Genomic DNA, 112,676 nt, shown 5'->3' with positions numbered 1-112,676 from the left:
CGGTGAGGCGCCGAACAGGTAAAGCAGCAGCCAGCTGTAGCGGCGGAAATTGCGGATCAGGCTGAAATAACCGGCGGAGCGGAAAGCATCGATGCTGCCCGAGGTCTTCGTCAGCGTCTGATAGACGGGCCAGAAGCTCTCCGGCAGCGAGAAGTTGTAGTGGATGCCGGCGATGGTCTGCATCATCTTGCCGTAGCGGTGCTGCAGACCTACACGGTAGATATGTTTCATGGTGCCCACGTTGGAGCTGCCGTACTCGGCGATGCGGATCGCCTCTTCTGACGGGATGTTGCACGGCATGCTGGCGGCCCAGAGCTCTTCGTTGCCCAGGTGGCGGTAGCAGTAGCGGTGCAGGTCGGCAAGGTAATCCAGCGCGGCGCCCGGTGTAGCGCAAACCGGGGTGATGAACTCCAGCAGCGCCTCCGAGTAATCGGTGGTGATCTGCGGGTGCGTCAGGGTGGAGCCGAGCGCCCGCGGGTGGTTGGTCTGTGCCAGCTGGCCCAGTGCGTCGACGCGCAGACCTTCCTTTTCGATCCCGTGGCCCAACTGGGTTAGTAGCCGGGCATCGCCGTTGGCGACCAGAAGATCTAGATGTTTTTCCAGAGTTGCCAGCACCGCGCGGATTCCTGTGTTGCCGAAAGTGAAGTAAAACGCCGCATTATACAGGCGCAGTGTACCTGTGAGCCATGCTCACTAGCGTCTTTGTTTGATACCTGCGGCACGTAACTGCGCCCCCAGGCTGCCTTCCCTTGGCGTGTGGGAGGCCGCCTTTTTCGGTTTCGCCTTAGCCGGAGCCGGGTCGGTTGTCGGACGCTGCGTTTTCATGCTCAGTCCGATCCTTTTGCGCCGCTCGTCCACCTCCAGCACCCGCACCTGGACGATCTGGCCGCTGGCCACCACCTCATGCGGGTCGCTGACGAAACGATCCGCCAGCTCGGAGATGTGGACCAGGCCATCCTGGTGTACACCGATATCCACAAAGGCACCGAAATTGGTGACGTTGGTGACCACACCTTCGAGTGTCATGCCCGGGCTCAGATCGGCGAGGGTTTCCACCCCCTCGCGGAACTCCACCGAGCGAAACTCCGGTCGCGGGTCGCGTCCCGGCTTTTCCAGTTCGCGGAACACATCGTTTACGGTATAGCTGCCAAAGCCGTCACTGACAAAACGGGAGGGGTCCAGAGTCTTCAGCGCCTCCGGCGAGGCGAGCAGCTTTTGCTGGCTCAGACCGGCGGCCTCGGCGATGGCGGCGACCAGCGGATAGGACTCCGGATGAACCGCGGAGTTATCCAGCGGCTCATCACCGTTGCGGATACGCAGGAAGCCGGCGCTGAGCTCGAACGCCTTGGGACCCAGGCGCTGGACCTTGAGCAGCTGGCGACGATTGCTGAAGGCACCCTGTTCGTCGCGCCAGGCGACAATGTTGTCGGCCAGGGCGGCGTTGAGACCCGAAACATGGCGCAGCAGTGCGCTGGAGGCGGTGTTGAGATCCACACCGACGTGGTTGACGCAGGTTTCCACCACCGCATCCAGGGCGGCCGAGAGTTTCTGCTGGTTGACATCGTGCTGATACTGACCGACGCCAATGGAGCGGGGGTCGATTTTGACCAGCTCCGCCAGCGGATCCTGCAGGCGGCGGGCGATGGAGACGGCGCCGCGGATGCTGACATCCAGATCCGGAAACTCCTTTGCCGCCAGTTCCGAGGCGGAGTAAACGGAAGCGCCGGCCTCGCTGACCACCACCGGCTGCAGGCTAAGGCCTGCTTCCCGTTGCGCCAGTTCCCGGGCCAGCTGCTCGGTCTCCCGGGAAGCGGTGCCGTTGCCGATGGCGATCAGCTCCACGCCATGCTTTTTACACAGCTTGGCCAGGGTTGCCAGCGACTGGTCCCACTGCTTTTTCGGCACATGGGGATAGATGGTGGTGTGATCGAGAAAACGACCGGTGGCATCGACAACCGCCACCTTGACGCCGGTACGCAGCCCCGGATCCAGTCCCAGGGTGACCCGGGAGCCGGCCGGCGGTGCCATCAGCAGGTCATTCAGGTTGCGGGCGAACACCTCGATGGCGGCATCTTCCGACTGTTCGCGCAGCCGCTTCACCAGTTCGGTTTCCAACTGCGGCAGCAGCTTTTTGCTCCAGCACTGCTCCAGGGTGCGCTGCATCCACTCGGAGAGCGAGGCGCTGCGCAGCTGCCAGTGGCGCTGGATCTGCTCGATGCCGAGCTGTTCGCGTCCCTCCGGCAGCTCCAGCTTGTATTTCAGTACGCCCTCTTGCTCGCCCCGGAACAGCGCCAGGGCACGGTGGGACGGGATACGCGCGATCGCTTCGCCATACTCGAAATAGTCGCGGAACTTGCTGTCCGGGTCCGCCTTGCCACGTGCGGCGCGGCTGGTCAGCTGTCCCTGCTGCCACAGCGTCCTGCGCAGTGACTCGACCAGGTCGGCGGCTTCCGCCAGCTGCTCGATGAGAATATAGCGGGCGCCTTCCAGCGCGCTGTCAGTGTCGTTGATGCCCCGGTCCGGCTGGATAAAGCCGCTGGCCGCGCTCACAGGGCCCTGAGACGGGTTTTGCAGCAGGTTGTCGGCCAGTGGCCCCAGGCCCGCTTCACGGGCTTCCTGCGCCTTGTTGCGGCGTTTGGGGCGGTAGGGGGCGTAGAGGTCTTCCAGTCGCGCGCGGTTATCCGCTGCCAGCAGCTCGGCTTTCAGCTTGTCGCTGAGCTGACCGTTGTCCCCGAGCTGGCGCAGGATCGTCTCGCGCCGGCTCTCCAGTTCGCGCAACTGCCCGAGGCGCTGATGCAGGTCGCGCAGCTGGGTATCGTCGAGGGCGCCGGTGGCCTCTTTACGGTAACGGGCGATAAAGGGGACGCTGGCACCTTCGTCCAGCAGCGCGATGGTGGCGCTTACCTGTCCCGGCTTGATGCCGAGGTCGGAGGCGAGTCTCTGTTCTATCTGCATGGGGGTATCCGGGGTGAATGGCGAGTTGCTCGGGGTGGAGAAAAGCCCCCGTGGACCGGGGGCTGGGTGGATAGCGCTACAGCGGTGCTCAGGGCACCTGGATGATCTGCATGGAGTTGGTGCCGCCGTGAACGCCGAGCTTCTGGCCACGGGTCAGCAGCACGGTATCGCCACTGGCGATCTTGCCGGCTGCGACGAGACCGGCGAGCAGCTCTTCGTTGAGCTTGTCTTCACTGACCTGGGTGGCATCGAAGAACATCGCTTCGACGCCGCGATAGAGAGCCACGCGACGCATGGTCTGCTCGTTGCGGGTCAGCGCATAGATCGGCAGGCCGGAGCGGATACGGGACATCCACAGCGGCGTGGAGCCGGACTCGGTCAGGCAGATGATCGCCTTGATCGTCGGCAGGCTGTTGGCGGTGTACATCGCCGAGCGGGCGATCGCCTCGTCACTGCTGTTACAGGGGTACTCCGGCTCGGTGGGAGCCGTACGCGAGAGCTGGTGCTGCTCGGCGCCCTGGCAGATGCGGGTCATCGCCTGTACCACTTCCACCGGGTACTGACCGGCGGCGGTTTCCGCCGACAGCATCACCGCGTCGGTACCGTCGAGGATAGCGTTGGCCACGTCGAACACCTCGGCGCGGGTCGGCATCGGCGCCGTGATCATGGTTTCCATCATCTGGGTGGCGGTGATCACGACACGGTTCAGCTCACGACCGCGGCGGATAATGTGTTTCTGCACACCGATCAGCTCGGCATCACCAATCTCCACGCCCAGGTCGCCACGGGCTACCATGACGCCGTCGCAGGCGAGGATGATTTCGTCCAGCGCTTCCTGGGTAGCGACGGTTTCGGCACGCTCCACCTTGGCGATGATTTCGGCGCGGCTGCCGGCGGCATCGAGTAGCTGACGGGCTTCGCGCAGGTCATCGCCGGAGCGGGGGAAGGAGACCGCGACGTAATCCAGGTCCAGTTCGGCCACCACCTTGATGTCGGCCTTGTCCTTGTCGGTCAGCGCCGCGGCGGAGAGGCCGCCGCCCTGGCGGTTGATGCCCTTGTTGTTGGAGAGCTTGCCGCCGATGGTGACCTCGGTGTGGATACGGCTGCCGTTGATGTCGGTGACCCGCAGTTGAACGCGGCCGTCGTCGAGCAGCAGGATATCGCCCTGTTTACAGTCCTGGGGCAGTTCCTTGTAGTCGATACCGACCGCCTGCTGATCGCCGGCGTTGGTCTCCAGCGCCGCGTCGAGCGTGAACTGATCGCCGACACTCAACTCGATCGGGCCGTTTGCGAAACGGGCGATACGGATCTTGGGTCCCTGCAGGTCGCCGAGGGTGGCGACGGAGGCGCCCAGCTTGCGACAGGCTTCGCGCACCGCCATCACGCGCTGACGGTGATCGTCGGCGCTGCCGTGTGAAAAGTTGAGGCGAACGGTGTTTACGCCGCTCTGAATCAGCTGTTCGAGTACACCGGGTTGGTCGGTGGAAGGGCCCAGGGTGGCAACGATCTTGGTACGTTTCAGCATCGGAAGGTCTCTGCTAGCGGTGAGGGACGCCTGTTCGGCGGAGCGCGACTAAAGTAAGATTCAGACACTACAATTTCAAGTCATGACGGACGTCAAGATGGAGGCAAGGCCCTAAAATGGCGGAAGAAAACAGCCCGCCTGTCAGCTCGCAGAAGGCCTACAGGCCTGCAATTCTGGTGCTGTTGCTAACCCTGTTCGCACTTTTGCTGCTTGAAACCGGTGTCCTCAGTCGACAACAGGCACTGGAAGATCTGCAGCTGAATGCCGAATCCCACCTTGATCGCTACATCATCAGTCTGCAGCAAAAGCTCAATCGCTACAAAGATATTCCCCACCTGCTTTCAACCCACTCGGACCTGCGCTCGGCGGTAGTGGCGGAGTCCGGCGCCCCGGCGATCGATCGGGCCAACCGTTACCTGGAACAGGTTAACGAGATTATGGGTACCACCGATACCTATCTGATGGATGCCAACGGGCTGACCGTGGCGGCCAGCAACTGGCACAAGGAAGACACCTTTATCGGCCGCAACTTCAGTTTCCGGCCCTATTTCCGTGATGCGATGGCGGGCCGCGAGGGGCGTTACTTCGCGCTCGGTACCACCTCCAATCGACGCGGCTACTATTTCTCCAGCCCGCTGAAAATGGACGGAGAAGTGGTTGGTGCCGTGGTGGTGAAGGTCGATCTGCACGATGTGGAGCGGCACTGGAGCAACCCGCGAATCGACCTGCTGGTGACCGATTCCGACGGCATTATTTTCATATCCACCCGCCCGGACTGGAAGTTCCGTTCGCTGCGTGAGCTCTCATCCTCCGATCTGCGGCGTATCGTTGATAGCCGTCGCTACGGTGATTACGAGCTGTCTGCGCTGGATGTGGTCAAACGTGAGCCGCTCACCGGCGGCGGAGAGCTGATCACCCTGCTGGACGGGCGGGAAATTCGCAATCAGGCACTGGACGGCGTCGATCCCCGGCAATTCCTGCTGTTGCGCAAACAGGTGCCGGACAGCGGCTTGTATGTTTCGGTACTGGCCAGCCTCTCCCCGGTGGGAGAGGCGATGTGGGGGGCGGTGCTGCTGGTCGGTTTCAGTATTGCGGCGCTGGCGCTGTTGATCCTGTTCCTGCTGGCGCGGCGGCGTATTGTCCGCGAACGGGCCCGGTTTCAGCAGCGTGAAATGCTGGCGCTGGAGGAGAACGAAGCCCGCGTTCGCGCCATTATCGATAACACCCACGCCGGGCTGGTGGTGCTGGATGCCAGCGGCGTGATTGAATCGATCAACCCCACGGCGGAAACACTGTTCGGGCAATCACTGGAGCAGGTGCGCGGCCAGTATTTCAGTCAACTGCTGGCGCAACCGGACCGGGCCCTGTGCTGGCGCCATATTCTCGGTGAAGGGGCGGAGCTGATGAATGCCGAGGTCACCGGGCTCAGAGGCGACAGTGGCGAGGTGCCGCTGGAGGTTACGATCAACCGCATGGCGCTGGAAGATGGCCGCCATTTTATCGTGACCCTGCATGACCTGACCGAGCGCAAGGAGCAGGAGCGTCAGCTCAAGGCTGCCCAGGAAGCGCTGGAAACCCGGGTGCAGGAGCGTACCGTGGATCTGAGTCGGGCCAACGCCAAGCTGCGCGAGGAGATGGAGCTGCATAGCCAGACCCAGAACGAGCTGATCCAGACCGCCAAGCTGGCGGTGATCGGGCAGATGTCGGCAGGCATCAATCACGAGCTCAACCAGCCGCTGACGGCGATCCGCAACTATGCCGACAACGCACGGGCGTTCCTGGCCCGTGACCGGCTGGAGACGGTGGATGCCAACCTGCAGGAGATCAGTGGCCTCACCGAGCGCATGAGCCGGATTATTCACCCGCTCAAGGAGTTTGCACGCAAGAGCAGTCACAGCTCCGAACTGGTCTGCCTGCAGGCTGTGCGTGACGGTGCCATGTCGCTGATGTACGGTCGCTTCGAGAAGGCGGGGGCGGTGTGTCACTGGCCGCAGCGGCTGTCGGAATATTACGTGCTGGGCGATATTCTCAGGCTGGAGCAGGTGCTGGTTAACCTGCTCGCCAATGCGTTGCAGGCGATGGAGCAGAGCGAGGTCAAACGCATCGACGTGGCGGTGGAAACACGGGAAAAACGGCTGTTGCTGTCGGTGCGGGACTACGGCCCCGGTATCGCCGAGGCCGACCTGTCCCGGGTTTTCGAGCCCTTCTTCACCACCAAGAAATCGGGCCAGGGCCTGGGCCTGGGGCTGTCCATATCCTACCGGATCGTGGAAACCCTGGGCGGCCGGCTGACGGTGGCCAACCACTCTGAAGGCGGCGCCGTATTTACCATCGATCTACCCCGTGGTGTACGTCCGGAACTGACGATACACCCGGCAGACGAGAAAGAGGATAAAGATGAACAGCGGTGAAAGCCCGGTCGCACCGATCCTGCTGGTCGACGATGAAAAACATATCCGCCTCGCAGCGGGCCAGACACTGGAGCTGGAGGGCTACGAGGTGGACGCGCTGCCCTCGGCGGAGGGGGTGCTGGAAAAACTGGACCCGGACTGGCCCGGCGTGATTGTCACCGATATCAATATGCCCGGCATGGATGGTCTGGAACTGATGCGCCAGATCCAGGCGGTGGATGCGGAGCTGCCGGTGATCCTGATCACCGGTCATGGTGATATCTCCATGGCGGTCAGTGCGATCCGTGAAGGGGCGTATGACTTTATCGAAAAGCCCTTCGCCTCGGATTTTCTGCTCGACACCGTGCGCCGTGCGGTGGACAAGCGGCGGCTCACCCTGGAGAACCGGCGTCTGCGGCAGGAACTGGAGATACAGAACGCGGCGGGACCGCGCATGGTCGGCAAGGATCCGAAAATCGTCGCCCTGCGCCAGTTGTGCCGGACGGTGGCGGAAACGCCGGCGGATATCCTGATCCTGGCGGAAACCGGCTCCGGTAAGGACCTGGTGGCACGATATATCCACGAGCGCAGCCCGCGCCGGTCGAAGAATTTTGTTGCCATCAACTGCGGGGCGGTACCGGAAAACCTGATCGAAAGCGAGCTGTTCGGGCATGAAGCCGGCGCGTTCACAGGCGCCAAGGCGCGCCGGATCGGCAAGTTCGAGCATGCCAACGGCGGTACTTTATTTCTCGACGAGATCGAGAGCATGCCGATGTCGCTGCAGATCAAGCTGCTGCGCGTACTGGAAGAACGGGCGATCGAACGTCTGGGCTCGAACCAGCTGATCCCGCTGGATATCCGCGTCATCGCCGCGGCCAAGATCGACCTGAAGAGACTGGCGGAAGAGGGCAAATTCCGTGAAGACCTCTACTACCGGCTTAACGTGGTGCGCATCGATATTCCCCCGCTGCGCGAGCGGCGTGATGATATTCCCCTGCTGTTTCAGCACTTTATCCTGGTTGCGTCGGCGCTTTATGGCCGCGAGGTGGTTGAGCTGTCCGCCGAACGGATGCACAGCCTGCTGATGCACGACTGGCCCGGTAACGTGCGTGAGCTGCGTAACCTGGCCGAGCGCTACGTGTTGCTGGGCGAATCCTGCACCTTTGATTTTGATAACCGGCCGATCACCGACGATACCAACGGCAACGGCCTGACCCTGCCGGAGCAGGTGGAGCGGTTCGAGCGGATGCTGATCCATACCGAGCTGTCCAAGCATGGCGGCTCGATCAAGGACACCCTGCATGCGCTGGGCCTGCCGCGCAAAACCCTGTACGACAAGATGAAGAAGTACGGCCTGGAAAAGGAAGACTACAAGGCGTGAGGTGCGTAACCCCGTGATGCCAGAAGGGTGGCTTGGCGCAGCAGGTCCGACCCCGTGCCGATTGAAGCTGGCACGGGAATGATTTCAAACACCGGCGGCCAATCGCGCTGGCAGCGGCTGAAATGAAAAGTGGCGGATCTCCGCCACTCTCTGTTTATCCCTTGGAAATCAAAGCCTGAAGCGGCTGACCATCTGCTCCAGCTGCTGTGACAGCTCGCTCAAATGGTCCGATACACTGGCCAGTTCCTGGGCACGGGTGGCGGTGTTTTCGGCGCCGTCGTTGATTTCGGTGATGCTCTGCTCAACGCTTGCGGCCATCTGGGTCTGTTCGCGCACGGCGCTGGCCACCTGGTGGTTCATGTCGTTGATAACGCGCACCTCCTCGGCGATGTTGCTCAGCGCATTGGCGGTTTTGCGGACCTGCTCCACGCCTTCGCCTGCGCCGTCCAGGGCGGTACGCATCACGGATACCGCATCCTTGGCATCCACCTGAAGGTCGCTGATGATCTTGTTGATCTCCTCGGTGGAGGCGTGGGTGCGGCTGGCCAGAGTGCGCACCTCGTCGGCGACCACGGCGAAGCCCCGGCCCTGTTCACCGGCGCGGGCGGCTTCAATGGCGGCGTTCAGCGCCAACAGGTTGGTCTGCTCGGCCACTTTCTGGATCACCTCCAGCACGGTGCCCACGTTTTCGCTCTGGGAATCGAGCCTTTCGATGACACTGGTGGCGCGCTCGATGCTCTGCTTCAGCGCTTCGATCGACTCGATAGCGGTCTGGGTGATGCGGGTCCCGTCGTTGCTCTCCTGCAGTGCCAGATCCGAGGCGGATACGGTGTTTTCGGCGCTGGCCTCGACGCTCTTGGTGGCGGCTTCCATCTGCTCCATGGCCGAGGCCACCGAGCTGGTCTGCATCTGCTGACCGCGGGCGGCATCGATAGCGTGGGTGGCGATGGTGCTGATCTGGGAGCTGGAGCTGGCCAGCTTCTGCACCGTGTCATTGACATGCTGGATGCTGGACTGGAAGGTGCCGAGCATGGAGTTGAACGCCTTGGCCATCTGGCCCACTTCATCACCGGAGTTGATATCGACGCGCTGGCTCAGGTCGGCGTTTTTCTCTATTTCGCTCATGGTGCTGGCGAAGGCGTTGATCGGACGGATCACTATGCGGCGGATGATAAAGCTGATCAGCAGCACGCCGGCGATAAACAGTGCCAGTTCCACCAGCGCGATATTACGCAGGTTCTTGCCTATCTCGTTGTCGACCTTGGCAAAGTCGTAGGTGACGCGCACGGCACCGAGCACCGTACCCTCTTCAACCTGGTGGCAGAGCAGGCAGTTGGTGCCTTTGTACTCGCTCAATGCCTTCATCGGCGTGACCACGGTGAGGCGGTGGCCCTGGTTGTCGTCAAACTCCTCGACCACGTGTTCGCCGTTCATGGCGCGGCTATCGAGCTCATCCATGATGACTGCGTCTTCGGAACCCGGGCCGTACACCTGGCTGACCGCGTCGCCACGAATGATGCGCGCTTCTGTGAGGGATTCGTTACTGAGTATTTTCTGCTGCAGCGCACTGCGGTTCTGCATGGCGCCGCTGAGCATCAGGATATTGATGCTGTCGAAATAGGAGTCCGCAGTGGCCAGGGTAGTGAATTCCGCCACGTCTCGGCTCAGTGAACTCTCGCTGCGATGAATTGCCGAAAGGGAGCTGGCAAAGACGATAAGGAACACGATCACCAGGGAAAGATTCACCTTGGTCTGTATAGATAGGGCCTTCTTCACTACAGCGGTCTTCCTATATGCAGGGGGTACTAAGTCGTTTCGGCATGTTGCGCAAATTCTGTAGCCGATTCAATAACGGCGTAGGTTGTGGCGCAATAAATGTACATTTTCTTGATCCCTGTCCTGCCGCTCCCGGCATGTGTGACTCTCCGCCTGTTTTTCTGATTTGGATGTGTGGAAATCCGCCGATTTGATCGGATATACACTCAACCGGCCCCTGTCGCAGAAATTTTTTCGGTTTTTAAGTTTTTGTTTTTTAAGAGTTAAAAGACTTTTAATTAGCTTTTTTAACGCATTGGCACCTGTTTTGCTCATCTATGACAACGCCGGCATCACCCCAAGCTGCCGGTAACAATAACGATGACTTACAACGATAAAGCTACAGGAGAAGTCTAATGCGTCTACTGACTGCCGCAGTTACCACCCTTGCCCTGACTCTGGGTGCCCAGATCGCTGCCGCGGCGCCGATCGAGATCAAGTTTTCCCATGTGGTTGCCGAGAACACCCCGAAAGGCAAGATGGCGCTCAAGTTCAAGGAACTGATTGAAGAGCGTGCTGGCGATGAGGTGACTGTTTCCGTATTCCCGAACTCTCAGCTGTTCGGCGATAACAAGGTGCTAGAAGCGATGCTGCTGGGCGACGTTCAGATGGCCGCTCCTTCACTGTCCAAATTCCAGAAGTACACCAAGCAGCTGCAGGTTTTCGATCTGCCGTTCCTGTTCCAGGACATGGCTGCCGTTGACCGTTTCCAGAAGAGTGAAACCGGTCAGGAGCTGCTGAACTCTCTGAACAAGCGCGGTCTGGTCGGTCTGGGTTACCTGCACAACGGCATGAAGCAGATGTCTGCTGGCGAGCCGCTGCGTGTGCCGGCCGATGCCGCTGGCAAGAAGTTCCGCATCATGACCTCCGACGTGCTGCAGGCGCAGTTCGAAGAAGTTGATGCCGTACCGCTGAAAAAGCCGTTCTCTGAAGTGTTTACCCTGCTGCAGACCAAGGCGATCGACGGTGCCGAGAACCCCTGGTCCAACATCTACTCCAAGAAGTTCCACGAGGTTCAGCCTTACATCACTGAAACCAACCACGGTCTGCTCGACTACATGGTTGTGACCTCTGCCGAGTTCTGGAACGGCCTGGATGACGACCTGCGTGTCGAAATCAAAACCGCTCTGGACGAAGCGATCGCCTACGGTAACCAGATCTCCGGCGAGCAGGCTGCTGCCGACCGTCAGGCCATCATCGACTCTGGCCGCTCTGAAGTGATCGAGATCACTGCGGAAGAGCGTCAGCAGTGGGTTGATGCCATGAAGTCGGTGTGGAAGCAGTTCGAAGACGAGATCGGCTCTGAGCTGATCGACGCCGCGCTGAAATCCAACGAAGGCTAATTCCCCGCTACATTCCCGCCCGGATGGTCTCCATCCGGGCTCCTTCTACTGCCGTCAGGGATGTAGAGGAAAGGCCGGGGTCTCCCCTGTGCGTCTGTTGCACTACGGCTGGATAGAGGTTTAATCATCATGGCTTTACGTAACCTGGTCACCCAGATCGAGGAGGCGATCCTGTCTCTTCTGCTGGTGAGCATGACCCTCCTTGTCTTTGCTGAAGTGGTCGCCCGCTTCGGTTTCAACGCTGGTATCCACTGGGCGCAGGAAGCGACGCTGCTGCTGTCCGGCTGGTTTGTCCTCTTTGGCGCCTCCTATGGCGTGAAAGTGGGTGCGCACATCGGTGTGGATGTATTTGTCCGCATGCTGCCGTCGAAGCTTTATCGCGCCGTCACCCTGTTCGCGATTCTGCTCTGCGTGGGCTACTGCATTCTCTTCCTGATCGGCTCCTGGGAGTACGTGATGAAGATGAAGATGATCGGTATCGAGCTGGAAGATATTCCGGTACCGAAATGGACCGCGTCCACCATCCTGATTATCGGTTTTGCACTGCTGATCATCCGTTTCCTGCAGCTGGGCTGGAAGGTGATCCGGGGCGAGGCCGAGGGTTTCAGCTTTGCCGATGAAGCGGAAGAGAGTATGCACCTGGCCAATGAACTGAAAGAGTCCGAAGAGAAGGAGAATCGCTCATGACCACTGCGATGCTCTTTATCCTGCTGTTCGGCTGCATGCTGATGGGCATGCCGATCGCTGTGGCGCTGGGTCTGTCCAGCGTGACCACTATCCTTTTGTTTTCCAACGACTCGCTGGCGTCGATTGCACTGAAGCTGTTTGAAGCAACTTCCGAGCATTACACCCTGCTGGCGATTCCGTTCTTTATTCTGTCGTCCGCGTTTCTGTCCACCGGTGGTGTGGCCAAGCGCCTGATCAACTTTGCGGTTGATGCGATCGGCCACGTACGCGGTGGTCTGGCGATGGCATCGGTGATGGCGTGCATGCTGTTCGCAGCGGTGTCCGGTTCGTCGCCGGCGACCGTGGCGGCGATCGGTTCCATCGTTATCGCCGGTATGGTGCGTTCCGGCTATCCGGAAGCGTTCGGCGCCGGTGTAATCGCCAACGCCGGTACCCTGGGTATCCTGATTCCGCCGTCCATCGTGATGCTGGTTTACTCCGCTGCCACCGAAGTATCCGCCTCGCGGATGTTCATGGCCGGTTTCGTACCGGGCATCATGATGGGCCTGATCCTGATGATCGCGATCTATATCGCCGCACGCATCATGAAGCTGCCGGCCCAGCCGTTCCCGGGCTTTGCTCAGCTGGCGCGTTCGGGGTTGATCGCACTCGGTGGTCTGATGCTGATCATCATCGTGCTGGGCTCCATCTACGGTGGTATTGCGTCTCCGACCGAGGCTGCTTCCGTGGCTGCGATCTACGCCTACCTGATTGCCGTGATGGGCTATCGCGATATTGGTCCGCTCAAGGGTGTGGCCTGGCGCAAGGATGGCGAGGGTATGGCCAGCGTGGTGGCACGCAACACCGGCCTGATGCTGCTGGCATTCCCGAAATCGGTGACCCACCCGGAAGTGCGCAAGGTATTTGTGGATGCGTCCAAGGTCGCCATGATGCTGCTGTTCATCATCGCCAACGCGATGCTGTTCGCCCACGTGCTGACTACCGAACGTATTCCCCACCAGATCGCTGAAGTTATCGTGCAGTGGGGCTTGCCGGCCTGGGGCTTCCTGATCGTGGTGAACATTCTGCTGCTGATCGCCGGTAACTTCATGGAGCCGTCCGCGATCCTGCTGATCATGGCGCCGATCCTGTTCCCGATCGCGACTCAGCTGGGTATCGATCCGATCCACCTCGGTATCATCATGGTGGTGAACATGGAGATCGGTATGCTGACGCCGCCGGTGGGGCTGAACCTCTTTGTCACCGCCGGTATCACCGGCCGCGACATGGTGTGGGTGATCAAGGCCTGCGCGCCCTGGCTCTGCCTGCTGCTGTTCTTCCTGATATTGATCACCTACATACCGCAGATATCGCTGTTCCTGCCGGAATACATCGATAAGCTGAACGGTTACTGATCGAACTTATCAGCTCTTAGAGCAGGAGATCCGGGAGTGACGGCAGGATGCCAACACTCCCCCAAAACACTCTGTGTGATTGCCGCTGCGGCCTCAGGCCCCAGCGGCTTTTTTATGTACAGGATGTACGGTACCCCGCGGGTGCATGGATGCACAGGAGCGGGGTATGAGGATGTACGGTATCCCGCGGGCGCATGGACGCGCAGGAGCGGGGTATGAGGATGTACGGTATCCCGCGGGCGCATGGATGCGCAGGAGCGGGGTATGAGGATGTACGGTACCCCGCGGGTGCATGGATGCACAGGAGCGGGGTATCAGGATCCCTGCGTGTCTTGCCGAGGTCGGCTGTCGCGGGTGTTTTGTACCGTGCATCTGTCTGTTCCAGGCCAGGTTGCCCGGTGCGGATATGAGGATGGCGGCTTCTGGTTGTATAATCCCTGGTTAATTTTTGCATAGCGGTTGCGGGGACAGACATTAATGCTGGGTACGATTGCAGCAGCCTGGGGCTTCGTCGGCATTTTGATGCTATTCAGTAGTGCTATCTATCGCCTGGGTGCGCTGGCGCTGGATATGCCGTTGCACAGTTTTAGCTGGTACCACTGGGTCGCTTTGGTGGCCTGTGTACTGTTCATGGGGTTTGCCGAGGGCTACCGGGGCTTTCAGCAGAACTTTTCACCGCGGGTGGCGGCCCGGCTGCTCTATCTGCAGCGCAATGTGACGCCGGCGCGGCTGATCTTTGCGCCGTTTTTCGGCATGGGCTACTTCCACGCGACGCGCAAACGTCAGATCGTCTCCATCTGCCTGACCGGGGGGATCGTGGTGCTGGTGCTGATTGTGCGCCAGATTGAACAGCCCTGGCGCGGGATTATCGACAGCGGCGTGGTGCTGGGTCTTGCCTGGGGCATAGTGTCGCTGGCCGCGTTTACCTTCAGAGCCTTCTCGCGACCGGGCTATTCGGTATCGCCGGAAACGCCCTGATCTCAACCTGAGCTATTTGCTTTCAAGCCCCCAGATGGGGGCTTTTTGCATTGCGGCGCTGCCGGCATAGCCGCGGGTGTCGCCGGTCAGCGGTGAATAAAAAAATCCCCACACTGCGGTGCAGTCTGGGGAAAGTGGAGAAAACCTGCAGCGTGCAGATCAGGCGAAGGCGTAGCCCAGGCCGATGAACAGCGCGAAGGTGAAGGCGGCGCCGAGCAGGGCATAGGGGATCTGGGTCAGTGCATGCTGCATCGATGTGCAGCCGGAGCCCTGGGCCGAGAGCACGGTGGAATCGCTGAAGAAACAGGCGTGACTGCCAAAGGCTGAGGCTGACAGCAGCGCGCCCACGGTGAGCGGCATCGACATATCCATCGCCTGTGCCATCGGGATCACGATCGGCAGGGAAACCACGAATACTCCCCAGCTGGAACCGGTGGCAAAGACCACTGCCGCCATCACCGCAAACACCAGTGCCGGCAGCAGTTCTTTCGACAGGATGGGGGTCAGGGCATCGATGATGTAGGGCGTCATGCCGAGCTGGTCATTCACATCCTTCAGCATGAAACCGGCGCAGACCACGGCGATCGGGTGCAGCATCACCTTGAAACCGTCGAGCATGGAGTCCACCAGCTGGCCGAAGTTGAGCAGGTTCTGCCAGTAGTAGAGCACCATGGTAAACAGAGACGCGGTCAGCGCCCCGAGCAGCAGGTCGATCTCGTAGTAGACGCTGGCGCCGACCAGTACCGCCATCGGCAGCAGGAAATTGATCAGGCCAACGGCAGGGGAGACCTTTTTGATTTTCGAGGTATCAAAACCATCGAGGATCACGCCCGGCGGCACCGGGTCACCCTTCTGCGCCCGCGCCTCAGCCTGCTTCATCGCACCCAGGTTGCCGAGAATGCCGCCGGCCACCAGGAACACCACCAGCAGTGCTACCCAGCCGTAGGCCATGAACGGGATCGCATCGATATAAAGTGACATGCCCTTGCCCGATTCTGTCGCGCCGTTCTCCTCCAGCAGGGCGGCAAAGTAGACCGCCCAGGTGGAGATCGGCACCAGAATACAGACCGGCGCGGCGGTGGAGTCCACCAGGTAAGCGAGCTTTTCGCGGGAGATGCGGTACTTGTCGGTGAGTGTTTTCATCGACGCCGACACCGCCAGCGAATTCAGGTAGTCATCGATGAACACCAGCATGCCCAGTACACAGGTGGTCAGCATGGTGCCGCGTTTGGTTTTGATGCGACGGGCCAGGGTTTCGCCGAAGCAGACCACGCTGCCGCCGCGCTCGAGAATATTGATCAGCCCGCCCATCATGCCGCAGACCAGTACGATCCAGGCGATGGTCTCGTTCATCACCACGTTGATCGACAGGTCGCCAAGGCCGGCGATCACCTCCACGGGATTCAGCAACACCAGCCCGGCGACGATACCGGCGAAGATCGCTTCGAGCGCCCGGCGGCTGTAGATGGCGACACAGAGGGTCAGCAGGGCCGGCAGCAGGCTGACAAAGCCGAACCCCTGGTCGCTGGAGTACTGGGTAGAAAGATAGGCGAAGCCCGCCATGACGACGCAGTAAAAAAGGATCGATCTGGATCTGCTGGACAGCGTCTGTCGGCCGCCGGGCTCGACCACCTCGGCGTTAAGGGTTGGGTTGGTATTCATTGAAATGACCTGTTTATTGTTGCCTATTTTTATTCGAATTCGTCTCGCAGCAATACTCCGCCACCCCGAAGCCGGGGTGGATCAAGCATCAACCGCGTCAGATACCGAGTTTGTCCCGCAGGTTGTAGTAAGCCGCACCGATGGCGGTGTAGGGCACGCGCAGCATGCGCCCGCCGGGGAAAGGGTATTGCGGCAGGGAGGCAAAGATATCGTAGCGTTCCGCCTGGCCCTGGATCGCATCGGACAGCACCTTGCCCGCCAGGTGAGAGCAGGTCAGGCCGTGGCCGCTGTAGCCCTGGGCGTAGTAGATATTGGCGTGGGAACCGACCCGACCCAGCTGAGGCAGGCGCATCAGGGTGAGCAGGAAGTTACCGGTCCAGGCGTAGTCGACCTTGACGCCTTTCAGCTGCGGGAAGGTTTTCAGCATCTTCGGCAGAATCAGCGATTCGATCTTGCCCGGTTCCCGGGCGCCGTAGGTGACGCCGCCGCCATAGATAAGGCGGCCGTCGCCGGAGAGACGGAAGTAATCGAGCAGGTAATTGCAGTCCTCGACACACTGGTCCCGGGGCAGGAGTTCGCGCTGCTGCGCTTCAGTCAGTGGTGCCGTGGTGATCACCTGGGTGCCGCAGGGCATCGCCTTGGCCTGGAGCTTGGGGATCAGGTCGCCAAGATAGGCGTTGCCGGCAACGACGACGAAATTGGAGGTGACGCAGCCCTTCGGCGTGTGAACCCTGACCTTTTCGCCCTCTTCCACCCGCACCGCCGGGGAGCCTTCATAGATCACGCCGCCGAGGCTCTCCAGCGCCCGGGCCTCGCCCAGCACCAGGTTGAGCGGATGGAAATGGCCGCCGGATCTGTCCAGCAGCGCACCCTTGTAGCGGGTTGAGCCAATGTAGTTGCGGGTGTCGGATTCACTTAGCAGCTCAAGGTCCGGGTGGCCATGCTTTTCCCACAGCGCCTTTTTGCCTTTCAACTCCTCGAACTGCTTGCTGTTGCAGGCAGCGAAGATGCCGCCGTCCTTGAGATCACACTGGATGTTGTAGTCCTTGACCAGGCGCCGGATGATGCGTCCGCCCTCGAACGCCATGGCGCCCATCGCCTTGCCGGTGGCCTGGCCGTAGTTGCGCTCGATAAAGTCGATATCGCGGCTGTAGCTGTGGACAATTTGGCCGCCGTTGCGACCGGAAGCGCCAAAGCCGATGCGGGTCGCTTCAAGCACGATAACCTTGAATCCCTGCTCGGCCAGGTGAACCGCGGTGGAGAGTCCGGAAAAACCGGCGCCGATGATGCAGACATCGGCTTCTACCTGGGTCTCCAGGGCGGGGCGGATGCGTTTATCGTTCGCCGATGCCGCGTAGTAAGAAGTGGTGTGTGAAAGCTCAGACATGATCTGTTTCGTAATCCTGACCGCCGGACAGCTGTCCGGAGGGAGATGATCTTCACAATCGTCGCCGGACGATTGACCATGTTTAAACAATAGATTTGCTCCGGGTTAGGGCGATATACCCTTCAGGGGATATTTTTACGGCGGGTGGGTACCTGGAGGAGGCTCTGGGCGTGTTTCAGTGCCGGGGCTGCAGCCTTTTTGTGCCTATCCCCTTGATACTGAAAGGCCAGGTAGACAGGCGGTCAAAAAACGAACAAATGTTTGAACTTTATGCTGAGAGGGGCGACTAACTCTTCGATTTTTTAGATATCTCTAATATAAGTGGAGTGCATAATACATGTTGAAGTCCCGTTCCCTGAGTATCCCGGTTCTGTTGGTAACTACAGTGTTTGGCAGCCTGGCATACGCCGGCAAGAGCGATTCATCAACCTCAACGCTAAGCGATGAAGAGGTCAGTACTATTCAGTTTATGCGCGAGGAAGAGAAGCTGGCGCGTGATGTCTACCTTACCCTGGACCAATACTGGGGGGAGCAGACCCAGGTGTTTGCCAACATCGCCGAATCCGAGGAGGAGCACACCAGCAGCGTCGAGTACCTGATCGATAAATATGAGATCGAGGACCCGGTTCTGCACGACGAGATCGGCCTGTTCACCCACCCGGAGCTGCAGGAACTCTACGATAAGCTGGTGGCAACCGGGACGAACTCGCTGATCGATGGCCTCTATGTGGGTGGCCTGATCGAGGAGAAGGATATGGAGGATATCGTCGAGGCGATAGAGGGCACCGACGAGCGTCCGCTGGTACTGGTTTATTCCAATCTGCTGGATGGCTCGGAGAACCATCTGCGTGCCTTCGTGGAGGTGATTGAAAACCAGGACCTGACCTATGACGCCCAGCTGCTGAGTCAGGATGAGGTGGATTATATCCTCACCGCCGACAGCGATTCCGGCGGCAAAAAACGCTGATACAACGAAAAAGACCGGGGCAGTTGCCCCGGTCTTTTTGTTATGACAAGCGCCGGTCTGATTGGGTCAATCAGCCGAGGAACAGCTTGTAGGCGGTGTTTTCGGTCTCATCGAAATAGGTGTAGCCGATCTCTTCGAGGAACTGGCCGACCTGGGCGTGTTCCTCTTCCGGCACCTGCATGCCGACCAGTACTCGACCGTAGGCTGCACCGTGGTTGCGGTAGTGGAACATGGAGATGTTCCAGCGACCGCCCAGCTTGTTGAGGAACTTCATCAGCGCGCCCGGGCGTTCCGGGAACTCGAAGCGGTAAACCACTTCATTAGCCACGCTGGCCGGTGCGTGGCCGCCCACCATGTAGCGCACATGCAGCTTGGCGGTTTCATCGTCGGTCAGGTCGGTGACGTCCTCGATGTGCTCGCGCAGCTCGCTCAGCAGCTCTTCGCGACCGCCGTTATTGGGCAGGATCTGCACACCGGCAAAAACCATCGCCTGGCTGTCATCGGAGTAGCGGTAGTTGAACTCGGTGATGTTGCGCTTACCGAGTGCGGCACAGAATTTCTTGAAGCTGCCGGGGCGCTCCGGGATACGCGCCGCGATGATCGCTTCACGCTGTTCACCGAGCTCGGAGCGCTCGGCGATATGGCGCAGGCGGTCGAAGTTGACGTTGGCGCCGGAGTCGATGGCGATCAGCGTGCCGCCTTCGACCCCTTCGCGGGCAACATATTTCTTCAGCCCGGCCACGCCGAGTGCGCCTGCCGGTTCGCAGACGGAACGGGTATCGTCGAAGATATCCTTGATGGCGGCACAGATCTCGTCGGTGGTGACGGTGACCACTTCGTCGACGTAATCCTTGGCGATCTCCCAGGTGTACTCGCCGATCTGGGCCACGGCCACGCCGTCGGCGAAGATGCCCACCTGGTCCAGGGTGTCACGGAAGCCTTTCTCCATCGCCAGCGCCAGGCTGGCCGATTCGTTGGACTCCACACCGATCACCTTGGTTTCCGGGCGCAGGTATTTGACGTAGGAGGCGATACCGGCGATCAGGCCGCCGCCACCGACGGGTACGAAGATCGCATCGATCGGTCCGCTTTCCTGGCGCAGAATCTCCATGCCGATGGTGCCCTGGCCGGCGATCACATCCGGATCATCGTAGGGGTGGACGAATACCAGCCCCTTCTCCTCCATCAGGCGCTGGGCGTGGGCGCGTGCCTCATCGAAGGTGTCGCCGTGCAGCACCGCGCGGCCGCCAAGACGTTTGACGTTGGCCACCTTCACATCGGGAGTGGTCTTCGGCATGACGATGGTCGCCTTGATGCCGAGCCTGCGTGCCGACGCTGCCACGCCCTGGGCGTGGTTGCCGGCCGAGGCGGTAATGACACCCCGTGCTTTTTCCTCGTCACTCAGCTGCGACATCTTGTTGTAGGCGCCGCGAATCTTGAATGAGAACACCGGCTGCTCATCCTCACGCTTGAGGAGAACACGGTTGCCAAGGCGTTCGGACAGGCCGCGGGCTTCGTCCATCGGCGTTTCGCACGCGATGTCGTAAACCCGGGCTTCGAGGATCTTTTTGATATAACGCTGCATAGGGCACTTCTGGATTAATGGGGAAGCTATGAATAAGGCGATAGCGTCTCAGCGAGGCCTGACGTATTCAGATACAAGGCGAGCTCCCCAGGCGCATTGCACGCGAGACGAAAGGAGGAAATGGTATCGGCTCAAACCCTCAGCGTCTATAAGGGCAGCGGTGTGTTGCGTATAATCTAGCCACTCCCGCGATCTTAATCAGGACCCGAAAGGCGATGACCCAGGACGAAATGAAAAAAGCGGTGGCCGAGGCCGCCGTTGAACGTATCAAGCCGCTGCTGGAAAGTGACACCATTATCGGCGTTGGCACCGGTTCCACGGCGAATCTGTTTATCGATGCCCTGGCCGGCGTGAAAAACCGCTTTGCCGGTGCGGTGGCCAGCTCCGACGCCACCGCCGAGCGTCTGCGCGGTCACGGTATCGAAGTATTCGATCTCAACAGTGTCGATCAGCTGGCGGTCTACGTGGATGGTGCCGACGAGTTCGATCCGCACATGAACCTGATCAAGGGCGGCGGTGCGGCGCTGACCCGCGAAAAGATTGTTGCCGCCGTGGCAAAAGAGTTTGTCTGCATCGTCGACAGCAGCAAGAAAGTGGATCTGCTGGGCGAATTCCCGCTGCCGGTGGAGGTGATCCCGATGGCGCGCTCCTATGTGGCCCGTGAACTGGCCAAGCTCGGTGGTCTGCCGGTCTACCGCGAAGGCGTGGTGACCGACAACGGCAACGTGATCATCGACGTGCAGGATATGGAGATTCTCGATCCCAAGGCGCTGGAGCAGCAGATCAACAACATCGTTGGCGTCGTGACCAACGGTCTGTTCGCCCGTCGTGGTGCGGATGTGGTGTTGATGGGAACGCCGAACGGCGTCGAAGAGCTACACTACTCGCACTGATCCGTATGCATTGAGCTGCATGCTTTGAGCGGTTTGTCCTCGCTCTGGTGCAGTGATTCAGGGGAGGGGCGGTCTGACAGGCTGCCTTTTCCTCAGCAGCAGTGAAAGTGCGCTGCGAGTCAGATTCCCATCTGCTGAAAACCCTTCAGTTTCACCCCGACTATCCTGTCGTCTCTACCTCTTTATACCCGCCGCACTGATCTCGGTTTCAGGTCCAGCGTTAACTCCCGGCAAGCTTATCCGTTGAGAAAGCCGACACTTGATAACGTCTGATAATACGCAGGTGATTGAGCGTGCTTTCGGGAAGATGCCGCTTAACGGAGAAGGTGAGTCGTTCGGGGGGAGGGGGGCAGGCCCCGGCGCTTGCAGTACCTCTAAGGTGAGTCCCCGAGGCTTGCAAGGCTAGGGGCCGAGCGTTTGGCGAGTTTACCGATGCGCAGCTGTCTGGACAGGCTGGCCGGTCAGGCAAACCCTAACGCTTTGCCACTGAGCTTTTACGCTCTGAGCAGTTTACCACTGGACCACTTTGGTCAGTACGATGCTCACCGGCATGGTAATCCACAGCATTGCGGCTGTGTTGATCACCAGCCAGCCCCAGCCGGAAGAGTCGCGGAAGTTTTCATCATGCGCCATGACGTATTCACCCTTTTGAAAAACTTGAAAATTATGGTTTCTTAGATTTGTCGCCTATGGCGACTGCATAGAATCGGCGCGGATTTTACCAGAGCCCCCGGGTGCTTAGTAGCGGCCTCTTTGTCGTAGAACGTCAGTGGCATAAGCCGTACCGGCAGCTACATAGCCCTTAGCGCTTTCCGCTATGCTGTATGTCATCCTCGGGTTGAAGTACACAGGAGTAACACCCCATGAAATGGATCGCCTGGTTGGTGGGAATTGTCCTTACCCTAATGCTGACATTCCATGCACTGCCCTATGTGGTGCGTGATCAGGTCGTTATCTGGCTTCGCTCCCAGGGAGTGGAGGACGCCCGCTTCAAGGCGCTGACGGTTAACTGGCTCAGCGGTGAGGTGATCATCGAGGGGCTAAAGGCCCGGCGCGAGGGGCACTACCCGCTGGATATCGACCGCTTCCGTGCCGCCATCGATTACGGCGATCTGTTCGATAAAAGAATCCATCTGCTGCCGCTGGAGGTTGAGGGGGTTCGTTCCGGCTTTGTATATACCCTTGAAGAGCAGTGGCTTGGCCCGCTGAATCTGGCGGAGCTGGCGCCACCGGCCGATGAAACGGCAGAGCCCGAAGCGCCGCCGAGCGATGAACCATCCGGCTGGAGCGTCGGCCTGGATGCGTTGTCGCTGCAGAGCATCGACTGGCGCCTGCAGCTGTTCAAACAGGAGCACCATCTGGAGCTGGATCAGCTGCAGCTCGGCGGTCTGTTTTTCTGGCAGCCGCAGGAGCCAACGGCGCTGATACTGCATGGCCGCATCAACGGCGCCCCCTTCGATATTGACTCCAGCGCTCTGCCGTTGCCGGCAGACAAGCGTGCCGACCTTGCACTGAAGCTGGAAAAACTGCCGGTGCACCCATTGGTCGCACAGTTTGTGCCGCAGCTGGAGTCAGCCACTGTCAGCGCTGATCTGCGACTGGGCAGTGAACTGGCCGGCGACAGTTTGCATATCACGCCCAACGGCACGATCAGCCTTAGCAATCTTTCCTGGCAGGATGAGGCACTGAGTTTCACAACCCCGTCGCTGACCTTCGATGGCGGCGTGGATCTGACCCTGGCCGCTTTTGCCCCGGCGAATATCGCGGTCGGTGCCCGGATCAGTCTGGCCGAGGGCGCTGCCCTGACCCAGGGCGCTCAACAGGTGGATCTGGGGGGATTGAGCTGGGATGGCAAGGTGGACGTGGATCTGAGTCGCGAAGGCCCGATGAATCTGGGTGTTGCCGGCTCCCTGGATGCGCAGACGCTGGCGCTGACCCTGGCTGGTGAAGCGCCGCTGTCATTGGCCCTGGGTCAGCTGGGCTGGCAGGGAGACAGCGATATCCAGGTCGGCAGAGGCGAACAGCTGGCGGTCAATGTTCAGGGCGAGAACCGTCTGCAGGTTGCGGACCTGGCACTGCAGCAGGGCGATGCGCTGTCGCTTGGACTCGGTTCCGCCGACTGGCAGGGCGATACCAGGGTGCAGGTCAGTGGCGGCGAAGCCGTTCAGGTGGATCTGCAGGGACAGAACAAGCTGCAACTGGCTGCGCTGAAACTGGAGCAGGGCAGCGCACTGTCGCTGTCGCTGAGCAAGGCTGATCTGTCCACAGCTCTGACCTCGAAGGCGCTGAACGACTGGTCCCTGGCAGGCACAAACCTGAACCTGAACGGCGTGGCTTTGCAGCAGGGCGGGGCCATGCAGGTGGCGCTGGAGAGCCTGTCGACCACCGCCGACGCGAGTTATTCCATCGACAGCGGCAACCTTTCCCTCAGTGCGCCCACACTCTCCCTCGGCGCTGCAAACGTACAGGCGGGTGGCAAGCCGCTGGCCTCGCTGAACGCGGTACAGCTGAATGCGCTCAAGGTTGCGCTGCCGTTGCAGGTGGCGCTGGCGTCGGGACGGGTTTCCAGTCTCAGTCTTGCCAGTACCGAGTCCGGTGAACCGCTGGCCTCCCTGGCCGCACTGACGCTGGATAGCCTGGATCTCGGCGCAAACAGTGCAGTGATCAACTCGATCACCGCGTCCGATCTCAATGCCAGCGTTACGCTGGACGAACAGATGCAGCCTGTGGATATCCAGGCGCTGCAAACCCAGCTGGCTGCCCTTTCCGGCGGAGAATCGACAGCCGCTGCTGAACAGCCTGCCGCGGCGGCCAGTCAAAGCGATCCGTTCCGGGTCAGGATTAACCGCATCGCCGTGGATGGTGACAGTCACATCAAATTCACCGACAGGTCCGTGGAGCCCGACTTCAAGTCCGATCTGGCGATCAGTCAGGCATCGCTCGACAAGCTGGATACCCAGGGTAACGAGCAGAGCGATTTCAGCCTCAGCGGTGTGTTCAACCGTTTCGCCAAGCTGGAAGTAAATGGCGCGATCAGTCTGCTGGGTTCGCCGCGCAGTGGCCACTGGACGGTCAGCCTCGACGATGTGCAGATGCCGGCGGTGAGCCCTTATAGCATCAAGTACACCGGTTACTATCTGAAAAGTGGGCAGTTAAACCTGTCGATGGAAGGGACGCTGGACGCCGACAACCTCGACGGTAAAAACCATATCCGGATCAACCGTCTGGAGGTGGATCCGGCGGATCAGGAGCAGATCGGCAAGTTTGAGGAGACACTCAGCCTGCCATTGGGAACAGCCATTGCCGTGCTCCAGGACGACGATGAAAACATCGATCTGGATGTGCCGATCAGCGGCTCCCTGGACGATCCCTCATTCGATTACCAGAGCATCATCAACCGTGTGATCGGCAAAGGCGTCAAGGAGGGTGTCATGAGTTATCTGATCCAGGCACTGCAGCCCTACGGCGCGCTGATTACGCTGGCGGAAACCGCCATCGATGCCAGCAAGACCGGCGCCTTTATCAATCTGGAACCGGTGATCTTCCCGGCGGGAGAAGCCGAGCTGCCCACGGGGGCGGCAGGTGATTACCTGGATCAGCTGGCGGGACTGATGAGCGAGCGCGAGGGGCTGCGCCTCAACCTGTGCGGTGTGACGGTACAGGATGACCGCCAGACGGTTGGCGAGGCACTTAACAAGGAAAACGGCATGCGTACCACGCCGCTGGAGGGCGAGGAGCTGGCAGCGGAGTTGAGCGAACGTCTGCGGCAGCTGGCCCAGGCGCGTTCGGAAACGCTGAAGGAGAAGCTGCAGCAGGGCGTGGCGGCCGACCGCCTGTTCCTCTGTTATCCACAGATCGATCAGGAGGGCGAACCGCGCGCAGACCTGTCGCTTTGAGGCACCTCGCGCAGGTCAGCACGCAGTTCTCACCCCGGTGCCGGTTTCAGTCGGCACGGGGGGTATGCCCTTCGGCTGCGTGCCTTCTACTAGCTTTGCGACCTCAGCAACCGGTAGCACTGATCCAGCCTTAACGGGCGGCGGATCAGGAAGCCGGTGGCGACAAAGAACAGCGAGGCCAGTGCTGGCAGCGTTACCCAGAGCCAGGGGTGCAGCTTCGGATCCACGTGCAGGAGCTCAAGATGCAGGCCAGCCAGTGTCACCTCGGCCGCAATACCTGCCAGCACACCGCACACCAGACCCAGCAGCAGAAACTCCAGCAGATCAAGCCGCCTTGTCTGCTCGCCGCTGGCGCCCAGTGTCTGCATCAGGGCTGATTCGAAACGGCGCTGTTCCAGTGCCTGGAGCAGGGTCACCGCCATCAGGATCAGTCCACAGAGCAGCGTCAGACCGAGGATCATTGCCGAGCTGTCCCCCAGGCGCTTCAGCCAGACACCCAGTTGAGCCAGCAACTGGTCGATATCGACAAGTGTCAGCGACGGAAAATCACGCAGCATCTGTGTGGCCAGCTGCTTGCGCTCGCCATCCAGGCGGAAGCTGGTGATCCAGGTGCCGGGGTAGTCCTCCAGCGCACCGGGACTGAAGATGACGTAGAAGTTGGGCCGGAACGAGGTCCACTCCACGCCGCGGATACTGGTGATCTGCGCCGACACCTGCTGGCCGCCGATATCGAAGCCGAGACTGTCACCGAGCGTAAGTCCCAGGTCTTCCATCATGTCCTGCTCGACCGAGATCTGTGGTGTATCCGGTGTACTCTCCCACCACTGGCCGGCCAGCAGCTCGTTGTGTTCAGGTTTATCGCGGGTCCAGCTCAGGTTCAGCTCCCGTCTCAGGGTGTTGTCCTGCAGCTGCTCTTCAGTCAACTGGGGACGTATAGGCTTGCCGTTGAGCTCATTTAGACGGCCGCGGATCATCGGGTACAGCTCGCTGTCGATGCCGTTATCCTGCAGGAAACCATCCAGGTCCGGTTTCTGCCAGGGCTGGATATTGATCACGAAGTAGTTCGGCGTGTCGGTGGGAAACTTGGCGCGCCACTCCGCGAGCAGATCGGCACGGCTGACCCAGACCACCGCCAGCAGCGTCAGCAGCAGTACGATGACCGCCGACTGCAGCCGGTGCCACTTGCGCTGCTGGCGCAGTCGCAGCCGCAGCAGGCGGCCAAGCAGCAGCTTTGTGGCCATCGGCTCAGCCAGTCTCTCCAGCAGGAACTGGGCGATATAGCCGAACATCAGCCCCCCAATCACCAGCAGGCCCAGCAGAATCAGTGCCGCCAACGGTGCCTGGAGGAACAGCAGCAGCGTGATTGCCAGCAGGACCAGACAGCTGGCCTGCAGCATGCGGGCGCGCCGGTCCTGGGGTGGGGTGTCGCCCCGCAGCAGGTGCGCTACCGGGATTCTCGCCAGAGAGAGCACCGGCGGCAGGCCCAGCAGTATCAGCATGACCAGCCCCAGCGCTGCGCCACTGAACCAGGTGTAGAACGCGGGATCCGGCAATCGCTGGGGCAGCAGGTTGACCAGCCAGGACTGCACCAGACCGTCGACCAGCGCGGCGATAACTGTGCCCAGCAGTGTCAGCGCTACCCAGGCGAACAACAACTGGTAAAGATAGACACGCACCAGCTGCGCTGGGTTGAGACCGAGATTCAACAGCAGGGCGCTGCGGGTGAACTGTTTCTGGCTGAAACGCCGAAGGCTCAGCAGTATCGTCAGGGCCGAGAGCAGCAGGGCGGTCAGGGCTGACAGCTTCAGGTAGGCCAGGGCGTTACCCAGTGCATTACCGGTCAGTGGCTGGTCGGTGCGCAGGGCCAGCAGCCGTTCGTAATCCGCCAGAGTTGGCCGCAGCTGTGCGTCCAGGGTGGCAATCTGCTCTTTGCTGCCGGACATCAGTATACGGAAGTTGGCGCGACTGCCTGGTGCGAGGACGCCGGTGGCTTCCAGGTCGGCATGGTTGATGATGATATGGGGACTGAAGCTGCGAAAGCCGGTGCCGCGATCCGGGGAGCTGATCAGCTCGGCGCTGACGCTGAAGTCGCTGTAGCCCAGCTGCAGAGTATCGCCGAGCTTGAGACCAAGCTGGTCCATTACCCGCGCCTCTATCCAGACGTTGCCGGGTGTGGGCAGGTCGCTGGAGTGAGCCGGCTCGGTGATGATCTCACCGCGCAGCGGGTAGGGGGCATCGGCAGCACGTACCGATACCAGCATTGGCGGAGTGTCGCCGGCAGCGGGGTTGGACACCATGCTGGGAAACTGAACCACCTGGGTGCTGGTGACTTCGCTGGCGGTGATCTCCTGCAGCCGTGCCTCGGAGAGCGGACGGCCGCTGCTCAGCACCAGGTCGGCGCCAAGCAGGTTGGCGCTTTCGCGCAGCAGACCGCGCTCGAGACGGTCGCCCAGCAGCGTCAGTAGCGTTGTCAGGGTGATGGCGATCAGCGTGGCGAGCAGCAACGCCCGCCATTCGGTCGTGCGTAACTGGGTACGCAGCTGGCGCAGGGCCAGGCGGGGGAGCAGGCTCATGATCACTCCTCCGTCAGCTGGCCGTTATGCAGGCGCAAACGCCGCTGGCAACGGGCCGCCAGTTCCGGGTCGTGGGTAATCAGAATCAGCGTGGTGCCCTCCTGCTGGTTCAGGCTGAACAGCTGCTCGATGATATGGCTGCCGGTGTCTTCATCCAGGTTGCCGGTGGGCTCGTCGGCAAACAGCAGGGCCGGTCGGGTGGCGAAGGCACGGGCGATGGCGACGCGCTGCTGCTCGCCGCCGGAGAGCTGGGACGGGTAATGGTCGGTACGTTCACCAAGGCCGACCTCGGTGAGCCAGTGCCGGGCATCCTGCTCCGGGTTGGCGGCGCCGCGAATTTCCAGCGGCAGGCGCACATTATCCAGTGCGGTCAGCTCCGGCAGCAGATGAAAGGACTGGAATATAAAACTGATCTTGCTGGCGCGCAGTTCCGCACGCTGGCGGTCATCAAGCGTTTCGATCGCCTGACCGGCAATGCTGACGCTGCCGCTACTCGGTGTGTCGAGGCCCGCCAGCAGACTTAGCAGCGTTGACTTGCCGGCGCCGGAGCGGCCGACCACAGCCAGGCTCTCGCCAACCGGTACGCTCAGGTCCAGGTCACTGAACAGCGCCACACGCCCCGCCTCGGTATCGAAATGTTTGCTGATCGCCCGTGCTTCGATCATCGACGGGCTCGCGTTAGACTGGTCCATATCTCTCCTTGGCTGCCTTTCAACCTTTGTTTACGGCAAATGAGCCTGAATGGTTTTGATGCTGGTTATTGGAACGTCGGTCGGGAAGAAGGTTCTAACCGTATCGGTCTTGAGACTATTCGGAGGAGTTCCAACGATGCGAACAGTGGTGTTTTTGTTGCTGATCATAACAAGTCCAGCGAGCTTTGCCTCGATGCTGGTGCTTGGAGACAGCCTCTCGGCGGGCTATGGCATCGAACAGGACAGGGGGTGGGTCAACCTGATGCGGGAGCGGCTGAAAAACAGCGGCTATACACTGGAAGTGGTCAACGCCAGTGTCAGCGGCGAGACCACCAGTGGCGGCCTTTCGCGCCTGCCGGGGCTGCTGGAAACGCATCAGCCTTCGCTGGTGCTGATCGAGCTGGGCGCCAATGACGGTCTGCGCGGTACACCGCTGGAGATCGTGCGCGCTAATCTGCAGCAGCTGGTGGAGTTGTCCCAGTCCGCCGGGGCGAAAGTATTGATGATCGGCAACCGGCTGCCGCCCAACTACGGTCCGCAGTACACCCAGGCGTTTTTCGGCCTGTTCGAGGAGGTGGCGCAGCAGAAACAGACCGCGCTGGTGCCTTTTCTGCTCGATGGTGTCGCCAGCGACTGGGATCTGATGCAAGACGACGGCTACCATCCCAGGGCCGAGGCGCAGCCGAAAATACTGGATACGGTGTGGAGTAATCTGGAGCCGTTGCTGGCACCCTGAGCAGCGTTTCCCTAGCCGTCAGACACAAAAAAAGCGCCCTCGGGCGCTTTTTTCGGTACAACGTGGAGATTAAGCGAAGTTTTCGTTCGCGAAGTCCCAGTTGACCAGTGCCCAGAAACCTTTCAGGTAGTCCGGACGCACGTTGCGGTAGTCGATGTAGTAAGCGTGTTCCCACAGGTCAACGGTGATCAGCGCTTTCTGGCCGTTGGTCATCGGAGTGCCGGCGTTGCTGGTGTTAACGATTTCCAGGGAACCGTCTGCATTCTTGACCAGCCAGGTCCAGCAGGAAGCGAAGTTGTTCACAGCCTTGTCGTTGAACTCTTCCTGGAACTTCTCGAAAGAACCCCACTTGGCGTTGATCGCGTCAGCGATAGCGCCGGTCGGTGCACCGCCACCGTTCGGAGACAGGGAGTTCCAGTAGAAAGTGTGGTTCCAGATCTGAGCAGCGTTGTTGAAAACGGGACCAGCCGGAGCGGAGGTGATGATCTCTTCCAGAGACTTGCCTTCGAACTCGGAACCCGGAACCAGACCGTTCAGCTTGGTTACGTAGGTGTTGTGGTGCTTGCCGTGGTGGAACTCCAGGGTCTCAGCAGAGATGTGCGGTTCCAGAGCATCCTTTGCGTAGGGCAGTGCTGGCAGTTCAAAGCTCATATTGTTTCACCTTAATTGTTTGACAGGTTTTCGAAAGTCACTTTGCCGATTCCGGCTCTGCATCGGTGCAGTGCGCGAATCGCAGGGGTTACTTCCACGCATAAAACTGGGTTTTCCCTTCGGGTCACCCCCGGCGGTTTTTCGATAATACCACCCTTGTGGGTCAGTATCATGGCACAGTCTGTAGTGGTATTTGGGCAGCTATACCGAAGTTCAGAGCGATTCAGGGTGCCATGAATCTGCTCATGGCTGCCTGCGTCTCTGCGACTAATAGATAGCTGGAACTGCGCCGTTCTCTCCCTAAAATGGGGATCCTGATAATAATTACAAGGCGTTTTGACAGATGGGTAAGGTGTTTTTGTGGATGGCGGCGGTGCTGCTTGCGATCTATCTGGTGAAATCACAGTTTCTGACTTCGAAGACCTGGACACCGTTTCGCGATGGCTGCCTGGCGTCGGGCAATGCGACGGAAGAGCAGTGCAACTGCCTGTCGAACTATGTCCATGAACGTTTCAGTGACCAGGAGGTGCAGCGCATCATGGACAACCGGAGCACCGACCCTGTGTTCTCCGAGAAGGTCAATAACACCGTCGTTGCCGGCACCCTGGCCTGCCGCAACCCGGAGTAGGACCTAGTCTTTCTGCGGATTCTGCTGCAGGTACTGGCGCGCCAGGAACAGGCCCGCAATGGCGCGGCCTTCGGAAAAGTCATCCCGGGTGATCAACTGCTCGATCTCAGCGAACGGCCAGGTGACCCGCTCCAGTGGCTCAGGTTCGTCGCCGGGCAGTTCGCTGGGGTAGAGGTCCTGTGCCAGGATGACATTGATACTGTGCCCCATGTAGTTTGGCGCCGAGCTCAGGTTTTTCAGCGGCACCAGCTTGCGGGCAGCGAATCCCACCTCCTCCTGCAGTTCCCTGTTGGCGGCCTCCAGCGCGGTTTCGCCCGGGTCGATCAGCCCCTTGGGCAGGGTCAGGATATAGTCATGCAGACCGGCGGCGTATTCGCGGATCAGCTGGACGTTGTTGTCCCTGTCCAGGGCGACCACCATCACGGCGCCATGTCCCCGGGTGGCGAGGCGTTCGAAGCAGCGCTCTTCACCGTTGCTGAATCGCAGGTCCACCGCTTCGACGTGGAACAGGCGGCTATCGGCGACCGGCGTCACCTTCAAAATCTCGGGCTTTCGCGGCATACTCTCTGGTCCTTTTTTCCATCCATGCGAGTGTTCCCTGATTATGCTGGATTGGCAAGCCGTTGATACCGTGATGCTCGATATGGACGGCACTCTCCTCGATCTGCACTTTGACTCCCATTTCTGGCTCGAATTCCTGCCCCGGCGTTATGCCGAAATTCATGGCCTGGATCCGCAGCAGTGTCGGGAGCCGCTGATCGAGCGGATCATGTCCGAGCGTGGTTCGCTGAACTGGTACTGCCTGGATTACTGGAGCGAACAGCTGCAGGTTCCGATTGCCGAACTCAAACGAGAGGTTGCGGACCGTATCGGCTACCGTCCTGGTGTCGAGGCGTTTCTCGAGCGTCTGCGCAACAGCGGCCGTCGCAGCCTGATCGTCACCAATGCTCACCGCGACAGCCTCAGCCTGAAGATCGAGCGCACCGCTATCGATCAGCAGGTCGATCTGGTGATCTGCTCCCACGACTTCGGCCTGCCCAAGGAAGATATCCGCTTCTGGTCTAAGCTTCAGGAGGTGGAACCGTTCAATCCGGAGCGTACGCTGTTTGTCGATGACAGCCTGCCGGTGCTGGAGTCCGCGCGTCGTTTCGGTATTAAACATCTGCTGTGTGTCACCACGCCGGACAGCCGGATGCCGGCCCGTGTGATTGATGGATTTGATGCCACAGACGATTTTTCCGAGGTAATGCCACCCCTATGAGCAAGCAGTCTCATAATGACGATTCACATCCGAACCGGGTTCGACTGGATAAGTGGCTATGGGCCGCACGCTTCTACAAGACCCGGGCTATCGCCAAGGCGATGATTGAAGGCGGCAAGGTGCACTACGACGGTCACCGTGCCAAGTGCAGCAAAATGGTCGAGGTCGGTGCGCTGCTGCAGATTCGCCAGGGCAACGAGGAGAAGACGGTGGAGGTGATCGCCCTGTCCGATCAGCGCCGCGGTGCTCCGGAAGCGCAGAAGCTCTATCGCGAAACCGAAGAGAGTATCCGCGCCCGGGAAGAGTTCATGCAGCAGCGCAAGCAGATGGGCAGCGGTCCGGATCATCGTCCCAACAAGAAAAGCCGCCGCGAACTGCTGCGGGTCAAGGGGCGCTTTTAAACGCCTGCCGGTTTCAGCCGCAATGGTCCCCGCTGCAGAGCGGAAAAAACCGCTGCCGGGGTGATCATTGAATACTCAATCGGCTAAAATCTGCCGTTCTTTTTAAATGCCCCGGTAGTCGGCCCCCCATAGAGTCAAAGTGGGTAGCGGGCCGAGGGTTTATTACTGCAGGTGATAAGTGAGTAACAGCGACCAGATTCAACGTATCCTTTTTGATCAGATCGATGTCCGTGGCGTCGTCGCCCGGGTTGAAGGCAGCTATCAGGAGGTGCTGTCACGGGCGGATTATCCGCTGGCTATCCAGCGGGTGCTCGGTGAAATGCTCGCGGCGGTCAGCCTGCTCAGCTCCAACCTGAAGTTTGAAGGGCGTCTGATGCTGCAGGCCGCGGGCGAAGGGGCGGTGCGGGTATTGATGGCCGAGTGCCGCAATCATACCGAGCTGCGCGCGATCGCTCGTTACGATGGCGATATTGCCGATGATGTGGCGTTCAATGAACTGCTGGTTAATGGCCGCCTGGCACTGACCATCGAGCCGGACAACGGCTCTCGCTACCAGGGTGTGGTGCCGCTGGAAAAACCCACACTGGCCGGTTGTCTGCAGGATTACTTCCGTCAGTCGGAACAGCTCTCCACCAGTATTCAGCTGGTTGCCGATGGTCAGCGTGCCGCCGGCCTGCTGCTTCAGGTTCTCCCGGCTTCTGACAGTGGTGATGCGGACTGGCAGCATATCAATACCCTGGCCGCGACGCTCAAGGACAGCGAACTGCTGGACCTCGACAACGAAACCATGCTGTATCGCTTATTTCACGAGGAGAAATGCCGTCTTTACGAACCGCAGCCGCTGCGTTTTCATTGTGACTGCAGCCGTAGTCGCAGTGCAGAAGCGCTGAAGATGATGACCGAGGAGGAGCTGCTGCAGCTGGCCCAGGAGCACGGCGGTGTTGTCGAGGCGGGCTGCCACTTCTGCAACGAGGTTTATCGTTTCGACGAAACCGATATCCGGGCGCTGTTTCACGAAGTCGGGCAGCTGGACGATTCCGATCACATGCACTGAATGTTCTGCTTGGCGGCTAAGGCTGCCAACATAGGAAATATTCTGGGTTATCGTCGATTTGAACTTATGCGATAATCGCATGTTATATGAATAACGATGCGGGTATAAAAACCGCACGCCAATAACAATTACTCTTTCTTTATTGCTTTCAGGTAAATTGGCGCGGAGCCAAGGGAATCAGGTAATGACCAAAGAAAACGTTACTAATGTACACGTGAATCCCAGCCCGGCGGAGTTGGTCGAGCTGGCGATTGCACGTAACGAAGGTGTTCTGGCGGACACCGGCGCACTCGTCGTCACAACCGGTAAACGTACCGGCCGTTCGCCGATGGATCGCTTCATTGTCGAAGAGCCCAGCACGGCTGACTCCATCGATTGGGGCAACATCAACCGTCCGTTCGATACCGATAAGTTTGACGCCCTCTGGGATCGCGTTGAAGCCTATCTGGCCGATCAGGAACACGTCGTATCTCACGTGCACGTTGGCGCCGATTCGAACCACTATCTGCCGGTCAAAATGTCTACTCAGACCGCCTGGCAGAACCTCTTTGGTCTGAACCTGTTTATCCGCCCGCACGAGTACAACCCGAAAGGCAAGGAAGAGTGGCAGATCATCAACGCTGCCGGCTTCGAGTGTGTACCCGAGCGTGATGGCACCAACTCCGATGGCTGCGTTATCCTGAACTTTGCCAAGCGCAAGGTGCTGATCGCCGGTATGCGTTACGCCGGTGAGATGAAGAAAGCGATGTTCTCCGTGCAGAACTTCCTGCTGCCGGAAAAAGACGTGCTGCCGATGCACTGCTCCGCCAACATCGGCGAAGACGGTTCCACCACCCTTTTCTTCGGTCTCTCCGGTACCGGCAAGACCACCCTGTCTGCAGATCCGACCCGTTACCTGATCGGCGACGACGAGCATGGCTGGGGCAAGGGCGTTGTGTTCAACCTGGAAGGTGGCTGCTACGCCAAGACCATCAACCTGAGCAAGAAGAACGAACCGATCATCTGGGACGCGATCCGTTTCGGTGCCATCGTCGAGAACGTGCACCTGGATGAGAAGCGTCATGCGGATTACAACGATACGCACCTGACCGAAAACGGTCGTTGTGCCTACCCGCTGGACCACGTTGAGAAGCGTTCCGCTACCAATATGGGCGGCGAGCCTGATTCCATCGTCTTCCTGACCTGCGACCTGACCGGTGTTCTGCCGCCGGTATCCGTGCTGACCAAGGAAGCGGCTGCGTACCACTTTCTGTCCGGTTACACCGCGCTGGTCGGTTCCACCGAAATGGGTTCCGGTGGCGGTATCAAATCCACCTTCTCCACCTGCTTCGGCGCGCCGTTCTTCGCACGTCCGGCACACGTATACGCCGACCTGCTGATGAAGCGTATCGAAGAGTTCGGTTCCCGCGTATTCCTGGTCAACACCGGCTGGACCGGTGGTGCCTACGGTACCGGCGAGCGTTTCAGCATTCCGACCACCCGTGCGATTATCAGCGCGATCCAGGATGGCAAGCTGAACGACTGTGAAACCCAGCACCTGCCGGGCATCAACCTGTCCGTACCGACCTCCGTACCGGGTGTCGACAGCAAACTGCTGAACCCGCGTGATACCTGGGCTGATCCGGCCGCCTATGACGCGGAAGCGGCTGAACTGATCGCCAAGTTCACTGGTAACTTCAAGAAGTTTGACGGTGTCTCTGAAGCGATCAAGAGCGCCGGCCCGCAGGACTGATAAGTCCGCAGGTCTGACACTGAAAACGCCCCGTCTGTGACGGGGCGTTTTTGTTTGTGGTGCTTATTGTTCAGGCCGGTCAGAGCTGCTCTGACAGGAGGCAGGGTCTGAAGCCTCCCTCTGACGCTCAGGGCTGTCAGTCGATACTGAGTTCGAAACCGATGGCACGCAGATATTCCGCTTCGCTGTCCAGGTCCGCGCGGGTCAGCGGATGGTTTTCGAGCCAGCCCCTGGGGAAACAGAGCCGGATCGACTTCTCTTTCGCTTTTAACCTGAGCGCCGGCAGCTTGGCGGTGCTGCGGCTTCTATGCATCAGCACCGACAGGCGCAGAATCAGGCAGAGGAAACGATAGCTCTGGCGTTTGTCGTCCGGCAGCAGCTTGTACTCCTCCTTCGGAAATTTGCGACGATGACCGCGGGCGAGAAACGCCAGCAACTGCTGTTCGGTGTTGGTGAAGCCTGGAAGGTCGGAGTGCTGCAGCAGGTAGGCGCTGTGCTTGTGAAACTGGGTGTGGGCGATGGTCAGGCCGATCTCGTGGGTTCGGGCCGCCCAGGCCAGCATGTTGCGGTATTCCTCGCCCTGCAGTGACCAGGTATCGGCGGCCTGGTCGAGCAGGAACAGCGCGGTGGTTTCAACCCGTCGGGTGTAGCCTGCGTCCACACGGTAGCGCTTTTTCAGCGCGGTGATGGTACGTTCGCGCACATCCTCGTGGCGTAGCCGGCCGGCCATGTCGTAGAGCAGGCCTTCGCGCAGCGCGCCGTCGGAGTACTCCATCGACTTGATGCCGAGGACCTCGAAGGCGGCGATCAGAATGGCGGTGCCCGATGGCAGAACCGCCCGCCGCGCCGGTTTGATCCCCTCTATATCGATGCTTTCTGCCTGGCCGAAGCCGATCAGCTGGTCACGAACCGCCTTGAGGCCATCCAGGGTGATCTCCTCGCCGAAACCGAGGGTCTTGCAGGCCAGCCGCAGCGCCTTGGCGGTGCCGGATGAGCCGATGGTGCTGCTCCAGCGCAGGCGGCGGTAATCGCGGCGGATCGCCAGCAGTTCACGGGCAGCGGCTGTGCGCGCTCTGTCCATCGCCTCCCGGGTGATGGTGCCGTCGCTGAAGAAACGCTGGGTGTAGCTGACGCAGCCCATATGCAGGCTTTCCAGCCGCAGTGGTTCGAAGCGGGAGCCGATGATGAACTCGGTGCTGCCGCCGCCGATATCGACCACCAGACGGCGATCGCTGTCATCGGAGAGGGTGTGGGCAACCCCGAGGTAGATCAGGCGCGCTTCCTCGCGTCCGGCGATTACCTGGATAGGAACGTCGAGTACTTCAACCGCCCGGGCGATAAACTGGCTGCGGTTTTTCGCCTCGCGCAGGGCGTTGGTACCCACGATACGGATGGCGCTGCGGGGCAGCTCCGATACCCGCTGAGCGAACCGGCTCAGGCAATCCAGACCGCGCTGCTGTGCTTCTTCACTTAAAATGCTCTGCTCATCCAGGCCTGCAGCCAGCTGCACCTTTTCTGACATCACGTCGATCGGCTTGAGTTCGCCGTCGCTGAGCCGGGCAACCACCATATGAAAGCTATTGGAGCCGAGATCGATAGCGGCAAGCAGCGACCCCTGTGTATCGTTAGCAGTGGTTAAATCCTGATCTGGCATCCTTTGGAGCTCTCCGCGTCAACTGGTAGGGGCTACCTGAGTACTGTTTCGGATTGGTGAATAGCGAAGATTAACAGATGTCGATTCTGCGGTGCAGGCTCAAACCCGCAGGAAATGCGGGTTTAATACGCTGTTCACATTGCTTTCTGGCTGGTGGTATCATCAGCTGTCAGTTTTTAACGCACTCGGGAAGTGCCGGCATCAGTCACCCAGCCCTGATATAAGGCGATATCTGCGACGACGATCACTGCTTACCCCATTCTCTACACCAGATCGCTTGAAGGTTTGGGTTGGAGTCTTGCGTTTTGCATTGAATCGTTCAGCTCTCGTCCGGGTTGCTATAGACTGACTTCAATCTTCCCTGATGCACTGGAGAGCAGAGCTAATGAGTGAGAACATCGTAAGCGTTACCGATGCGACTTTCGAAGAGGAAGTCCTGAAAGCGGATGAGGCTGTCCTGGTTGATTACTGGGCCGAGTGGTGTGGTCCGTGCAAGATGATCGCCCCGGTTCTGGAAGAGATCGCCAAGGACTACGCAGGCCGTCTGAAAGTCTGCAAACTGAATATCGACGAGAACAACGAAACTCCGCCGAAATTCGGTATCCGTGGCATCCCCACGCTGATGCTGTTCAAGGGTGGCAACGTTGAAGCAACCAAGGTCGGCGCGCTGTCCAAGTCACAGCTGGCGGCTTTTGTTGACGCCAACCTCTGATCGAGGTGCAGGGACGCGATGTGCCGGTTTCCGGCCATTGCGTTTTCTTGCCCTATACGCTGGACAGCTGTTCCCTTAAGCTTTATATTGCTTTTCACTTATCTGTCCGGCCCCAGCGTCCGCTGCAGGCGTCGGCCTGAGCACTTAATTTTTCTTCCGACTAATAACCACTCCGGTTTCCATCCTGGCATTCAGTCCTTTGCGGCTGTGTTCAAAAAACTATGAATCTTACCGAACTCAAAACTAAAAGCGTTCCGGAACTTCTACAGATCGCCACTGATATGGGCCTCGAAAACATGGCCCGGTCCCGTAAACAGGACGTGATCTTCGCGATACTCAAGAAGCACGCCAAGAGCGGGGAGGACATCTACGGCGATGGTGTTCTCGAAATTCTGCAGGACGGCTTCGGCTTCCTCCGCTCCGCAGACTCCTCCTACCTCGCCGGTCCCGACGATATCTACGTTTCCCCCAGCCAGATCAGACGCTTCAATCTCCGTACCGGGGATACCATTGCCGGTAAGATTCGTCCGCCGAAGGATGGTGAACGCTACTTCGCGCTGCTGAAAGTCAACGAGATCAACTACGATCGTCCGGAAAACGCGAAGAACAAGATTCTGTTCGAAAACCTGACGCCGCTGTTCGCGCAGAAACGCCTGCGCATGGAGCTGGGTAACGGCAGTACCGAAGATATCACCGCCCGTGTACTGGACCTGGTTACCCCGATGGGTAAAGGTCAGCGTGCGCTGATCGTGTCACCGCCTAAGGCCGGTAAGACACTGATGCTGCAGAACATCGCCAACAGCATCACCCGTAACAACCCCGAGTGCTACATGATCGTTCTGCTGATCGATGAGCGCCCGGAGGAAGTGACCGACATGCAGCGCACCGTGCGCGGCGAAGTGGTTGCCTCCACCTTCGACGAGCCGCCGTCCCGTCACGTGCAGGTTGCCGAGATGGTGCTGGAAAAGGCCAAGCGCCTGACCGAGCACAAGAAGGACGTGGTCATTCTGCTCGACTCCATCACCCGTCTGGCCCGTGCCTACAACACCGTTATCCCGTCTTCCGGTAAGGTACTGACCGGTGGTGTCGATGCCCACGCGCTGGAGCGTCCGAAGCGTTTCTTCGGTGCTGCGCGTAACATTGAAGAGGGCGGCAGCCTGACCATCATCGCTACCGCGTTGGTCGATACCGGTTCCAAGATGGACGAGGTTATCTTCGAGGAGTTCAAGGGTACCGGTAACTCCGAGGTGCACCTGGACCGTAAGATCGCTGAGAAGCGTGTCTTCCCGTCGATCAATATCCGTCGCTCCAGCACCCGTCGCGAAGACCTGCTGACCTCCGAGGAAGAGCTGCAGCGGATGTGGATCCTGCGCAAGCTGCTGGATTCCATGGAAGATACCGCAGCCACCGAGTTCGTCATCGACAAGCTGAAGGACTTCAAGACCAACGATGAGTTCTTCATGTCGATGAAGCGCAAGTAACAGCGACTGATCCATCGTTAGAAAGGGTGAGTAAGAGAAGCCTGAAGAGCGCTTCACTACTCGCCCTTTTTTATGCCCCTCAATCGGGCCTGTAACCGATCAACTGGAACTCAGCAGAAGGTATCCAAGCTGATGACTAGCCCCAAGTACAAGGATCTGCGCGACTTTATCAAGATGCTGGAGTCGCGCGGTGAGCTCAAACGTATCCGCACCGAGGTCGATCCCTACCTGGAGATGACCGAAATCAGCGATCGCACGCTGAGGGCCGGCGGCCCGGCACTGCTGTTCGAAAACCCCAAGGGCTATGACTACCCGGTGCTGACCAACCTGTTCGGTACGCCGGAGCGGGTTGCCCTCGGCATGGGTGAGGAGTCCGTCGAGGCGCTGCGACGGGTAGGTGAAACCCTGTCTCAGCTGAAAGAGCCGGAACCGCCCCGCGGTATGAAAGACGCCTGGGAAAAGCTGCCGCTGTACAAGCAGGTGCTGAACATGGGGCCCAAGGTGGTCAAGAACGCGCCCTGCCAGCATACCGTGATCGAAGGTGATGACGTGGATCTGAACCGTATCCCGATCCAGACCTGCTGGCCCGGCGATGCAGGGCCCCTGGTGACCTGGCCGCTGGTGGTGACCCGTGGCCCGGAAAAGCCGCGCCAGAACCTGGGTATCTACCGTCAGCAGCTGATCGGTCGCAACAAGCTGATCATGCGCTGGCTCTCCCATCGCGGCGGTGCGCTCGACTTTCGCGAATGGAAACAGGCCCATCCCGGCGAGCCGTTTCCGGTCGCCGTTGCCCTCGGGGCTGACCCGGCCACCATTCTTGGTGCGGTAACGCCGGTGCCGGATACCCTGTCGGAATACGCCTTCGCCGGCCTGCTGCGCGGCGGCAAGACCGAGGTTGTGAAGTGTATCGGCAGCGATCTTCAGGTGCCGGCCAGTGCGGAGATCATCCTCGAGGGTTACATCGACCCGGAGGAGATGGCCGACGAGGGACCGTTCGGGGATCACACCGGCTACTACAATGAGGTGGATCGCTTCCCGGTATTCACGGTGGAGCGCATCACCCAGCGTGAAGCGCCGATCTACCACAGCACCTACACGGGACGTCCGCCCGATGAACCGGCGGTACTGGGTCTGGCACTGAACGAGGTGTTTGTGCCTATCCTGCGCAAGCAGTTCCCGGAGATTGTCGACTTCTACCTGCCGCCGGAGGGCTGTTCCTACCGCATGGCGGTGGTGACCATGAAGAAGCAGTACCCGGGCCACGCCAAGCGCGTGATGATGGGCGTCTGGTCCTTCCTGCGCCAGTTTATGTACACAAAATTCGTTATCGTCTGCGATGATGATGTGAATGCGCGGGACTGGAAGGATGTGATCTGGGCGATCACCACCCGTATGGACCCGAGCCGTGATACCCTGCTGGTGGATAACACGCCGATCGATTATCTCGACTTCGCGTCGCCCGTGTCGGGACTCGGCTCGAAGATGGGAATGGATGCCACCAACAAGTGGCCGGGCGAGACCGACCGCGAGTGGGGTGTGCCGATCGAGATGGACGACGCCGTTAAAGCTCGGGTTGACCAGCTCTGGGAAGAGCTCGATATACTGCCCGAACACTAGGAGCCAGGCCGGTGACGCAACGCAGACTGTGGATTGAAGGCTTCACAGCCCCGGTTATCGCGAACCCGGCCGATTCCCTGCTCGAAGCGCTGTCCGACGCGGGCTACCCGGTCAGATCATCCTGCCGCAACGGCAACTGCGAAATCTGTGAGGCGGCCCTGCTTCAGGGGGCTGTCCGTCAGACCTATCCGCAGCTGCACCTTCTCGGTGACTACGACGCCCCACCGATCATCCGCTTATGTACCTCCTTTGCACAAAGCGATCTGCGTTTGCGACTGATGCCCTATGCGCTGCGTAAATCGGCGCGAGGCTGATTTCCAGGGCTTGGGTCATATCTGCTTTACGGTGTCGGACCTGGATGCGGCTATCGCCTAGTTCGGTGCCAACGAGTTGGAAGACGTTAAGCACCCGAAGCAGGGCAAAATGAAGGATCTGGCGTTTATCAAGGATCCGGACGGCTACTCGATCGAGATCGTGGAACCGGCGCGGATGGAAAATGTAGAGCGCTAATGACGTACCGGCGTTAAAAAGGGGCTCAGTGAGCCCCTTTGCAATCTCTGTATCCGTTACTGGCGAATTCAGTGCGCTTTCTTGGTCAGCTTGTCGAGCAGGCCCATGGCGAAGGCGGACACGACGAAGGTCATGTGGATAAGCACGTACCAGAGCAGCTTGTCGTTTTCCACATTCTCGGCATTCATGAATATCTTCAACAGGTGGATCGAGGAGATCGCTACGATGGAGGCGGCGACCTTGTTCTTCAGACTGTTGGTATCCAGAGTGCCGAGCCAACTCAGCTTCTCCGAGCCCTCATCAAGATCGATGCGGGAGACGAAGTTTTCGTAGCCGGAAAACATCACCATCACCAGCAGGCCACCCACCAGCGTCAGATCGATCAGGGACAGGATCACCAGCACCAGTTCGGTCTCGGCGATCTCGGCAATATGAGGCAGGAGGTGGGCCAGCTCCATGAAGAACTTGATGCCAAGGGCGACCAGCGCCAGGCTCAGTCCCAGGTAGATCGGCGCCAGTATCCAGCGCGACAGGTACATCAGGCGTTCAAACTGACGTTCCAGCATTTATGTTTTCGTCCTTTATTTAAGCGTTGAAGGCCCCAGCTCGGGGCCGTGTATCGGGGTTCAAGTCTCAGAGCTTGGCAGCGCTTTGCGCAGGCTCAGCTTTCTCATCGGGCAGCGGCAGTAGCGGCAGCGTACCGTTAACCATACTAAAGCCCCGGGTGGAAATTTCGCTGGCGCGCTCTTTCTCTCCCAGGTGGCTCAGCAGCCGGCTGAGTTCCGCATAGGCCTCAGAACTGGGTTGCAGCTCGATACTCTGCTCGAAGTGTTTGATGGCAGAGCCCCAGTGTTCGTTTTGCATCGAGAGGCGTCCCAGCGTCAGCTCCAGGGCCGGGCTGTCGTCATGCTTTTTCAGCCAGGCGCGGGCGGTATCCAGCTGTTTGTGCGGTGCACTGCTGGCGATACGACCGTAAAGCGACACCAGCTTTTCGTCCCAGTGCTTCTTCAACTGATCACGCAGCATCTTCTCCGCTTCGTCGGCGCTGCCCGCTTCAACCATCAGGCCGATGTACTGTTCGATCAGGTTGGTGTCATGGGTACAGTTGGCGGGCAGAGCCTGCCAGGTATGTGCCACCGCCTGGAGTCGGGTCTTGCTGTCCGCCTCTGCCGGCTGGCTGCTCAGGCTCTGCTCCAGCAGGTGACCGGCGGCGAGGGTCTCGAGCTCGCGCAACTGCTCGTCCGGCAGCGCCTGGTGGCGTCGCAGATCCGGCAGCAGCTGGTTCAGGCCGGACCAGTCATTGAGACGGATATAGGCCTCTTTCAGTAGCTTCAGGACATAGGTGTGTTTGGGCGCGAGCCGCTTCAGGTGCAGCAGGGTGGCGAGCGCAGGCTCGTTCTGACCACGGGACAGCTGAATCTGCGCCTGTACGATGCCGACGGCCACTTCCGCCTTGGGCGTCGCTTCACGGGCTTTCTGCAGCAGGTTGTCGGCGGCATTGGATTCGCCCTGCTCGTGGGCGGCCTTGGCTGCGGCCAGGTAGTTGATCAGCGGCTGCTCACTGCGTTCAGCGGCCTGGGTCAGGAAACGCTGGGCTTTCCACCAGTTGCCTTCAGAGAGGGCCATCAGACCTTTGAGCGTTTTGCTCTGGGCGATCTTCTGATTACGGCGTCCACGCCAGCTGCGTACCCGCTCGGCGGGGACGCGGGCACGGCCGATGAGGTTGATCACCGTGTGCAGTATGGCGAAGGCGATGATCGCCATCAGCAGCAGCACCCAGAGGCTGGTTTCGATCGTGGTTTCCTTGTAGGCGAGCAGGACATAGCCCGGATCCTGCACCATCAGCTGACCGAGCCAGGCGCCGGCCAGCAGCAGGAGCAGCAGAATGATGAAGAAGCGTTTCATTGGCCCGCCTCCTGTTTCAGTCGTGCCATGTCGCGCAGATGTGCCTTCAGCGCTTTCAGGGAAGCGGAGATATCGGGCAGCTCAGGTGCAACCTCGACTTCCTGAAGCTCTGCGAAGGCGCGCAGCAGGGACTGGCTGGTGGCGTCCTTGTCATCGAAGTAGGTGGCCACCCAGGCGGATGCCTTCTCCAGGCTGGCGTCGTACGCCTGCTGTTTGCGCTGCAGCAGGGCCAGCTGTGCCTGTTCCAGCATCAGGTGGAGGTTCTGCTGCAGGTAATAGGTTTGCTCCGGAGACATCAGCGGCTCTACCGGTTCGTCCCGGTGCTGGATTACCACCAGTTTTTCGAACTTGTCCACCGCCTTGTCCCAGGCCGCAGCCGCACCTTCGGTCCAGCTCTGCTCAACCGACTCGGGCGTAATCTCCTCCAGCATGCTCGGCAGCTTGCGCTTGTCGGTCACCGGCGTGACACGCAGGTTAGGGACCTGGCGGTTAACGGCGGCGAGTTGCAGGTAAATGCCTTCGCTATCCAGCTTGGGTACTGCTTCAAGTGCGGCAATATCCTGTGCCAGCGCCTCGCGCACCGGGTAGAGCGCGACATCGTCGCTTTCGCGCAGGATCTCGTCGGCGGACTTCAGCAGGGTCAGGGCGCCGTTGGCGGTCTGCTCCATCAGTACGCGCTGGTTGGCCAGGCGCAGCAGGTATTCCGCTTCCGCCAGCAGGAAATCTTCGCGGGAGGTTTCACGGGTGGCGTTGACCTGCTTGATGGCGTCGGTGAGACGCTGCTGCAGCTGCTCGATATTCTGTTTATCGGACTGTGCCTGGCTTTGCAGCGCACCCAGGGTCTGGCTGACGCCGCTGATCCGGTCAGCGACTTCGGCGCGGGCGTTGGCCAGATTGGTTTCAATGCTCTGGGTCAGCGAGTCCTGGGTGGCTGTGCTGGACTGTTTGAACTGCCAGCCCTGCCAGAACAGGTAACCGACACCGCCGAGGGAGATAAGCGCCAGCAGCAGCGCCAGCTTGCCAGGCCAGCCGGCAGGCTGTTTCTGCTCTTTTGCAGCCGGCGGCGTACCTGAGCCACCGCCAGCAGCGCTATCGGGCGCAGCGGATGCACTCTGAGGCTGCGCCGGTTTTGAATCTGTTTCACTGGGAGGGGACGTTGCTGCAGCGGCAGAGGATTCGGAGCCGGGCTCGTTTACCGCGTCCGCTGTGGTGGTCTGTTCGTCTTTCGGCTCGGTGGCCGGGGTGTTTTCCTCGGGCTTGCGGGTATCGTTCATACCTTAGATTCCAGTCAGTCGGCAGGTCTTAACAGGTGGTTGAAACGCTATCGGCGTTGCTCGATAAGGCTTTTCAATACTCTGTTAACGCGCGGATCATGGACGAGTCATCCGGTCCGTCCGCTATCCTGATTCGTGTAAAGCCCCGGGCTCTGGCGAGATCGGCGATCCGCTGGCTCGGAACGATCAATGCTGTTTCGAGTAGATCCGGCTCTGCACCCGCAAGTTCCAACAGGTTGTCCAGAGCCATGCCGCTGGTTATCAGGATAACGGATAATTGCTTGGCATAAATAGTACTTTTAATGTGCGTCGGGCTGTAGTCGGGGCAAACGCGCCGATACAGGTCAGCGTAGTCTACTTCGGCGCCGCGTGACCTGAGGGTTTCGGCCAGCAGTTCACGGCCTCCCTCACCCCGCAGGATCAGAAAGCGCTTTTCGCGCACATCGGCGAGCAGGGGATCGGCCAGCAGCGCTTCTGAATCGAAGCCGCCTGGCACGTGATAGGCGGGTATGCCGAGACCTTCCAGGGTGGCGGCGGTGCCGGCACCGATCGCCAGCCAGTGCACCCCCACCGGCAGTTGCGGCCAGTAGGTATCGATCCATTGCTCGCCGATACGAGCGGCGTTGGGGCTGATGAAGATCACGCCGGCGTAGAGGTCGAGATCCAGGATGCGCCCCTTGATCCGGTTCCAGGCGCTGCTGTCGCTCTCGTCGATGGGGGCAATTTCGAGCAGCGGCAAAGAGACCGGCTCGGCGCCATGTTCACGCAGTGCCGCGATCAATCCACCAGACTGGTGCGCCGGGCGGGTCACCAGTACGCGCAGCCCGGCCAGAGAGTTCTCAGCCACGCTCGGCATAAACCTCTTTCAAGATCGCATCGGCACCGGCGTCTAGCAGGCGTTCGGCCAGGGTGATACCGAGCTGTTCCGCCTGATCCACCGGGCCACGGATCTCATCGCGCAGTACCAGGGTGCCGTCCGGGCGACCGACCAGACCGCGCAGCCAGATCTCGCTGATATCGTCGTTCAGGGTTGCATAGCAGCCGATCGGCACCTGGCAGCCGCCTTCGAGGCGGCGGTTCATGGCGCGCTCGGCGAGGACCCGATAGGCGGTCTCGGTATGGTGCAAAGGCTGAATGAGCTCGATCAGCTCCTGGTCATCGCTGCGGCACTCGATACCGACCGCGCCCTGGCCGCCGGCGGGCAGGCTCTCCTCGGCCGGGATCTCGTAGCGGATCCGCTCATTGAGCTTCAGGCGCATCAGGCCGGCGGTGGCCAGGATGATGGCGTCATAATCGCCGTTATCCAGTTTGCCCAGGCGGGTCTGGACGTTGCCGCGCAGGAATTTTACCTGCAGGTCCGGGCGACGCTCGCGGATCTGTACCTCACGGCGCAGGGATGAGGTGCCGACAACCGCGCCCTGGGGCAGTTCATCGAGATGGTTATAGCTGTTGCTGACAAACGCATCGGTGGGGTTTTCGCGCGGGCAGATCACCGCCAGGCCCAGGCCCTGGGGGAACTCCATCGGCACATCCTTCATGGAGTGCACGGCGATATCGGCTTCACCGTCGAGCATGGCGTTTTCCAGCTCCTTGACGAACAGCCCCTTGCCACCGATCTTGGCCAGCGGCGTATCGAGAATCTTGTCACCCTTGGACTCGATCTTGTTCAGCTCTACCTGGATACCGGGGTGGATGCGCTCCAGTTCAGCCTTGACGTATTCAGCCTGCCAGAGGGCAAGCAGGCTGCGGCGGGTGGCGATGCGGATGGTTCTGCTCATGGGTGAATCCTTGTCAGGAGGCGGGGCCTCACCAGATAGCAATATAAGTGGCTTATATATAAGTGGCGTAAATGGCTGGCAGTGTATCAGAAAGCCGCGCCGGGATTGACTGATGCGGCTCAGCTCTGTGCCGGGCCCTGGATCACCTGCTCCAGCTGGCGTGCGGCCTCGCGCAGCCTGGGCTCGAACTGAAGCAGATCGTCCAGCGAGCAGCGGATAACCGGGGCGTGGGTGAACAGGCAGGCAAGCAGGCGCTCGTTGGCGTCCTTGACAGGTACGGCCACGGCGACCATGCCATCGATAAACTCCTCGTTATCCACAGCCAGCTGCTGCTCTTCGATATGGGCCAGCTCGTCCATCAGTTCGACCGGATCGGTAAGCGTGTTGCGTGAGTACTGCTGGATCGGCAGCTTTTCGATCATCAGCTTGCGCTGGCTCTCCGGCAGGTTGGCGAGATAGAGCTTGCCGCTGGCGGTGCACCAGGTCGGCGTGTGGCTGCCGATCGGCAGGTTGATCTGCAGCGGCCAGTTGGTCTGGATGCGGTCGAAATAGAGCATTTCGGTGCCGTCCGGGATAGCCAGACCACAGGTTTCACCGATATGGCTCGACAGGTCTTCGAGAATGGCGCGGCGCTGTGCCTTGTAACGCCCGGCATAGATGATACCCAGTGCGGCCTGGTGCAGCCGGGCGCCAGGAATGACGAAGCCGCGCATGTTGGTCTGCAGAAAACCCTCTTTTTCCAGTGTCTGCACCAGCCGATGCCCGGTGGCCTTGGGGATATCCAGCTGTTTGGCAAGCTCCGTCGGTGTCATCGGTTTGCTGGCGCTGGCCACCGCTTCGACGATTTCAAGCACTCGGAGAATAGACGAGCCTTTTTCCCGGCGTGTATTGGTCATGGGGTATTCACATTATCCGCTGGTGGAACGATGTAAGGAGTATACAGGGACGGGCGTGGATGTTCGTATAGCGGTTCTGCGCTTGTGCATCGCCGCTCTCGGCCGTCCTTGTCCTACGCGGCAGACCATTCATCCTGAACATATCCCGCTCCTGCGTGTCCTTGCGCTCGCGGGATACTGTTCATCCTGAACATCGCCGCTCTCGGACATCCTGTCCTACGCGGCATACCGCACATCCTGTGCATACCCCGCTCCTGCACATCCTTGTGCTCGCGGGATACCGTTCATCCTGAACATAAAAAGCCGCCCGGTTTGGGCGGCGAAGATCAGCGCTTGGGGTGTATCAGAGTTCCGTGGTGATCATTTCATCGTTGGCATGGAGAACTCGGCGCCGGCGCGGATGCCGGTGGGCCAGCGGCGGGTAATGGTCTTCATGCGGGTAAAGAAACGCACGCCATCGGAACCGTGCATGTTCAGTGCGCCAAAGATGGAGCGCTTCCAGCCGCCGAAGCAGTGGAACGCCATCGGCACCGGGATCGGCACGTTGATACCGACCATGCCGGCCTGCACGTTCTCCTCGAACTGGCGCGCGGTATCGCCGTCACGGGTGAACAGGGAAGTGCCGTTGCCGTATTCGTGGTCATTGATCAGTTGCAGTGCCTCGTCAAAACTCTTGGCGCGCACCACCACCAGTACCGGGCCGAAGATCTCCTCCTGAAAGATGCGCATGCTGCTGGTGACGTTATCGAACAGGGTCGGGCCCACGTAGAAGCCGTCCTCATGACCCGCGACCCTGAAGTTGCGGCCGTCCACGACCAGGGTGGCGCCCTCTTCGACACCGGTGTCGATGTAGGACAGAATCTTCTGCTGGTGCTCACGGCTAACTACGGGGCCCATATGCGGCTCCGGCTCGACGCCAAGGCCCGGACCCACGCGCATCTGACCGATTTCGGTTTTCATCATCTCGACCAGGTTGTCGGCGACCTCGTCACCCACGCAGACCGCCACGGAGATCGCCATGCAGCGCTCGCCGGCGGAACCGTAGGCGGCGCCCATCAGCGAACCGACCACCTGCTCCGGGTCTGCATCCGGCATGATCACCATATGATTCTTGGCACCGCCGAGCGCCTGGCAGCGTTTGCCGTGGGCGGAGGCGGTGGAGTAGATGTACTCGGCGATGGGGGTGGAGCCAACGAAGCTGACCGCCTGCACACGCTCATCGGTGAGCAGCACGTCCACCGCTTCCTTGTCACCGTTGACCAGGTTGAAGACACCGTCCGGCAGACCGGCCTGTGCCAGCAGCTCGGCGATAAACAGGGTGGCGCTTGGGTCTTTCTCCGACGGTTTCATAACGAAGGTGTTGCCGCAGGCGATCGCCACCGGGAACATCCACATAGGCACCATGGCCGGGAAGTTGAATGGCGAGATCCCGGCACAGACTCCGAGCGGCTGCATCAGTGAATCTGAATCGATATCACGGCCTACGTTCAGCGAGTGCTCGCCTTTCTGCAGGTGGGGGATACCGCAGGCAAATTCCACCACTTCCATACCGCGGGTAATCTCGCCCTGGGCATCGGAGAACACCTTACCGTGCTCGAGCGTGATCAGCTCGGCCAGCTTGTCGCGGTTCTGCTCCAGCAGCTCCTTGAACTTGAACATGGCGCGGGCACGCACAACCGAGGGTGTTTTAGACCACTCCGGAAAAGCGGCCTGGGCGGCGGCGATGGCAGCGCGGGTTTCAGCGGCGGTGGAAAGAGTGACTGTTCCGCTCTGCTGACCGGTAGCGGGGTTGTATACCGCTGAGGTGCGGCTGGATTCGCTCGGGGTACGGGTGTTGTTGATAAAGTTGGTTACATGGGGCATTTGGAGGCTCCTGAAGCTTTTTATTCCTGGTTCCAGACGGCTGCGTACAGCTCGACCAGTTCATCGACGGTGGGGACGCGGGGGTTGTTGCCGGGTGAGCCGGACGCCAGGGCCTGTTCCGCCATGGTGGTGCGCAGCTCGAAATAGCGTTCCCGCTCGATACCGAACTCGGCCGGACTCGGTACTTTCAGTTCGCTGTTGAGTGCACGTAACTCCGCCAGCAGTTTGGCATTGGCAGTGTCGGTATCATCACTCTGCAGGGCTACGCCGATCGCACGGGCGCAGTCGGCGTAGCGCTGCGGCGCGCTGTCCAGCGAGAACGCGGTCACCGTCGGCAGCAGCATGGCGTTGGACAGGCCGTGAGGTACGTGGAAAAAGGCGCCGATGGGGCGGCTCATACCGTGTACCAGGGCGACGGACGCGGCCGAGAAGGCAACGCCGGCCAGGGTTGAACCGAGCATCATCGCTTCGCGCGCTTCCCGGTTGTTGGGAGTGTGGTAGGCGCGGCGCAGGTTCGGGCCGATCAGGCGCATGGCGGCCAGTGCCTGGCTGTCGCTGTACGGATTGGCCTTGGCGCTGACATAGGCTTCCATGGCGTGGGTCAGGGCGTCGATACCGGTATCGGCGGTAACCCGGGCCGGCACCGAAATGGTCAGCTCGTAATCCACCAGTGCTGCAACCGGCATGAAACCGAGACCGACACAGAGCATTTTCTCGTCCTTGTCGGCATCTGTGATGATGGTGAAGCGGGTCACCTCGGAGCCGGTACCGGCGGTGGTGGGTATCGCAATCACCGGCAGACCCTGTTCGCTGACGTCGCGCGGGAACTTGTAGTCGCGCATCTGGCCGCCGAATTTGCCGAGGATCGAGATCGCCTTGGCCGAGTCAATGGGGCTGCCGCCGCCGAGGGCGATGATCGAGTCGTAGCTGCCGGCTTTTACTTTATCCACACCGGCGATGATCGAGGCTTCGGTGGGTTCGGGCAGGGTGTCGGCGAACAGATCGCTTTCCAGCCCGGCCTCGTTTAATGCGGCCTGAAGTTTTTCCACATAGCCCAGTTGAACCATCATCCGGTCGGTGACGATCAACGGGCTTTTGCAGCCCAGCGCCGCCAGAATATCGGGCGTTTTCTGGCTGGCTCCGGCGCCCACTTCCATCAGGCGGGGCAGTATGATTCGGTTACTCATGGTGACTCTCCGCAATAATCAGTAGGCCGAGGGACGGTTGTCAGCGCGCTCTATGGCGCGAGTAGAAAACGATCGCCAGTTCCCACGACTTCAGGTGCTGATTTGTTTCTATTTGTTTTTATATCGAGACTTAAGGTCTCAATATAAATAGGTTTTAAATCTTGGTTTGTCAAAATAATGGGACAAAAAGTATCAATATAAGTATTAATGGTTGGTTTGTTGATTTGCGAAACCTGCACTGCACGCGTTGCAGCCGTGGCTAGTGATCGGCCTGCCAAAGAGGGGGTAAAGGGCTGTATAATCCCGCCATCGACATTCACAGGTCCGGAAAGCGGGCCGATTCAGCGTCAGTGAGGTAGAGGGGTATGAGCAAAGAGACCAATCAGCAGTGGGGTGGCCGTTTCAGCGAGCCGACGGATGCATTCGTGGCGCGTTTCACCGCCTCTGTCGACTTCGATCAGCGCCTCTATAAGCAGGATATCCAGGGCTCGATCGCACATGCTCGTATGCTGGAAAAGGTTGGCGTACTGACCGAGAAAGAGCGCGATGACATCATCCGTGGCCTTGGTGAGATCCGTATCGAGATCGAGCGTGGCGAATTTGAGTGGTCCGTGGCGCTGGAAGATGTGCACATGAACATCGAGGCGGCGCTGACCAAGAAGATCGGCATCACCGGCAAGAAGCTGCACACCGGTCGCTCCCGTAACGACCAGGTGGCCACCGATATCCGTCTCTACATGCGTGACGAGATCGATCTGGTACTGGCCGAAATCAGCCGCCTGCAGCAGGGCCTGCTGGATCTGGCCGAGAAAGAAGCCGATACCATCATGCCGGGCTTCACCCACCTGCAGACTGCTCAGCCGGTTACCTTCGGTCATCACCTGCTGGCCTGGTTCGAGATGCTGAGCCGCGACTACGAGCGTTTCGCCGACTGCCGCAAGCGCGTCAACATCATGCCGCTGGGCGCTGCTGCACTGGCCGGCACCACCTACCCGATCGATCGCAACTACACCGCCGAGCTGCTGCAGTTCGACGCGCCGGCGGGTAACTCTCTGGATGCGGTATCCGATCGTGATTTCGGTATCGAGTTCTGTGCCGCGTCCAGCCTGCTGCTGATGCACATGACCCGCATGTCCGAAGAGCTGGTGCTCTGGACCTCCGCCCAGTTCAACTTCATCAACCTGCCGGATCGCTTCTGCACGGGCTCCTCCATCATGCCGCAGAAGAAAAACCCGGACGTACCCGAGCTGGTGCGCGGCAAGAGCGGCCGTGTCTACGGTCACCTGATGTCACTGCTGACGCTGATGAAGTCCCAGCCGCTGGCCTATAACAAGGACAACCAGGAAGACAAGGAACCGCTGTTCGACGCTGTGGATACGGTGAAAGGCTGTCTGCGTGCGTTTGGCGATATGATCCCGGCTATCGAGTCCCGCAAGGAAGAGATGCGCGAAGCGGCCCGTCGCGGCTTCTCCACCGCTACAGACCTGGCTGATTACCTGGTGCGCAAGGGCGTGGCGTTCCGTGATGCCCATGAAATCGTAGGCCTCTCCGTGGCCTATGGCATCAAGACCAAGAAGGATCTGTCCGACATGACCCTGGAGGAGCTGCAGCAGTTCTCCGATACCATCGAGCAGGACGTATTCGACGTTTTGACACTGGAAGGTTCGGTGGCAGCGCGTAATCATATCGGCGGTACGGCGCCGGACCAGGTTCGCGCAGCCGTGGACCGGGGGCGTGATCTGATCGCAGCGCGGGGCGAATAAGGCACCGCATATTCCCCCGATACCAACAATAAGAACAGTTCGGGGGAGTTGCAGGGATGGATCAGCGTCTCAAGGTACTGAGCGCAGGCATTCTTAGTCTGATCGTGACAGTGGGCGTGGCGCGTTTTGCGTACACGCCGCTGCTGCCGCTGATGCTGCAGCAGACCTCTCTCGATACCTCTGGCGGCGGCTGGCTCGCCAGTTTCAACTACATCGGCTATCTCGCCGGTGCTCTGGCGGCGGCCGCCGTCCCCAATCTTCGCCTTAAAGATCAGCTTTACCGACTTTGCCTGGTGTTGGCCGTGGTCACGACCCTGGTGATGCCGCTGAGCGAAAACTATCTTGTCTGGTCGATCCTGCGTCTCATCGCCGGTTTCAGTGCGGCCGGTGGTCTTCTGCTGGCCAGTGCGCTGATTCTCAACTGGCTGATCCGCCATGGCTATCGCGCCGAGCTGGGTGTGCATTTTATCGGTATGGGGGCGGGTATCGCCTTCTGCTCACTGGTGGTGGAGCTGTTCAGCGCCCTGGATCTCGATTGGAGTGAGCAGTGGAGCGGCTTTGCACTGCTGGCGCTGCTATTGGCCGTGCCTGCCTGGCGCTGGATGCCAAGGCCCGATCTCAGTGGCATGACCACCAGTGGACAGCAATTGGTAGACCGTCCGCCGAGCCGGCGCTTTAACCATCTGCTGCTGGCGGCCTATTTTTGCGCCGGTTGGGGCTACGTGATCAGTGCCACCTTTATCGTGGATATCGTGCAGCGCCAGCCGGGGCTGGAAAGCAAAGGCAACTGGGTGTTCCTGGTATTGGGGCTGGCGGCGGCGCCGGCAGTGATCGTCTGGGACAAGGTGGCGCGCCGGACCGGCTACGTGCCTGCGCTGCTGCTGGCCTATGTAGCGCAACTGCTGGGCATCCTGATGCCGGCACTTTCACCAACGCTTGCTGGCGCTCTGATAGGCGCGGTGCTGTTTGGGGCCAGCTTTATTGGTGCCGTCGGTCTGGTGCTGACCCTGGCGGGCCGCTTCTATCCGACCAAACCTGCGAAACTGATGGGGCGGATGACGCTCTCTTACGGGCTGGCGCAGATACTGGCACCGGCGATCACCGGTACGCTGGCAGAGCGGTTGGGGAGCTACGATCTTGGGCTCTATATCGCGGCGGGAGTAGTGGCGCTGGGCGCAGCGCTGATGGCGCTGCTGTGGCGGCTGGAACAGCATGAGCCGGCGCTGGCGCACGCCGGCTGACGCTAAATCAATCCAGGGTGATATCGACCATCAGGTCGGAAGCGATTGCTTCCAGTTTGTCCTGCAGCTCATCCAGATCCACCGGGCTGGGTACCAGCAGCTCGGCGCTGGCCTTGAACAGCTGTTCACCGGACATGGAGCCGGAGGTCAGCTCTGTCTGCAGCTTGTGGACATTGATGTGCATGCTGGCCAGGGCCTGGGAAATTTCGCGCACGATGCCTGGCTTGTCGTGACCGATAAGATCCAGAGTGACCGCGCGGCTTTCCGCTTCGGCGCCGGCTTCTTCACTGCGCTCAATGCTGACCTTGAGGCCTTTCTCCTCAAGTGACTGCAGTGCCGCTGTCAGGGCTTCCTGCTGCTGCTCCGGTACCTGGATGATCAGTACACCGGCGAACTGGCCGCCAAGGCGGGACATGCCTGATTCCAGCCAGTTGCCCTGATGCTCTGCAATGGTGCTCGAGAGCAGGCCGACCAGGCCAGGTTTGTCGCGACCGATAAAACTCATTACGAGAGATGTCATTGGAAGGGGCTCCGTGTAGGCTGATTGGACCGCACCTGCGGTCTGTTTGCGATTGTTTTGATTGCGCTTCCGATCATAAGGGTATGCCCAGAGTATAAACAACAATGGATGGTATTCTCACTGCTCTTTGGCCGGTCTTTGCGTTGCTGGTGATCGGTTACCTGGCACGACGTCTGGATTTTCCCGGTGCGGCGTTCTGGCCACCGGCTGAAAAGGCCACCTACTTTGTGCTTTTTCCCTGTTTGCTGGTCAACCGGCTGAGCCGGGCTGACCTGGCCTCGGTACAGTCATCGCAACTGGTGGCGGCCGTACTGTCGATGCTGCTGATTCTGTCGCTGCTTGTACTGCTGGTGCGCCCTTTGATGCGTATCGATAATGCGAAGTTTACCTCGGTCTACCAGGGAAGCCTGAGGTTCAACACCTACGTGGCGCTGGCGGTCAGTGCGGTGTTGTTGCCGCAGCAGGGAATAGTGCTGGCGGCGGTACTGGCGGCGGTGATGATCCCGACGCTGAACCTGCTCTGTGTGCTGGTATTCGCCTGGTTCGGAGAGAGCCGGCCCACCCTGAGAGGGATACTGCGTACCCTGTCCCGAAATCCACTGATCCTGGCCTGTCTGCTCGGCATCGCGCTGAATCTGACAGGTATCGGGATGCCAGCGCCGGTTGCGCCGGTACTCGATCTGCTGGGCCGTATGGCGTTGCCACTGGGATTGCTGGCGGTGGGGGCGGCGTTGAATCTGCGCGCGCTGACGAGCAGTGGACCGGCGGTGGTTGCCGCGAGCCTGTTCAAGCTGATCGTCTGCCCCTTGCTCGCTGTTGGCCTCGCCGCGTTGTTTGCGCTATCGCCGGCGGCGACGCTGGTTTTGCTGATTTTTGCATCGGTGCCGACGGCAACGACAGCTTATATTCTTGCACGTCAATTGGGTGGGGATGCGGAGCTGATGGCCAATATCATTACCACGCAGACACTGCTGTCTCTGCTTACGATGCCGCTGGTGTTACTGATACTGGTCTGAAAAATTGAGTAAACGCATGTTTTTGTATCAGATCTGATAATTATCCACCGATCTCTGTCAGATCTGTTGCTTTTTTTTTGAACTGTGGAACACTAGCGCAGATTCTTTGTCACACAACTGTTACGAATCGTTGGAGAGCCCGCCACCACTGGTCTCAGGCCCTCCTGAAAGCTAGTTAATTTTGATGGAACGTTGTCTCACATGAAGAAGAGTCCCGATCTGGTTCTCATTCTGGTTCTTGTGTTTGTTGTCGGTGCACTGATGACCGGAGTTTCCCAGACCGACCTGCAGCTTACTTCGCTGGTGCAGCAGGCGTTCAACAGCTAAGGGACGGACGGCGAATATAACTCGCCTTGTCGGTCACTATACCGAACAGCGGTACATCCCAGGGTTGTACCGGCAGCTCTTCTACCCTCTGAAATTCGTGGGCCAGGCCGATCAATCGGGCCCCTTTCATGCTTTTCTCTTTCAGTTTGTAGCCGAAGGTGCGGTCGTAAAAGCCACCGCCCATGCCCATCCTGTTTCCGTCTGCGTCAAAGGCCACCAGTGGCAGCATCACCAGGTCCATGGCCCATGCCGGGCGTCGCGGATGTTTTTGCAGCGACGGCTCAGGAATGCCGAAACGGTTGGGGCTCATGCGGGTTTTGGGTGTGTAGCTGACGAACCAGAGCCGGTTGTGGCGTATCGGGTGCAGCACCGGCAGATAGACCTTCTTGCCCATTTTCCAGCACAGCTTCAATAACGGGCCCGGATCGATCTCGCCGTCATTGGGCAGGTAAAGGGCGATATGTCGTGCCTTGAGAAACCAGAGCTGGTGACGGATACGATTGCGCACGCCGATCGCGGCGGCACGCTGCTGTGCGCGGCTCAGGCTGCGACGTTGACGACGCATCTGCTGACGCAGGGAACGTTTTTCTGCAGGAACAGTGTTCAAGGTAGGGCCTCCCAGGGTGCCGACATCGGTTGTGGCCCTGAACCCTAAGGTTCAGGTCGAGGATATCATCAGATATATCAGGCTTTCCGAGTGATCGGACATGCACACAACACCTGGTTGCCATCCTCTGGGTAGTGCTTATCGGCTCGAGGGACTTAACCGACTAGCGAACACCCCAGGAAGTGATCCCTATTATACCGCGGCAGGTGTGAATGTCAGCTCTTGTAATTTTTTAAGCTTTTGCTACGGAGCTTATAATCTTTTGAAATATAAAGATAAATAATGACTATGAGAGTTTTTCAGGCGTCATCGGTGGGCTTGTTTGCGTCCTTCGCCTCATGTTCGAGGGAGCGGTCGATCTTGTTGCCGAGACGTTTCAGCTGCATCTCGATATTCTGCTGGGTCTGGGCCCGGCTTTTGATAAGTTCGTGAGAGACGTTCAGTGCCGCCATAACGGCGATGCGCTCGAGCCCAACGATCTTGCCGCTGGACTTGATCTCCCGCATCTTGCTGTCCAGGTGGTCGGCAGAGGCCAGCAGCTCGGCTTCCGCGCCGTCCGGGCAGCTGATGGTGTATTCCTTGTCCAGTAGCTTTACGGTAACGGTGCGTGCGTCCTGACTCATGCTTGCTGCTCCAGTGCTTTGAGACGCGAGATCATGCCCTCAACCTTGTCGCGGGTCTGGTCATGCAACTGTATAAGCTGTGCGCGTTCCTCGCGCAGTTTGCCCGTTTGCTCGCGCAGATAGCTGTTTTCCTGCTCCAACTGATCGAGCCTTGACAGTAAACGGTCGATCTTCAGTTCCAGTGCGTTGAAGTAGTGTTCGGACATCGCGTAGCCTCTATGACTTGGCCGGCCACCTTCGGATGAAGACTGCCGTCAGGGCGACTATAAACAGCAGTACACAGAGGGTCAATCGGGGACGCGGGCGATTAAAGCGGCTTCACCTTGCCCTGACCGGTCCGGGGTGGCATGTTTACCCAATGATCAGCAGGGATTGCGCAGGGATCGTTCACCGTGCCGTATTTCATTACCCTTTTGTTACTTTTGGCTGTGTTGCTGCCCCGTTTGGCTCTGGCCGGGGAAAACGCGACGCTGACTGACCGTGAGGCCGCGTTGGTCGCCCAGGGCGAACCGGTCAGCATGGCGGCCATGTACGACTTTGTTCCCTTTTCCTATATTGAAGAGGGCGAGCTACGCGGTTTCGTGCCGGACCTGGTCACACTGATTGAGCAGAAGACGGGGCTCAAGATCGAGTTAAGCACCGGCGAATGGTCCAATAACCTGCGCATGCTCGAGGAGCGGCAGATCGATGCGATCTCCGATATCTCCTTCAAGCCCGAGCGCACGCCCTTCACACTCTACACCACTCCCTATTTCGAGATTCCCACCGTTGTCTTTACCCGCAAGGAGTTTGGTGACTACCAGGGACTTGCCGACCTGTCAGGCAAGCGGGTGGGGGTGCTCAGGAATATCTTTTATGCGCGTGAACTCAGGGCCCAGAACGATCTGGAGATCCGTGAGTACGATGACTATGCCAGCCTTGTCCGCGCCCTGGCTTACGGTGAGGTCGACGCAGCGATACAGAACCTGACCTCCGGCTATCACTATGCCTCGACCAACGCCTATACCAATATCAAGGTGGCCGGCGAGTTCCAGCTGCGCAACGTGGGTCGTGAAGACCTGCGCTTTGGTGTGCAGCCCGAAAAGCCGCTGCTGCGTTCCATCATCCAGAAGGGGCTGGACGCGATCACGGAAGCGGATTGGGAAACCCTGATCGACCGCTGGGTCGGTCGAGCATCTCTGGGTTTTATCCGCCAGGCACGTACCGTGGCGCTGACGCCGGAAGAGCGCGAGTTCGTTAAACAGAACCCGGTCATTCGTGTACACAACGAGAGTAATTTCGAGCCGTATAACTTTTTCGAAAACGGTCGCCCCCGCGGTCACTCCATGGATCTGATCAAGCTGTTGGCGGAGAAGGCCGGGCTGGAGGTTAACTTCGTATCCGGTGCCAGCTGGGACGAGTATCTGCAGATGATGCGGGAAGGGCGCCTCGATGTAATGATGAACATCGTGCGCAGTGATGCGCGGGAAACCTACCTTGAGTTTACCCGTCCCTATGTGCGCCTGGCGCAGGCGCTGTACCGGCACGAAGGCACGCTGCCGATCGAGAGTTTCGATCAGCTGAAACAGAAAACGCTGGTGCTGCCGGACGGCTTTTACATGTTTGACCAGCTCAGCCGGATACCGGGCATGAAGGTGGTTCCCTCGGCCGACAGCCTGGACGCGCTGATGCAGATCAGCACCGGCGAAGCGGATGCCACCATCGAGCTGATGACCGTGGCCGATCACCTCAGTCAGAAATACGGCGTCCCCAATCTTGAGAGCCAGAGTACCCTGAGTATCGGTGGCGGTGAGCCCCTGTCGCTGAGAATCGCGGTGCGCGAGGAGCAGCCGTTGCTGCGGGATATCCTGCAGAAGGCGATGGACAGCCTGACCGAAGAGGAGAAGCGCGCCCTGCAGCAAAAGTGGCTCGCCAGTGCGCGCTCACCGGCCAACTACGTCCACCTCAGGGGCGAGGAACTGGAGTGGCTTGAGTCTCGCACCGCGGTAAAGATCTGTGTACAGCGCAATAATATGCCGCTGGAAAAGACCGGCGATGAGGGCCGGGTGATTGGTGCCTTTGCCGATATGCTGGAGATACTGAGGAATAACTCCGGTATCGATTTTCGGGTAGAGCCGGTGGATAACTATCTGCAGGCAATTGCCGGGCTGAAAGGCGGGCGCTGCGATCTGGTCGCAACTTCCCCATTGTTGAACCGGCTTGAGGGACTTTCCTTTACCCAGCCGCTGTTTACCCTGCCGCTGGTGGTCGCGACAGGGCCTGATGAGGTGTTCGTCAGCGACCTGGCGCAGGTCGACGGACGCACACTGGCCGTTGTTGAGAACGGTGAGGTGCAGGAGTTTCTGCGCGATCTTGAAGAACCGGTTCAGCTGCAGCCCTACCCCACACTGGAGGCGGCTCTCACAGCGCTCAATGACGGCGAGGTATTCGGTGTCGCCGACAGCCTGCCGGTGCTGGGTCGGGAGCTGAGCCGGCGTGTTTATGGAGACCTGAAAATATCCGGCCAGCTCAACAACCGTTATGCCCTGCGCATGGCGATGCGGGCCGAGGATGCGGTGTTAAGCCGGATCATGAACAAGACCCTGGCTTCGCTGGCCGATGATCAGCGTGAACAGATCGCCAGCCGCTGGCTGCAGCTGACACCGGTGGCAGAAACCACCGATTACCGGCTCCTGGCCCAGACCTCTTTGGGCGCGGCGATGCTGCTGGGTGTGATCCTGGTGTGGAACCGTAAGCTGGCGCGACTGAACAACCGTATTCGCGAGAGTAATGAACAGCTGCAGCAGGCCCACGAGGAGCTGACGGTAAAAAACCGCATGCTGGAGCAGCTGTCGGTGACCGACCGCCTGACAAGGTTGAAGAACCGCCTTTATATCGAGCAGGTGTTCGAGCGGGAGATAGAGAACGCCGAAGGCAGCGGTTCTGGCTTTTCGGTGCTGCTGATCGATATCGATCACTTCAAGGAGGTTAACGACCGCTTCGGTCACGAGGTGGGCGATGCGCTGCTGACCGACTTTGCGGCGCTGTTGGATCTGAACTGCCGGGATGGGGATACCCTCGCCCGTTGGGGCGGCGAGGAGTTTATGGTGATCTGTCCCAAAACCGATCTGAAAGAGGCTGAGCAGCTGGCGCAGCGTCTGTGCGATGAGGTCAGAGCTCACGCGTTCCCGACCGCGGGGAAACGCACAATCAGTATAGGCCTGGCCTGCTGGCAGGCCGGGGATCGTCAGAAAAGTCTCAGTATGCGCGCCGACGAGGCGCTCTACCGCGCCAAAGAAGGGGGGCGGGACCGGGTCTGCGTAGAAACAGGCTGAAGCCCGGTCAGCCTGCCGCCCGCATTGGCTTTCGTGGCCCTGTAAGGGCTGAGGTGCTAGCATTAGCCCCAACCAACGCGCGGGCCGCGCCGCCGGGCCGCGCTTCCTCTGACCGACAGAATGTATCCTGATTATGACCCGCGAAGATGCCGCAGTTGAGCTGCCCGATTTCGATATTGTTGCCAACCTGCTGATCGAGGAGGGGGTGCTGGCCGTATCCCCGGCCGAGTTGCACGGCCTGCTTGCCGGCCAGCTGGCCGCGGGAGCGCGCTTCGACGCCGATACCCTGTTGCGGGTGTTCCTGGAGCTGATGGATGTCAGTGCGCTGAAGCAGGAAACCACCAAGCTTGGCCTGATCGAACTCTACCAGCGCACGCTGGCGCAGTACGAATCCGATGATTTCGATTTCGCCCTGCTGCTGCCGGACGATGAGCAGATGCTGGCCCAGCGAGCCGAAGCACTTGGCAGCTGGTGCAGTGGCTTCCTGAGCGGCTTTGGTCTGCACACCAAGCAGTCACAGAAGCTCTCCGCAGAAGCCCAGGAAGGCTTGCAGGATCTGGCCCAGATCGCCCAGATCGCCGCCGATACCGATGTGGATTCGGAAGAGGATGAGGCTGATCTGATGGAGGTCCAGGAGTATGTCCGCATGGCAGCAATGTTGATGTTCAACGAGTGCAACCGGGTGGCCGAGCCGGAAAAGGAACCGACGCCCCGGACACTGCACTGACCCGCCTGTAAGGATCGATCAACCATGAAAATCAGTCAGCAATGTTATGCACAGCGTCGCCGCCGCCTGCTCGAGGCCCTGCCCGAGGGCAGTGTGGCCCTGGTGGCCGGCGCCAGTCTGGCAACCCGCAACCGCGATGCGGAGTTTCCGTTCCGCCAGAACAGTGACTTCTATTACCTGACCGGCTTTAACGAACCCGATGCGCTGCTGCTGCTCAAGCCCGGGCGTGAAGAGGGCGAAGTGGTGTTGTTCTGCCCGCCGCGGGATCCGGCCATGGAGATCTGGACCGGCTACCGTGCCGGCCCCGAAGGCTGTGTCGAGCGCTTTGGTGCCGATCAGGCGTTTGATCTCGATGAGCAGGATGAGCATATCCCTGAACTGCTGGATGGTGCCCGCCGCCTCTACTACGCTGTCGGTAGCGACGACGCACTGGATGCCCAGGTACTGAGCTGGCTTAACGCCGTGCGCGCCAAGGCCCGTCTGGGGGCAGAGGCACCAGAAGAGTTGGTGCTGCTGGATAACCTGCTGCACGAGATGCGCCTGTTCAAGGATGAAGAGGAGCTGGCCGTGATGCGCCAGGCTGCAGCCATCTCCGCCGAGGCGCACTGCGAGGCGATGAAACTGGCGGCTCCGGGGCGCTACGAATATGAGCTGGAAGGCAGGATCATCAGCCACTGCATGAGTGCAGGGGCGCGTTTCCAGGCCTACAGCCCGATCGTCGGAGCCGGTGCCAACGGCTGCATCCTGCACTACATCGAAAACGATGCACCGATGAACGATGGTGATCTGGTGCTGATCGATGCGGGCTGCGAGCTGGACTGCTACGCCAGCGATATCACCCGCACCTTCCCGGCTAACGGCCGCTTCAGCGATGAGCAACGGGCCCTGTATGAACTGGTATTGAAGACCAACCAGGCCTGCATCGAGTTGATCAAACCGGGTCTGCCGTGGAACGAAGTCCACGATCTGTCGGTGCAGATGCTGACGTCAGGCCTTGTCGAACTGGGTCTGCTCAGCGGTGATGTGGATGAGCTGATCGAGCAGGGCGCCTACCGCGATTTCTATATGCACCGCATCGGCCACTGGCTCGGCATGGATGTGCATGATGTGGGCAACTACAAGGTCAATGGTGAGTGGCGGCCGCTGGAGCCGGGAATGGTGATGACCGTTGAGCCGGGGCTCTACGTGTCGCCGCAGAACGAAAATGTCGAGCCGCGCTGGCGCGGTATCGGCATCCGTGTCGAGGACGACGTGGTGGTTACCGAACAGGGCTGCGAGGTGCTGACGTCCGGTGTGCCCAAGAGCGTGGCCGAGATCGAGGCGTTGATGGCACAGTGAACGAGTCGATGCGAAACGACTATGATCTGGTGATTGTCGGTGGCGGCATGGTAGGCGCGAGTCTGGCCTGCGCGCTGCTGCCGGTGGCTCAGGAGCTGGAACTGCGTATCGCTGTTGTCGAGGCCGAGGCGATGCCGGCCGCCGGCGAACCGGTCTTTCAGCCCAGCTACGATGCCCGTTCCACGGCGCTGGCCTACGGTATACGTGCGCCTTTTGAGCGTATGGGCATCTGGGATCGGCTGGTGGAACACTTGACGCCTATCGAACATATCCACGTCTCGGATCGTGGCCGTTTTGGCGTCACACGGCTCGATGCCCGGCGTGAGCAGGTGCCGGCGCTGGGCTATGTGGTGGAAAACCACTGGCTTGGCCAGGTGCTGCTGAGCCAGTTGGGTCAGCAGGGTTCCCCCTGGATCGATTTTATCTCCCCGGCCCAGGTACTGGACCTGGATAACCGCGCCGATGGCAGTGAAGTACAGATCAGCAGCGAGCAGGGTCAGCGCACTCTCAAGGCCGGCCTGGTGGTGGTCGCCGATGGCGGTCGCTCTGCGCTGCGGGAAAAGCTGGGAATCGGCTATACGCAAAGCAGCTACGAGCAGCATGCGCTGGTCGCCAATGTCAGTCTGGACAGGTCCCACGGTGGCGTGGCCTATGAGCGTTTCACCGATACCGGACCGATCGCACTGCTGCCGGGTGAGGACCTGGATGGCCAGGCGCGCTGCGGTCTGGTATGGACCCTGCCTGAAGCCGAGGTGGACGAGGTGCTGGCGCTGGATGATGCCGCTTTCCTGCGTAAACTGCAGGATCGCTTCGGCTACCGTGCCGGTCGTTTTGTGCGCGTGGGTGAGCGCTTCCACTACCCGTTAAAGCTGGTACTGGCCGAAGAGCAGGTGCGGGCGGGCCTTGTGGTGCTCGGTAATGCGGCTCATGCACTCCATCCGATCGCGGGGCAGGGATTCAACCTGGCGTTTCGCGGTGTCGTTGCGCTGGCCGACCTGATCATTGAACGTCGGCGCGAAGGTCTGCCACTCGGGGAGCTGCACGCGCTGCAGATGTTTGAGGCGGCGCGCCGCTCCGATCAGTATCGCACCATCCAGTTCAGTGACCGCACCATGAAGATGTTTACCAGTGAACAGCCGGGACTTGCGCTGCTGCGCGACCTGGGACTGGTGGCGCTGGAGATATGCCCCCTGGGCAAGACGCTGTTGGCCCGGGCCGCCATGGGCCTGGATCAGCCGGCGCCGCGGTTGCGCTGATCACGCTCACGTTGATCAAGATTGCGCTGATTACGGTTGCATAGATAGAGACAGAACAAGAGGGCTTGGGGTGTCGACAGCACAAACAGCAAGGGAAAGTGTAGATATCCTGATCGTGGGTGGCGGTATGGTGGGCGTCGCGCTGGCCTGTGCGCTGGCACCGACCGGCCTGTCGATCCGTATACTGGAACAGCGTGACGAGCAGCCCGAACAGTTGATCAACGCACTGCCGGCATTGTCCGAGCAGGGTTTTGATCCCCGGGTCAGCGCTCTGACCTGTGCCTCGCAGCAGCTGATGACTCACCTCGGTGCCTGGTCTGCCATCAAGCATAGCCGGGCCTGCGTCTATACCGATATGACGGTCTGGGACGGCACCGGTCGTGGCGAGATCCATTTCAGTGCGGATGAGCTGCACGAACCCTGCCTTGGTCATATCGTCGAGAACCGGGTCACACTGGCAGCGCTCTACGGTGCCATGCAGCAGGCCGACAATGTCATCTTCGAGCCGGGCGTCAGGATCGAGACGATCACGCCACCGAATCCGCTCGGGGAACGCGAGCTGCATCTTGCCGACGGCCGCGCTATTCAAACCCGACTCTTGGTCGCGGCCGATGGTGCCCAGTCCAGGGTTCGCAGCCTGACCGGCATGGGCGCCACGGAGTGGGATTATGGCCATCACGCTATCGTCACCACCATCGAAACCGAAGCGCCTCACCAGGATACCTGCTGGCAGCGTTTCACCGAGGATGGCCCGCTGGCACTGCTGCCGCTGGCGCATCCGAACGGACGCACGCTGTCGATCGTCTGGTCCACCTCACCGGCCCATGCGCGTGAGCTGATGGCGCTGGATGATGACGCTTTCTGTGGTGCGCTCGGCAAGGCGTTCGAGCACCGCCTGGGCGCGATTCTGCGCACCGATAAACGTCACGTGCATCCGCTGCGACAGCGGCATGCGCAGCGTTACGTTCAGCCGGGCCTGGCCCTGGTGGGCGATGCGGCACATACCATCCATCCGCTGGCCGGGCAGGGGGTTAACCTGGGTTTCCTCGATGTGGCGGCGCTGGCCGAAGTGGTGCTGGATGCCCATGAGCGCGGCGATGCCTGGTGGAGCGAGCGGGTGTTGCGACGCTATCAGCGTATGCGCCGTGCCGACAACCTGCAGACCGCGGCGGCGATGGAGGGCTTCCGGCGCCTGTTTGATGATCTGCCGGCACCGCTGCGGCTGCTGCGCTCCAGCGGCATGAGCCTGGTCGATCGCATGGCACCGGTGAAGCAGCATCTGGTGCTGATGGCGATGGGTTTGCGCGGCGAGGTACCGCGCCTGGCGCGCCGGCCGTTGAGCTGACACCCGGCTCTGCGGCGCCTGGGCAGCGATTGAACTGCCCGGGGTTTGCCGATACATTGTCATCCCTTTTTCAGGCCCTGGCGGCAGCGCAAGCCTGCCAGGCCGCAACCGACGGGTTGGCCGATGGCAAAGAAAACTCCACTTCATGCTCAGCATCTGGCGCTCGGTGCCAAAATAGTTGATTTCAGCGGCTGGCAGATGCCGTTGCACTACGGCTCCCAGGTTGATGAACATCACCAGGTACGTCGAGCTGCTGGCATGTTTGACGTGTCCCACATGACCGTTGTCGATGTCTCCGGTGGCCAGTCCACCGCTTACCTGCGCCACCTGCTGGCGAACGACGTAGCACGCCTGAAACACGCCGGCAGCGCGCTGTACACGACCATGCTCAACGAGCAGGGCGGCGTCATCGATGATCTTATTGTCTACCGCATGACCGAGCCCGGCACAGGCGAGTGGTACCGTCTGGTGGTTAACTGCGGTACCCGCGAGGTGGATCTCGCCTGGATGGCCGATTGCGCCGTACGCTTCGAGGTCAGCCTGAATGAACAGCGGGACCTGGCGATGGTGGCGGTCCAGGGTCCTGAAGCCCGTGCGCTGACCGCTTCTGTTCTCAGTGACAGCCGTGCCCGCCTGATCGAAGGACTCAAGCCGTTTCAGGGGCAGGAGTCGGAAGGCTGGTTCATTGCCCGCACCGGTTATACCGGTGAAGATGGGCTGGAGCTGATGCTGCCGGATGACGAGGTGGCAGGCTTCTGGCAGGCGCTGATCGGGGCCGGTGTCAAACCCTGTGGCCTGGGTGCACGGGACACCCTGCGTCTCGAAGCGGGGCTGAACCTCTACGGCGCCGACATGACGCAGCAGGTCACTCCACTGGAGTCCAACCTGGGCTGGACGCTGGCCTGGGAACCTGCGGACAGACAGTTTATTGGTCGTGAGGCGCTGGAAGCGCAGCGAAGCGAGGGCGTCGGGTCTAAACTGGTTGGGCTGGTGCTGGAGCAGCGCGGTATCCTGCGGGCCCACCAGGCAGTAACAGTAGACGGCGTCGGTGAGGGCGAAGTCACCAGTGGCAGTTATTCGCCGACCCTGGAGTGCTCCATCGCGCTGGCGCGGGTGCCGGTTGCTACCGGCGAGTCGGCCAGTGTCGAGGTAAGAGGAAAAAGTCTGCCGGTTAAGGTTGTCAAACCGCCCTTCGTACGAGAGGGTAAAAAACGGTTTTCCTGAGGTTCAAAGTAAGGATCAAACGATGAGCAATGTCCCGAGTGAACTGAAGTACGTGGCCAGCCACGAGTGGATTCGTGAAGAAGATGGGGGTGTCGTTTGCATCGGCATCACCGATCACGCCCAGGAGCTGCTGGGTGATGTGGTCTTTGTTGAGCTGCCGGATCTCGACGCGGAAGTGTCGAGCGGAGACGATACCGGAGTGGTTGAATCGGTCAAGGCAGCCTCCGATATCTATGCGCCGGTGAGCGGTACCGTGGTGGCGATCAACGAGGAGCTTGAAGACGCTCCTGAACTGGTCAACTCCGATCCTTACGGTGATGGCTGGTTCTACAAGATTAAACTGAGCGACCCGGAAGAGCTGGAAGCCCTGCTCGATGCGGACGCCTACTCGGAACAGTGCGAATCCGAATAACGGCGTTGCTTCCTGAACGTCAGTCCCTCCTGTCCCGGCCGCGCTGCCGGGACAGTCATTTCAAGCGATACGGCAGTTATGAATATCAAACCCCTAGTGCTCCAGGCCAATGCCGACCGCCGCCTGCGTGCCGGTCATCTGTGGATTTACAGTAACGAAGTCGATACCCGGCGCACGCCTCTGAAGGAGTTCGAACCGGGCGAGCAGGTCCAGGTGGAGAACGCCCGAGGCAAGGTGCTGGGGTTGGCGTACGTGAACCCGAATACCCTGATCTGTGGCCGGATGATCAGCCGTGACGCCGGTTATCCTCTGGACCGCTCGCTGCTGGTTCACCGCCTCAAGGTGGCCGCATCGCTGCGCGAGGCCCAGTTCGACAAGCCCTGCTACCGTCTGGTTTTTGGTGATTCGGATGGCCTGCCCGGACTGGTTGTGGACCGTTTTTACGATCTGTTCGTGGTGCAGATCTCCACGGCGGGCATGGACCGGGTGCAGGAGCTGGTGATCGATGCGCTGAACCGTGTTTTCAAACCCGCCGCCATCGTGCTGCGCAATGACAGCAAGATGCGTTCGCTGGAAGGGCTGGATACTTACGTGGAGGTGGTGCAGGGCGAAGTGCCGGAACTGGTGCCCCTTAACGAGAACGGCGTGGATCTGCTGGCCCCGGTGCTGACCGGACAGAAGACCGGCTGGTTCTACGATCACCGGGAAAACCGCGCGCGCATGCAGTCGATGGTGAAGGGCAAGCGGGTGCTGGATCTGTTCAGTTATGTTGGAGGCTGGGGCGCCCAGGCGCTGGCGGCCGGCGCCGAAGAGGTCTCCTGCCTGGATGCGTCTGCCGGTGCGCTGGAAGTGGCAGCGGAAAACGCGCGTATCAATAATGCAGAGCGCCGTTTCCGTGCCCTCCAGGGCGATGCCTTCGATCTGTGCAAGGCGATGGTGGCGGAGAAGGAGCGCTTCGATCTGGTCATCGTCGACCCGCCCGCCTTTATCCAGAAGCGCAAGGACGTGAAAAACGGCGAGCGCGCTTACGGGCGGATCAACAACTTCGCCATGCGCCTGCTGGCGAAGGATGGCGTGCTGATCTCCGCATCCTGCTCCATGCATCTGCAGCGGGAGCGGCTGGTGGATCTGCTGCGCTCCAACAGCCGGGAACTGGACCGTTATGCGCAGATATTCGCCCAGGGCTACCAGGGCGCGGATCACCCGATCCATCCAGCGATTCCCGAAACCGAATACCTCAAGGCCTATTTTATGCGCGTGCTGCCGGCAAGCTGAGGCGGTGCGTGCCAGAGCGTTAAACAAGGAGAGGATTGATGGAGTACAAACAGCTGGGTCGTTCCGACCTCCGGGTCAGCCGGATTGCGCTGGGTACCATGACCTTCGGCCGCACCAACACCGAAGCGGAGGCGTTTGAGCAGATGGACTACGCCCTGGCCGAGGGCGTTAACCTGATCGACGCGGCAGAGATGTATCCGGTGCCGACCGATCCTGCCTACCAGGGTAATACCGAGCAGTACATCGGTAACTGGATGAAGGCGCGTGGCAATCGCGATCAGGTGGTGCTGGCCACCAAGGTGGCAGGTCCCGGCGAGCAGATCAGCTATCTGCGCCCGGATCTGCATCTCGACCGTGCCAACATCCGCAAGGCACTGGAGGATTCCCTGACCCGGCTGCAGACCGATTATGTCGATCTCTATCAGCTGCACTGGCCGGACCGGGTAGCCAACTACTTCGGCAAGCTGGCCTATAAGCATCACCCGGAAAAGGATGGTACGCCGATCCTTGAAACCCTGCAGGTACTGGGTGAACTGGTGGACGAGGGCAAGATCCGTTATTTCGGCCTGTCCAACGAAACCGCCTGGGGCACGATGAAGTTCCTGCAACTGGCCGAGCAGCACAATTTGCCGCGTCCGATCTCGGTACAGAACCCCTATAACCTGCTGAACCGCTCCCTGGAAGTGGGTCTGTCCGAGGTGATGTTGCGCGAGGAGGTGGACCTGCTGGCCTATTCGCCGCTGGGCTTTGGCGTGCTCAGTGGTAAATACCTGGGCGGTGCCCGCCCGGAAGGCGCACGGCTGGTGGAGTTTCCCCAGTTTGCCCGTTACATCTCCGCAAAAGGGCAGGCCGCCACGGAAGCGTATGTGAACCTGGCCCGGGATGCGGGGCTGGATCCGGCCCAGATGGCACTGGCTTACGTCAACAGCCGCGACTTCCTCGGCAGTAATATTATCGGCGCGACGCGGATGGATCAGCTGCGCAGCAATATCGCCTCAGTGGATCTGCAGCTCAGCGCTGATCTGCTCGGCGAGATTGAAGCGCTGCACGATCACCACACCTACCCCTGCCCCTGATGAAATAATTGCCCCGGCATAGGCAAAAGCAGCGATCCTCTGCCAAACTTTAGGCGCTATCGAAAATGATAAAAAAAGGAGGATCGCATGCTACATCAGAAGCAGGTGCGTGACCTGATGCTGCCGGTTGCGCATCCGTTGAAAGGTCAGATGGCGCTCTCTGAAGCGGTTGAGCTTATCCTGATGTCTGGACAGCTGGGGTTGCCGGTGGTCGATGACCGGCGTGCGGTGATCGGCTTCCTGTCGGAGCACGACTGCCTGCGCTATCTGGTCAGCAGCAGTTACTACTGTGACAGCCGTATCCAGGTGTCCGATATCATGCACCAGGAGCCGCTCTGTGTGGCGCCGGGGGATAGTGTCGTTGACCTGGCCCAGCAGATGAGCCAGAGCAAGCCGAAAAACTATCCGGTGGTGGAGCAGGGGCGCCTGCTTGGCATGATTACGCGGCGCCAGATTATGATGGAGCTGAACCGCATGCTGCGTGAGTGCAAGGTAGCGATCTGATCCGGTGTCAGCCTCAGCGGCGCAGATCCATGACCGGCCAGTCACGCTCCCGGGCAACCGCTTCCAGCCTGGCGTCCGGATTGACCGCCACCGGAAAATCTACCTTTTCCAGTAGTGGCAGATCGTTGTGGGAGTCGCTGTAGAAACTGCTTCCCGCCAGCGAGTGGCCGGTTTCGCTGAGCCAGGTATCCAGGCGTACCACCTTGCCGCCCTGGAAACAGGGGGTGCCGGCAACGCGCCCGGTGAAACGGTCTGCAAGACGCTCGGGCTCGGTGGCCAGCAACGCATCCACGCCCAGACGTTCAGCGATCGGGGCGGTCACGAAACGGTTGGTGGCCGTGATAATGAGCAGGAAATCTCCCTGTGCCCGGTGCTTGTCGAGCAGGTCGCGGGCGGCCGGTAGCATCATCGGTTCGATACACTCGGTCATGAACTCCGCGTGCCAGGCGTTCAGCTGCTCTTCGCTATGGTTAGCCAGCGGGCGCAGGGCAAAGTTTAGAAACTCGTGGATATCCAGGGTGCCGGCCTGGTACTGCTGCAGGAAATGATCATTGGCCTCCCGGTATGCCTTCTCGTCAACGATACCGCGACGGCAGAGAAACTCTCCCCAGGCGTGGTCGCTGTCACCGTTAATTAGTGTGTTATCGAGATCAAAAATGGCCAGGCGCACGTCAGAACACTCCCGTTGCTCCGCCGGATATGGCGGGTTGAAGGCAAAGGCATAGGATAAGGGGTGGGCCGGGGCCATGCAACGAATCGCTCTTTGTATGGTCATTATGGCAGGCTATTTGCGTAACCCCGGATATATGGAACAATAGCTTCATATTAATAAGGTATTTCGGGATTAAACTGTGATCGATTCAGACGGGTTCAGACCGAATGTCGGTATCATTCTGGTCAACGCGCTGGGTCAGGTACTTTGGGCAAGGCGCATCGGGCAGGATGCCTGGCAGTTTCCGCAGGGCGGAATTCAGGGACGTGAAACCCCCGAACAGGCAATGTTCCGTGAACTTGACGAGGAGATCGGGTTGTCGCCAAAGGATGTGGAAATTCTGGCGGTAACACGAGGCTGGTTGCGCTACCGGCTGCCCAAACGCATGATTCGGCGCCATTCACACCCTGTGTGTGTGGGCCAGAAGCAGAAATGGTTCCTGCTGCGCATGCTCAGCCATGACAGCGCGGTAAAAATAGACAAAACAGATTCGCCGGAATTTGATGGCTGGCGTTGGGTCAGTTACTGGTATCCTCTGGGGCAGGTGGTGTCCTTCAAGCGAGAGGTTTACCGCAAAGCATTACGAGAATTATCGCCGAAGCTGGCGCGCTTGCAGCCGGTTTCAGAGCGTTAGAGTTGGGGGTGAATCGGATGGCGATGCTTAGCGTGCTTCGCAAAATTGTTCAGGAAGTGAGTACCGCCCCGGATCTCGACTCTGTTCTTGACCTGACGGTCAGGCGTATTCAGCGTGCCATGCACACCCAGGTCTGCTCCATCTATCTGCTCGACACCATCTCCCAGCGCTATGTGCTGATGGCGACCCAGGGGCTTAACCGTGAAGCGGTGGGCACGGTCAGCCTGTCCCCCACTGAGGGTGTTGTTGGCCTGGTGGGTCAGCGGGCCGAGCCGATCAACCTGGAGGATGCTGCCCTGCATCCTTCCTTCATCTACGTGCAGTCCACCGGTGAGGAGCGTTACCACGCTTTTCTCGGGGTACCGATTATCCATCAGGGTGAGGTGCTCGGCGTGCTGGTGGTTCAGCAGCATGACAGCCGCCGCTTTGATGAATCGGAAGAGGCCTTTCTGGTCACCGTGTCAGCCCAGTTGGCGGGGGTGATCGCCCATGCCGAGGCCACCGGTTCCATAATGCCGGTCGGCAATCACACCGGCGGCCAGCCAAAAATGGTACAGGACCGCCGCTTCAGCGGTGTTGCCGGTGCGCCCGGTATCGCGATTGGCCAGGTGTTTGTCGCCACCCTGCCTGCGGATCTGGAGGGGGTGCCGGATAAGCGCGCCCGTGATATCGATAAAGAGGTCGCCAGCTTTAATGCCGCGCTTGAGCAGGTGCGACATGAGATCCGTGAGGTCAGCAAAACCCTGGAGCAGCGTCTGCGCAGCGATGAGCAGGCGTTGTTTGATGTCTACCTGCGCATGCTGGAGGACAATGCCCTGGCGGGGCAGGTGGTTGAGCGGATCCGCGCCGGCAACTGGGCGCAGGGGGCGCTGCGGGAGGTCGTTGCCGACCATGTACGCCAGTTTTCGGCGATGGATGATCCTTACCTGCGCGAGCGCGCCAGCGATATCCGCGACCTGGGGCGCCGCATTCTCAGCCATCTGCAGGAGGATGTCAGCGTTGGCGAGGTGGAGTACCCTGATCAGACGGTGCTGTTGGCGGATGACCTGTCGCCGGCGATGCTCGGTCTTGTGCCGGAAGACAAGCTTGTCGGCCTGGTGTCGGTGAGTGGATCGGGTAACTCCCATGCCGCCATTCTGGCGCGCTCCATGGGTATTCCCACGGCGATGGGGGTGGTGGATCTGCCGTTTACACGGTTGGACGGCCGGGAGATTATTCTCGATGGCTACACCGGCCGGGTCTACGTTAACCCCTCTGACGATCTGAAAAACGCCTTTGGTGAGATTCTGCGTGAAGAGCAGATGATTGCTGCCGGGCTGGAGACGCTCAAGGATCTGCCGGCACAGACCTCCGACGGCTACCGCATGCCGCTGTGGGTTAACACGGGCCTGACCAGCGATGTGGAGCGCTCGCTGGAGCGCGGTGCAGAAGGGATCGGACTCTATCGCACTGAAATTCCGTTTATGACACGGGATTTTTTCCCCAGCGAACAGGAGCAGATGCATATCTATCGCCGGCAGCTGGAAGCCTTTGCGCCGCTGCCGGTGACCATGCGCACCCTGGATATCGGCGGCGACAAGGCGCTGCCCTATTTTCCTATCAGCGAAGAAAACCCCTTTCTCGGCTGGCGCGGTATCCGCGTAACCCTGGATCATCCCGAGATCTTCCTGGTGCAGGTGCGCGCCATGCTCAGGGCTTCACTGGGTTACGGCAACCTGCGCATCATGCTGCCGATGGTCACCTCCATGCACGAGATTGAGGAAGCCAGTGAGCAGATCGATCGAGCCGTGCGTGAGCTGCAGGAAGAGGGGCTCGATGTTGAGCGCCCACCGGTGGGAATCATGGTGGAAGTCCCGGCGGCGGTGTATCTGACGCGCCGTTTTGCCCGCAAGGTGGATTTTATCTCCGTGGGTTCCAACGATCTGACCCAGTACCTGCTGGCGGTAGATCGCAACAATCCGCGGGTGGCGGACCTCTACGCGCCCTATCACCCGGCCGTGCTCAAGGTGCTGCAGTTCGTCGCCCAGGAAGCGCGCAAGGAACACAAACCGGTCTCCATCTGTGGTGAGATGGCTGCTGATCCCGGTGGTGCGCTGCTGCTGATGGCGATGGGCTACGATGTGTTGTCGATGAACTCCAACAACCTGCCGAAAGTTAAATCCGCCATACGCGGTACCAGCCTGGCAAAAGCCAACTCCCTGCTGCAGCGGGTGCTGCGGATGGATGATGCCGAGGCGATTCATCAGTACCTGCGCACTTCCCTGAAAAGCATGGGGCTGGGCAGTCTTACCCGGCCGTCGCTTCCAGAGCAGGATTGAGTGTCACAGACCCAGAGGTGGCAGCCTCAGGGTCAGGTCGGTTTCTCCGCTGTAGTTGCCACCCTGGCCAAAGCGCCGCTCTATCATCCGTGTATCCCCTTCAGAATTCTGCATCACCAGCGTGGTGGCGCGGGTGCCGTAATCCCCGCTGTGGATAAAACAGCTCGACAGCAGCCTCTCCTTGTCGATCGGAATGCCGGTATCGGGTAGTTCCCGGTCATCGGCCCGGGTGTCGTCGTGCAGCAGTGCCAGCAGTTGTGAAGGCGCAAGGCTCCTGTCACTCAGTGCGCGGCTCAACGCGGCCCGGGCCCGCTGAGCTTTCGGCCAGGGGGTATCGAGCAGGGCATTGCTGAGCGTGTATAAGCCGCTGCTCAGGGGCTGCAGCGCTGCACCGCGATTGCCGCTGTAGAAGATGCCGCTGCGGTCGGCTCGCAACAGGTTGTAGCCGGAACGCACCTCGGCCGGCGGTTGGTAGTGAGCCGCAGGGCTGGTGTGGGTCAGAAAGTCGGTGACCAGTTGCCCGCGGGAAGGGCCGCTATCGCTGCGGGTGCCATCGCGGTAATTGGTCAATGCGGCAAAACGCCCGGAACGGCTGAAGCCCATCCAACTGCCCAGTGCCTTGATATCGCGACCAGCGATGATGGGAGCGTCGGGCCAGAAGTGCAGTCCCTGGGTGGGGCGGTCATAAAACTCGTCACGGTTGGCCAGTAGAATGAACGGCCAGTCCGGGTGTTGGTTGATGGCAAATACGATCAGGCACAAGGCTCGGGGCTCCAGCTCCACGGGCAGGGATGTTCTGTTCATTGTCAGATCTAATCCCTACTATAGTGCACTTTCTTTTTTGGGGTGAGCGATTCGGATGTTGGAAATATTCGCACTTTATCTGTTGCTTGGTGCCGCGGCGGGGTTTGTCGCCGGCCTTTTTGGTATCGGCGGTGGTCTGCTGATCGTACCGGTGTTGATCTTTTCCTTTACGGCGCAAGGGCTCTCCCCCGAGGTGCTGACCCATGCGGCGGTCGCAACCTCGCTGGGAACCATTGTGTTCACGTCGATCAGTTCAATTCGGGCCCATCATGCCAATAGCGCCGTTCACTGGAATCTGTTTCCCTGGATTTCCGCAGGGATTCTGGCCGGTGCGCTGGGCGGTGTCTGGATTGCGGAGATGCTCAGTGGTCGGGTGTTGCAGCTGGCATTTGGCTGTTTCACCTTGGCTGTCGCGCTGCAAATGGCGTTAAACCTGAGGCCTTCATCGGGAGGGCGTGAACCCGGCAAGAAGGAGCTGGTGGTTGCCGGTGGTGGTGTGGGTTGTGCGTCCGCGGTGTTCGGTATCGGCGGTGGCACGCTGACAGTTCCTTACCTGCACTGGCGCAGGCTCAATATGCCGCATGCGGTGGCAACATCTGCTGCCTGTGGTCTGCCCATAGCCCTGGTTGGAGCGACGGGGAATATCGTTACCGGCTGGGACGAGGCGAGGATGCCAGAGTGGAGCCTGGGATATATCTATCTGCCGGCGTTGCTGGGCATCGTGCTGGCGAGTACGTTTACCGCCCGCTTCGGCGCGCGTCTGGCGCATCGGCTGCCGCAGCGCAAGCTGAAACTGGTTTTTGCGCTGTTTCTGGCCTTCGTCGGTATCCGTTTTCTCGTGACTAATCTGCTGCAGGGGTAAGCTTGTGTGGGTGCATGATATCAATCCGCTGGCGCTGGAACTGGGGCCGCTCAAGGTGCACTGGTATGGTCTGATGTATCTTATCGGCTTTGGTGCGGCCTGGTTGCTGGGTGGCTGGCGGGCGCGTCAGCCGGGCTCGGGCTGGACCGAAGAGCAGGTCTCTGACCTGGTGTTTTGGGGTGCCCTGGGTGTCGTGCTGGGTGGCCGTTGTGGTTATGTGCTGTTTTACCATTTTGATTATTTTCTCCAGGATCCGCTCTGGCTGTTTGCGATCTGGGAAGGTGGCATGTCCTTCCATGGCGGGCTGCTGGGGGTAATAGCCGCCATTGCCTGGTTTGCCCGTCGTCATGGCAAGCGCTTCTTTGAACTGGCCGACTTTGTTGCGCCGCTGATTCCCATCGGTCTTGGCGCAGGACGCCTCGGCAACTTTATCGGTGGTGAGCTCTGGGGCCGGCCCACGGATCAAACCTGGGGCATTATCTTCCCGCGCGCGGGAGACGGTCTGGCGCGCCACCCGTCCCAGCTTTATGAAGCGGTACTGGAGGGGCTGGTGATGTTTGCGATCCTCTGGTGGTATTCGGCTAAGCCACGCCCAAGAATGGCGGTATCCGGTCTGTTCCTGCTGCTCTACGGCGTGTTTCGCTCCAGTGTTGAGTTCTTTCGGGAGCCCGATGAACAGCTCGGTTTCCTGGCGTTTGACTGGCTGACCATGGGGCAGCTGCTATCGTTGCCGATGATTATCGGCGGCATGGTGTTGCTGGCTATGGCCTATGGTCGCCGTGCGCCCAATGCCGTTAAGCGGTAAAGTATGCAGTCCCACCGCAGGACTCAGTTAAAGAAAGGGCCGTATGCAACAGTACCTCGATTTGATGCGTGAAATCGTCGACCAGGGTGTCGATAAGGGCGACCGTACCGGTACGGGAACGCGTTCGCTGTTTGGTCGTCAGCTGCGTTTCGATCTGCAGCAGGGCTTTCCGCTGCTGACGACTAAAAAGGTGCATCTTAAATCGGTGATCTACGAACTGCTCTGGTTCCTTTCCGGCAGCACCGATAACACCTGGCTTAACCAACATGGCGTCAGCATCTGGGATGAGTGGGCGCTGGATAACGGTGACCTGGGGCCGATCTACGGTAAACAGTGGCGCTCCTGGGCCTGTCCGGATGGCTCGACCATCGATCAGATCAGCGAGGTGATCGAGCAGATCCGTCGCAAGCCCAACTCGCGGCGCCTGATTGTCAGCGGCTGGAATCCGGCGGATCTGCCGGACGAGTCGCTCAGTCCGCAGGAGAATGCGCGTAACGGCAAGGCGGCACTGCCACCCTGTCACACCCTGTTCCAGTTCTATGTGGCGAACGGCAAACTCAGCTGCCAGCTGTACCAGCGCAGTGCCGACTATTTCCTCGGCGTACCGTTTAATATCGCCAGTTACGCTCTGCTGACCCATATGGTGGCGCAGCAGTGTGATTTGGAGGTGGGAGAGTTTGTCCACACCTTCGGTGATCTGCACCTCTACAGCAATCATCTGAACGACCCGACGATCGTGCCCGAGCAGCTGTCCCGCATGCCGCGCGCCTTGCCGAAGCTGAACATCAGGCGTCGTCCAGATTCCATCTTTGATTACCAATTCGATGACTTCGAGGTGGTGGATTACGACCCCTATCCGGTAATCCGAGCCCCGATCGCGATCTGAGAAGCTTTCATGAAAGGAGTGTCCATGCGATTGGCTATGATCGTGGCCCAAGCCGAAAACCGTGTGATTGGCAACGATAACAAGCTGCCCTGGTATCTGCCGGAAGACCTCAAGTACTTCAAGCGCGTGACCCTGGGTAAGCCCGTCATCATGGGGCGGAAAACCTATGAGTCGATCGGTCGTCCGTTACCGGGGCGCTGCAACATCGTTGTGACCCGCGATCCGGAATGGCAGGCGGCGGGCGTCGTCGTCACTGCCGATCCGGCCCGCGCGCTGGAGCACGCCGCTGCCCAGGCGGAGGTGGACGGAGTCGAGGAGGCGGTGGTCATGGGTGGAGCCGAGATCTACCGCCAGTTGCTGCCGCAGACCGAACGTCTGTATCTGACCCAGGTTCATGCCGAGGTGGAGGGCGATGCGCACTTCCCGGCGCTGGAACCCGAGCAGTGGCGTGAAGTGGGGCGGGAGGATTTTTCCGCCAGCGAAACCAACCCCTATGCGTACAGTTTTATTGTGCTGGAGCGGGTTGCGGAGGTTGCTGCCTGATGGAGCTCACCAAACTGTTGAATCTGATGTCCGACGGCGCCTTTCATTCCGGGCGCGAGCTGGGTGAGGTGCTGGGCGTAAGCCGCTCTGCCGTGTGGAAGCAGATTCAACGTCTCGAAGCGCTCGGCATAGAGGTCTATAGCGTGAAGGGGCGCGGCTATCGCCTGCCCGCAGGTATCGATCTGCTGGACCTGGAGCGCTTTCGCATGCAGTTGCCCCAGGCGGCGCTCGAGCGCCTAGATGAAGTGGTGTTCGAGGAGGAGGTGGCATCCACCAACAGTCTGGCATTGCAGGCGCTGAATAAAGGTCGCAATGCCGGTCTCTATGCCGCCGAATACCAGGCCAAGGGGCGCGGTCGACGTGGTCGCGACTGGATCAGCCCTTACGGCGCCAATCTCTATTTCTCCCTCGCCTGGCGTTTCTCCGCAGGTGTTGCCGCCCTGGAAGGGCTCAGTCTGGCGGTAGGTGTGGCTCTGCGTCGGGGGCTTGGGCGGATCGGTGTTGATGACGTACAGCTTAAGTGGCCCAACGATCTGCTCAGTCAGGGACGCAAGCTGGCCGGTATCCTGATCGAGATCAGCGGCGATGCGGCAGGCGAGTGCCAGGTAGTGATCGGTGTAGGTATGAATGTGGCCATGCCGGCCGGATTGCTGGAGCAGATCTCCCAGCCGATCGCGGATGTTGCCGACCTGGCTGATAACCATCCCGGTCGCAGTGAGCTGCTGGCGATTCTTGTGGACGAGCTGTTGGATACCCTGGACCGGTTCGAGCGGGATGGCTTTGGTGCAGTCAGGCAGGAGTGGCTGCAGGCTAATGCTCATCGCGACAGCCGTATCCGCCTGATCAGTGGTCAGGAGGAGATCAGTGGTATCTGCCGGGGCGTTGATGAAAGTGGTGCACTGCTGCTTGAATCGGGTGGCCAGGTGCGCAGCTATTACGGTGGTGAGGTCAGCCTCAGGGCAGCAGAATGATTCTCGAGATCGATGTAGGCAACACTTTCCTGAAGTGGCGGCTCAGAGAGCATAGCGGTGCAGTTGTGGCGTCGCAGCGGGTTGCCGCCAAGGCGCTTTCTGCGACGTTGTTTAACAACCTGCAGGGTGTCGAGCTCGTGCTGGTGGGCTCTGTCGCCAATGAGGCGTTTAACGCCAGGTTGGCGGATGTGGTGGCTGACTCGGGCCTGCCGGAACCGCTGTTTGCCGGTACCCGGGGATATCAGGCCGGGGTTACCAACAGTTATCAGCAACCTGAACTGATGGGGGTTGATCGCTGGCTGGCGATGCTGGCCGCCTGGAAAATAGCCGGTGATGCCTGTTGTGTGGTCGACTGTGGCAGTGCCATTACCATCGACTACCTCAATGCCAGGGGTGTGCATCAGGGCGGCTTTATTCTCCCTGGAATGCATCTGCTGCGGACAACGCTGCTGAACAATACGGCACGGGTGTTTGTTGACCCCTCGCTGGCGGAATTCAGTCCCAGACCCGGCACCAGTACCAGTGCGGCGGTTACCCAGGGCGCGGACTTTATGTTCGAGGCGATCTGCAAGCGGGTGCTGGACAGTCTCGAGCCGGAGATGAGCCTGTTTGTGACCGGTGGTGATGGTGAGCTGTTTCACCGGGTGGCTGGGCGCGGCGAATGGATTCCGGATCTGGTTCTGGATGGTCTGGAGCTGACGCGGGAGAGTTGAGATGTTGGTGCGTTGGTTCTTTCTGTTGCTGTTGCTGGCGAATGCGCTGCTCTTCTTCTGGTATGCGCAGCGCCAGGCCGCGGCGCCCCGGGTTGTGGATAATGCAAGGGTGGAGGTAGGCGATCTGCGTCTTCTCTCTGAGTTGCCGGCCGGTGAGCGGCTACCCGCTCGGGCGCGTGTCTGTTTCAGTTATCAGCCGCTGAATTCTGCAGCCGATGCGCAACGGCTGGTAGCGATGCTTGAATCCGAGCCGGTATCCGCCAGTGCTGCACGCCTTCCGGCCGAGGTGGTTGGCTGGCGACTGGATCTGCCGCTGCCTGCGGATCCGGCGCGACGGATCGCATTGCTCGATGCGCTGGCGCGTGAAGGCTGGGTGCCTGAAAGTCGCGGTGCAAGCCTGTCGCTGGGTCGCTTTGACAGTGTTGAAGCGCTTGACGCGTTTCGGGCGCTGCTTCCGGAAGCGATAGCTGAGCGTGCGACGCGCGCCGAGATCAGCGCTGAGAGCGGGCGTTGGGCGGTGCGTGTAGAGCATCTGGCTGGCTATAAAATATCCAGTGAAATCAAACAGCTTGTTGCCAGAAGCTGGCCTGGAATAAAAGTTGAAAAAAATGCTTGTGAAGGGGTTGCATCACCCCGGGGCGATCAGTAAGATACGCCCCACTTCGCTGCCAAGGCCGGTATAGCTCAGTTGGTAGAGCAACTGACTTGTAATCAGTAGGTCCGGGGTTCGACTCCTCGTGCCGGCACCAGTTGAGACAGCGAAGTGGTAGTGGTGAGGTTCCCGAGTGGCCAAAGGGATCAGACTGTAAATCTGACGCGCAAGCTTCGGTGGTTCGAATCCACCCCTCACCACCATCAACTGCTTCAAGCACATACCCCGTGCATGAGGTGGTTAATCAGCTGGCATCGGCGGGTATGGTATAGTGGCTATTACCTCAGCCTTCCAAGCTGAAGAGGCGGGTTCGATTCCCGCTACCCGCTCCACATGTTGTTGTGCTCATGTAGCTCAGGGGTAGAGCACACCCTTGGTAAGGGTGAGGTCGGCGGTTCAAATCCGCCCATGAGCTCCAGTTTTACGAAAGGGTAGATATAGTGATATGTCTGCCCTTTTTCGTATTTGGCGACCCTGGTAATCATTGCGAACAGGTTGGGAACTTGAGATGGCTAAAGAAGCGTTTTCTCGTAGCAAGCCGCACGTAAACGTCGGCACTATCGGTCACGTTGACCATGGTAAAACCACTCTGACCGCTGCGCTGACTCGCGTATGTTCAGAAGTTTGGGGCGGCGCTGCCGTTGCCTTTGACGGTATCGACAAAGCACCGGAAGAGCGTGATCGTGGTATCACCATCAACACTTCTCACGTTGAGTACGAGTCTCCGATTCGTCACTACGCGCACGTTGACTGCCCGGGACACGCCGACTACGTCAAGAACATGATCACCGGTGCTGCCCAGATGGACGGCGCGATCCTGGTATGTTCTGCTGCCGACGGCCCCATGCCGCAGACTCGTGAGCACATCCTGCTGTCTCGCCAGGTAGGCGTTCCTTACATCATCGTGTTCCTGAACAAGGCTGACATGGTTGATGACGAAGAGCTGCTCGAGCTGGTCGAAATGGAAGTGCGCGAGCTGCTGGACAGCTACGACTTCCCGGGAGACGACACTCCGATCATCATCGGTTCTGCCCTGATGGCGCTGAACGGTGAAGACGACAACGAAATGGGTACTACCGCTGTCAAGAAGCTGGTTGAAGCCCTGGATTCATACATCCCTGAGCCGGAGCGTGCCGTTGATCAGCCGTTCCTGATGCCGATCGAGGACGTATTCTCCATCTCTGGTCGTGGTACCGTTGTTACCGGTCGTATCGAGCGTGGCATCCTGAAGACTGGCGACGAAATCGAAATCGTTGGTATCAAGGACACCACCAAGACTACCTGTACTGGTGTTGAGATGTTCCGCAAGCTGCTGGACGAAGGTCGTGCAGGCGAGAACGTTGGTGCGCTGCTGCGTGGTACCAAGCGTGACGAAGTTGAGCGTGGTCAGGTCCTGGCTAAGCCGGGTTCCATCACTCCGCACACTGGCTTCGAAGGCGAAGTTTACGTACTGAGCAAAGAAGAAGGCGGTCGTCACACTCCGTTCTTCAAAGGCTACCGTCCGCAGTTCTACTTCCGTACTACCGATATCACTGGTGCGGTTGAGCTGCCGGAAGGCGTTGAGATGGTAATGCCGGGCGACAACGTCCAGATGAACGTTACCCTGATCAACCCGATCGCGATGGAAGAAGGTCTGCGCTTCGCCATCCGTGAAGGTGGTCGTACTGTTGGTGCTGGCGTGGTTTCAAAAATTACTGCCTAATCTGATATTTAGTGTTGCCAAGTGGTAGGGAGGTGCCTATAATGTGCCTCCCTATTACGCAGTAGGCCAGTAGCTCAATTGGCAGAGCAGCGGTCTCCAAAACCGCAGGTTGGGGGTTCGATTCCCTCCTGGCCTGCCATTCCTTATCTGGGATGGCGTCACGTAAAGCGCAAGCTTTCACCTTTTTGAGGCTCCTAGCGTGAATTCTAAAGTGACTTCCGAAGGATCAAAACTAGACGCCCTGAAGTGGTTTGTCGTTATCGCTATCGTGGCGGCAGGCGTTGTCGGTAATTCGGTATTTTCCGGCGAGTCGCTGCTTTATCGCGTGCTGGCTTTGCTGGCTCTCGCGCTGGTGGCGGGTTTTGTTGCCTTTCAGACGGCCAAAGGTCGTGCGTTCTTTCAGCTCTTCAAGGAAGCGAAGAACGAGATTCGCAAAGTAGTATGGCCGACGCGCCAGGAAACACTGCAGACCACTGCTATCGTTGTTGTTGCGGTGCTGATCGTAGGGCTGTTGCTCTGGGGTCTGGATTCGCTGCTGGGTTGGCTGGTATCCGGCGTTATAGGTTAAGGAGATAGCATGGAGACCGAAAAGAAACGCTGGTACGTGGTGCATGCCTACTCCAACTATGAGAAGAAGGTAAAGGAAGCGCTGATCGAAAGCGTTAACCGTCACGGAATGCAGGATCTCTTTGGAGATATCCTGGTGCCGACCGAAGAAGTGGTTGAGATTCGTGATGGCAAGAAGCGTAAGTCGGAGCGTAAGTTCTACCCCGGCTATGTGCTTGTGAATATGGTCATGAATGACGAGACCTGGCACCTGGTGAAAGATACGCCGCGCGTGTTGGGCTTTATCGGTGGTACCGCGGACAAGCCGGCCCCGATTACTGAAAAAGAGGCTAACGAGATTCTGCAGCGCGTCGAAAGCGGTGTGGATAAGCCGAGGCCAAAGACCGTCTTCGAGCCGGGCGAAATGGTGCGTGTTATCGATGGCCCGTTCGCCGACTTCAACGGTGTTGTTGAAGAGGTCAATTACGAGAAAAACCGCCTTCAGGTGGCGGTGCTTATCTTCGGGCGTTCTACGCCGGTTGAGCTGGAGTTTGGTCAGGTCGAAAAAGGCTGATCAAAAGCGAATTTTATGGGGAGGGTGATCGCGCTTGCGTGGTCGCCCTCTTGTTGTGAGAAAAAGGGGAGCCGAAAGGCGTTTGCACCCTGAGGAGTAGCTTAAATGGCTAAGAAAATCAGTGCTTATATCAAGCTGCAGGTAAAGGCTGGTCAGGCTAACCCGAGTCCTCCAGTAGGTCCGGCCCTGGGTCAGCACGGTGTTAACATCATGGAGTTCTGTAAAGCGTTCAACGCCCAGACCCAGAGCATGGAAGCCGGCCTGCCGGTTCCGGTTGTTATCACTGTATACAGCGACCGCAGCTTTACATTTATCACCAAGACTCCGCCGGCGTCTATCCTGCTGAAAAAAGCGGTAGGCCTGAAGAGCGGTTCTTCCCGTCCGAACACCGAGAAGGTTGGTCATGTGACTCGCGCTCAGCTTGAAGAAGTTGCGACCGCTAAAATGCCTGACCTGACCGCTGCTGATATGGATGCGGCTGTTCGCACCATCGCTGGTAGCGCGCGTGCCATGGGTCTGACTGTAGAGGGTGATGAGTAATGGCTAAGCTGACTAAGCGCCAGAAGGCGATCCGCGAAAAAGTTGAAGCGGGCAAGCTGTATTCAATCGACGAAGCTGTGGCTGTTCTGGCTGACGTATCTTCAGTCAAGTTCACCGAATCCCTGGATGTTGCGGTTAACCTGGGTGTTGACCCGCGTAAATCCGACCAGGTAGTTCGTGGCTCTACTGTACTGCCGCACGGCACCGGTAAAGAAGTTCGCGTTGCTGTTTTTGCTCAGGGCGATAACGCCGAGAAAGCAAAAGCTGCAGGCGCAGACATTGTTGGCTTTGAAGACCTAGCTGAACAGGTTAAAGGCGGCAATCTGGACTTCGACGTTGTTATCGCGACTCCGGACGCTATGCGTGTTGTTGGTCAGCTGGGCCAGATCCTTGGTCCGCGCGGCCTGATGCCGAACCCGAAAGTCGGCACCGTTACCCCGGATGTTACTACCGCGGTTAACAACGCCAAGGCTGGTCAGGTACGTTTCCGTACTGACAAGAACGGCATCATCCACTGCTCCGTTGGCAAGCTCGGCTTCAGCGAAGTAGCAGTTAAAGAGAACATCGAAGCCCTGATCGCTGATCTGAAAAAGCTCAAGCCGTCCAGCGCTAAAGGTGTTTATCTGAAGAAGGTTACCCTGTCCACTACCATGGGTCCGGGTGTCCTCGTAGATCAGGGCTCTCTGGGTATCTGATCTCTTGAGTCCGCTTGATTGCGGACTCTGTAAAGGTTTTTTGAGGGTCTTCGTGACCTCTGTGACAGAGACGAAGGCCGTCAAAGACCGCAGGTGGCAGAGCTGCTTGCAGTGTCTGCCTTAATGGGCCAACCAGCCTGCGCAGACGGTGAGATTCACGCGTGAATCGAGACCACCGTACTCAGCCTCGCGTAAGCGGGGTGGTTGGTAATAAGTCGAAAGACTCAATCCAGGAGTAAATTGTGGCATTAGGACTCGAAGACAAAAAAGCGATCGTCGCTGAAGTCCAGGAAGCTGCCAAAAATGCGCTCTCTGCTGTCGTTGCGGATTCCCGTGGCGTAGAAGTGGGCGATATGACTGCACTGCGTAAGCAGGCGCGTGACAACGGTGTATGGCTGAAAGTCGTTCGTAACACCCTGGCACGCCGCGCAGTTGAAGGCACCGATTACGAGTGCCTGTCTGGCAACTTCGTCGGTCCGACTATCATTGCTTTCTCTCAGGAACACCCGGGCGCTGGCGCTCGCATCCTGAAAGACTTTGCAAAAAGCAATGACAAGCTCGAGCTGAAAGCTGCCGCCTTTGAAGGCGCAGTTGTGGACATTTCCGTACTGGCTAGCCTGCCGACTTACGATGAGGCACTGGCTAAGCTGATGAGCTGCATGAAAGAAGCAGCTGCTGGCAAGCTTGTACGTACTTTGGCTGCTGTTCGCGATCAGAAAGAAGGAGAGGCCGCGTAACCTGTACTTATATATGTACCAGGCGCGTCCCTTCACGATTTAACGCACGTTTATAGGATTTTAGAAAATGTCTCTGTCTAAAGAAGATATCATCAACGCAATCGCTGAAATGTCTGTCATGGACGTTGTAGAACTGGTTTCTGCAATGGAAGAAAAATTCGGTGTTTCTGCTGCAGCTGCAGTAGTTGCTGGCCCGGCTGGCGACGCTGGTGCCGCTGCTGAAGAGCAGACTGAATTCGACGTTGTCCTGACCGCTGCTGGCGATAAGAAAGTCAACGTTATCAAGGCTGTCCGTGGCGCTACCGGTCTGGGCCTGAAAGAAGCGAAAGAAATGGTTGACGGTGCTCCGGCTACCATCAAAGAAGGCGCTTCCAAGGAAGAAGCCGAAGAACTCAAGAAAGCACTGGAAGAAGCCGGCGCCTCTGTTGAGCTCAAGTAATCGCTTCGATGCGTTGCAAGCAGCTTAGTTCTGCTTAAAGGCGTATGGCTGGTGGCGGAATGCCACCGGCCTTTTTCCGTTATTTACAGACAGCAAATAAATAACGGTATAACAGTCCGCCAATCTGGTGGCTGGCTTCTCAACCTAGGTGCACATGCTGGGGAACACTGATGGCTTATTCATATACTGAGAAGAAACGTATACGCAAGGATTTCGGTAAGCTGCCGCAGGTAATGGATGTGCCATATCTGCTTGCGATCCAGCTCGATTCCTATCGCAAGTTTCTGCAAGCGGGCTCCGAACAGGCGCAGGGGCGCAAGGACGAAGGGCTTCACGCTGCATTCAATTCTGTATTCCCGATCGTTTCCTATTCCGGAAACGCTGCGCTGGAATACGCCGGTTATCGCCTCGGTGAGCCCGTATTTGACGTCAATGAATGTCAACAGCGTGGTGTAACCTATGCTGCTCCGTTGCGCGTTAAAGTACGTCTGATTATCTATGATCGCGATTCATCCACCAAGGCGATCAAGGATATCAAGGAGCAGGAAGTCTACATGGGCGAAATGCCCCTGATGACTGAGAACGGTACCTTTGTCGTTAACGGTACCGAGCGCGTTATCGTATCGCAGCTGCACCGTTCTCCCGGTGTGTTCTTTGACCATGACAAGGGCAAGACCCATTCGTCTGGCAAGCTGCTTTACTCCGCCCGAATTATTCCGTATCGCGGTTCCTGGCTGGACTTCGAGTTCGATCCGAAGGACGCTCTGTTCGTTCGTATCGACCGTCGCCGTAAGCTGCCGGCAACTATTCTGCTGCGCGCACTGGGCTACCAGGCCGAAGAGATCCTCGATACCTTCTTCGTGACCACCGGCTGGACCCTGGATGGCGATCAGATCTGGATGGACCTGATCCCCGAGCGTCTGCGCGGTGAAACCATGACCTTCGAGATCAAGGATCCCGAGGGCAAGACCATTGTGGAAGCGGGTCGTCGTATCACGCCGCGCCACATTCGCCAGATGCAGCAGGCGGGTATGCAGCAGCTGAATACACCGGCTGAATACCTGATCGGCAAGGCGCTGGCAAAAGACCTGATCGACCCGTCCACCGGTGAAGTGTTTGCTCCATGCAACACCGAAGTGACCGAAGACCTGATCGCCAAGATCCAGGCGGCCGGCATCGATCGCGTTGAGACTCTGTACACGAACGATCTCGACTGTGGTCCGTTTATCTCCGATACCCTGCGTATCGACCCGACCCGCAACCAGCTGGAAGCGTTGGTCGAAATCTATCGCATGATGCGCCCGGGCGAGCCGCCGACCAAAGAGTCCGCGGAAGGTCTGTTCGAGAACCTGTTCTTCTCTGAAGAGCGTTACGACCTGTCTGCGGTTGGTCGTATGAAGTTCAACCGCCGTCTGGGCCGTGCTGAAGAGACCGGTTCCGGCATCCTGGACAAGGATGACATCCTGGCGGTCATGAAGACGTTGATCGAGATCCGTAACGGTCAGGGCGTTGTCGATGATATCGACCACCTGGGTAACCGTCGTATCCGTTCCGTCGGTGAAATGGCCGAGAACCAGTTCCGTGTCGGTCTGGTCCGTGTTGAGCGTGCGGTGCGCGAGCGTCTGTCCATGGCAGAAGCCGACAACCTGATGCCGCAGGATCTGATCAACGCCAAGCCGGTAGCTGCAGCAATCAAGGAATTCTTTGGTTCTTCCCAGCTGTCCCAGTTCATGGACCAGAACAACCCGCTGTCAGAGATCACGCACAAGCGTCGTGTCTCTGCGCTTGGTCCGGGTGGTCTGACCCGTGAACGTGCCGGCTTCGAGGTTCGAGACGTACACCCGACCCACTACGGTCGCGTCTGTCCGATCGAGACCCCTGAAGGTCCGAACATCGGTCTGATCAACTCGCTGGCGGTGTTTGCACGCACCAACGATTACGGCTTCCTGGAAACGCCGTACCGTCGCGTGACCGACGGCAAGGTAAGCGACGAGATCGATTACCTGTCTGCGATCGAAGAAGCGAAATACGTAATCGCCCAGGCGTCTGCGGCGATGAACGAGAACATGGAGCTGACCGACGAGCTGGTAGCTGTCCGTCACCTCAACGAATTCACCGTAACGCCGGCTGAAAACGTTCAGTACATGGACGTGTCTCCGCGCCAGGTGGTATCCGTTGCGGCATCCCTGATCCCGTTCCTGGAACACGATGACGCGAACCGCGCACTGATGGGTTCCAACATGCAGCGTCAGGCGGTTCCGACCCTGCGTGCCGAGAAGCCGCTGGTGGGTACCGGTCTTGAGCGCAACGTGGCCCAGGACTCCGGTGTCTGTGTCGTTGCCCGTCGTGGTGGTGTGATCGAGTCTGTCGACGCCAGCCGCGTAGTTGTACGTGTACGTGATGAAGAGGTCGAAGCGGGCGATGCCGGTGTCGACATCTACAACCTGACCAAGTACACCCGTTCCAACCAGAACACCTGCATCAACCAGCGCGCCATCGTGCGTCCTGGTGAAACCGTGCAGCGTGGCGACGTCATGGCTGACGGTCCGTCCGTGGATATGGGTGAACTGGCCCTGGGTCAGAACATGCGTATCGCGTTCATGCCGTGGAACGGTTACAACTTCGAGGACTCCATCCTCATCTCCGAGCGTGTGGTTCAGGAAGATCGCTTCACTACTATCCACATCCAGGAACTGACCTGTGTGGCGCGTGACACCAAGCTGGGGCCGGAAGAGATTACTTCCGATATCCCCAACGTGGGTGAAGCGGCACTGGCGAAACTGGATGAGTCCGGCATCGTGCACATCGGTGCGGAAGTCGGTCCGGGCGACATCCTGGTCGGTAAGGTGACGCCGAAGGGCGAAACCCAGCTGACCCCGGAAGAGAAGCTGCTGCGTGCGATCTTCGGTGAGAAGGCGTCCGATGTTAAGGACACTTCACTGCGCGTGAAGACCGGTACCCTCGGTAAGGTCATCGATGTCCAGGTCTTCACCCGTGACGGTGTGCCCAAGGACGAGCGTGCGCTCTCTATCGAGAAGTACGAGCTGGATGCGATCCGCAAGGACCTGAACGAAGAGCTGCGTATCGTTGAACAGGCGGTCTTCGAGCGTCTTGAGCGTACCCTCGTTGGCCTGAGCGCTGACGGCGGTGCCGGCCTGAAGAAGGGCGAAGAGATCACCTCCGAGTTCCTGCAGGGTCTCAAGCACTCCGAGTGGTTCAAGATCCGTGTCGGTGATGAGTCCGCCCAGGAGATGCTGGAACTGGCTCAGAAGCAGCTTGAAGAGCGTCGCGAGAACCTGGACAAGCGTTTCGAAGACAAGAAGCGCAAGCTGCAGACCGGCGATGATCTGGCACCGGGCGTGCTGAAAATCGTCAAGGTCTACGTCGCCACCAAGCGTCGCGTGCAGCCGGGTGACAAGATGGCTGGTCGTCACGGTAACAAGGGTGTTATCTCCGTTATCATGCCGGTCGAGGATATGCCGTACGACGAGCATGGCGAGCCGGTGGATATCGTGCTGAACCCGCTGGGCGTACCGTCCCGTATGAACGTCGGTCAGATCCTGGAAACCCACATGGGTATGGCCGCTACCGGCCTGGGTCGCAAGATCAACGCCATGCTGGAACAGGAGCGTGCCAAGGCTGAAACCGTCAAAGAAGTGCGCGGTTTCCTCGGCGAGATCTACAACGGCGTCCACGGTGAACTCGAGTGCTCCCGTAAGGAAGCGCTGGATAACTTCAGCGATGAAGAGATCATCGAGCTGGCTCACAACCTGAAGCGCGGTGTACCGCTGGCAACACCGGTATTCGATGGCGCCAAGGAAGCTGAGATCAAGGCACTGCTGCGTCTGGCTGATCTGGATGACTCCGGTCAGTTCACCCTGTACGACGGCCGCACCGGCGATAAATTCGACCGTTCGGTGACTGTCGGCTACATGTACATGCTGAAGCTGAACCATCTGGTCGACGACAAGATGCACGCGCGTTCTACCGGTTCCTACAGCCTGGTTACCCAGCAGCCGCTGGGTGGTAAGGCGCAGTTCGGTGGTCAGCGCTTCGGTGAGATGGAGGTCTGGGCGCTTGAGGCATACGGCGCCGCCTACACTCTGCAGGAGATGCTGACCGTTAAATCGGACGACGTGAACGGCCGTACGAAGATGTACAAGAACATCGTCGACGGTGATCACCGGATGGAGCCGGGTATGCCGGAATCGTTCAACGTGTTGATCAAGGAGATCCGCTCTCTCGGTATCGATATCGAGCTTGAGAGCGAGTAAGTCCTTAACGATCACCAGCCGGCGCCCCTCGGGAATAGAGTGGGCGCCGGCGCTGAGAACTCCGCGTAGGAGCTATAGACAATGAAAGATCTGCTGAATCTGCTGAAGTCCCAGGGCCCGTCCGACGAGTTTGATTCCATTCGAATCTCGCTGGCCTCGCCGGAGATGATCCGTTCCTGGTCTTACGGTGAAGTTAAAAAGCCGGAGACCATCAACTACCGTACCTTCAAGCCTGAGCGTGACGGCCTGTTCTGTGCCAAGATCTTTGGCCCGATCAAGGACTACGAGTGCCTGTGCGGTAAGTACAAGCGCATGAAGCACCGCGGTGTTATCTGTGAGAAGTGTGGCGTCGAAGTGACCATGACCAAGGTGCGTCGTGAGCGCATGGGTCACATCGAACTGGCATCTCCGGTTGCGCACATCTGGTTCCTGAAATCACTGCCGTCCCGCATCGGTCTGATGCTGGATATGACGCTGCGTGATATCGAGCGCGTGCTCTACTTCGAGTCTTTTGTCGTTATCGATCCGGGCATGACTACGCTTGAGCGTGGCCAGATGCTCAACGACGAGCAGTACTTCGAAGCGCTGGAAGAGTTCGGTGACGAGTTCGACGCCCGCATGGGTGCCGAAGCGGTCCGCGAACTGCTGATCTCCATCGACCTGGAAGAAGAGATCCAGCGTCTGCGTGAAGAGATCCCGCAGACCAACTCTGATACCAAGATCAAGAAGCTGTCCAAGCGTCTGAAGCTGATCGAAGCCTTCCACAAGTCCGGCAACGATCCGCGCTGGATGATCATGGAAGTGCTGCCGGTACTGCCGCCGGATCTGCGTCCGCTGGTACCGCTGGACGGTGGTCGTTTCGCGACCTCCGACCTGAACGACCTGTATCGCCGTGTGATCAACCGTAACAACCGTCTGAAGCGTCTGCTGGACCTCAATGCGCCGGATATCATCGTGCGCAACGAGAAGCGTATGCTGCAGGAATCTGTTGACGCGCTGCTGGATAACGGCCGTCGCGGTCGTGCCATCACCGGTTCCAACAAGCGCCCGCTGAAATCCCTGGCTGACATGATCAAGGGTAAGCAGGGTCGTTTCCGTCAGAACCTGCTCGGTAAGCGTGTCGACTACTCCGGCCGTTCCGTTATCGTGGTCGGTCCGTACCTGCGTCTGCACCAGTGCGGTCTGCCGAAGAAAATGGCGCTGGAACTGTTCAAGCCGTTCATCTTCTCCAAGCTTGAGCTGCGTGGCTACGCCACCACCATCAAGGCTGCCAAGAAGATGGTTGAGCGCGAAGAGCCGCTGGTCTGGGATATCCTCGACGAAGTTATCCGCGAGCACCCGGTCCTGCTGAACCGTGCCCCGACCCTGCACCGTCTCGGTATCCAGGCGTTCGAGCCGGTACTGATCGAAGGTAAGGCGATCCAGCTGCACCCGCTGGTGTGTGCGGCATACAACGCCGACTTTGACGGTGACCAGATGGCTGTTCACGTACCGCTGACGCTGGAAGCCCAGCTGGAAGCGCGTGCGCTGATGATGTCCACCAACAACATCCTGTCTCCTGCCAACGGTGAGCCGATCATCGTACCGTCCCAGGACGTGGTACTGGGTCTGTACTACATGACCCGTGAGCGCGTTGCTGCACCGGGCGAAGACATGAAGTTCTCCGACATCAAGGAAGTGCAGCGCGCCTACGGTGCCGGCCAGGTTCACCTGCAGGCCCGTATCAAGGTACGTATTCCTGAAGTGATCCGCGATATCGAAGGCAACGTTGAAGAGCGCTACGGACTGCAGGAGACCACCGTCGGTCGTGCCATGCTGTTCGATATCGTGCCTGATGGCCTGCCGTTCGAGCTGGTCAACCAGCCGATGAAGAAAAAGGCGATCTCGCGTCTGCTGAACGAGGCTTACCGTCGCTGCGGTCTGAAAGATACCGTTATCTTTGCTGACCAGCTGATGTACATGGGCTTCCGTCAGGCGACCGTCTCCGGTGCTTCCATCGGTGTTAACGACTTCGTTATTCCGGACGAAAAGGTCGGCATCATTGCTGAAGCTGATGCTGAAGTTAAAGAGATCGAGCGTCAGTTCGGCGACGGCCTGGTAACCCAGGGCGAGAAGTACAACAAGGTTGTGGATATCTGGTCCCGCGCGAACGAAGTGCTGGCCAAGAAGATGATGGACAACCTGAAGGTCGACCTGGTCACCAACGCCGAGGGCGAGACCGTAGAGCAGGAGTCTTTCAACTCCGTCTACATGATGGCCGACTCCGGTGCCCGTGGTAGTGCTGCCCAGATCCGTCAGCTGGCCGGTATGCGTGGTCTGATGGCGAAGCCGGACGGCTCCATCATCGAGACGCCGATCGTGGCGAACTTCCGTGAAGGTCTGAACGTACTCCAGTACTTCATCTCGACCCACGGTGCACGTAAGGGTCTAGCGGATACGGCACTTAAAACCGCGAACTCCGGTTACCTGACCCGTCGTCTGGTTGACGTGGCCCAGGACGTGGTTATCACAGAGACTGACTGTGGTACCGACGCAGGCATGGTGCTGCAGCCGCTGATCGAAGGCGGTGACATCGTTGTGCCGCTGGGTGAGCGAGTGCTGGGTCGTGTGGTTGCTGAAGACGTGCTGAACCCGGCGGGTGATGACACGCTGATTCCGGCTGGCACGCTGATCGACGAAGCCTGGGTTGCCCGTCTCGAGAACGAAGAGACCTACAGCAGTATCGATGAGATCAAAGTACGCTCTCCGATCAGCTGTCAGTCCCGTCACGGTATCTGTTCCGCCTGTTACGGTCGTGACCTGGGTCGCGGTCATCAGGTCAACATCGGTGAGTCTGTCGGCGTTATCGCGGCACAGTCGATCGGTGAGCCGGGTACCCAGCTGACCATGCGTACCTTCCACATCGGTGGTGCGGCATCGCGGGCAGCGGCTGTGGACAGCATTCAGGTTAAGAACGGCGGCGTCGTACGTCTGCACAACCTGAAGTATGTAGAGCGCACCGACGGTACTATCGTGGCAACCTCTCGCTCCGGTGAGCTGGGTGTGACCGATGAGCACGGTCGTGAGCGTGAGCGTTACAAGCTGCCATACGGTGCGATCATCAAGGTCCGTGACGGTAACAACGTTGATCCGGGTGCTGTGGTTGCCAACTGGGACCCGCATACCCACCCGATCATCACCGAGGTGGCCGGTCGTCTGCAGTTCGTCGGCATGGAAGACGGTATCACCATCAAGCGTCAGACAGATGAGCTGACCGGTCTGTCCACCATCGAGGTACTCGATGCCAAGGATCGTCCGCAGGCGGGTAAAGATATCCGTCCGATGATCAAGCTGGTCGACGCGGGTGGCAACGATGTGTACCTGCCGGGTACAGAGATGCCTGCGCAGTACCTGCTGCCGGCGAAGTCCATTGTGACCCTGAACGATGCCTCTGAAGTACAGATCGGTGACATCCTTGCGCGTCTGCCGCAGGAAGGCACGGTCAACAAGGACATCACCGGTGGTCTGCCGCGAGTGGCCGACCTGTTCGAAGCACGTAAGCCGAAAGAGTCTGCTGTACTGGCAGAGATCTCAGGTACCGTTACCTTCGGCAAGGAGACCAAGGGCAAGCGTCGCATCGTGATCACGCCGACCGACGGATCTGATCCGCACGAAACGATGATCCAGAAGTGGCGTAACCTGAACGTCTTCGAAGGTGAGACTGTCGAGAAGGGTGAAGTCATCTCCGACGGTCCGTCGAATGCGCACGATATCCTTCGTGTCCTCGGTGTTACCGAGCTGGCGAAGTACATCGTTGCCGAGATCCAGGACGTTTACCGCCTCCAGGGTGTAGGCATCAACGACAAGCACATTGAAACCATCGTGCGTCAGATGCTGCGCAAGGTTGAGATCACCGAAGGCGGTGACTCAAGCTTCATCCCGGGTGAGCAGGTTGAGTACGCGGCGGTTGTTGAAGAGAACGAAGCACTGGAAGCCGAAGGCAAGATTCCGGCGAAGTTCGAACGCATTCTGCTGGGTATCACCAAGGCGTCCCTGGCTACCGAATCCTTCATCTCCGCGGCCTCCTTCCAGGAGACAACCCGCGTACTGACCGAAGGTGCGGTGACCGGCAAGAAAGACTACCTGCGTGGTCTGAAAGAAAACGTGGTCGTGGGTCGTCTGATCCCGGCCGGTACTGGTCTGGCATACCACAATGAGCGCAAGCGCAAACGTGGTGTGCAGTCTGGTGAGGGCGTTACTGTCAGCGCGGAAGAAGTTCAGCAGGCTCTGACCGAGGCTCTGAACGCTTCCATGAACGACACTGAGTAAAAACTACTCAATATTTGACGCCGTGGGCCGGAATTGATTAAAATTCCGGCCCTTTCGTGACTGGGCTCGCATCAGGCAGGCCCGGTCTTTTTAGTATGGTGCTAATAAACCAAACGTGGAGTTTGCTTAATGGCAACAATTAACCAGCTGGTGCGCAAGCCGCGTAAGCGCGCAGTCCAGAAGAGCGACGTTCCTGCTCTCCAGGCATGCCCCCAGCGTCGTGGCGTATGTACCCGTGTGTACACCACTACCCCGAAGAAGCCGAACTCGGCACTGCGTAAAGTCTGCCGTGTGCGTCTGACCAACGGTTATGAAGTATCTTCCTACATCGGTGGTGAAGGTCATAACCTGCAGGAGCACTCTGTTGTTCTGATCCGTGGCGGTCGTGTTAAAGACCTTCCGGGTGTGCGTTACCACACTGTTCGTGGTTCTCTGGACTGCTCCGGCGTTAACGGCCGTAAGCAGGGTCGTTCCAAGTACGGTGCGAAACGTCCGAAGTCTTGATCCCTCGTTAGACGGCGAGGCTTTGCCAGTCAGGTGTCCGAATAACCGGCCCGAAGCTGTTTGGCTAACCCGAAAGACGATAAGAGTAAGGACAGGTGTCGTTTGACATCCTGATGAACCTGAAGACCTTTTTACATTTTTAGAGGGCTTATCAATGCCTAGAAGACGCGTTGCTGCGAAGCGTGAAATCCTGCCGGATCCTAAATTCGGTAACATTACCCTGGCAAAATTTATCAACCATCTGATGATCAGCGGCAAGAAGTCCGTCGCTGAGCGCATCGTGTATGGTGCACTGAGCAAAGTAGAAGAGCGTACCAAGGGTGACGCTATCGAACTGTTCGACAAGGCGCTGGAAACTGTTGCGCCGGCCGTAGAAGTTAAGTCCCGCCGTGTCGGTGGTGCTACCTACCAGGTCCCCGTTGAAGTTCGCCCGTCCCGCCGCACGGCTCTCGCCATGCGCTGGCTGGTTGACGCTGCACGCAAACGTGGTGAGAAATCCATGGATCTGCGTCTGGCCGGTGAACTGATCGATGCTGCTGAAGGTCGTGGCGCTGCTGTCAAGAAACGCGAAGACGTGCATCGTATGGCCGAAGCCAACAAGGCCTTCGCCCACTACCGCTTCTAATTTTCAGAGGAATCTGTCGTGGCTCGTAAAACTCCTATCGAGCGCTACCGTAATATCGGTATTTGCGCTCACGTAGACGCCGGCAAGACCACCACCACCGAGCGTGTCCTGTTCTACACAGGTCTGTCTCACAAAATCGGTGAGGTACATGAAGGTGCGGCTACCATGGACTGGATGGAGCAGGAGCAGGAGCGTGGTATCACTATCACCTCAGCTGCCACTACCTGTTTCTGGCAGGGCATGAACCAGCAGTTCGACCAGCACCGCGTAAACATCATCGATACCCCGGGACACGTTGACTTCACTATCGAAGTTGAACGTTCCCTGCGTGTACTCGACGGTGCCGTTGTTGTTCTGTGTGCCTCCTCTGGTGTTCAGCCGCAGACTGAAACCGTTTGGCGTCAGGCTAACAAGTACGAAGTTCCACGCATGGTGTTCGTCAACAAGATGGACCGTGCCGGCGCTGACTTCTACATGGTTGAAAGCCAGCTGAAGAACCGTCTGGGTGCTACAGCTGTGCCGATCAACCTGCCGATCGGTGCCGAAGATGACTTCAAAGGTGTTGTCGACCTGGTTGTCATGAAGGCGATCTGGTGGAACGAAGACGACATGGGTATGACCTACGAACTGGGTGATATCCCGGCTGAACTTCAGGCCAAGGCTGAAGAGTACCGTGAGCACATGGTCGAAGCCGCTGCCGAAGCTTCTGAAGAGCTGATGGAGAAATACCTCGAAGAGGGTGAACTCAGCGAAGACGAGATCAAGGCTGGTCTGCGCGCCCGTACCCTGGCTAACGAAGTTGTTCTGATGCTGGCAGGTTCTGCCTTCAAGAACAAAGGCGTTCAGGCGGTTCTGGATGCGGTTATCGAATACCTGCCTTCTCCGAAAGAAGTTAAGGCGATCGAAGGTACTCTGGACGACGCAGCTGAGACTGTTGACACCCGTGAAGCTGACGACAGTGCGCCGTTCGCTTCCCTGGCGTTCAAGATCGCTACCGACCCGTTCGTTGGTACCCTGACCTTTATCCGCGTCTACTCCGGTGTGCTCAAGTCCGGCGACAGCGTCTACAATTCTGTGAAGCAGAAGAAAGAGCGCGTTGGTCGTATGGTGCAGATGCACGCGAACAGCCGTGAAGAGATCAAGGAAGTGCTGGCAGGCGACATCGCTGCACTGATCGGTCTGAAGGATGTAACCACTGGTGACACCCTGTGCGACCTGGACAACAAGATTGTTCTCGAGCGCATGGAATTCCCGGATCCGGTTATCTCCGTAGCGGTTGAGCCGAAATCCAAAGCGGACCAGGAAAAGATGGGTATCGCTCTGGGTAAACTGGCTCAGGAAGACCCCTCTTTCCGCGTCGAAACCGACGAGGAAACCGGTCAGACCATCATCTCCGGTATGGGTGAGCTTCACCTGGACATCATCGTTGACCGTATGCGTCGCGAGTTCAAGGTAGAAGCAAACATCGGTAAACCTCAGGTTGCGTACCGCGAGAAGATCCGTAAGCCGGTCGTTGCGAACCACAAGTTTGCGCGTCAGTCCGGTGGTCGTGGTCAGTACGGTCATGTCGTTGTTGAGTTCTCGCCGTCCGAAGAAGAAGGGCTGGAGTTTGTCAGCGAGATCGTTGGTGGTTCTATTCCTAAGGAATACATCCCGGCGGTCCAGAAGGGTATCGAAGAGCAGATGCAGAACGGCGTTATCGCGGGCTACCCGCTGATCGGCCTGAAAGCACGTCTGTACGACGGTTCCTTCCACGAAGTTGACTCCAACGAGATGGCGTTTAAAATCGCGGCATCTCAGGCGCTCAAGAAGTACGCAATGGAAGCAAGCCCCTGCCTGCTCGAGCCGATCATGAAGGTCGAAGTCGTGACACCTGAAGAATACATGGGTGACGTGATGGGTGACCTTAACCGTCGCCGTGGCCTGGTTCAGGGCATGGAAGACAGCTCGTCCGGTAAGGTGATCAACGCTGAAGTACCGCTGGGTGAGATGTTCGGTTATGCGACCGACCTGCGCTCCGCGTCTCAGGGTCGTGCCACCTATTCTATGGAGTTCAAGGGCTATGCCGAAGCTCCGCAGAATATTGCCGAAGCTGTAACTAAGCAGAACTAATTTAAGCCTAATTGCTTGATTTAAGAGGATATACTCGTGGCTAAAGAAGCTTTTTCCCGTAGCAAGCCGCACGTAAACGTCGGCACTATCGGTCACGTTGACCATGGTAAAACCACTCTGACCGCTGCGCTGACTCGCGTATGTTCAGAAGTTTGGGGCGGCGCTGCCGTTGCCTTTGACGGTATCGACAAAGCACCGGAAGAGCGTGATCGTGGTATCACCATCAACACTTCTCACGTTGAGTACGAGTCTCCGATTCGTCACTACGCGCACGTTGACTGCCCGGGACACGCCGACTACGTCAAGAACATGATCACCGGTGCTGCCCAGATGGACGGCGCGATCCTGGTATGTTCTGCTGCCGACGGCCCCATGCCGCAGACTCGTGAGCACATCCTGCTGTCTCGCCAGGTAGGCGTTCCTTACATCATCGTGTTCCTGAACAAGGCTGACATGGTTGATGACGAAGAGCTGCTCGAGCTGGTCGAAATGGAAGTGCGCGAGCTGCTGGACAGCTACGACTTCCCGGGAGACGACACTCCGATCATCATCGGTTCTGCCCTGATGGCGCTGAACGGTGAAGACGACAACGAAATGGGTACTACCGCTGTCAAGAAGCTGGTTGAAGCCCTGGATTCATACATCCCTGAGCCGGAGCGTGCCGTTGATCAGCCGTTCCTGATGCCGATCGAGGACGTATTCTCCATCTCTGGTCGTGGTACCGTTGTTACCGGTCGTATCGAGCGTGGCATCCTGAAGACTGGCGACGAAATCGAAATCGTTGGTATCAAGGACACCACCAAGACTACCTGTACTGGTGTTGAGATGTTCCGCAAGCTGCTGGACGAAGGTCGTGCAGGCGAGAACGTTGGTGCGCTGCTGCGTGGTACCAAGCGTGACGAAGTTGAGCGTGGTCAGGTCCTGGCTAAGCCGGGTTCCATCACTCCGCACACTGGCTTCGAAGGCGAAGTTTACGTACTGAGCAAAGAAGAAGGCGGTCGTCACACTCCGTTCTTCAAAGGCTACCGTCCGCAGTTCTACTTCCGTACTACCGATATCACTGGTGCGGTTGAGCTGCCGGAAGGCGTTGAGATGGTAATGCCGGGCGACAACGTCCAGATGAACGTTACCCTGATCAACCCGATCGCGATGGAAGAAGGTCTGCGCTTCGCCATCCGTGAAGGTGGTCGTACTGTTGGTGCTGGCGTGGTTTCCAAAATCACTGCTTAATCCTTCGATCTGCTAGATCAGAAAAGGCCCTCTTTCGAGGGCCTTTTTCGTTTCCCGCCTCTCGAGCGCAGATCCTCTTCTGCGTATTGATCAATTTTTGTACCTTTTCTGTTGACGCTACCCTGACCGCTGAGTAAAATTTGCCTCCCCTTAGTAAAGGGGTGGTCGGCTATTGCCGTAAAGAAACTTAAGGAAATGCGTGATCAGAATGCAGAACCAAAAAATCAGAATTCGTCTGAAGGCTTTTGATCATCGCCTGATCGACTCCTCCGCTCTGGAAATCGTAGAGACTGCCAAGCGGACCGGTGCTCAGGTGTGTGGTCCGATCCCACTTCCTACCCGCAAAGAGCGTTACACCGTTCTGGTTTCCCCGCACGTCAACAAAGACGCGCGCGACCAGTACGAAATCCGTACGCACAAGCGAGTCCTCGACATCGTTGAGCCGACAGAAAAAACTGTCGACGCACTGATGAAGCTGGATCTGGCTGCGGGTGTCGAAGTGCAGATCAGCCTCGGCTAATCAGCACTGCGCAGAATTATTAACTTAATGAAGCGCTATTTGTGGAATGCGCCTGAAAAGGGCAGCCATAGCGGGTGACAGCCCCGTACACAACTGGCAAGAGGTAAAAAAATGTCTGTAGGACTTATCGGACGTAAAGCGGGTATGACTCGCATCTTCACAGATGAGGGCGTGTCCGTGCCAGTCACCGTCATCGAGGTGGAACCGAACCGTGTAACCAGCGTTAAGTCAGTTGAAGCTGACGGCTACGCTGCTGTGCAGGTGACTACCGGTGCTAAGAAGGCTAACCGCCTGTCTAAGCCGGAAGCTGGTCACTATGCCAAGGCTGGCGTTGAAGCCGGTCGCGGTTTGTGGGAGTTCCGCGTGAATGGTGATGAGGGTATCAACGTCGGCGACGCGCTGACAGTTGAGCGCTTCGAAGCAGGTCAGAAAGTTGACGTAACAGGTCAGTCTAAAGGTAAAGGCTTCCAGGGCGGCGTTAAGCGCTGGAACTTCCGTACCCAGGACAACACCCACGGTAACTCTCTTTCTCACCGTGCTCCGGGTTCCATTGGTCAGTGCCAGACCCCGGGTCGTGTCTTCAAAGGTAAAAAGATGGCAGGTCACATGGGCGCCGAGCGCTGCACAGTCCAGACTCTGGAAGTCGTGCGCGTTGACGCTGAACGTAACCTGTTGATCGTCAAGGGTGCCATTCCTGGTGCTCCGGGCGGCGACGTCATCGTTAAACCTGCTGTTAAAGCACGCGGCTAAAGGGGGCTACCATGAATTTGAATCTGACTGGAGCCAACGGTTCGGTTGAAGTATCCGAACTGGCTTTTGGTAAAGAGTTCAATGAGGCACTGGTACACCAGGTTGTGACTGCTTACATGGCAGCCGGCCGTCAGGGTACCAAGGGCCAGAAAAACCGTTCTGCCGTCTCCGGCGGTGGTGCGAAGCCCTTCCGTCAGAAGGGTACCGGTCGTGCTCGTCAGGGTACTACCCGTTCGCCGATCTGGCGCACCGGTGGTGTTACCTTCGCTGCACAGCCGCGTGATCACTCTCAGAAAGTAAACAAAAAGATGTATCGCGCAGCAATGCGTTGCATCCTGTCTGAGCTGGTGCGTCAGGAGCGTCTCGTTGTTGTAGAAGAGTTCGCTGTAGAAGCACCGAAGACCAAGCCGTTTATCGCCAAGCTGAAAGAGCTTGAGCTGGATAACGCGCTGCTGATTACTGAAGACGTCGAACAGAATCTGTACCTGGCTGCCCGCAACGTTCCGCACGTGGATGTTCGCGATGCTGCCGGTATCGACCCGGTTAGCCTGGTCGGCTTTGAAAAGGTTCTGATCACCGTGCCGGCACTGAAGAAGATCGAGGAGGTGTACGCATGAACCCGGAACGCATCTATAAAGTGCTGCTCGGTCCGCACATCTCTGAAAAGGCCACTATCGTCGCTGAAGGTACTCAGCAGGTAGTGTTCCGCGTGTCTTCAGACGCGACCAAGCCGGAAATCAAACAGGCTGTCGAAGAGCTGTTCAACGTAAAAGTTGAAGGCGTGAACGTACTGAACATCAAGGGCAAGACCAAGCGCACTCAGCGTGGCATGGGCAAGCGCTCTGATGTTCGTAAAGCGTACGTTCGTCTGGCCGACGGTTCTGAGATTGATTTCCTGGCTGGCGAATAAGAGGGGTTTGAACAATGGCAATTGCAAAAACTAAGCCGACCTCTGCCGGACGTCGTCACGTCGTAAAGGTAAGCGGTGCTGACCTGTACAAGGGCAAGCCGCACGCCGCACTGGTCGAAAAGAACTCGAAGTCTGGCGGTCGTAACAACAACGGACGTATTACTACTCGTCACGTTGGCGGTGGTCACAAGCATCACTACCGCAAAATCGACTTCCGTCGTAACAAGGATGGTATCCCCGCTGTTATCGAGCGTGTGGAATACGATCCGAACCGTTCTGCGCACATCGCGCTGCTGAAATACGCCGATGGCGAGCGTCGTTACATCATCGCTCCCAAGGGTCTGAAGGCAGGTGCTCCGGTGCAGTCCGGTGAAGTAGCTGACATCAAGCCGGGTAACGCTATGCCGCTGCGCAACGTGCCGCTGGGTAGCACCGTGCATTGTGTCGAGCTCAAGCCTGGTAAAGGTGCACAGCTGGCTCGCTCTGCGGGTTCCTCCGCTCAGCTGGTTGCTCGTGAAGGCGCTTATGCGACTCTGCGACTGCGTTCTGGCGAGATGCGTAAAGTCCTGGCCGAGTGCCGTGCGACTCTGGGTGAAGTTAGCAACTCTGAACACAGCCTGCGTCAGCTGGGTAAAGCCGGTGCCAAGCGTTGGCGTGGTGTTCGCCCGACCGTTCGCGGTGTTGCGATGAACCCGGTAGATCACCCGCACGGTGGTGGTGAGGGTCGTACCTCTGGTGGTCGTCACCCGGTTACTCCGTGGGGCGTTCCGACCAAGGGTTACAAGACTCGCAAGAACAAGCGTACCGATAAGCTTATCGTACGCCGTCGTCAGTCTAAATAAGGGGAATCAGCTGTGCCACGTTCACTGAAGAAAGGTCCTTTTATCGACCTTCACCTGCTGAAAAAGGTAGAAGCTGCAATCGAAGCTAATGAGCGTCGTCCGATCAAAACCTGGTCACGTCGTTCTACAGTCTTCCCGAACTTTGTCGGGCTGACGATTGCAGTACATAACGGCCGCCAGCATGTACCGGTGTTCATCACCGAAGACATGGTCGGTCATAAACTAGGTGAGTTTGCTGCTACTCGTACATACCGCGGTCATGCAGCCGACAAGAAGGCCAAGAAGAAGTAAGGGGTAGATGATGGAAGTTATCGCCAAGCATAAAGGCGCCCGCATCTCCGCTCAGAAGGCCCGTCTGGTCGCAGATCAGATCCGTGGTAAGTCTGTGGGCGAAGCTCTGAATATCCTGGCGTTCAGCAGCAAGAAAGGTGCTGATCTGGTCAAGAAGGTGCTGGAGTCTGCAATCGCGAATGCGGAGCACAACGAAGGTGCCGATATTGATGAACTGCGCGTGTCTGCGATTTTCGTTGATGAAGGTATGACCATGAAGCGCATCATGCCGCGTGCCAAAGGCCGCGCTGATCGCATCCTGAAGCGTACCTCGCACATCACCGTCAAGGTCGCTGACTAAGAGCTGAAAGCCAGGAGAGTTTGATATGGGTCAGAAAGTAAACCCAACCGGTATCCGGCTTGGTGTCATCAAGGACCACACCTCTGTGTGGTACGCCGACAAAGCCGATTATGCCAACAAACTGCTGAACGATCTCCAGGTGCGCAACTACCTGGAAGGACAGCTGAAGAACGCGTCTGTAAGCCGTATCGAGATTGAGCGTCCGGCTCAGAACGCTAAGATCACCATCCATACAGCCCGCCCCGGTATCGTTATCGGTAAGAAGGGTGAGGATGTCGAGAAGCTGCGCGCTGCTGTTTCCGAGATGATGGGTGTGCCTGTGCACATCAACATCGAAGAAGTACGCAAGCCTGATCTCGATGCCCAGCTGGTCGCCCAGGGCGTTGCCAGCCAGCTCGAGCGCCGTGTTATGTTCCGTCGTGCCATGAAGCGCGCGGTTCAGAACGCTATGCGTATCGGTGCCAAGGGTATCAAGATTCAGCTGGGTGGCCGTCTCGGTGGTGCAGAAATCGCACGTACCGAGTGGTACCGCGAAGGTCGTGTGCCGCTGCACACCCTGCGTGCTGATATCGACTACGCCACTTATGAAGCTCACACCACTTACGGTGTGATTGGCGTAAAAGTATGGATCTTCAAGGGCGAGATCCTCGGTGGCCTGGAACAGGTACGTGCCGAGAAGAAAGCGCCTGCGAAGAAAGGTAAGTGAGGTAGACGTCAATGCTGCAACCGAAACGTCTCAAATTCCGCAAAATGCACAAAGGCCGCAACCGTGGTCTGGCACAGCGCGGTAGCAAGGTCAGCTTTGGTGAGTTCGCTCTGAAAGCGACTGATCGCGGTCGTATCACAGCGCGTCAGATCGAAGCTGCCCGTCGTACCATGACTCGTCACGTTAAGCGTGGTGGTAAGATCTGGATCCGTATTTTCCCGGACAAGCCGATCACTACCAAGCCGCTTGAAGTTCGTATGGGTAAAGGTAAGGGTAACGTGGAGTACTGGGTTGCTCAGATCCAGCCGGGTAAGGTGCTGTTCGAAATGAGCGGTGTTCCGGAAGATCTGGCTCAGGAAGCCTTCGCCCTGGCGGCAGCCAAGCTGCCGGTTCAGACAACCTTTGTTAAGCGGACGGTGATGTGATGAAAGCACAGGAACTGCGTGACAAGTCCGTAGAAGAGCTTCAGCAGTCTCTGCTGGATCTTCTCAAGGACCAGTTCAACCTGCGTATGCAGAAGGCAACTGGCCAGCTGGCACAGACTCACCTGCTGGGTCAGGTTCGTCGCGACATCGCTCGCGTTAAGACAGTACTCAACGAAAAGCAGGTGGCTAAATGAGCGCTGAAAAACGTACTCGTACTGTGACCGGCAAGGTCGTCAGTGACAAGATGGATAAGACCATCACAGTTCTGGTCGAGCGTCGTGAGAAGCACCCGATCTACGGCAAGTACATCAAACGCTCCACCAAACTGCACGCTCACGATGAGAAGAATGAGTGTCAGATGGGTGATCTGGTGACCATCGCCGAATCTCGCCCGCTGTCCAAGACCAAAACTTGGTCTCTGGTTCGCATTGAAGAGCGCGCAGCTAAGGTGTAATATATTGCGCCTTTGCTGCTCCAGTTGCCGGTTCGCCTGCTGAGAAGCAGGCGACGGATAAAAGTTTGTGGAGTAGACCATGATTCAGACTGAAACGATGCTTGATGTTGCCGATAACAGCGGCGCCAAGCGTGTGCAGTGTATTAAGGTCCTGGGTGGTTCTCACCGCCGCTACGCTTCTGTTGGTGACGTTATCAAAGTCACCGTCAAGGAAGCGATTCCGCGCGGTAAGGTGAAAAAAGGCCAGGTTCTTAAGGCTGTCGTAGTGCGTACCCGTAAAGGTGTTCGTCGTCCTGACGGTTCACTGATCCGCTTTGATACTAACTCTGCGGTTCTGCTGAACAACAACGATGCCCCGATCGGTACTCGTATCTTCGGCCCAGTAACGCGTGAACTTCGCTCAGAGAAGTTCATGAAGATCATTTCCCTGGCGCCTGAAGTGCTTTAAGACCCCTGAATTTTTCAGGGCTCTTGCTAAAACGCCATTCCCGGAAGGGTTTGGCGTTTTTGAGCATGAGGAAGGTAGCAGGAAACGAAGGTAATTCTAAATGCGCAAGATTCGTCGCGACGATGAAATCATCGTGATCGCAGGTAAAGACAAGGGCAAGCGTGGCACCGTCATGCGCGTCCTGGAAAACGATCGTCTGATCGTGTCTGGCATCAACATGATCAAGAAACACCAGAAGCCGAACCCGATGCTGCAGCAGCCGGGTGGTATTGTTGAGAAGGAAGCGCCGATCGCAACTTCCAACGTTGCCATCTTCAATGCGCAGACCGGCAAGGGTGATCGTGTAGGCTTCAAGCTGCTTGAAGACGGCACCAAGGTACGTTTCTTCAAGTCCACCGGCGAGCTCGTCGCCGGAGATAAGTAAGAGAGGTTGGTGCAAATGTCCAGACTGAAAGCGCTTTACGCAAACGAAGTTAAGAGCCAGCTCAAAGAAGAGCTGAACTCACCGAACATCATGGCTGTACCCCGCATCACCAAGATCACCCTGAACATGGGTGTTGGTGAAGCTCTGGGTGACAAGAAGCAGCTCGAGAATGCAGTTGCCGATATGACCGCTATCGCGGGTCAGAAGCCGATCGTTACCAAAGCACGCAAATCTATCGCGGGCTTCAAGGTACGTGAAGGCTGGCCGATCGGCTGTAAGGTTACTCTGCGCGGCGAGCGCATGTGGGAATTCCTCGACCGTCTGGTTGATATTTCCATTCCGCGTATCCGCGACTTCCGTGGTCTGAATGCCAAGTCTTTCGACGGCCGCGGTAACTACAGCATGGGTGTTAAAGAGCAGATCATCTTCCCGGAAATCGACTACGACAAGGTCGATAAGCTGCGTGGTCTTGATATCACTATCACCACTACCGCGAAGAACAACGACGAAGGTCGTGCACTGCTGTCTGCGCTGCAGTTCCCGTTCAAGAAATAAGACAGGGTTGAACCATGGCTAAAGTTTCTATGATCAATCGCGAGCTCAAGCGCGAAAAATTGGCGGCTAAGTACGCCGAAAAACGCGCCCAGCTCAAAGCAATTGTTGCTAGCCCGAACAGCTCAGAAGATGAGGTTTGGGAAGCACAGATCGCGCTGCAGAAGCTGCCGCGCGATGCTAGCCCGGCGCGCAAGCAGCGTCGCTGCCAGGTTACTGGCCGTCCGCACGGTGTATACCGTAAATTCGGACTGTGCCGTAACAAGCTGCGTGAAGCAGCTATGCGTGGCGATGTCCCGGGCCTGAAGAAGGCGAGCTGGTAAGTCCACTCGCCAAACGGTAAGCACGGCGGTCAGGGCGAAACCCGTGAGGGCTTCGCTACCGCGTCGTGCTGCACTAAGAGGATGTTAAAAGCATGAGTATGCAAGACACACTCGCGGATATGTTCACCCGTATCCGTAACGGACACATGTCAGAAAAACAGGCTGTGTCCCTGCCGTCCTCCAAACAGAAGCTGGCGGTTGCCAAGGTTCTGAAAGAGGAAGGTTATATCACTGACTACTCCGTAGAAGGTGATGCGAAGCCGGTTATGACCATCGAACTCAAGTATTTCGAAGGCAAGCCTGTTATCGAAAGCATTCAGCGTGTAAGCCGCCCGAGTCTGCGTGTCTACAAGAGCGCCGGCGAGCTGCCGAACGTTGCTGATGGTCTCGGTGTCGCAATTATCTCAACCAGCAAAGGCGTCATGACCGATCGCGCCGCTCGAGCAGCGGGTATCGGTGGTGAAGTCGTCTGCACGGTCTTCTAAGAGGTATTCCGATGTCACGAATTGCGAAGAAACCCGTTGCAGTACCAGCAGGCGTTGAGATCAAAATCGATGGCCAGGCTGTATCTATCAAGGGCAAGAACGGTCAGCTGAACCTGGACGCTCACCCGGCGGTTGCTGTAGAGCAGGCCGACGGCGAGCTTAAGTTCGCACCGCGCGATGGCTCCAAGCAGTCTATGGCCCTTACCGGTACGGTTCGCTCCCTGGTGAACAACATGGTGGTCGGCGTTAGCGAAGGCTTCAATAAGACCCTCACCCTCCAGGGCGTTGGTTACCGCGCCGCAGCGAAGGGTAAGGTTCTGAACCTGACTCTGGGCTTCTCTCACCCGATCGATTACGAACTGCCTGAAGGTGTTTCCGCTGAAACACCGAACCCGACCACAGTGATTATCAGCGGTGCTGATAAGCAGGCTGTAGGTCAGGTGGCTGCAGAAGTTCGCGGCTTCCGTCCGCCTGAGCCTTACAAAGGTAAAGGTGTTCGCTATGCCGACGAATATGTACGCCGCAAAGAGGCTAAGAAGAAGTAAGGCAGGGTCATGAACGTAAAGAAAGAAGCTCGTATCCGTCGTGCTCGTCGTGCTCGCGCAAACATGCGTGAACAGGGCGCTGTACGTCTCTGCGTCAACCGCACCCCGCGTCACATCTACGCTCAGGTTATCGCTGCTGATGGCAGCAAGGTACTGGCTAGCGCCTCTACCCTTGAGAAAGACCTGCGTGAAGGGGCTACTGGAAACATCGAAGCTGCCAAGAAAATTGGCGCGCTGATCGCTGAACGTGCGAAAGAAGCAGGTGTTACCGAAGTCGCGTTTGACCGCTCAGGTTTTAAATACCACGGTCGTGTGGCGGCACTTGCTGATGCTGCTCGCGAAGGCGGCCTGGAATTCTAAAGGTTTCGAATATGGCAAATCACGAACAGAAAGACGGTGAACTGCAGGAGAAGCTGGTTCAGGTAAACCGCGTCGCCAAAGTGGTAAAAGGCGGTCGTATTTTCGGTTTTACCGCGCTGACTGTAGTCGGTGATGGCAATGGTCGTGTCGGCTTTGGTCGTGGCAAGGCGCGTGAAGTGCCGGTCGCTATCCAGAAGGCGATGGAGCAGGCTCGTCGCAACATGGTCAGTGTTAACCTGAACGGTCACACTCTGCAGTACCCGGTCAAGGCAAACCACGGCTCTGCCAAGGTTTACATGCAGCCGGCCTCTGAAGGTACCGGTGTAATCGCTGGTGGCGCAATGCGCTCAGTTCTCGAACTGGCAGGTGTCCACAACGTACTGGCTAAGTGCTACGGCTCTACCAACCCGGTTAACGTTGTTCGCGCAACCGTTAAAGGCCTGGCCTCCATCAAGTCACCGGAAGATATTGCTGCCAAGCGTGGCAAGTCTGTCGACGAGATCCTGGGGAGCTAAGACATGGCTGACAAGATCAAGGTTACACTGGTGCGCAGCCCGATCGGCACTCTGCCGAAGCACAAAGCGTGCGTAAAAGGTCTGGGACTGCGTCGCATCGGTCACGTTGTTGAAGTGGAAGACACTCCGGCAGTACGTGGCATGATCAACAAAGTTAACTACATGGTTCAGGTAGTTAGCGAGTAAGAGGAGTGACCCAATGCGTTTGAACTCTCTGCGCCCGGGCGCCGGCTCCAAACAGGCACCCAAGCGTGTCGGTCGTGGTATCGGCTCCGGTCTGGGTAAGACTGGTGGCCGTGGCCACAAGGGTTTGAAATCCCGCTCAGGCGGTAGTGTAAACCCGGGTTTTGAAGGCGGTCAGATGCCGATTCAGCGTCGTCTGCCGAAATTTGGCTTCAATTCCCGTAAAGCGCGTTACGTCGCTGAAATCCGTCTCAACGAGCTGGTTGCAGCTGGTGTTGACGTGGTTGATCTGGACGCGCTGAAACAGGCAGACATCATCAAGCAGGAAATCAAAACTGCGCGTGTGATCCTGTCTGGTGAGATCAATAAGGCAGTCACCGTTAAAGGTCTTAAAGTGACCAAGGGTGCTCAGGCTGCGATCGAAGCTGCTGGCGGTAAAGTCGAGGCGTAAATGGCTAAGAAAGGACAAATACCAGCGGGAATGCAGAGCGGACTTGGCGAGCTTTGGGCTCGCCTGCGCTTCGTTCTCATTGCGGTCATCGTTTACCGGATCGGGGCACATATCCCGGTTCCGGGTATCAACCCTGACCGACTCGCTGCGCTGTTTGATCAGAATCAGGGGACGATCCTGAGCCTGTTCAATATGTTCTCTGGGGGCGCACTGGAACGCATGTCGATCCTGGCGCTGGGTATCATGCCGTATATCTCTGCATCCATTATCATGCAGTTGATGACGATCGTGAGCCCGACTCTCGAGCAATTGAAGAAAGAAGGCGAAGCAGGGCGTCGCAAGATTAACCAATATACCCGTTACGCAACGGTGGCTCTGGCCACGGTGCAGTCGCTGGGTATGGCGGTTGGCCTTGCCAACCAGGGTGTGGCGTTCAGCGCCAGTATCAGCTTCTATTTCGTTGCTGTGGTCACGCTGGTTGCCGGTGCAGTTTTCCTTATGTGGCTTGGTGAACAGGTTACTGAAAAGGGGATCGGCAACGGTATTTCCATTCTGATCTTCGCGGGTATTGTGGCCGGGTTGCCCAGCGCAATCGGCCAGTCCTTTGAAGCGGCGCGCCAGGGTGATCTTAACATCCTCGCGCTGCTGGCTATCGCTGTGATGGCGGTGGCTACTGTGGGCTTTGTGGTATTTATGGAACGCGGCCAGCGCCGCATCACCATCAATTACGCAAAACGCCAGCAGGGCCGCCGTGTATACGCTGCACAGTCCAGCCACCTGCCGCTGAAGGTGAACATGGCCGGGGTTATCCCGCCGATCTTCGCCTCCAGTATTCTGCTGTTCCCGGCGTCAGTCGGGCAGTGGTTCGGTCAGGGTGAAGGCATGGGCTGGCTGCAGGATGTGGCTCTGGCTCTTGGGCCGGGACAGCCGTTGTACATCCTGCTGTTCGCTATTGCGATCGTGTTCTTCTGCTACTTCTACACTGCGATTGTTTTCAATCCGCGTGACGTGGCAGATAACCTGAAAAAATCGGGTGCCTTTATTCCTGGGATCCGTCCTGGTGAGCAGTCCGCACGTTACATCGATACGGTGCTGAGCCGCCTGACTCTGTTCGGCGCGCTGTACATCACTGCCGTGTCACTGATGCCGCAGTTCCTCGTCGTCGCCTGGAACGTACCCTTCTACTTTGGAGGTACTTCCCTGCTGATCGTCGTGGTTGTGGTGATGGACTTCATGGCGCAGGTGCAATCACACCTGATGTCGCATCAGTACGAATCACTGATGAAAAAATCGAATCTTAAAGGCGGCGCGGGTCTCCTGCGCTAAGCCGAATGAGGTGGATCATGAAAGTACGCGCATCTGTTAAAAAGATTTGCCGTCACTGCAAGATCGTACGTCGCAACGGTTCCGTGCGCGTGATCTGCAAAGTGGAACCCCGACACAAACAGCGCCAGGGTTAATCCACGATTGGCTGGTTGTTGGAGGGCCGCGCGACGCGTCTTGATTTAAAAATGATCAGGGTGTAGTATTGCGCGCCTTCCACGAACTATTTGATTAAATTGGTTCCCGCATTCAGTCAGTCGGGGACTTCAAACATGGAGTACATTGAATGGCCCGTATAGCTGGCGTCAATATTCCTGACAATAAGCATGCGGTAATTTCTCTGACTTACATTTACGGTATTGGCCGCACGACTGCTAAGCAGATCCTGGATGCTACCGGCATCGCTCCGACCACCAAGGTCGCAGATCTGTCTGAAGAGCAGCTCGATAATGTTCGTGGTGAAATTGCCAAGTTGACAGTTGAAGGCGACCTGCGTCGCGAAGTCAACATGAACATCAAGCGTCTTATGGACCTCGGTTGCTTCCGTGGCCTGCGTCACCGTCGTAATCTGCCGGTTCGCGGTCAGCGCAGCAAAACCAATGCTCGCACCCGTAAGGGCCCGCGCAAGCCGATCCGTAAGTAAGCGATAGGAATTTCCGAATATGGCAAAGCCAGGTAATCGCACACGTAAAAAGGTTAAAAAGCAGGTAGCGGATGGCCTCGCGCACATCCACGCCTCTTTTAACAACACTATTATCACCATAACCGATCGTCAGGGTAACGCACTGTCTTGGGCGACTTCTGGTGGTTCAGGTTTCCGTGGTTCCCGTAAAAGCACTCCGTTCGCTGCGCAGGTTGCTGCTGAGCGTGCTGGTAATGCTGCACTGGAATACGGTCTGAAAAACCTGGACGTGTTTGTGAAGGGCCCGGGACCGGGTCGCGAATCTGCTGTACGCGCTCTGAACGCTTGCGGCTATAAGATCACAAACATCACCGATGTGACCCCGATTCCGCACAACGGCTGTCGCCCGCCGAAGAAGCGTCGCGTTTAATCTGGAGACGGTAATATGGCTCGTTATCTTGGACCTAAGTGCAAGCTGTCCCGTCGCGAAGGCACCGACCTCTTCCTGAAGAGCGGTGTTCGCGCACTCGATAGCAAGTGCAAAGCAGAAGCAGTACCCGGTATGCATGGCGCCCGTCGTGGTCGCCTGTCTGACTACGGTCTGCAGCTGCGTGAAAAACAGAAAGTACGTCGTACCTACGGTATCCTGGAACGTCAGTTCCGTAGCTACTACAAAGAAGCGGCTCGTCAGAAAGGTGCAACAGGTGAAGTCCTGCTGCAGCTTCTGGAAAGCCGTCTGGACAACGTCGTGTACCGCATGGGTTACGGTTCTACCCGCGCGGAAGCTCGTCAGATCGTTTCTCACCGTCAGATCACCGTTAACGGTCAGTCTGTGAATGTACCCTCTTACCAGGTGCAGGAAGGTGATGTGATCGCCGTACGTGAGAAAGCCAAAAACCAGCTTCGCATCAAGCATGCGCTGGAACTGGCTGCTCAGCGTGCACCGGTTGAGTGGGTTGAGGTAGATGCAGCGAAAATGGAAGGTGTCTTCAAGGCACGTCCGGAACGCAGCGATCTGTCTGCCGATATCAACGAGCACCTGATCGTTGAGCTCTACTCCAAGTAATTCTTGAACTCTTGACTGGTGGAATTAATGCAGCGTTCAGTAAACGAGTTTCTTAGCCCACGTCACATCGACGTGCAGGAGATCAGTAAGACACGCGCCAAAGTGACTCTCGAGCCGCTTGAGCGTGGATTCGGTCATACTCTGGGCAATGCGCTGCGCCGTATTCTGCTCTCTTCCATGCCTGGCTGTGCCATCACGGAAGTAGAGATTGATGGTGTGCTGCACGAATACAGCAGCATCGAAGGGGTTCAGGAGGATGTCATTGAGATCCTGCTGAACCTCAAGGGTGTTGCCATTCTGCTGCACAACGCAGATGAAGCGGTGCTGACTCTTAGCAAGTCCGAGCCCGGTCCCGTGACAGCTGGTGATATCCAGCTGACTCAGGACGTTGAAGTTGCCAATCCCGATCACGTGATTGCGCACCTCAACACCGGCGCAAACCTGAATATGCACCTGACGGTTAGCCGTGGTCGCGGCTACGTGCCAGCAGATGCCCGTATCAGCGAGGACGATGAAACTCGTGCTATTGGTCGTCTGCAGCTCGACGCTACGTACAGCCCTGTACTGCGTGTTTCGTACGCGGTAGAGAGTGCACGTGTTGAGCAGCGTACCGACCTGGATAAACTCGTTATTGATATCGAGTCCAACGGTACCATCGATCCGGAAGAGTGCATCCGTCGTGCGGCAACAATCCTGCAGCAGCAGCTGGCAGTATTTGTTGACCTCGAGGATGCCAGTGAGCAGACCAAGTCCGAGCCGGCTGAGCCGGAGATCGATCCGGTTCTGCTGCGTCCGGTAGACGACCTGGAGCTGACTGTTCGTTCCGCTAACTGTCTGAAAGCAGAGCAGATCTACTACATCGGTGATCTGATCCAGCGCACCGAAGTAGAGCTGCTGAAGACTCCTAACTTGGGCAAGAAGTCCCTGACCGAGATCAAGGACGTGCTGGCGTCCAAAGGTCTGTCCCTGGGAATGCGTCTTGAGAACTGGCCGCCGGCCAGCCTCAAGGGCGACGACAAGGCGGCCTCTTAAGGTCTGGCTTCTAACCCTAAGTTGCAAAGGATTTAGAAAATGCGTCATCGTAAATCTGGTCGACACTTTAATCGTACAAGTGCGCACCGCAAGGCGATGTTCAAAAACATGGCAGTGTCTCTGTTCGAACACGAACTGATTAAGACTACTCTGCCTAAAGCGAAAGAACTGCGCCGCTTTGCTGAGCCGCTGATCACTCTGGCCAAGACTGATTCCGTTGCGAATCGTCGTCTGGCATTCTCGCGCACTCGCAGCCCTGAGGCTGTGGGCAAGCTGTTCAACGAACTGGGCCCGCGTTTCGCGGATCGTCCGGGTGGTTACATCCGCATTCTGAAATGCGGTTACCGCGCCGGCGACAACGCGCCGATGGCTTACGTTGAGCTGGTTGACCGTGCGCCTGGCCAGGCTGCTGTCGAAGAGTCTGCAGAAGACTAATTCGGTACTAGCCCGGTTACGAAAAACCCGATCCCTGGATCGGGTTTTTTTGTGTCTGTAATCCGGGATGGGGTAATAAAAAAGGTGGCCACTGGCCACCTTAGGTCGATTTAACGGCGGAAAATCCGGGGTTAAAGCAGAGACTTCAGGAAGCGTCCGGTATGAGAGGCGGGGTTTTGTGCCACCTCCTCCGGTGTACCCGTGGCGATTATTTCGCCACCGCCGCTGCCCCCCTCGGGTCCAAGATCGATGATCCAGTCGGCGGTTTTGATGACATCCAGATTGTGTTCAATGACAACGATGGTGTTGCCGTGATCGCGCAATCTGTTCAGGACACCCAGCAACTGCTCGATATCGTAGAAGTGCAGACCGGTAGTTGGTTCATCAAGTATATAGAGTGTTTTGCCGGTATCCCGCTTGGAGAGTTCACGCGCAAGTTTCACCCTCTGTGCTTCACCGCCGGACAGGGTCGTAGCGGCCTGGCCCAGACGGATGTAGCTCAGGCCCACGTCGATCAGTGTCTGCAGGCGGCGGGCCAGCGCAGGAATGGCGTCGAAGAATTCACGCGCATCCTCGACGGTCAGCTCCAGCACTTCGTGGATGTTCCGGCCCTTGTATTTAACATCCAGGGTTTCCCGGTTGTAACGATGTCCCTTGCAGACGTCACAGGGCACATAGATATCGGGCAGGAAATGCATCTCGACCTTGATAACACCGTCCCCCTGACAGGCCTCGCAGCGGCCGCCTTTTACGTTGAAACTGAAGCGGCCCGGTTTGTAACCGCGGGAGCGCGCTTCCTGAGTGCCGGCGAACAGCTCCCGCACCTGGGTGAAAATGCCGGTATAGGTGGCTGGATTGGAGCGTGGTGTCCGGCCGATTGGGCTTTGATCGATATCGATCACCTTGTCGAACTGGTCCAGACCCTCGATCTTGGCATAGGGTGCTGCTTCCAGGGTGGTGGCCTTGTTCAGCTCGGTCGCTGCAACGGGGAACAGGGTGTTGTTGATCAGTGTTGACTTGCCGGAACCGGAAACGCCGGTGATGCAGGTGAACAGGCCCACCGGCAGCTCCAGGGTTACATTTTTAAGGTTGTTTCCGCTGGCTCCTTTAAGGCGCAACATGGCATCAGGGTCGCAGGGGTTGCGTTGATCCGGGACGCTGATACACCGGGTACCACTGAGGTACTGGCCGGTCATGGAGTCTTCGCAGGCCATCACCTCAGCAGGTGTGCCATCGGCGATAACCCGGCCACCGTGAACACCTGCCCCCGGGCCTATGTCGATCACCCAGTCGGCCATGCGGATAGCGTCTTCATCGTGCTCAACGACGATGACGGTATTACCCAGGCTGCGCAGGTGCTCCAGGGTTTTCAGCAGGCGCTCGTTATCCCTCTGGTGCAGACCGATGGAAGGTTCATCGAGTATGTACATTACGCCTACAAGACCGGCACCGATCTGGCTGGCCAGGCGGATTCGCTGTGCTTCGCCGCCGGACAGAGTTTCGGCGCTGCGCTCCAGTGACAGGTAGTCCAGACCCACGTTGACCAGGAACGACAGGCGTTCGCGGATCTCCTTGAGAATCTTTTCCGCGATTTCGCCCTGTTTGCCGCTGAGTTTCAGCCCCTCGAAATAGTCACTGGCACTGCCTATCGGCAGGTGCACAAGTTCCGGCAGGGTGCGCTCATCGATGTAGACGTGACGCGCGTCACGACGCAGGCGGGTACCGTGACAGCTGGGGCAGGGCTGCATATTAAGGTATTTGGCCAGGTCCTCACGCACCATCTCCGACTCGGTTTCACGGTAGCGGCGTTCCAGGTTGTTGAGCACGCCTTCGAACGGATGCGACTTGGTGATCACGGTGCCACGATCGTTAACGTATTCGAACGGCACCTCCACTTTGGCGCTGCCCTCCAGAATGATTTTCTGGTGTTTGGAATCCAGTTCCTGAAACGGGGTGTCCATATCGAAGCTGAAATGCTTCGCCACCGCCTTGAGCTGCTGGTAATAGTACAGTGAGCGGCGATCCCAGCCGCGAATGGCGCCTTCAGACAGCGTCAGGCTGCGGTCATGGACAACCTTGGCCGGATCGAAGTACTGACGCACACCGAGGCCGTCGCAGCTCGGGCAGGCGCCATGGGGGTTGTTGAACGAGAACATGCGGGGTTCAAGTTCGTGGATACTGTGACCGCATTTCGGGCAGGCAAAGCGGGCGGAGAACACCAGTTCCTCCTGGTCATCGTCCATCCAGGCCACGGTTGCCACGCCGTCGGTCAGGTTGAGGGCGGTCTCGAAGGACTCGGCCAGCCGGGTCTGCAGGTCATCGCGGACCTTGAAGCGGTCGACCACTACCTCGATGTCGTGCTTCTTGTTTTTATCCAGTGCCGGCGCCTCGTCCAGGTCCACAACGATGCCGTTGATGCGCGCGCGCACGAAACCCTGGGCGCGCAGATCCGCAAGC

Annotated in this window: 112 protein-coding genes, 5 tRNA genes and 1 other RNA gene (2 of these 118 running past the window's edge); 88 read left to right on the top strand and 30 right to left on the bottom strand. The window is 58.7% G+C overall.

Features of this window, described 5'->3' with window-relative positions; genetic code table 11:
- The 3 genes from gshA to pyk form a co-directional block, all read right to left on the bottom strand.
- Positions 1-615, bottom strand: the start of a protein-coding gene (gene gshA, locus ACQUQP_RS00850; RefSeq protein WP_432696940.1) for a glutamate--cysteine ligase. The gene continues 951 nt to the left of window position 1, outside the view; 615 of the gene's 1,566 nt are visible here — the first part of the coding sequence; it begins with the start codon at positions 613-615; its stop codon lies beyond the left edge, outside the window.
- Positions 616-693: 78 nt separating this feature from the next.
- Positions 694-2,955, bottom strand: coding sequence for a Tex family protein (locus ACQUQP_RS00845; RefSeq protein ID WP_432696939.1), 2,262 nt, complete (start codon positions 2,953-2,955; stop codon positions 694-696).
- Positions 2,956-3,043: 88 nt separating this feature from the next.
- Positions 3,044-4,480, bottom strand: coding sequence for a pyruvate kinase (gene pyk / locus ACQUQP_RS00840; RefSeq protein WP_432696938.1), 1,437 nt, complete (start codon positions 4,478-4,480; stop codon positions 3,044-3,046).
- A 116-nt stretch (positions 4,481-4,596) separates the two neighbouring features.
- Here pyk and ACQUQP_RS00835 point away from each other — a divergent pair, with 116 nt between their 5' ends.
- Together ACQUQP_RS00835 and ACQUQP_RS00830 are read left to right on the top strand one after the other, a co-directional pair.
- The gene (locus tag ACQUQP_RS00835; RefSeq protein ID WP_432696937.1) at positions 4,597-6,891 is read left to right on the top strand and encodes an ATP-binding protein; all 2,295 of its coding nucleotides are present in this window, start codon (positions 4,597-4,599) and stop codon (positions 6,889-6,891) included.
- The gene (locus ACQUQP_RS00830) at positions 6,878-8,251 is read left to right on the top strand and encodes a sigma-54-dependent transcriptional regulator (protein WP_432696936.1); all 1,374 of its coding nucleotides are present in this window, start codon (positions 6,878-6,880) and stop codon (positions 8,249-8,251) included. The genes ACQUQP_RS00835 and ACQUQP_RS00830 overlap by 14 nt, the downstream gene beginning before the upstream one ends.
- A gap of 168 nt (positions 8,252-8,419) precedes the next feature.
- Here ACQUQP_RS00830 and ACQUQP_RS00825 read toward each other — a convergent pair whose 3' ends face one another.
- Positions 8,420-10,027 (bottom strand): methyl-accepting chemotaxis protein, encoded by a 1,608-nt coding sequence (locus ACQUQP_RS00825; protein ID WP_432696935.1) that lies wholly within the window; start codon positions 10,025-10,027, stop codon positions 8,420-8,422.
- 69 nt (positions 10,028-10,096) lie between these two features.
- A complete protein-coding gene (locus ACQUQP_RS00820) occupies positions 10,097-10,342 on the bottom strand; it encodes a hypothetical protein (protein ID WP_432696934.1) in 246 nt (81 codons plus the stop codon).
- Positions 10,343-10,422: 80 nt separating this feature from the next.
- Here ACQUQP_RS00820 and ACQUQP_RS00815 point away from each other — a divergent pair, with 80 nt between their 5' ends.
- The 4 genes from ACQUQP_RS00815 (at position 10,423) to ACQUQP_RS00800 (ending at position 14,468) form a co-directional block, all read left to right on the top strand.
- Positions 10,423-11,409: a TRAP transporter substrate-binding protein gene (locus tag ACQUQP_RS00815; protein ID WP_432696933.1), complete on the top strand. Its 987-nt coding sequence runs from the start codon at positions 10,423-10,425 to the stop codon at positions 11,407-11,409.
- 129 nt (positions 11,410-11,538) lie between these two features.
- Entirely contained in the window at positions 11,539-12,096 is a 558-nt protein-coding gene (locus tag ACQUQP_RS00810; protein WP_432696932.1) for a TRAP transporter small permease, read from the top strand.
- The gene (locus tag ACQUQP_RS00805; protein ID WP_432696931.1) at positions 12,093-13,490 is read left to right on the top strand and encodes a TRAP transporter large permease; all 1,398 of its coding nucleotides are present in this window, start codon (positions 12,093-12,095) and stop codon (positions 13,488-13,490) included. The genes ACQUQP_RS00810 and ACQUQP_RS00805 overlap by 4 nt, the downstream gene beginning before the upstream one ends.
- A gap of 477 nt (positions 13,491-13,967) precedes the next feature.
- Positions 13,968-14,468 (top strand): hypothetical protein, encoded by a 501-nt coding sequence (locus ACQUQP_RS00800; protein WP_432696930.1) that lies wholly within the window; start codon positions 13,968-13,970, stop codon positions 14,466-14,468.
- A gap of 159 nt (positions 14,469-14,627) precedes the next feature.
- On the opposite strand, the gene ACQUQP_RS00795 is transcribed toward ACQUQP_RS00800, so the two are convergent.
- Complete coding sequence (locus tag ACQUQP_RS00795) at positions 14,628-16,130, bottom strand: Na+/H+ antiporter NhaC family protein (RefSeq protein WP_432696929.1); 1,503 nt, start codon at positions 16,128-16,130, stop codon at positions 14,628-14,630.
- Between the two features lie 97 nt (positions 16,131-16,227).
- Positions 16,228-17,517, bottom strand: a complete 1,290-nt coding sequence (locus tag ACQUQP_RS00790) for an NAD(P)/FAD-dependent oxidoreductase (RefSeq protein ID WP_432696928.1) — start codon at positions 17,515-17,517, stop codon at positions 16,228-16,230.
- A gap of 337 nt (positions 17,518-17,854) precedes the next feature.
- Here ACQUQP_RS00790 and ACQUQP_RS00785 point away from each other — a divergent pair, with 337 nt between their 5' ends.
- Complete coding sequence (locus tag ACQUQP_RS00785; RefSeq protein ID WP_432696927.1) at positions 17,855-18,484, top strand: DUF2202 domain-containing protein; 630 nt, start codon at positions 17,855-17,857, stop codon at positions 18,482-18,484.
- Positions 18,485-18,554: 70 nt separating this feature from the next.
- Here ACQUQP_RS00785 and ilvA read toward each other — a convergent pair whose 3' ends face one another.
- A complete protein-coding gene (gene ilvA / locus ACQUQP_RS00780) occupies positions 18,555-20,069 on the bottom strand; it encodes a threonine ammonia-lyase, biosynthetic (RefSeq protein ID WP_432696926.1) in 1,515 nt (504 codons plus the stop codon).
- Positions 20,070-20,284: 215 nt separating this feature from the next.
- Between ilvA and rpiA the strand changes: the two genes are divergently transcribed.
- On the top strand, positions 20,285-20,962 hold the full coding sequence (rpiA, locus tag ACQUQP_RS00775) for a ribose-5-phosphate isomerase RpiA (RefSeq protein ID WP_432696925.1): 678 nt from the start codon (positions 20,285-20,287) through the stop codon (positions 20,960-20,962).
- A gap of 510 nt (positions 20,963-21,472) precedes the next feature.
- Here rpiA and ACQUQP_RS00770 read toward each other — a convergent pair.
- Positions 21,473-21,595 carry a hypothetical protein gene (locus ACQUQP_RS00770; protein WP_432696924.1) on the bottom strand — a complete coding sequence of 41 codons (123 nt, stop codon included), beginning with the start codon at positions 21,593-21,595 and terminating at the stop codon, positions 21,473-21,475.
- 230 nt (positions 21,596-21,825) lie between these two features.
- Between ACQUQP_RS00770 and ACQUQP_RS00765 the strand changes: the two genes are divergently transcribed.
- Complete coding sequence (locus ACQUQP_RS00765) at positions 21,826-24,858, top strand: DUF748 domain-containing protein (protein WP_432696923.1); 3,033 nt, start codon at positions 21,826-21,828, stop codon at positions 24,856-24,858.
- A gap of 89 nt (positions 24,859-24,947) precedes the next feature.
- Here ACQUQP_RS00765 and ACQUQP_RS00760 read toward each other — a convergent pair whose 3' ends face one another.
- Positions 24,948-27,431: an ABC transporter permease gene (locus ACQUQP_RS00760; RefSeq protein WP_432696922.1), complete on the bottom strand. Its 2,484-nt coding sequence runs from the start codon at positions 27,429-27,431 to the stop codon at positions 24,948-24,950.
- Between the two features lie 2 nt (positions 27,432-27,433).
- Positions 27,434-28,123 carry an ABC transporter ATP-binding protein gene (locus tag ACQUQP_RS00755; protein WP_432696921.1) on the bottom strand — a complete coding sequence of 230 codons (690 nt, stop codon included), beginning with the start codon at positions 28,121-28,123 and terminating at the stop codon, positions 27,434-27,436.
- A 136-nt stretch (positions 28,124-28,259) separates the two neighbouring features.
- On the opposite strand from ACQUQP_RS00755, the gene ACQUQP_RS00750 reads away from it, so the two are divergent.
- Complete coding sequence (locus tag ACQUQP_RS00750) at positions 28,260-28,859, top strand: arylesterase (protein WP_432696920.1); 600 nt, start codon at positions 28,260-28,262, stop codon at positions 28,857-28,859.
- Between the two features lie 69 nt (positions 28,860-28,928).
- On the opposite strand, the gene ACQUQP_RS00745 is transcribed toward ACQUQP_RS00750, so the two are convergent.
- Positions 28,929-29,510, bottom strand: a complete 582-nt coding sequence (locus ACQUQP_RS00745; RefSeq protein ID WP_432696919.1) for a superoxide dismutase — start codon at positions 29,508-29,510, stop codon at positions 28,929-28,931.
- A 343-nt stretch (positions 29,511-29,853) separates the two neighbouring features.
- On the opposite strand from ACQUQP_RS00745, the gene ACQUQP_RS00740 reads away from it, so the two are divergent.
- Positions 29,854-30,138, top strand: coding sequence for a hypothetical protein (locus tag ACQUQP_RS00740; RefSeq protein WP_432696918.1), 285 nt, complete (start codon positions 29,854-29,856; stop codon positions 30,136-30,138).
- Between the two features lie 3 nt (positions 30,139-30,141).
- Here the strand turns inward: ACQUQP_RS00740 and nudE are convergent, their stop codons facing one another.
- Positions 30,142-30,699 (bottom strand): ADP compounds hydrolase NudE, encoded by a 558-nt coding sequence (gene nudE / locus ACQUQP_RS00735; RefSeq protein ID WP_432696917.1) that lies wholly within the window; start codon positions 30,697-30,699, stop codon positions 30,142-30,144.
- Between the two features lie 43 nt (positions 30,700-30,742).
- Here nudE and yrfG point away from each other — a divergent pair, with 43 nt between their 5' ends.
- From yrfG to ACQUQP_RS00715, 4 genes are all read left to right on the top strand, one after another.
- Positions 30,743-31,399, top strand: coding sequence for a GMP/IMP nucleotidase (yrfG, locus tag ACQUQP_RS00730; RefSeq protein WP_432696916.1), 657 nt, complete (start codon positions 30,743-30,745; stop codon positions 31,397-31,399).
- Positions 31,396-31,800, top strand: coding sequence for a ribosome-associated heat shock protein Hsp15 (hslR, locus tag ACQUQP_RS00725; RefSeq protein ID WP_432696915.1), 405 nt, complete (start codon positions 31,396-31,398; stop codon positions 31,798-31,800). The genes yrfG and hslR overlap by 4 nt, the downstream gene beginning before the upstream one ends.
- Before the next feature lie 178 nt (positions 31,801-31,978).
- Positions 31,979-32,854, top strand: a complete 876-nt coding sequence (gene hslO, locus ACQUQP_RS00720; RefSeq protein WP_432696914.1) for an Hsp33 family molecular chaperone HslO — start codon at positions 31,979-31,981, stop codon at positions 32,852-32,854.
- 184 nt (positions 32,855-33,038) lie between these two features.
- Entirely contained in the window at positions 33,039-34,586 is a 1,548-nt protein-coding gene (locus ACQUQP_RS00715; RefSeq protein WP_432696913.1) for a phosphoenolpyruvate carboxykinase, read from the top strand.
- A gap of 136 nt (positions 34,587-34,722) precedes the next feature.
- On the opposite strand, the gene ppx is transcribed toward ACQUQP_RS00715, so the two are convergent.
- Positions 34,723-36,240, bottom strand: a complete 1,518-nt coding sequence (ppx, locus tag ACQUQP_RS00710; RefSeq protein ID WP_432696912.1) for an exopolyphosphatase — start codon at positions 36,238-36,240, stop codon at positions 34,723-34,725.
- Between the two features lie 385 nt (positions 36,241-36,625).
- Between ppx and trxA the strand changes: the two genes are divergently transcribed.
- The 4 genes from trxA to ACQUQP_RS00690 all read left to right on the top strand — a co-directional run bounded on the left by trxA (position 36,626) and on the right by ACQUQP_RS00690 (position 40,364).
- Positions 36,626-36,952, top strand: a complete 327-nt coding sequence (gene trxA, locus ACQUQP_RS00705; protein ID WP_132293923.1) for a thioredoxin TrxA — start codon at positions 36,626-36,628, stop codon at positions 36,950-36,952.
- A 221-nt stretch (positions 36,953-37,173) separates the two neighbouring features.
- On the top strand, positions 37,174-38,433 hold the full coding sequence (rho, locus tag ACQUQP_RS00700) for a transcription termination factor Rho (RefSeq protein WP_432696911.1): 1,260 nt from the start codon (positions 37,174-37,176) through the stop codon (positions 38,431-38,433).
- A 132-nt stretch (positions 38,434-38,565) separates the two neighbouring features.
- Positions 38,566-40,050 carry a 4-hydroxy-3-polyprenylbenzoate decarboxylase gene (gene ubiD / locus ACQUQP_RS00695; RefSeq protein WP_432696910.1) on the top strand — a complete coding sequence of 495 codons (1,485 nt, stop codon included), beginning with the start codon at positions 38,566-38,568 and terminating at the stop codon, positions 40,048-40,050.
- Positions 40,051-40,061: 11 nt separating this feature from the next.
- A complete protein-coding gene (locus tag ACQUQP_RS00690) occupies positions 40,062-40,364 on the top strand; it encodes a 2Fe-2S iron-sulfur cluster-binding protein (protein ID WP_432696909.1) in 303 nt (100 codons plus the stop codon).
- A gap of 264 nt (positions 40,365-40,628) precedes the next feature.
- On the opposite strand, the gene ACQUQP_RS00685 is transcribed toward ACQUQP_RS00690, so the two are convergent.
- The 8 genes from ACQUQP_RS00685 to ACQUQP_RS00650 all read right to left on the bottom strand — a co-directional run bounded on the left by ACQUQP_RS00685 (position 40,629) and on the right by ACQUQP_RS00650 (position 49,463).
- Positions 40,629-41,126, bottom strand: a complete 498-nt coding sequence (locus ACQUQP_RS00685) for a TIGR00645 family protein (protein WP_432696908.1) — start codon at positions 41,124-41,126, stop codon at positions 40,629-40,631.
- 67 nt (positions 41,127-41,193) lie between these two features.
- The gene (locus ACQUQP_RS00680) at positions 41,194-42,465 is read right to left on the bottom strand and encodes a heme biosynthesis HemY N-terminal domain-containing protein (RefSeq protein WP_432696907.1); all 1,272 of its coding nucleotides are present in this window, start codon (positions 42,463-42,465) and stop codon (positions 41,194-41,196) included.
- Positions 42,462-43,739: a uroporphyrinogen-III C-methyltransferase gene (locus ACQUQP_RS00675; RefSeq protein WP_432696906.1), complete on the bottom strand. Its 1,278-nt coding sequence runs from the start codon at positions 43,737-43,739 to the stop codon at positions 42,462-42,464. Before ACQUQP_RS00675 ends, ACQUQP_RS00680 begins: the two co-directional genes overlap by 4 nt.
- A gap of 73 nt (positions 43,740-43,812) precedes the next feature.
- The gene (locus ACQUQP_RS00670; protein ID WP_432696905.1) at positions 43,813-44,586 is read right to left on the bottom strand and encodes a uroporphyrinogen-III synthase; all 774 of its coding nucleotides are present in this window, start codon (positions 44,584-44,586) and stop codon (positions 43,813-43,815) included.
- Complete coding sequence (gene hemC, locus ACQUQP_RS00665; RefSeq protein ID WP_432696904.1) at positions 44,579-45,517, bottom strand: hydroxymethylbilane synthase; 939 nt, start codon at positions 45,515-45,517, stop codon at positions 44,579-44,581. Before hemC ends, ACQUQP_RS00670 begins: the two co-directional genes overlap by 8 nt.
- Before the next feature lie 119 nt (positions 45,518-45,636).
- The gene (locus ACQUQP_RS00660) at positions 45,637-46,413 is read right to left on the bottom strand and encodes an IclR family transcriptional regulator (protein WP_432696903.1); all 777 of its coding nucleotides are present in this window, start codon (positions 46,411-46,413) and stop codon (positions 45,637-45,639) included.
- A 360-nt stretch (positions 46,414-46,773) separates the two neighbouring features.
- The gene (locus ACQUQP_RS00655; RefSeq protein WP_432696902.1) at positions 46,774-48,276 is read right to left on the bottom strand and encodes a CoA-acylating methylmalonate-semialdehyde dehydrogenase; all 1,503 of its coding nucleotides are present in this window, start codon (positions 48,274-48,276) and stop codon (positions 46,774-46,776) included.
- Between the two features lie 20 nt (positions 48,277-48,296).
- Entirely contained in the window at positions 48,297-49,463 is a 1,167-nt protein-coding gene (locus ACQUQP_RS00650) for an iron-containing alcohol dehydrogenase (RefSeq protein WP_432696901.1), read from the bottom strand.
- A 365-nt stretch (positions 49,464-49,828) separates the two neighbouring features.
- On the opposite strand from ACQUQP_RS00650, the gene argH reads away from it, so the two are divergent.
- The gene (gene argH, locus ACQUQP_RS00645; RefSeq protein WP_432696900.1) at positions 49,829-51,226 is read left to right on the top strand and encodes an argininosuccinate lyase; all 1,398 of its coding nucleotides are present in this window, start codon (positions 49,829-49,831) and stop codon (positions 51,224-51,226) included.
- A 56-nt stretch (positions 51,227-51,282) separates the two neighbouring features.
- Positions 51,283-52,467: a YbfB/YjiJ family MFS transporter gene (locus ACQUQP_RS00640; protein ID WP_432696899.1), complete on the top strand. Its 1,185-nt coding sequence runs from the start codon at positions 51,283-51,285 to the stop codon at positions 52,465-52,467.
- Positions 52,468-52,474: 7 nt separating this feature from the next.
- Here ACQUQP_RS00640 and ACQUQP_RS00635 read toward each other — a convergent pair whose 3' ends face one another.
- A complete protein-coding gene (locus ACQUQP_RS00635; protein ID WP_432696898.1) occupies positions 52,475-52,987 on the bottom strand; it encodes a glycine cleavage system protein R in 513 nt (170 codons plus the stop codon).
- 104 nt (positions 52,988-53,091) lie between these two features.
- On the opposite strand from ACQUQP_RS00635, the gene ACQUQP_RS00630 reads away from it, so the two are divergent.
- Both ACQUQP_RS00630 and ACQUQP_RS00625 read left to right on the top strand, forming a co-directional pair.
- Entirely contained in the window at positions 53,092-54,003 is a 912-nt protein-coding gene (locus ACQUQP_RS00630) for an AEC family transporter (protein WP_432696897.1), read from the top strand.
- Between the two features lie 201 nt (positions 54,004-54,204).
- Positions 54,205-54,330 carry a hypothetical protein gene (locus ACQUQP_RS00625; RefSeq protein WP_432696896.1) on the top strand — a complete coding sequence of 42 codons (126 nt, stop codon included), beginning with the start codon at positions 54,205-54,207 and terminating at the stop codon, positions 54,328-54,330.
- On the opposite strand, the gene ACQUQP_RS00620 is transcribed toward ACQUQP_RS00625, so the two are convergent.
- The 4 genes from ACQUQP_RS00620 to ACQUQP_RS00605 form a co-directional block, all read right to left on the bottom strand.
- A complete protein-coding gene (locus ACQUQP_RS00620; protein ID WP_432696895.1) occupies positions 54,320-54,937 on the bottom strand; it encodes a 5-formyltetrahydrofolate cyclo-ligase in 618 nt (205 codons plus the stop codon). The two genes, ACQUQP_RS00625 and ACQUQP_RS00620, sit on opposite strands and share 11 nt — an antisense overlap.
- 4 nt (positions 54,938-54,941) lie before the next feature.
- Positions 54,942-55,122: non-coding RNA, 6S RNA (ssrS, locus tag ACQUQP_RS00615), on the bottom strand.
- A 114-nt stretch (positions 55,123-55,236) separates the two neighbouring features.
- Complete coding sequence (locus tag ACQUQP_RS00610; protein ID WP_432696894.1) at positions 55,237-55,560, bottom strand: cell division protein ZapA; 324 nt, start codon at positions 55,558-55,560, stop codon at positions 55,237-55,239.
- Positions 55,557-55,766 carry a TIGR02449 family protein gene (locus tag ACQUQP_RS00605; protein WP_432696893.1) on the bottom strand — a complete coding sequence of 70 codons (210 nt, stop codon included), beginning with the start codon at positions 55,764-55,766 and terminating at the stop codon, positions 55,557-55,559. The genes ACQUQP_RS00610 and ACQUQP_RS00605 overlap by 4 nt, the downstream gene beginning before the upstream one ends.
- A 186-nt stretch (positions 55,767-55,952) precedes the next feature.
- On the opposite strand from ACQUQP_RS00605, the gene ACQUQP_RS00600 reads away from it, so the two are divergent.
- From ACQUQP_RS00600 to ACQUQP_RS00555, 10 genes are all read left to right on the top strand, one after another.
- Positions 55,953-58,874, top strand: a complete 2,922-nt coding sequence (locus tag ACQUQP_RS00600; protein WP_432696892.1) for a transporter substrate-binding domain-containing diguanylate cyclase — start codon at positions 55,953-55,955, stop codon at positions 58,872-58,874.
- A gap of 133 nt (positions 58,875-59,007) precedes the next feature.
- Positions 59,008-59,601 carry a UPF0149 family protein gene (locus tag ACQUQP_RS00595; RefSeq protein ID WP_432696891.1) on the top strand — a complete coding sequence of 198 codons (594 nt, stop codon included), beginning with the start codon at positions 59,008-59,010 and terminating at the stop codon, positions 59,599-59,601.
- 24 nt (positions 59,602-59,625) lie between these two features.
- Positions 59,626-60,939 (top strand): Xaa-Pro aminopeptidase, encoded by a 1,314-nt coding sequence (pepP, locus tag ACQUQP_RS00590; protein WP_432696890.1) that lies wholly within the window; start codon positions 59,626-59,628, stop codon positions 60,937-60,939.
- A gap of 8 nt (positions 60,940-60,947) precedes the next feature.
- On the top strand, positions 60,948-62,195 hold the full coding sequence (gene ubiH / locus ACQUQP_RS00585) for a 2-octaprenyl-6-methoxyphenyl hydroxylase (protein WP_432696889.1): 1,248 nt from the start codon (positions 60,948-60,950) through the stop codon (positions 62,193-62,195).
- Positions 62,196-62,265: 70 nt separating this feature from the next.
- Complete coding sequence (locus ACQUQP_RS00580) at positions 62,266-63,540, top strand: UbiH/UbiF/VisC/COQ6 family ubiquinone biosynthesis hydroxylase (RefSeq protein WP_432696888.1); 1,275 nt, start codon at positions 62,266-62,268, stop codon at positions 63,538-63,540.
- A gap of 123 nt (positions 63,541-63,663) precedes the next feature.
- On the top strand, positions 63,664-64,764 hold the full coding sequence (gene gcvT, locus ACQUQP_RS00575; protein ID WP_432696887.1) for a glycine cleavage system aminomethyltransferase GcvT: 1,101 nt from the start codon (positions 63,664-63,666) through the stop codon (positions 64,762-64,764).
- 22 nt (positions 64,765-64,786) lie between these two features.
- Complete coding sequence (gene gcvH / locus ACQUQP_RS00570) at positions 64,787-65,176, top strand: glycine cleavage system protein GcvH (protein WP_432696886.1); 390 nt, start codon at positions 64,787-64,789, stop codon at positions 65,174-65,176.
- A gap of 78 nt (positions 65,177-65,254) precedes the next feature.
- Positions 65,255-66,451: a class I SAM-dependent rRNA methyltransferase gene (locus ACQUQP_RS00565; RefSeq protein ID WP_432696885.1), complete on the top strand. Its 1,197-nt coding sequence runs from the start codon at positions 65,255-65,257 to the stop codon at positions 66,449-66,451.
- A gap of 38 nt (positions 66,452-66,489) precedes the next feature.
- Positions 66,490-67,527, top strand: a complete 1,038-nt coding sequence (locus tag ACQUQP_RS00560) for an NADP(H)-dependent aldo-keto reductase (protein ID WP_432696884.1) — start codon at positions 66,490-66,492, stop codon at positions 67,525-67,527.
- Between the two features lie 87 nt (positions 67,528-67,614).
- Entirely contained in the window at positions 67,615-68,031 is a 417-nt protein-coding gene (locus tag ACQUQP_RS00555) for a CBS domain-containing protein (RefSeq protein ID WP_432696883.1), read from the top strand.
- Between the two features lie 13 nt (positions 68,032-68,044).
- On the opposite strand, the gene ACQUQP_RS00550 is transcribed toward ACQUQP_RS00555, so the two are convergent.
- Positions 68,045-68,701 (bottom strand): HAD family hydrolase, encoded by a 657-nt coding sequence (locus tag ACQUQP_RS00550; RefSeq protein WP_432698734.1) that lies wholly within the window; start codon positions 68,699-68,701, stop codon positions 68,045-68,047.
- Between the two features lie 181 nt (positions 68,702-68,882).
- On the opposite strand from ACQUQP_RS00550, the gene ACQUQP_RS00545 reads away from it, so the two are divergent.
- Both ACQUQP_RS00545 and ptsP read left to right on the top strand, forming a co-directional pair.
- Complete coding sequence (locus tag ACQUQP_RS00545; RefSeq protein WP_432696882.1) at positions 68,883-69,377, top strand: RNA pyrophosphohydrolase; 495 nt, start codon at positions 68,883-68,885, stop codon at positions 69,375-69,377.
- 23 nt (positions 69,378-69,400) lie between these two features.
- Positions 69,401-71,695: a phosphoenolpyruvate--protein phosphotransferase gene (ptsP, locus tag ACQUQP_RS00540; RefSeq protein WP_432698733.1), complete on the top strand. Its 2,295-nt coding sequence runs from the start codon at positions 69,401-69,403 to the stop codon at positions 71,693-71,695.
- A gap of 3 nt (positions 71,696-71,698) precedes the next feature.
- Here ptsP and ACQUQP_RS00535 read toward each other — a convergent pair whose 3' ends face one another.
- Entirely contained in the window at positions 71,699-72,499 is an 801-nt protein-coding gene (locus ACQUQP_RS00535; protein ID WP_432696881.1) for an NRDE family protein, read from the bottom strand.
- Between the two features lie 55 nt (positions 72,500-72,554).
- On the opposite strand from ACQUQP_RS00535, the gene ACQUQP_RS00530 reads away from it, so the two are divergent.
- From ACQUQP_RS00530 to rplQ, 53 genes are all read left to right on the top strand, one after another.
- Positions 72,555-73,361: a sulfite exporter TauE/SafE family protein gene (locus ACQUQP_RS00530; protein WP_432696880.1), complete on the top strand. Its 807-nt coding sequence runs from the start codon at positions 72,555-72,557 to the stop codon at positions 73,359-73,361.
- A gap of 4 nt (positions 73,362-73,365) precedes the next feature.
- Complete coding sequence (gene lgt, locus ACQUQP_RS00525; protein ID WP_432696879.1) at positions 73,366-74,166, top strand: prolipoprotein diacylglyceryl transferase; 801 nt, start codon at positions 73,366-73,368, stop codon at positions 74,164-74,166.
- A 43-nt stretch (positions 74,167-74,209) separates the two neighbouring features.
- On the top strand, positions 74,210-75,052 hold the full coding sequence (locus ACQUQP_RS00520) for a thymidylate synthase (protein ID WP_432696878.1): 843 nt from the start codon (positions 74,210-74,212) through the stop codon (positions 75,050-75,052).
- A gap of 24 nt (positions 75,053-75,076) precedes the next feature.
- Complete coding sequence (gene folA, locus ACQUQP_RS00515) at positions 75,077-75,595, top strand: type 3 dihydrofolate reductase (RefSeq protein ID WP_432696877.1); 519 nt, start codon at positions 75,077-75,079, stop codon at positions 75,593-75,595.
- A complete protein-coding gene (gene birA / locus ACQUQP_RS00510; RefSeq protein ID WP_432696876.1) occupies positions 75,595-76,566 on the top strand; it encodes a bifunctional biotin--[acetyl-CoA-carboxylase] ligase/biotin operon repressor BirA in 972 nt (323 codons plus the stop codon). Before folA ends, birA begins: the two co-directional genes overlap by 1 nt.
- Positions 76,563-77,279, top strand: a complete 717-nt coding sequence (locus ACQUQP_RS00505) for a type III pantothenate kinase (RefSeq protein ID WP_432696875.1) — start codon at positions 76,563-76,565, stop codon at positions 77,277-77,279. The genes birA and ACQUQP_RS00505 overlap by 4 nt, the downstream gene beginning before the upstream one ends.
- A gap of 1 nt (position 77,280) precedes the next feature.
- The gene (locus ACQUQP_RS00500) at positions 77,281-77,928 is read left to right on the top strand and encodes a hypothetical protein (protein ID WP_432696874.1); all 648 of its coding nucleotides are present in this window, start codon (positions 77,281-77,283) and stop codon (positions 77,926-77,928) included.
- 24 nt (positions 77,929-77,952) lie between these two features.
- A tRNA-Thr gene (locus ACQUQP_RS00495) sits at positions 77,953-78,028 on the top strand.
- A gap of 22 nt (positions 78,029-78,050) precedes the next feature.
- Positions 78,051-78,134 (top strand) — tRNA-Tyr (locus ACQUQP_RS00490).
- 54 nt (positions 78,135-78,188) lie between these two features.
- Positions 78,189-78,263: transfer RNA gene (locus tag ACQUQP_RS00485), tRNA-Gly, on the top strand.
- Positions 78,264-78,274: 11 nt separating this feature from the next.
- Positions 78,275-78,349 (top strand) — tRNA-Thr (locus ACQUQP_RS00480).
- Between the two features lie 90 nt (positions 78,350-78,439).
- On the top strand, positions 78,440-79,633 hold the full coding sequence (tuf, locus tag ACQUQP_RS00475; RefSeq protein ID WP_432696863.1) for an elongation factor Tu: 1,194 nt from the start codon (positions 78,440-78,442) through the stop codon (positions 79,631-79,633).
- 63 nt (positions 79,634-79,696) lie between these two features.
- Positions 79,697-79,772 (top strand) — tRNA-Trp (locus ACQUQP_RS00470).
- Positions 79,773-79,832: 60 nt separating this feature from the next.
- Positions 79,833-80,201 carry a preprotein translocase subunit SecE gene (gene secE / locus ACQUQP_RS00465; RefSeq protein WP_432696873.1) on the top strand — a complete coding sequence of 123 codons (369 nt, stop codon included), beginning with the start codon at positions 79,833-79,835 and terminating at the stop codon, positions 80,199-80,201.
- A gap of 9 nt (positions 80,202-80,210) precedes the next feature.
- Positions 80,211-80,753: a transcription termination/antitermination protein NusG gene (nusG, locus tag ACQUQP_RS00460; RefSeq protein WP_432696872.1), complete on the top strand. Its 543-nt coding sequence runs from the start codon at positions 80,211-80,213 to the stop codon at positions 80,751-80,753.
- Positions 80,754-80,858: 105 nt separating this feature from the next.
- The gene (gene rplK, locus ACQUQP_RS00455) at positions 80,859-81,293 is read left to right on the top strand and encodes a 50S ribosomal protein L11 (protein ID WP_432696871.1); all 435 of its coding nucleotides are present in this window, start codon (positions 80,859-80,861) and stop codon (positions 81,291-81,293) included.
- Complete coding sequence (gene rplA, locus ACQUQP_RS00450; protein WP_432696870.1) at positions 81,293-81,988, top strand: 50S ribosomal protein L1; 696 nt, start codon at positions 81,293-81,295, stop codon at positions 81,986-81,988. Before rplK ends, rplA begins: the two co-directional genes overlap by 1 nt.
- A 242-nt stretch (positions 81,989-82,230) precedes the next feature.
- Positions 82,231-82,725, top strand: a complete 495-nt coding sequence (gene rplJ, locus ACQUQP_RS00445; protein WP_432696869.1) for a 50S ribosomal protein L10 — start codon at positions 82,231-82,233, stop codon at positions 82,723-82,725.
- A gap of 67 nt (positions 82,726-82,792) precedes the next feature.
- Positions 82,793-83,164: a 50S ribosomal protein L7/L12 gene (gene rplL / locus ACQUQP_RS00440; protein ID WP_432696868.1), complete on the top strand. Its 372-nt coding sequence runs from the start codon at positions 82,793-82,795 to the stop codon at positions 83,162-83,164.
- A gap of 170 nt (positions 83,165-83,334) precedes the next feature.
- Positions 83,335-87,438, top strand: coding sequence for a DNA-directed RNA polymerase subunit beta (gene rpoB / locus ACQUQP_RS00435; protein WP_432696867.1), 4,104 nt, complete (start codon positions 83,335-83,337; stop codon positions 87,436-87,438).
- Between the two features lie 81 nt (positions 87,439-87,519).
- Positions 87,520-91,746 carry a DNA-directed RNA polymerase subunit beta' gene (rpoC, locus tag ACQUQP_RS00430; RefSeq protein ID WP_432696866.1) on the top strand — a complete coding sequence of 1,409 codons (4,227 nt, stop codon included), beginning with the start codon at positions 87,520-87,522 and terminating at the stop codon, positions 91,744-91,746.
- Between the two features lie 129 nt (positions 91,747-91,875).
- A complete protein-coding gene (rpsL, locus tag ACQUQP_RS00425) occupies positions 91,876-92,250 on the top strand; it encodes a 30S ribosomal protein S12 (protein WP_027855536.1) in 375 nt (124 codons plus the stop codon).
- Positions 92,251-92,404: 154 nt separating this feature from the next.
- Complete coding sequence (gene rpsG / locus ACQUQP_RS00420; RefSeq protein WP_432696865.1) at positions 92,405-92,875, top strand: 30S ribosomal protein S7; 471 nt, start codon at positions 92,405-92,407, stop codon at positions 92,873-92,875.
- An 18-nt stretch (positions 92,876-92,893) separates the two neighbouring features.
- The gene (gene fusA, locus ACQUQP_RS00415; protein WP_432696864.1) at positions 92,894-94,987 is read left to right on the top strand and encodes an elongation factor G; all 2,094 of its coding nucleotides are present in this window, start codon (positions 92,894-92,896) and stop codon (positions 94,985-94,987) included.
- A gap of 36 nt (positions 94,988-95,023) precedes the next feature.
- A complete protein-coding gene (gene tuf, locus ACQUQP_RS00410) occupies positions 95,024-96,217 on the top strand; it encodes an elongation factor Tu (RefSeq protein WP_432696863.1) in 1,194 nt (397 codons plus the stop codon).
- Positions 96,218-96,425: 208 nt separating this feature from the next.
- Positions 96,426-96,737 (top strand): 30S ribosomal protein S10, encoded by a 312-nt coding sequence (rpsJ, locus tag ACQUQP_RS00405; RefSeq protein WP_104004650.1) that lies wholly within the window; start codon positions 96,426-96,428, stop codon positions 96,735-96,737.
- A 111-nt stretch (positions 96,738-96,848) separates the two neighbouring features.
- Entirely contained in the window at positions 96,849-97,487 is a 639-nt protein-coding gene (gene rplC, locus ACQUQP_RS00400) for a 50S ribosomal protein L3 (protein ID WP_432696862.1), read from the top strand.
- 11 nt (positions 97,488-97,498) lie between these two features.
- Entirely contained in the window at positions 97,499-98,104 is a 606-nt protein-coding gene (gene rplD, locus ACQUQP_RS00395; protein ID WP_432696861.1) for a 50S ribosomal protein L4, read from the top strand.
- Entirely contained in the window at positions 98,101-98,397 is a 297-nt protein-coding gene (rplW, locus tag ACQUQP_RS00390; protein WP_432696860.1) for a 50S ribosomal protein L23, read from the top strand. The genes rplD and rplW overlap by 4 nt, the downstream gene beginning before the upstream one ends.
- Positions 98,398-98,411: 14 nt before the next feature.
- Complete coding sequence (gene rplB / locus ACQUQP_RS00385) at positions 98,412-99,239, top strand: 50S ribosomal protein L2 (protein ID WP_432696859.1); 828 nt, start codon at positions 98,412-98,414, stop codon at positions 99,237-99,239.
- A gap of 12 nt (positions 99,240-99,251) precedes the next feature.
- A complete protein-coding gene (rpsS, locus tag ACQUQP_RS00380; RefSeq protein WP_104004645.1) occupies positions 99,252-99,530 on the top strand; it encodes a 30S ribosomal protein S19 in 279 nt (92 codons plus the stop codon).
- Between the two features lie 7 nt (positions 99,531-99,537).
- Positions 99,538-99,870, top strand: coding sequence for a 50S ribosomal protein L22 (gene rplV, locus ACQUQP_RS00375; RefSeq protein ID WP_432696858.1), 333 nt, complete (start codon positions 99,538-99,540; stop codon positions 99,868-99,870).
- A 25-nt stretch (positions 99,871-99,895) separates the two neighbouring features.
- Positions 99,896-100,576 carry a 30S ribosomal protein S3 gene (rpsC, locus tag ACQUQP_RS00370; protein ID WP_432696857.1) on the top strand — a complete coding sequence of 227 codons (681 nt, stop codon included), beginning with the start codon at positions 99,896-99,898 and terminating at the stop codon, positions 100,574-100,576.
- An 11-nt stretch (positions 100,577-100,587) separates the two neighbouring features.
- Positions 100,588-101,001, top strand: coding sequence for a 50S ribosomal protein L16 (rplP, locus tag ACQUQP_RS00365; protein WP_104004642.1), 414 nt, complete (start codon positions 100,588-100,590; stop codon positions 100,999-101,001).
- Positions 101,001-101,195, top strand: coding sequence for a 50S ribosomal protein L29 (gene rpmC, locus ACQUQP_RS00360; RefSeq protein WP_432696856.1), 195 nt, complete (start codon positions 101,001-101,003; stop codon positions 101,193-101,195). The genes rplP and rpmC overlap by 1 nt, the downstream gene beginning before the upstream one ends.
- Positions 101,192-101,455, top strand: coding sequence for a 30S ribosomal protein S17 (gene rpsQ / locus ACQUQP_RS00355; protein ID WP_132293759.1), 264 nt, complete (start codon positions 101,192-101,194; stop codon positions 101,453-101,455). The genes rpmC and rpsQ overlap by 4 nt, the downstream gene beginning before the upstream one ends.
- 79 nt (positions 101,456-101,534) lie before the next feature.
- Positions 101,535-101,903 carry a 50S ribosomal protein L14 gene (gene rplN, locus ACQUQP_RS00350; protein WP_432696855.1) on the top strand — a complete coding sequence of 123 codons (369 nt, stop codon included), beginning with the start codon at positions 101,535-101,537 and terminating at the stop codon, positions 101,901-101,903.
- 100 nt (positions 101,904-102,003) lie between these two features.
- Complete coding sequence (rplX, locus tag ACQUQP_RS00345) at positions 102,004-102,327, top strand: 50S ribosomal protein L24 (RefSeq protein ID WP_432696854.1); 324 nt, start codon at positions 102,004-102,006, stop codon at positions 102,325-102,327.
- A gap of 15 nt (positions 102,328-102,342) precedes the next feature.
- Positions 102,343-102,882, top strand: coding sequence for a 50S ribosomal protein L5 (gene rplE / locus ACQUQP_RS00340; RefSeq protein ID WP_432696853.1), 540 nt, complete (start codon positions 102,343-102,345; stop codon positions 102,880-102,882).
- Positions 102,883-102,896: 14 nt separating this feature from the next.
- Entirely contained in the window at positions 102,897-103,202 is a 306-nt protein-coding gene (rpsN, locus tag ACQUQP_RS00335) for a 30S ribosomal protein S14 (protein ID WP_432696852.1), read from the top strand.
- 92 nt (positions 103,203-103,294) lie between these two features.
- Entirely contained in the window at positions 103,295-103,687 is a 393-nt protein-coding gene (rpsH, locus tag ACQUQP_RS00330) for a 30S ribosomal protein S8 (protein WP_432696851.1), read from the top strand.
- An 11-nt stretch (positions 103,688-103,698) separates the two neighbouring features.
- Entirely contained in the window at positions 103,699-104,232 is a 534-nt protein-coding gene (gene rplF, locus ACQUQP_RS00325) for a 50S ribosomal protein L6 (RefSeq protein WP_432696850.1), read from the top strand.
- A gap of 9 nt (positions 104,233-104,241) precedes the next feature.
- Entirely contained in the window at positions 104,242-104,592 is a 351-nt protein-coding gene (gene rplR, locus ACQUQP_RS00320; protein ID WP_432696849.1) for a 50S ribosomal protein L18, read from the top strand.
- Between the two features lie 11 nt (positions 104,593-104,603).
- Positions 104,604-105,107 carry a 30S ribosomal protein S5 gene (gene rpsE, locus ACQUQP_RS00315; RefSeq protein WP_432696848.1) on the top strand — a complete coding sequence of 168 codons (504 nt, stop codon included), beginning with the start codon at positions 104,604-104,606 and terminating at the stop codon, positions 105,105-105,107.
- Positions 105,108-105,110: 3 nt separating this feature from the next.
- The gene (gene rpmD, locus ACQUQP_RS00310) at positions 105,111-105,293 is read left to right on the top strand and encodes a 50S ribosomal protein L30 (protein ID WP_104004632.1); all 183 of its coding nucleotides are present in this window, start codon (positions 105,111-105,113) and stop codon (positions 105,291-105,293) included.
- A gap of 13 nt (positions 105,294-105,306) precedes the next feature.
- Entirely contained in the window at positions 105,307-105,741 is a 435-nt protein-coding gene (gene rplO / locus ACQUQP_RS00305) for a 50S ribosomal protein L15 (RefSeq protein WP_432696847.1), read from the top strand.
- On the top strand, positions 105,742-107,067 hold the full coding sequence (secY, locus tag ACQUQP_RS00300; RefSeq protein ID WP_432696846.1) for a preprotein translocase subunit SecY: 1,326 nt from the start codon (positions 105,742-105,744) through the stop codon (positions 107,065-107,067).
- 17 nt (positions 107,068-107,084) lie between these two features.
- Complete coding sequence (gene rpmJ, locus ACQUQP_RS00295; RefSeq protein WP_027853981.1) at positions 107,085-107,201, top strand: 50S ribosomal protein L36; 117 nt, start codon at positions 107,085-107,087, stop codon at positions 107,199-107,201.
- A 149-nt stretch (positions 107,202-107,350) separates the two neighbouring features.
- Positions 107,351-107,707 (top strand): 30S ribosomal protein S13, encoded by a 357-nt coding sequence (gene rpsM / locus ACQUQP_RS00290; protein ID WP_432696845.1) that lies wholly within the window; start codon positions 107,351-107,353, stop codon positions 107,705-107,707.
- A 19-nt stretch (positions 107,708-107,726) separates the two neighbouring features.
- Positions 107,727-108,116 carry a 30S ribosomal protein S11 gene (gene rpsK, locus ACQUQP_RS00285; protein WP_036184377.1) on the top strand — a complete coding sequence of 130 codons (390 nt, stop codon included), beginning with the start codon at positions 107,727-107,729 and terminating at the stop codon, positions 108,114-108,116.
- 15 nt (positions 108,117-108,131) lie between these two features.
- On the top strand, positions 108,132-108,752 hold the full coding sequence (gene rpsD, locus ACQUQP_RS00280) for a 30S ribosomal protein S4 (RefSeq protein ID WP_432696844.1): 621 nt from the start codon (positions 108,132-108,134) through the stop codon (positions 108,750-108,752).
- A gap of 27 nt (positions 108,753-108,779) precedes the next feature.
- Positions 108,780-109,784, top strand: a complete 1,005-nt coding sequence (locus ACQUQP_RS00275; RefSeq protein ID WP_432696843.1) for a DNA-directed RNA polymerase subunit alpha — start codon at positions 108,780-108,782, stop codon at positions 109,782-109,784.
- A 39-nt stretch (positions 109,785-109,823) separates the two neighbouring features.
- Positions 109,824-110,219: a 50S ribosomal protein L17 gene (gene rplQ, locus ACQUQP_RS00270; RefSeq protein WP_432696842.1), complete on the top strand. Its 396-nt coding sequence runs from the start codon at positions 109,824-109,826 to the stop codon at positions 110,217-110,219.
- A gap of 131 nt (positions 110,220-110,350) precedes the next feature.
- On the opposite strand, the gene uvrA is transcribed toward rplQ, so the two are convergent.
- Positions 110,351-112,676, bottom strand: the 3' portion of a protein-coding gene (uvrA, locus tag ACQUQP_RS00265; RefSeq protein ID WP_432696841.1) for an excinuclease ABC subunit UvrA. It continues 494 nt past the right edge of the window; only the last 2,326 of its 2,820 coding nucleotides appear in the window; the start codon falls outside the window, past its right edge — the gene reads right to left on this strand; the stop codon is at positions 110,351-110,353.

Origin of the sequence: Marinobacterium sp. YM272, assembly GCF_050908845.1 — a bacterium.
In the GTDB taxonomy this organism is placed as follows: domain Bacteria; phylum Pseudomonadota; class Gammaproteobacteria; order Pseudomonadales; family Balneatricaceae; genus Marinobacterium_D.
The sequence above is the reverse complement of the archived record's forward strand: the minus strand, read 5'-3'. Positions and strand labels throughout refer to the sequence as shown.

Bases quoted from the DNA above. Each gene is read 5' to 3' on its own strand.
- ACQUQP_RS00520 (WP_432696878.1), top strand. From the start codon at position 74,210: ATGCAACAGTACCTCGATTTGATGCGTGAAATCGTCGACCAGGGTGTC.
- ACQUQP_RS00790 (WP_432696928.1), bottom strand. From the start codon at position 17,517: ATGTCTGAGCTTTCACACACCACTTCTTACTACGCGGCATCGGCGAAC.
- ACQUQP_RS00595 (WP_432696891.1), top strand. From the start codon at position 59,008: ATGACCCGCGAAGATGCCGCAGTTGAGCTGCCCGATTTCGATATTGTT.
- ACQUQP_RS00685 (WP_432696908.1), bottom strand. From the start codon at position 41,126: ATGCTGGAACGTCAGTTTGAACGCCTGATGTACCTGTCGCGCTGGATA.
- rplQ (WP_432696842.1), top strand. From the start codon at position 109,824: ATGCGTCATCGTAAATCTGGTCGACACTTTAATCGTACAAGTGCGCAC.
- ACQUQP_RS00635 (WP_432696898.1), bottom strand. From the start codon at position 52,987: ATGACATCTCTCGTAATGAGTTTTATCGGTCGCGACAAACCTGGCCTG.
- rpsC (WP_432696857.1), top strand. From the start codon at position 99,896: ATGGGTCAGAAAGTAAACCCAACCGGTATCCGGCTTGGTGTCATCAAG.
- gcvH (WP_432696886.1), top strand. From the start codon at position 64,787: ATGAGCAATGTCCCGAGTGAACTGAAGTACGTGGCCAGCCACGAGTGG.
- ACQUQP_RS00810 (WP_432696932.1), top strand. From the start codon at position 11,539: ATGGCTTTACGTAACCTGGTCACCCAGATCGAGGAGGCGATCCTGTCT.
- hslR (WP_432696915.1), top strand. From the start codon at position 31,396: ATGAGCAAGCAGTCTCATAATGACGATTCACATCCGAACCGGGTTCGA.
- ACQUQP_RS00655 (WP_432696902.1), bottom strand. From the start codon at position 48,276: ATGCCCCATGTAACCAACTTTATCAACAACACCCGTACCCCGAGCGAA.
- rpsL (WP_027855536.1), top strand. From the start codon at position 91,876: ATGGCAACAATTAACCAGCTGGTGCGCAAGCCGCGTAAGCGCGCAGTC.
- rpoC (WP_432696866.1), top strand. From the start codon at position 87,520: ATGAAAGATCTGCTGAATCTGCTGAAGTCCCAGGGCCCGTCCGACGAG.
- rplL (WP_432696868.1), top strand. From the start codon at position 82,793: ATGTCTCTGTCTAAAGAAGATATCATCAACGCAATCGCTGAAATGTCT.
- rpmJ (WP_027853981.1), top strand. From the start codon at position 107,085: ATGAAAGTACGCGCATCTGTTAAAAAGATTTGCCGTCACTGCAAGATC.
- folA (WP_432696877.1), top strand. From the start codon at position 75,077: ATGCGATTGGCTATGATCGTGGCCCAAGCCGAAAACCGTGTGATTGGC.
- rplE (WP_432696853.1), top strand. From the start codon at position 102,343: ATGTCCAGACTGAAAGCGCTTTACGCAAACGAAGTTAAGAGCCAGCTC.
- ppx (WP_432696912.1), bottom strand. From the start codon at position 36,240: ATGCCAGATCAGGATTTAACCACTGCTAACGATACACAGGGGTCGCTG.
- ACQUQP_RS00755 (WP_432696921.1), bottom strand. From the start codon at position 28,123: ATGGACCAGTCTAACGCGAGCCCGTCGATGATCGAAGCACGGGCGATC.
- rpoB (WP_432696867.1), top strand. From the start codon at position 83,335: ATGGCTTATTCATATACTGAGAAGAAACGTATACGCAAGGATTTCGGT.
- rpiA (WP_432696925.1), top strand. From the start codon at position 20,285: ATGACCCAGGACGAAATGAAAAAAGCGGTGGCCGAGGCCGCCGTTGAA.
- ubiH (WP_432696889.1), top strand. From the start codon at position 60,948: ATGCGAAACGACTATGATCTGGTGATTGTCGGTGGCGGCATGGTAGGC.
- ACQUQP_RS00535 (WP_432696881.1), bottom strand. From the start codon at position 72,499: ATGAACAGAACATCCCTGCCCGTGGAGCTGGAGCCCCGAGCCTTGTGC.
- rpsH (WP_432696851.1), top strand. From the start codon at position 103,295: ATGAGTATGCAAGACACACTCGCGGATATGTTCACCCGTATCCGTAAC.
- rplO (WP_432696847.1), top strand. From the start codon at position 105,307: ATGCGTTTGAACTCTCTGCGCCCGGGCGCCGGCTCCAAACAGGCACCC.
- ACQUQP_RS00795 (WP_432696929.1), bottom strand. From the start codon at position 16,130: ATGAATACCAACCCAACCCTTAACGCCGAGGTGGTCGAGCCCGGCGGC.
- rpsK (WP_036184377.1), top strand. From the start codon at position 107,727: ATGGCAAAGCCAGGTAATCGCACACGTAAAAAGGTTAAAAAGCAGGTA.
- rplW (WP_432696860.1), top strand. From the start codon at position 98,101: ATGAACCCGGAACGCATCTATAAAGTGCTGCTCGGTCCGCACATCTCT.
- ACQUQP_RS00625 (WP_432696896.1), top strand. From the start codon at position 54,205: ATGAAGAAGAGTCCCGATCTGGTTCTCATTCTGGTTCTTGTGTTTGTT.
- rpsQ (WP_132293759.1), top strand. From the start codon at position 101,192: ATGAGCGCTGAAAAACGTACTCGTACTGTGACCGGCAAGGTCGTCAGT.
- ACQUQP_RS00605 (WP_432696893.1), bottom strand. From the start codon at position 55,766: ATGTCCGAACACTACTTCAACGCACTGGAACTGAAGATCGACCGTTTA.
- rplC (WP_432696862.1), top strand. From the start codon at position 96,849: ATGTCTGTAGGACTTATCGGACGTAAAGCGGGTATGACTCGCATCTTC.
- ACQUQP_RS00800 (WP_432696930.1), top strand. From the start codon at position 13,968: ATGCTGGGTACGATTGCAGCAGCCTGGGGCTTCGTCGGCATTTTGATG.
- secY (WP_432696846.1), top strand. From the start codon at position 105,742: ATGGCTAAGAAAGGACAAATACCAGCGGGAATGCAGAGCGGACTTGGC.
- hemC (WP_432696904.1), bottom strand. From the start codon at position 45,517: ATGAGCAGAACCATCCGCATCGCCACCCGCCGCAGCCTGCTTGCCCTC.
- ACQUQP_RS00565 (WP_432696885.1), top strand. From the start codon at position 65,255: ATGAATATCAAACCCCTAGTGCTCCAGGCCAATGCCGACCGCCGCCTG.
- ACQUQP_RS00740 (WP_432696918.1), top strand. From the start codon at position 29,854: ATGGGTAAGGTGTTTTTGTGGATGGCGGCGGTGCTGCTTGCGATCTAT.
- rho (WP_432696911.1), top strand. From the start codon at position 37,174: ATGAATCTTACCGAACTCAAAACTAAAAGCGTTCCGGAACTTCTACAG.
- ACQUQP_RS00715 (WP_432696913.1), top strand. From the start codon at position 33,039: ATGACCAAAGAAAACGTTACTAATGTACACGTGAATCCCAGCCCGGCG.
- ACQUQP_RS00275 (WP_432696843.1), top strand. From the start codon at position 108,780: ATGCAGCGTTCAGTAAACGAGTTTCTTAGCCCACGTCACATCGACGTG.
- yrfG (WP_432696916.1), top strand. From the start codon at position 30,743: ATGCTGGATTGGCAAGCCGTTGATACCGTGATGCTCGATATGGACGGC.
- ptsP (WP_432698733.1), top strand. From the start codon at position 69,401: ATGCTTAGCGTGCTTCGCAAAATTGTTCAGGAAGTGAGTACCGCCCCG.
- argH (WP_432696900.1), top strand. From the start codon at position 49,829: ATGAGCAAAGAGACCAATCAGCAGTGGGGTGGCCGTTTCAGCGAGCCG.
- pepP (WP_432696890.1), top strand. From the start codon at position 59,626: ATGAAAATCAGTCAGCAATGTTATGCACAGCGTCGCCGCCGCCTGCTC.
- rplD (WP_432696861.1), top strand. From the start codon at position 97,499: ATGAATTTGAATCTGACTGGAGCCAACGGTTCGGTTGAAGTATCCGAA.
- ACQUQP_RS00820 (WP_432696934.1), bottom strand. From the start codon at position 10,342: ATGAGCAAAACAGGTGCCAATGCGTTAAAAAAGCTAATTAAAAGTCTT.
- rplK (WP_432696871.1), top strand. From the start codon at position 80,859: ATGGCTAAGAAAATCAGTGCTTATATCAAGCTGCAGGTAAAGGCTGGT.
- ACQUQP_RS00680 (WP_432696907.1), bottom strand. From the start codon at position 42,465: ATGAAACGCTTCTTCATCATTCTGCTGCTCCTGCTGCTGGCCGGCGCC.
- ACQUQP_RS00650 (WP_432696901.1), bottom strand. From the start codon at position 49,463: ATGAGTAACCGAATCATACTGCCCCGCCTGATGGAAGTGGGCGCCGGA.
- ACQUQP_RS00660 (WP_432696903.1), bottom strand. From the start codon at position 46,413: ATGACCAATACACGCCGGGAAAAAGGCTCGTCTATTCTCCGAGTGCTT.
- ACQUQP_RS00505 (WP_432696875.1), top strand. From the start codon at position 76,563: ATGATTCTCGAGATCGATGTAGGCAACACTTTCCTGAAGTGGCGGCTC.
- ACQUQP_RS00560 (WP_432696884.1), top strand. From the start codon at position 66,490: ATGGAGTACAAACAGCTGGGTCGTTCCGACCTCCGGGTCAGCCGGATT.
- rpmC (WP_432696856.1), top strand. From the start codon at position 101,001: ATGAAAGCACAGGAACTGCGTGACAAGTCCGTAGAAGAGCTTCAGCAG.
- rplV (WP_432696858.1), top strand. From the start codon at position 99,538: ATGATGGAAGTTATCGCCAAGCATAAAGGCGCCCGCATCTCCGCTCAG.
- ilvA (WP_432696926.1), bottom strand. From the start codon at position 20,069: ATGCAGCGTTATATCAAAAAGATCCTCGAAGCCCGGGTTTACGACATC.
- rpsD (WP_432696844.1), top strand. From the start codon at position 108,132: ATGGCTCGTTATCTTGGACCTAAGTGCAAGCTGTCCCGTCGCGAAGGC.
- pyk (WP_432696938.1), bottom strand. From the start codon at position 4,480: ATGCTGAAACGTACCAAGATCGTTGCCACCCTGGGCCCTTCCACCGAC.
- ACQUQP_RS00610 (WP_432696894.1), bottom strand. From the start codon at position 55,560: ATGAGTCAGGACGCACGCACCGTTACCGTAAAGCTACTGGACAAGGAA.
- ACQUQP_RS00845 (WP_432696939.1), bottom strand. From the start codon at position 2,955: ATGCAGATAGAACAGAGACTCGCCTCCGACCTCGGCATCAAGCCGGGA.
- nudE (WP_432696917.1), bottom strand. From the start codon at position 30,699: ATGCCGCGAAAGCCCGAGATTTTGAAGGTGACGCCGGTCGCCGATAGC.
- ACQUQP_RS00530 (WP_432696880.1), top strand. From the start codon at position 72,555: ATGTTGGAAATATTCGCACTTTATCTGTTGCTTGGTGCCGCGGCGGGG.
- trxA (WP_132293923.1), top strand. From the start codon at position 36,626: ATGAGTGAGAACATCGTAAGCGTTACCGATGCGACTTTCGAAGAGGAA.
- rpsE (WP_432696848.1), top strand. From the start codon at position 104,604: ATGGCAAATCACGAACAGAAAGACGGTGAACTGCAGGAGAAGCTGGTT.
- ACQUQP_RS00675 (WP_432696906.1), bottom strand. From the start codon at position 43,739: ATGAACGATACCCGCAAGCCCGAGGAAAACACCCCGGCCACCGAGCCG.
- rplR (WP_432696849.1), top strand. From the start codon at position 104,242: ATGAACGTAAAGAAAGAAGCTCGTATCCGTCGTGCTCGTCGTGCTCGC.
- rpmD (WP_104004632.1), top strand. From the start codon at position 105,111: ATGGCTGACAAGATCAAGGTTACACTGGTGCGCAGCCCGATCGGCACT.
- ACQUQP_RS00500 (WP_432696874.1), top strand. From the start codon at position 77,281: ATGTTGGTGCGTTGGTTCTTTCTGTTGCTGTTGCTGGCGAATGCGCTG.
- ACQUQP_RS00815 (WP_432696933.1), top strand. From the start codon at position 10,423: ATGCGTCTACTGACTGCCGCAGTTACCACCCTTGCCCTGACTCTGGGT.
- rplA (WP_432696870.1), top strand. From the start codon at position 81,293: ATGGCTAAGCTGACTAAGCGCCAGAAGGCGATCCGCGAAAAAGTTGAA.
- ubiD (WP_432696910.1), top strand. From the start codon at position 38,566: ATGACTAGCCCCAAGTACAAGGATCTGCGCGACTTTATCAAGATGCTG.
- rplX (WP_432696854.1), top strand. From the start codon at position 102,004: ATGCGCAAGATTCGTCGCGACGATGAAATCATCGTGATCGCAGGTAAA.
- rpsG (WP_432696865.1), top strand. From the start codon at position 92,405: ATGCCTAGAAGACGCGTTGCTGCGAAGCGTGAAATCCTGCCGGATCCT.
- tuf (WP_432696863.1), top strand. From the start codon at position 78,440: ATGGCTAAAGAAGCGTTTTCTCGTAGCAAGCCGCACGTAAACGTCGGC.
- ACQUQP_RS00785 (WP_432696927.1), top strand. From the start codon at position 17,855: ATGTTGAAGTCCCGTTCCCTGAGTATCCCGGTTCTGTTGGTAACTACA.
- gcvT (WP_432696887.1), top strand. From the start codon at position 63,664: ATGGCAAAGAAAACTCCACTTCATGCTCAGCATCTGGCGCTCGGTGCC.
- ACQUQP_RS00555 (WP_432696883.1), top strand. From the start codon at position 67,615: ATGCTACATCAGAAGCAGGTGCGTGACCTGATGCTGCCGGTTGCGCAT.
- ACQUQP_RS00770 (WP_432696924.1), bottom strand. From the start codon at position 21,595: ATGGCGCATGATGAAAACTTCCGCGACTCTTCCGGCTGGGGCTGGCTG.
- ACQUQP_RS00765 (WP_432696923.1), top strand. From the start codon at position 21,826: ATGAAATGGATCGCCTGGTTGGTGGGAATTGTCCTTACCCTAATGCTG.
- ACQUQP_RS00830 (WP_432696936.1), top strand. From the start codon at position 6,878: ATGAACAGCGGTGAAAGCCCGGTCGCACCGATCCTGCTGGTCGACGAT.
- rpsN (WP_432696852.1), top strand. From the start codon at position 102,897: ATGGCTAAAGTTTCTATGATCAATCGCGAGCTCAAGCGCGAAAAATTG.
- nusG (WP_432696872.1), top strand. From the start codon at position 80,211: ATGGAGACCGAAAAGAAACGCTGGTACGTGGTGCATGCCTACTCCAAC.
- rplN (WP_432696855.1), top strand. From the start codon at position 101,535: ATGATTCAGACTGAAACGATGCTTGATGTTGCCGATAACAGCGGCGCC.
- ACQUQP_RS00630 (WP_432696897.1), top strand. From the start codon at position 53,092: ATGGATGGTATTCTCACTGCTCTTTGGCCGGTCTTTGCGTTGCTGGTG.
- ACQUQP_RS00640 (WP_432696899.1), top strand. From the start codon at position 51,283: ATGGATCAGCGTCTCAAGGTACTGAGCGCAGGCATTCTTAGTCTGATC.
- ACQUQP_RS00745 (WP_432696919.1), bottom strand. From the start codon at position 29,510: ATGAGCTTTGAACTGCCAGCACTGCCCTACGCAAAGGATGCTCTGGAA.
- rplF (WP_432696850.1), top strand. From the start codon at position 103,699: ATGTCACGAATTGCGAAGAAACCCGTTGCAGTACCAGCAGGCGTTGAG.
- rplB (WP_432696859.1), top strand. From the start codon at position 98,412: ATGGCAATTGCAAAAACTAAGCCGACCTCTGCCGGACGTCGTCACGTC.
- ACQUQP_RS00760 (WP_432696922.1), bottom strand. From the start codon at position 27,431: ATGAGCCTGCTCCCCCGCCTGGCCCTGCGCCAGCTGCGTACCCAGTTA.
- rplP (WP_104004642.1), top strand. From the start codon at position 100,588: ATGCTGCAACCGAAACGTCTCAAATTCCGCAAAATGCACAAAGGCCGC.
- ACQUQP_RS00835 (WP_432696937.1), top strand. From the start codon at position 4,597: ATGGCGGAAGAAAACAGCCCGCCTGTCAGCTCGCAGAAGGCCTACAGG.
- ACQUQP_RS00750 (WP_432696920.1), top strand. From the start codon at position 28,260: ATGCGAACAGTGGTGTTTTTGTTGCTGATCATAACAAGTCCAGCGAGC.
- birA (WP_432696876.1), top strand. From the start codon at position 75,595: ATGGAGCTCACCAAACTGTTGAATCTGATGTCCGACGGCGCCTTTCAT.
- rpsJ (WP_104004650.1), top strand. From the start codon at position 96,426: ATGCAGAACCAAAAAATCAGAATTCGTCTGAAGGCTTTTGATCATCGC.
- rpsM (WP_432696845.1), top strand. From the start codon at position 107,351: ATGGCCCGTATAGCTGGCGTCAATATTCCTGACAATAAGCATGCGGTA.
- ACQUQP_RS00805 (WP_432696931.1), top strand. From the start codon at position 12,093: ATGACCACTGCGATGCTCTTTATCCTGCTGTTCGGCTGCATGCTGATG.